The organism is Billgrantia ethanolica (assembly GCF_021404305.1).
Classification (GTDB): domain Bacteria; phylum Pseudomonadota; class Gammaproteobacteria; order Pseudomonadales; family Halomonadaceae; genus Halomonas; species Halomonas ethanolica.
Map to the genome: position 1 here is coordinate 113520 of NZ_JABFTX010000004.1, position 113042 is coordinate 226561.

A 113042-nucleotide genomic window follows, 5' to 3' on the forward strand; every position below is an offset into this window, starting at 1 on the left:
CCCTATATCCCTTCGCATGAACTTCTGGTCCGGCCTGGGCGTGGCCGCCCTCGCGGTGCTGCTGCTCACCTGGATCATCCCCACCTACGGCGGACGCGGCTTCGCCGTCGGCATGCATCCCCGCACCCTGGCCACGCTCGGGGCCTGGGTCATGCTGGCCTGTGCCCTGGCACTGGCCCTGCTCAGCGCCATCGCGCTACTGCGCCGGCGCCTGGCGTTCTTTCGCCTGCCCGAGCTCGGCCATCTGTGGCATCAGACCTGGCCGTTTCTCTTCGTGCTGGGGTTCATCGTGCTGGTGGATCGCTTTCCGCTAACCTGGGTGGCGCCGTTCATGATCGGGTCGCTGCTGCTGTTGCTGGGCGAGCGTCGCTGGCACGTGGTGCTGCTGACGGCAGTGATTCCGGCCCTCGGGCTGTATGGACTGACGGCGCATCTGATGCGCATCGGGGTGGTGTGAGATGATCGGATTCGATGCCATTCTGTCGTCCTTCGCCGCGGCGCTGCACTATGAGTCGATCGCGATCATTCTCGGCGGGGTGCTGCTGGGGTATATCGTCGGGGTGATCCCGGGGCTGAACCGGGCGGTGGCCATCGCCATCGCCATTCCACTGACGTTCTACATGTCGGCCTATGCGGCCATCGCCTTTCTGATCGGGTTGTCCAAGGGCACTGCGGCGGGCAGTGCGGTGTCGGCCATTCTGCTCAATACGCCGGGGGAGCCGTCGTCGGCGGCGACCTGTCTGGATGGCTTTCCCATGGCGCGGGCGGGCAAGCCGCGCAAGGCGCTGAAGGTGGGGTTGCTGGCGTCGGTGGTGGGCGATCTGCTGGCGACGCTGCTGTTGATTGCGGTGGCGATTCCGTTTGCCTCGGTGGCGCTGAAGTTCGGGCCCTATGAGCTGGCGGCGATTCTGATCTTTGCGCTGGTGTTCATCGCCGGCATGGCGGGGGGCTCGTTCCTCAAGGGGCTGGCGGCCGGCGGCATGGGGGTGATCCTGGGCACCGTGGGCCTCGATCCGGAGACCGGGGCGGCGCGTTTGACCTTCGGTTATGCCGAGCTGATGGAGGGGGTGCCGATCCTGCCACTGGTGATCGGCACGCTGGCGCTGGCCGAGATGTTCGTGCAGTTGGATGAGTATCGCCGCAACAAAGGCGCCAGCGTGATCAAGCTGAGCCACGACAAGGCGGACGATCTCTCCTTCCAGGAGTTCAAGGCCACGCTGCCGACGGTGTTCAAAAGCACCGGGGTGGGAGCGTTCGTGGGGGCCTTGCCGGGGCTGGGGCCGTCGGTGGGGGCGTTCATGGCCTATGGCCTGGCCAAGCGCAGCGCCAAGGATCCGGACAGTTTCGGCAAGGGCAATCCCAACGGTATCGCGGCCGCCGAGGCGGCGGACAATGCGGTGATCCCGGCCAGCTACATTCCGCTGTTCGGCCTGGGCATTCCAGGCAGCGTTTCCGCCGCGCTGCTGGTGGGGGCGTTCATGATCCACGGCATCCAGGTGGGGCCGCTGATGCTGCGCGACCATCCCGAGATGCTGTTCACGCTGTTCTCGGGGATGATCGTGGCGAGCCTGCTGATGCTGGCGGTGGGCTGGTACGGCCTGCGCATCTTCGCCAAGGTCACCAGCGTGCCGCCGCACATCGTGATCCCGGTGGTGATCTTCCTGTGCCTGGCGGGCATTCAGGTGCAGGGCTACGGCACCTTCGGCCTGGTCACGGTGTTCGCCTTCGCCATCTTCGGCTACTTCCTGAAGAAGTTCGACTACTCCTTCGTGACCTTTCTGGTGGCGTTCATCGTCACGCCGATGCTGGAGATGAACCTGCGCCAGGCGGTGATTCTCTCTGGCGGCGACATCGCCATTCTGCTCAACCGGCCCATCGCCCTGGCCTTCGTCGTCTTCACCGCGCTGATGGCGCTGCACCTGGGCTGGAGCGGCTATCGCCAGTGGCGCCAGAAGCGCCTCGAGGCGTCGGGTAACTGAACTCACAGCCGGCAGCGACCGGCATCACCACACCACAACAAACGCAACCACGAGGTTCCGACTCATGAAAATGAAACTGCTGGGTACTGCCATTCTCTCTTCCGCCATGGCCTTCGGCGCAGCCGGCATGGCCCAGGCCGAGGACTTCCCGTCCAAGCCGGTGACCATGGTGATCGGCTGGGGTGCCGGCGGCAGCACCGACATCCAGGGCCGCGTGCTGGCCGACATCCTCTCCGAGGAACTCGGTCAGCCGGTCAACGTGGTCAACCAGCCTGGCGCCGGCGGCGGCGTGGCCCTGGCCCGCCTGGCCAACAGCCGTGACGAGGGCTACACCTTCGTCTTCGGCACCTCGATGACCATCACCTTCGGTCCGCTCTCCAGCGAAACCACCTACGAGCTGGACGACTTCCGCTACGTGGCCGGCGTGACCCTCGGCCAGTCGGCCATCGTCACCGGCGAGGATCGCCCCTTCGGCGACAGCTGGGAAGAGCTGGTGGAGTACGCCCGCGAGAACCCGGGCATGAGCTATGCCACCCAGACCGCGCTGGATCGCATGATCATCGAGTACATCGCCCAGCAGGAAGGTCTCGAGCTGCGCATCGTACCCACCTCCGGCGGCGCCGGCATGGCACCGCTGATCCTCTCCGGCGACGTCGACTTCGCCTACAGCGGCGGCACCCACTCCGGCTATGCCGAAACCGGCGAAATGCCGGTGCTGCTGAGCCTGGCCGAGGATCGTCTGGTGGCGTTCCCGGATGCGCCGACCCTGCCGGAAGCCGGTTACGACATCAATGCCGCCGAGATCCGCGTGGCCATGGTGCCGAAGAACACCCCCGACGCCCATGTCGAGCGTCTGGCCGAGGCGCTGGAAGCGGCCACCCAGGACCCGCGCTTCATCGAGATCACCGAGGAGCGCATCCTGATGCCGGTGACCTACATTGCCGAAGACGAGGTCACCCAGACCCTGCGCGATCAGGTGGAAGGCTACCAGGCGCTGATCGAGGAACTCGGCGGTCTGCCCGGCGAGGAGTGACCCTCTCCATGGCCCTGTCGTGACAGGGCCGTTCGAACGCCGACGCCGTCCCAAGGGGCGGCGTCGCTGTTTGCATGGGCTGTACGGAAGAGGGGGCGAGTTCAGTCGCCCAGCGCCCCCAGGCGGTCGGCCTGGACCACCTCGATCCAGTAGCCGTCCACGTCCTTGACGAAGATCACGTCCTTCATCTTGCCTTGGTCCGAGCGCTTGACGAACTCAACCTCATTGGCGTCGAACCACGCCTCGGCGGCATCGAGGTCGGGCACCGAAAAGCAGATATGACCGAAGCCCTGGGGCTGGGCATTGCCGTCGTGATAGGCAAAATCATCCTGGCTCTCGGTGCCCCAGTTGTGGGTCAGCTCCAGCAGGCCCGTCTGGCTGAAGGTCCACACCGTACGCTCACCCTGGTCCTCCGGTACCTGCTCGGCGTCGTCCAGCCTGGCCAGGAAGTAGAGCGAGAAGTTCATCTCCTCGAAGTCGAGCCGGCGCATGACCCGCATGCCGAACACCCGCGTATAGAAGGCCAGCGCCTTTTCCGGATCCTTCACCCGCAGCATGGTGTGGTTGAGACGAAAGCCCTGCGAATTCGCCGTCGGTGCCTGCACGCCCGGGTGCTGCTCTCCCTTGAAGCTCATGCGTTTCTCCTGTGCTGTCGCTGTCATCTTGCTCCTCATCATCAGGATGATGCGGATCGTTACGACGTTTTTCCAGCCGCAGGCGGCTGTCATACCCTTCGGATCGCGCTAAAGTAGGAAAAGCACCGCCATGAAGAGCGACCGCCCATGCCGACCTCATCCAGGCTCGAACAGGTAGCGCCAGGGGGCTTCCGCAGCGCCGTCGGGCGCTTGCTGCGCCATCTGTCCTGGCTGCTGGCACTGGCCCTGCTGGCCGGCTGCGCCAGCCGTGACATCGCCACCCACGATCCGAGCCGCGGCCCGGACGCCCTCTCCATCGAGCGGGCGCTGATCCTGGCCACGGCCAAGAATGCCCTGGGCACGCCCTATCGCTTCGGCGGCAATACGCCGGAAGGGCTCGACTGCTCGGGCCTGGTGGAAATGGCCTACCGCGCGGCAGGCATTCAGGTGCCGCGCACCGCCGACGAGCAGTTCCGTGCCCTGCCGTCGGTGCACCAGGCCCAACCCGGCGACCTGCTGTTCTTCGGCGACCGGCGCAAGGCAACCCATGTGGGTATCTACCGCGGCAACGGCCAGATGATTCATGCGCCGGGCAGCGGGCGCGAGGTCACCAGCGTGCCGCTGCATATCGACTACTGGCAGCAACGATTCCTGGGTGCCGCCAGCCCAGCCCCCTGACCTCATCGCTCTGGTAAGATAAGTGGCTTTCCAATCCATTGGTGATGCCATGCCACTCGATCTTTCCCTCTATCTGGTTACCGACCCCGAGCTCTGCTCCCGCCACGGGCTGGTGGAGACCGTGGTGGCGGCAGTGCGTGGCGGCGTCACCGTGGTGCAGCTGCGCGACAAGCGCGCCAGCGACGACGAGATGATCGATCAGGCGTGTCGTCTCAAGGCGGCCCTGGCCGGCAGCGGCGTGCCGCTGATCGTCAATGACCGCCTGGCGGTGGCGCTGGAAAGCGGCGCCGACGGCCTGCACATGGGCCAGGACGATGGCGACGTGGCGGCGGCCCGCGCCGCCTTGGGCCAGAGCGCCATCCTCGGGCTCTCGGTGCAGAATCACGAGCAGCTTTCTTGCCTCGACCCGACCACTCTAGACTACCTCGGCTTCGGCCCGGTGTTCGCCACCTCGACCAAGCGCAACCACGCCACCCCGCTCGGCTTCGACGGCCTGGCCGCCCTGGTGGCGGCAAGCCCGCTGCCGGCCGTGGCCATCGGCGGTCTCAAGGCGGAGCATGCCGCAGCGGTGCGTGCCGCGGGAGCCAAAGGGCCGGCGGTGGTATCGGCAATCTGCGGACAGCCGGACGCCGAAGCCGCCGCCAGGGCGTTCTTTGCCTGAAGTCAGAAAAAACCGGAATGAAGGTGGTGATGGGCCCGAGGTGAGAGGGTCTAAGACGAGAGAGCCTGAGATGAGAGAGCCTCAGGCGTCGCGGCCCCCCTGTTCGCGGGTGTAGCGCTGCATGATCTCCAGGGTTTCCTGGCTGACGTGATGCTCCATGCCTTCGGCATCGATGCGCGCGGTGCGGTCGTTGACGCCGAGGGCACGCAGGAACTGCAGCACGATGGCATGGCGCTGATGCGACATGGCCGCCATCGCCTCGCCCTTCTCGGTCAGGAACAGCGAACGGTAGGGCTTGCTGGATACCAGTCCCAGCGACTTGAGCCGGGTGACGGTCTTCGACACCGTGGCCTGACTGACCCCCATGCGAGCGGCGATATCCGTCGAGCGCGCCTCGCCCTGATGTTCGAGCAGATCGGCGATCAATTCCACGTAGTCTTCGAGAAGTTCGGTTTCGTGGGCGTTGCGCACGGCGGCGTACTGCTGCGCATGCTGGTCGCTGGGCGGCAGGGCATCCGCCTTGCGCAGGCGATCCGGGGTCACGTCGTTCGGCGAGTCGGTCATCGCGCCAATATAGCCAAAGTGCTCATAGGGCAGCAACAAGACCTCGATAGAGATTTCCTACTACGCTACAAGTTAACCTTGGCTAAAATACTGTCTATACGCTTACAAATTCACCGCGGCGTAACAACTGCCTTTCAACGCCTGGCCACAGAGGAGAGTGACCGATGCCGGCCCCAAGGGGATTGCTGCTGCTCAGCGCGCTCACGTTAGCCCTGTCGACCTCGGCCCAGGCCGAAACGTCGCCCCTCAAGGTAGCGGCCACCTTCTCCGTGATCGGCGACCTGGTGCGCGACGTGGCGGGTGACGATGCCGATGTCACGGTGCTCACACCGGTAGGGGCGGAGGTCCACGAGTGGGAGCTGATTCCGAGCAATTTCATCGCCCTCGAAGAGGCCGAGGTGGTGTTCTACAACGGTTACGGTCTGGAGCAGTGGCTCTCGCAGATCAACGCCACGGTCGGCAGCGGCGTGCCGGTGGTCGCCTTGGCCGAGGAGAGCGGCTATACCACTCAGCCGATCGCCACCGGCGAATACGCCGGCGAGGTCGACCCGCACATGTGGATGGACCCACGCGCCGCGGCGGCATACGTGGGCGTGATCGCCGACACGCTTGCCGAGGCCCGACCCGACGCCGCCGATGCCTTCCAGGCGCGCGCCGAGGCCCTGCAGGAGTCGCTGCATGCGTTGCACGAGGAGCTGCTGGAGACGCTGGCAGACATTCCCGAGGAACGGCGCCTGCTGATCACCAGCGAAGCGGCCTTCGTCTACTTCGCCGATGCCTTCGGCTTCGAGCACGACGGCATCTGGGGCACCAACGCCGAGGAAGAGGGCTCGCCGCGCCAGATCATGCGCATCGTCGATCTGATCGAGGAGAAGCGGCCAGCCGCCATCTTCTGGGAGAGCACCATTTCCGACCGCCACGTGCGCAGCGTGGCCGACGAGACCGAGGTAGAAATCGCCGGTCCCCTCTACGTCGATTCCCTCAGCGAGCCGGACGGCGCAGCACCCGACTACGCCGGCATGCTGCGCCACAACATCGGGCTGCTGCGCGAGGCCTTGGGAGGCACTCATGAATGACACGGCACCGGCGCTCGAGGCACGCCGCCTCAGCGCGGCCTATCACCAGCACCCCGTGCTAGAAGACGTCACCCTGGCACTACCGCAGGGCGAGTGGACCGCCATCGTGGGGCCCAACGGGGCGGGCAAGTCTAGCCTGCTCAAGCTGGTGATCGGCGGCCTCACGCCGCTGCGCGGCGAGCTGCGTATCCTTGGCGAAAGCCCAGCGGTACAGCGCAGGGCCGGCCATATCGCCTACATGGCGCAGCAGGAGCACATGGAGTGGGAGTTTCCCATTTCGGTACGCGAGACGGTGCTGACCGGCCGCTACGGCCTGATGCGCCAGGACCCACTGTGGCAGCGCCTGCTGCCGCGCCACTGGGCCAACCCCAGCCACCGCCAGGCCGTGGAAGCCGCGCTGGATGCCGTCGACATGGCCGAGCATGCCGAGCGCCCCATCGGCGAGCTGTCCGGCGGCCAGAAGAAGCGCGTGCTGCTGGCCCGCGCGCTGGCACAGCAGGCCAGCATCCTGCTGCTCGACGAGCCGCTGGCCGGGGTCGATCCGCCCAGCGAGGCGCTGATTCTCGCCACGCTGGAGCGTCAGCGCGACGCGGGCCGCACCGTCATCATGGTCACCCATGACATGCCCAGCGCGCGTCGCCATGCCGACCGCGTGCTGCTGATCAATCGTCAGGTCGTCGGCATGGGCACACCGGAGGAGATGCTCAGCGACGCCATGCTGGCCCGCCTGGCGGTGGGAGCGGCCTCCGGCTCCGCCTACGGGGGTGCACGTGCCGCAGCTTGAGACGTTGGCCCAGGTGATCGATGGCCTGATCGCCCTGCTGATGCTGGTGGTGAACCTGCTGCCCGAGCCGCTGGCCGCGCCCTTCGAGTACCGTTTCATGCAGCGCGCCCTGCTCACCTCAGTGCTGGTGGGAGCGATCTGCGGCCTGCTCTCCTGCTACGTGGTGCTCAAGCGCTGGTCGCTGCTGGGCGATGCCATCTCCCATGCGGTGCTGCCCGGGGTGGCCATCGCCTACCTGCTGGGCTGGCCGTTCTTCATCGGCGCCTTCATCACCGGCGCGCTGACCTCGCTGGGCATCGGCGCGCTGGAGCGCCATACCCGGATCAAGGCGGATGCGGCCATGGGCCTGATGTTCACCGCTGCCTTTGCCTTGGGCATCGTGATCATCAGCAAGATCGCTACCAGCACCCACCTGATGCATATTCTGTTCGGCAACGTGCTGGGCGTGCAGACCACCGCGCTGATGCTGACGCTGGCGGCAAGCCTGGTGACCGTGCTGACCATCTGGCTCGCCTATCGACCGCTGCTGCTCTACACCTTCGATCCGCAGCAGGCCCAGGCGCTGGGCTTCAATACCAGCTTCATCCACTACGGCCTGATCCTGCTGCTGACCTTGACCATCGTCGCCAGCCTGGAGACCGTGGGCATCATCCTGGTGGTGGCGATGCTGATCACCCCGGGCGCCACGGCCCACCTGCTGACCGACCGCTTCCCGCTGATGCTGGCGATCTCGGTCGCCGTCGGCGTCATCTCCGCCGTGGTGGGGCTGGTGCTTTCAGTGTCGCTGGACGTCGCCTCGGGCGGCGCCATCGTACTGGTGGCTTCCGGCCTGTTCCTCGTCGCCCTGCTGGCAGCTCCCAAGCACGGCCTGGTGGCGCGCCAGTGGCGGCGCTGGCGCCTGAATCGGGTTTAGCTAAATCGGAATTAGGAGGTGGGGCGGCGTTTGAGCGTGGTCCGGCGGTCATGATAGGCGATCGCCAGGCCACTGCCGATGATCAGCACACTGCCGACGAAGACCCACAGATCCGGCATTTCCCCCCAGAACCACCATCCCAACAGCACCGCCCACAGCATGGCGGTGTAATCGAAGGGGGCGGCAATGGCCGCCGGGGCGAAGCGAAAGGCCATGGTGATGCAAGCCGTGGCCCCGATGCCGACCACCCCAGCACCGAGAAACCCTACCCAGTGCCAGGGATGCGGGTCCTGCCATACCCAGGGTAGCGCCACGGCGGTCAGCACCAGCGGTACCAGTGTCATGTAGAAGACCATGGCCCAGAGATGCTCAGTGGCACCGTAGCGCCGCGCGGTGATCATCATCAGCGCATAGAACAGCGCCGCCCCGATGAGCACCAGCGAGCCCAGTTGAAAGGCATCGCCGCCGGGGCGGACCACGATCAACACCCCCAGAAAGCCGAACAGCGAAGCGACCAGCACCGGTGGATCGATCCGCTCGCCGAGCAGCGGCACCGACAGCAGGGTGACGAACAGCGGAGCCACGAAGGCGATTGCCGTGGCCTCGGCCAGCGGTAGCAGGGTCAGGCCGAACACGAAGCAGACCATGGTGCCGGTATAGATCAGGCCCCGCACCAGATGCACGCCCGGACGCCGGGTGCCCAGGGTCCGCAGCCCACCGCCGTAGTGCGCCAGCAGCGCGATCAGCGGTAGCGAGACCAGGGTACGGAAGAAGATGATCTGCAGCGGCGAGTGCACCTCGCCCAGCCACTTGGCAATGGCATCGCCGATGGCCAGGCAGAGTACGCCGGCACACATGAACAGAATGCCCTTCAATGACGGCGACATGGCCCCTCCCCCGACAGGAAAAAACCACCCCGCCGACCGGGATGGGCGGCGGGGTTTGTTGGTTAACAACCTAACGGGTGGAACGCATGGCGGCAAGTGCCATGCCCCAAGATGGCGCATTGGGTAGGGCGGAGGTCGAACCCAGAACGACGCGAGGTTTGTGGGGCATGGTCACACCATAATCGTTATGTTATAACGAATCATTCTCAGCGTTCGAACGCTTGCCGCAGGCGAGCACCCTGAACCGGCTCCCGAGGCTTCGCGCCGAGCGGGTCTCGCAGCATAAATGATATGTTATAGAGTTTCACAAGGAGGTGTCATGCAGCCCCGTCTCTCCCTCGATACTCCGGTGCACTGGGCGTTCGGCCAGGAGATTGAGGTGTTGCCGCGCATTTTCGACGACGACATCACCCTGGCCGTCATGCAGCGACGGCTCGACCCGGCCCTCGCCCTGGCCGTGCGCGCCCAGCTCAACGGCACCCGCTCCCTCGACTGGCACTGGCGAGGCGCCCCCGGCCAGGCAATGAAAGAGGACCTCGAGCGTCGACTCCCTGCCCCCGAGGCCGGCGCTGCGCTGGTGGAGGACGTCGGTCATATCGCCGAGGCCATGGCCTACCTCTTCTCCACCGAAGCCATCGGCATTCGTCTGCGTACGCTGGAGGGCGCCATGTGCCCGCGCTTCCACGTCGACAACCTGCCGGTGCGTCTCGTGACCACCTATGCCGGCCCAGCCAGCGAATGGCTGCCTGAGCACGCCGTCAACCGCGCCGGGCTGGGAGCTCCCCATCCCGACAAGCCCGATATCGTCGCCGATCCCGATGCCATTCGACAGCTCGCCGTGGGCGATCTGGCCCTGCTCAAGGGCTGTGGCTGGGTCGGTAACGAGGAGCGCGGCCTGGCCCACCGCAGCCCGCAGCCGGCCGCGGGCGAACGTCGCCTGCTGCTGGCGCTGGACCCAGGCTGACACCGCTCCGCCGTTACGCAACCTGTTCTTTCCACCTGAGCAATCCGTTCTTTCCACCTGAGGAAGCCCGGCAATGACTCCATGCCTTCGCCCCCTCCTGTTCGGCCTGGTGCTGCTGCCCCTGGCAGCACAGGCCGACCGCCCGCTGGCGGTCGTGGCCCCCTGGGAAATCACCGGCCTCGATCCCTCGACCTCGGGCTATGTCTTCGCCCGCATGCGCGTTGCCGAGACCCTGATCGATACCGATGCCGACGGTCAGCCGGCCCCTGGGCTGGCCAGCGGCTGGCAGGTCTCCGACGACGGCCTGACCTGGCGTTTCACCCTGCGTGAGGGTGTGACCTTCCACGACGACAGCCCGCTGACGGCACAAGCCGCAGCGTTGAGTCTCGAGCATGCCCTGGCCAAGCCGGGCATACTCGACTCGGCGCCCATCGTCGCCATCGAAGCCGAAGACGCCGACGTCGTGGTGCATCTCGACAGCCCCTTCGCGCCGCTGCCGGCCCTGCTGGCCCACTCCACCACGCTGATCCTGGCCGTGGACGCCTTCGACGACGAGGGGCGGGCCACCCAGATGATCGGCACCGGTCCCTATCGCGTCGCATCGGTCGCCCCCCCTCAGCGCCTGACGGTGGAGCGCTTCGATGGCTATTGGGGCGAGACCCCCGCCATCGGCAGCGCCAGCTATCTGGCGGTGGGGCGCGGCGAAACCCGCGCACTGATGGCCGAGAGCGGCGACGCCGACGTGGTGTTCACCCTGGACCCGGCCAGCCGCGCACGGCTGGCACGCCATGATCGCCTGGCGCTGCATGCCGAGCCGCTGCCGCGCACCATCGTGTTCAAACTCAATGCCGAACACCCCTTCCTCGAGGACGAGCGCGCCCGCCAGGCACTGAGCCTGGCCGTCGACCGGGTCGGCATAGCCGCCGGTTTGCTGCGCCATCCCGAAGCCGCCGCAGCCGAACTGTTCCCGGCCAGTCTCGGCCCCTGGCACTTGGGTTTAAACACCAATGGGGGTACCGCTGCGGAAGAAGCGCAGGACGTGGAGCGGGCCCGCGAGCTGCTCACCGAACTGGGCTGGGAAGCCAACGGTCGCGGCATGCTGGAGCGCGACGGCCAGCCCTTCCAGCTGACCCTGCGCACCTTCTCCGACCGCCCCGAGCTGCCGCTGGTGGCGACGGCGCTGCAGGATCAGTGGCGCGAAATCGGCGTGGCACTGGAGGTGGCCGTGGGCAACGCCAGCGAGATCCCTTCCGGGCACCGCGACGGCAGCCTGGAGCTAGGCCTGATGGCGCGCAACTACGGCCTGGTGCCCGACCCGCTCGGCACCCTGCTCGACGACTTCGGCACCGACCCGGAAACGATGGGCGGCGACTGGGGCGCCATGGGCTGGCGCGACGCGGACGTGGCGGCCTGGCTCGACACCCTGCGCCAGGAGGCCGACATGGATGCTCGCGCCGAACTGGCCGGGCAGGTGGCACGCCGGCTTAACGAGGCGATGCCGGTCGTGCCCGTGGCTTGGTACCAACAGACGGCGGCGGTCAACGCCGAGCTGGAGGGTTTCTCCATCGATCCGTTGGAGCGCAGCTATCGCATCGACGAACTGAGGTGGGGAGAATGAGCGAAAACCAGGCTGCGCGCGCGACGTCGCGCTGGGCTTCTCGCTGGACCTCTCACCGGACGACAGGCCTTGGTGGCCTGCTGCTGCAGCGCCTGTTCCAGGCCGGGCTGGTGGCATGGGTGGTCGGCACCCTGACCTTCGTGCTGACCCGTTCGCTGCCCGGCGACATGGCCTACCGCATCGCCGCCGGACGTTACGGGCACGACATGGTCAACACCACTGCCGCCGAGGCGGTGCGTGCCGAGCTGGCACTGGACCAGCCGGCGCTCGGCGCCTACTTCGGCTGGCTGTGGGATCTAATTCAACTCGACCTGGGCCGCTCGCTGGTCAGCGGCGAGCCGGTGGTGGCCGAGCTGTGGCATCAGCTCGGCCACTCGCTCGGCCTGGCCGCCCTGGCCGTTCTTCTCTCGCTGCTGCTGGGTCCACCGCTGGGCCTGCTCGCCGGGCTCAAGCCCAACGGCATGCTCGATCGCGTAAGCGAAGTGGCGGCCAGCGTGCTGCGCGCCCTGCCGCCCTTCGCCGTGGGCCTGATCCTGATCCTGATCTTCTCGGTCACCCTCGGCTGGCTGCCTGCTGCCGGCCATGGCCGCAGCGCACACGGCGTGCTGCCGGCACTGACCCTGGCGTTGGCGCTGGCCGCGATTTCCAGCCGGGTGGCACGCAACGCCATGGCCGACGTATCGCAGTCGGCCTACTACGCCTTCTCGCGTACCAAGGGGCTGGGCGAGCGCCTGAGCTTCCTGCGCCACGGCCTGCGCAACGCCGCGGTGCCGGTGGTGGCCTACCTCGGCGTACAGTTCGTCTACCTGATCGAGGGCGTGGTGGTGGTCGAGACCCTGTTCGCCTGGCCTGGCATCGGCCACGCCCTGGTGCACGCCATCGTTGCCCGCGACGTGCCGATGATCCAGGGCACCGCGTTGGTGATGGGGCTGATGTTCGTCGCCCTCAATACCGTGGTGGATCTGCTCTGCCACTGGCTCGACCCCAGGAGGCGCAGCGCATGAACGGCTCTACCCTGACGCCTTCCCGCCGCCTTGCCCTGCCGACGCTGAACGGCCGCCAGCGCCTCGGTGCCACGCTGCTGGCGCTGCTGCTCGCCTTCGCCTGGCTGGTGCCCTGGCTGTTCGAGGCCGACCCCGCCCGTCAGCAGCTCACCCGTATTCTGCAGCTGCCGACGCTGGCCGAGCCGCTCGGCACCGACCACCTGGGGCGCAGCCTGCTGGCGCGGCTGGCCAGCGCCGTGCGCCTGTCGCTGGGCATGGCGCTACTCAGCGTGGCCAGTGCCGCCGTGCCGGGAGTGATTCTCGGCGTGATCGCCGGCTGGCGCGGTGGCTGGCTCGACCGCGTGCTGGGCAGCATGGCCGACGCCTTCCTGGCCCTGCCCGGCCTGCTGCTGGTGCTGCTGCTGGTGGCCATCGCTCCAGGCAACTTCTGGGCGCTCTACGTCGGTATCTCACTGGTGCTGTGGATCGAGTACTTCCGCGTGGTGCGGGCCCGCACCCGAGTGCTGGTCGCCTCGCCCCAGCTCGAGGCAAGCCGCCTGCTCGGCTTCGGCCCGCTCTACCTGTTCCGCCGCCACCTGTGGCCCGAGCTGGCGCCGCAGGTGCTGACCCTGGCCGCCTTCGGCGCCGCCAGTGCGATCCTCGCCATGGCCGCGCTGGGTTTCGTCAGCGTCGGGCTGCGCCCTCCCACCGCCGAGCTGGGGCTGATGATGATCGAGCTGCTGCCCTACTACCACGAGGCGCCCTGGGCCATGGCCCAGCCGATCCTGGTGCTGTTCGTGCTGGTGCTGAGCCTCAACCTGCTGGCGGGAAGGGATCCACGATGAGTGCGTACTTACTTCAGGCGGAAGACGTCACGATCCAGGGCGAGGGCGTCACCATCGCGCCCTTCTCCTGTGCGCTCAAAGCCGGTAGCCGGCTGACCCTGCTCGGCGAGACCGGCTCGGGCAAGAGTCTGCTCGCTCAGGCCATCATGGGCACGCTGCCCCGCGGCCTGAGCGCGCGGGGGCGACTCGTCATCGACGGCGAGACCTTCGATGCCGCCGATGACAAGTCGCGCCGCGCCCTGTGGGGCCGACGCCTGGCGCTGCTGCCCCAGGAGCCTTGGCATGCGCTGGACCCGACCATGCGTGCCGTAGCGCAGGTGGCCGAGAGCCACCGCCACGTGGCCGGGCGTGATCGCCGCGCCGCGCTTCAAGCCGCCTGGGCCGATCTGACCGAGCTGGGCCTGGCCGAGGCCGGCGGCAAGCTGCCCGGCGAACTCTCCGGCGGCATGGCGCAGTGGGTGGCCTTTGCCGCCGCCAGTGCCGGCGGCGCGCCCATCGTCATCGCCGACGAGCCGACCAAGGGGCTCGATGCGCCGCGCCGCGATGCCGTGGTCGAGCTGCTGGCTCGCACGCCCGAGAGCGGCGGCGTTCTGCTCACCATCACCCACGACATCGACGTGGCCCGCCGCCTGGGCGGCGAAGTGGTGATTCTGCGCCAGGGACAGGTGATCGAGCGCGGAGCGGCCCAGCAAGTGCTCACTTACCCTCAAAGCGAGTACGGCCAGGAGTTGCTGAACGCCGAGCCCAGCCGTTGGCCACGCCCGGCACCGCTCGGCGAAACGACCCAGGCGCCGGTGGTGACCGCCACCGACCTGGCCAAGACCCGCGGCGGGCGCGAGCTGTTCCGCGAACTCTCCCTCACGGTGCGCCCCGGTGAGATCGTCGGCGTGGTCGGTCCTTCCGGCTGCGGCAAGAGTACGCTGGGCGACATGCTGCTCGGCGTGACGCGCGCCGACGGCGGCAAGATCCAGCGCACTTCAGGGCATCCGCTCGGCTTTCAGAAGCTCTACCAAGACCCGCCGGCAGCCTTCTCGCCCCACTGGCAGCTCTCCCGGCTGCTCGACGACCTGGTACGCCGCCACCGCCTGGATCGCAGCGCCATCCCCCCGCTGATGGCGCGCCTTGGGCTCAACGAGCACCTGCTGGAGCGCCGCCCCGGCGAGATCTCCGGCGGCGAACTGCAGCGCTTCGCTATTTTGCGGGTGCTGCTGCTGGAGCCGTGCTTCCTGTTCGCCGACGAGCCGACCTCGCGCCTCGACCCCATCACCCAGCGCCGGACCCTGGCGCTGCTGGTGGAGCTGGCTCGCGAGCGGCACTGCGGCGTGATGCTGGTGAGCCACGACCCGGCGTTGATCGAGCACACCTGCGACCGCCGCATCGTCCTCGGTGACGAGCAGGTGAGCGCGGCCGGGCAGGCACTCTACCCGGCCCCGGAGCTTGTCTGAACGGGCACCCAACGACATCGCCCCGCATGAGCGGGGCGATGTGAGAATGGAGAAGGGCGGGGTGGCAGGCGTCAGTAGTGCGCCACCACCATGCAGTCCATGCCCTGGGCGCGCAGACTGTTGCAGGCGGAGTGGGCATCGCTCTCCTGCAGGTCGACCAGGCGTGCGCGGAACACCCGTCGCTCACCCTCCGACTCCGCCACCGACACCCGCAGGTCACGCATGAAGCCGGCAAGCTGGTCGGCGGCACGGGTCGCCAGATGGCGTGCCTGATCCGGATCGTTGAAGGCGCCGACCTGCACCGCCCAGTTACCTCCACTGCTGGCACGCGACATGTCGGCCTGATAGGTGGCACGCGGTGAGTCGGCCTGGGCGATCAGGGCGCGAATCGGATCGTCGGCGGAGCCCATCTCGACCCCCATCTCCGACTGGAAGGAGAGTCGACGCTCACCGCTCTCGGGCTGCCCAATGGCCTCGGGTGCTGCCGCCAACTGCCGATCCGAGGGGGGTGGGCTGTCAGGCAGCTGCATACTGTCGCCCAGCACATCGGCCTGGGCAATCCAGTCGCCACGCTGCAGCATGGAGAGACGAGCAAAACCACGGTCGAGCAGGTCGGCCATGTGGGTGTCGCGCGAGGCAGCGGTGAAGCCCCCCATTACCACGGAGACGATACGCCGATCGTTACGGATCGCCGAGGTCGCCACATTGAAGCCGGAGGCGCGGATGAAGCCGGTCTTGAGGCCATCGGCGCCGGCATAGTTGCGCAGCAGCCGGTTGTGGCTGGTATGGGTGGTGCCGCGATAGGTGAAGCTCTGGGTGGAGAAGTAGTGATAGTACTGGGGGAAATCCTGCATCACGCGGATCGACAGCGTGGCCATGTCGCGGGCCGTGGTGACCTGAGCATTGTCGGGCAGCCCGGAAGCGTTACGGAACACGGTACTGGTCATGCCCAGCTCGTTGGCGCGCTGGGTCATCATGCGGGCGAAACCGGACTCGGTGTTGCCCAGCGCCTCGGCGACCACCACGGCAACGTCGTTGGCCGAACGCACCACCAGCGCCTTGATGGCCTCTTCCGCCGTGATCGTGCTACCCGCCGCGAGCCACAGCTTGGAAGCGGGCATCGAAGCGGCATGGGCCGATACCGGTAACGGCTGGTTCAAGCGTATGGTGCCATTCTCGAGTGCCTCGAACAGCATGTAAAGCGTCATCATCTTGGTCAGCGAGGCGGGATAGCGCGTCGCATCGGCATTGGCCTGATGCAGGACGTCGCCGCTCTCGACATCGATCACGATGGCCGCATAGCGGGGGTTGGCCTGCGCCGAACCGATCGTCAACAACTGAAGAAAAAGAAAAAAGAAAATGGCCACACCGAGGTAAGGTCGGTTGTAGGAGCGCATGACGAACACCTCTGGTTCCCTTTTGATTCCCCGTGGTCCGATTCTAAAGCGGACCTTGCCTCAGTATGGCTGCATAATGAAGTGCTTAACAGCCGGAATAGCGAGTTTTTTTGCATATATACCGGCTGCTTCCATCAAACTTCCGTTTATTAATCAACTGGAATAACAGCCCGTTACCTCTGCGATGCAGACCCGCTATTCCCAGGCGGGGAAGGGGTCGGGCAAGTCGGCCCACGCCCGATGACCATCCGCCAATGCGGCGTCGCTCAGCAGACACTCGTCCAAAGCCTGACGGATACGCGCTTCGTCGAGGTTCTGGCCGATGAACACCAGTTCCTGACGCATGTCGCCGAACGGCTCTTCCCACTGCTCCATGATGTAGCCACGCGTCTCCGGATCCTTGGGCCAGCGCGACTCGGGCACGGCCTTCCAGAACATGCCGGCAAAGCCATAATGGGCAATGCCGCCCGCCTGACTCCACTGGCCGGCGTACTGAGGTCGCGAGGCGAGCCAGAAGAAGCCCTTCGAACGCAGCAGCTTGCCGCCGAACCAGTCGCCATGCAACAGGGCGTGAAACTTCTCGGGATGGAAAGGCCGCCGGGCGCGATAGACGAAGCTCGAGATGCCGTACTCCTGGGTTTCAGGCACGTGCTCACCGCGCAGCTCCTTGAGCCAGCCCGGGGCGAGCCTGGCCCGTTCGAAGCTGAAGCGGCCGGTATCGAGCACCTTGTCGAGCGGCACCCGGCCGTGGGCCATGGGTACCAGCTCGGCGTCGGGATTGAGCGAGCGCAGCACCGCCTTCAACTCCGCCAGTTGCGCCTCGTCGATCAGGTCGGTCTTGCTGATCAACAGCACGTCGCAGAACTCGATCTGGTCCACCAGCAGGTCGGCTACGTTGCGCTCGTCCTCCTCGCCCAGGCTCTCGCCCGCCTCGGCGAGGGATTTCGCCTCCCGGTACTGCGCCAGGAAGTTGGCACCGTCGACCACCGTCACCAGGGTGTCGAGGCGGGCGACGCTCGAGAGACTCTGGCCCTGCTCGTCCTCGAAGGTGAAGGTCTCCGCCACCGGCAGCGGCTCGGAGATCCCGGTGGACTCGATCACCAGCTGATCGAAGCGGCCTTCCCGCGCCAGCCGGCTCACCTCCACCAGCAGGTCCTCACGCAGCGTGCAGCAGATGCAGCCATTGCTCATCTCGACCAGCCGCTCCTCGGCCCGGTTGAGCGTCACCTCGTCATCGCCACTGCCCGGCGCGCCTCGTACCAGGGCCGCATCGATGTTGACCTCGCTCATGTCGTTGACGATCACCGCCACGCGGCGTCCGTCGCGATTGGCCAGGATATGGTTGAGCAGAGTGGTCTTTCCCGCTCCGAGAAAGCCGGAAAGCACGGTAACCGGCAGTGGCTTATGGGACATCACGCGTCTCCTCGCTGCTTGCTGTAGTGATGTTCGCGTTTCTCCTGTCGCTCCTTGGCCTCCAGGCACAGTTCGGCGGTCGGCCTGAGCAACAGTCGGGGCAAGCCGATGGGCTGACCGGTTTCGGCGCAATAGCCGTAGTCGCCCTCTTCGATACGCCGCAGTGCCTGATGAATCTTGCGCAGCAGCCGTGTCTCGCGATCGGCCTGGCGTAACAGCAGCCGCAGCTCCTCCTCCACGGCGGCACGATCGAGCTCGTCGCCGCTGCGCTCGTTGTCGGCGATGGCACTGCGCACCTCCACCAGGTGCGCCTCCACTTCGGCCCGCTCGGCAGCCAGCCGGTGCTGGAAAAATGCCAGCTGCTCATCGTTCATGTATGCCTCTTCGGGCATGGCCAGCAGTCGCTGCACCTCGGGATCGGCCGACATGGGCATCCTCTCCTGAAAATAGACGTTATAACATAACAATACTATTTCCCATGGCAAACCCTCTACGCCAAGACGGCTTGTGATCCAGCTCCCCGAATATCCAGGCAATTTCTTGCCCGCTGGGCAACTTCTTGCCCGACCCGGGCAAGAAGTTGCCTAAGCCAAATTAGCTTCGTTCACGCTAAAAAACTACAACCGCTTGTATTTAAACGGCTTTAAAGATAATGGCACACATGCTGCTCATATCGAACTGTCCATCGGGACATTTCATTCACATCGTCAAGGAGCAGACCATGCCGACTCCCTGCTATATCAGCATCCAGGGCCAGACCCAGGGCAACATCACCGCCGGTGCCTTCACTCCGGATTCCGTAGGCAACATCTACGTGGAAGGCCACGAAGACGAGATGCTGGTTCAGGAGTTCAAGCACGTCGTCACCGTGCCCACCGACCCGCAGTCCGGCCAGCCCTCCGGCCAGCGCGCCCACAAGCCGTTCGTCTTCACCGTGGCCCTGAACAAGGCCGTGCCGCTGATGTACAACGCCCTGGCTTCCGGCGAAATGCTGCCGAACGTGGAGCTGAAGTGGTACCGCACCTCCGTCGAGGGCAAGCAGGAGCACTTCTTCACCACCACCCTGACCGACGCCACCATCGTCGACATCAACCTGCGCATGCCTCACGCCCAGGACACCACCAAGGCTGAGTTCACTCAGCTGATGGACGTGTCCCTGGCCTACCGCAAGATCGACTGGGAACACAACGTCGCCGGCACTTCCGGTTCCGACGACTGGCGCGCCCCGATCGAGTCTTGATCGGCTAGCCCCGCGCCCCCACCCGCCGGCTCGCCGGGCGGGGGCGACGGTTCGCACTACGACGCCAGCGCTCCTCTCGAGCGCTGGCGTCGTGGTTTTTCAGGATGAGTAACGGCTCAAGCCGAGGCACCCCACTCGCTCATGATGCCAGCAGCAAATCAATAAATGCCAATAATAATATTTTGCATTATCGAAAGCGCCAGATAGACTGTTCCGACTGATGCAACATTCCGGTGACTCGACATGTATGACCTCGACGAGCTGCTCGCCTTCGATCACGTCATGCGTTCCGGCAGCCTGACCCGCAGCGCACGAGCTCTCGACCTGGCCAAGTCGACCCTCAGCCGGCGTATCGCCCAGCTCGAACGAAAGTTGGGCCAGCCCCTGCTGCGCCGACAGTCCAACCGGCTGCTGCCCACCGAAGCCGGCCACGCCTTTCATGTCTACTGCCGACAGATTCTCGAGCTTGCCGAGCAGGGCCGACAGGCGTTGGAAGAGTTGAACGAGGAGGTCAGCGGCGAGCTGCACGTGGTCGCGCACAACGCGTTGGCCCGCAGTTGGTTGTCCGCTCGGCTGACCGCTTTCATGGAGTGCCATCCTGCGGTGCGCCTCACTCTGCTGACCTGCGCCACTCCCAACCTGACCGCCGACAGCCAGGCCCTCACCGTGTGGCTGGGGGAGGTGCGCGGTGGCGAGCTGCGCCAGGAGGTGCTGGGCTGGCTCCACCGCGGCCTTTATGGACACCCGGACTACTTCTCTCGCCAGGGCCAGCCACAGCACCCTCGCGAACTGATACGGCACACCTGGATCGATCTGCTCGGCGAAACCGAGCAAGGGCTCACCCTCACCCACCGTGGGCAAGGCGGCGAGTTCCACTTTCGTCCACCCGAGTCGCGCTTCCGCGTCGATCAGCAGATGCTGCATGGCGATGCCCTCGCCAGCGGGCATGGCCTGGGACTGATGTCCGACTGGTTGGCACAGGCGCGCGAACGCGCTCACCCCGGCTCGCTCGTGCGTTGCCTGCCGGAGTGGGATGCACCGGCCGTGCCGGTCACGCTGCTGTACCCCTATGGCTTCCGGCCGCGGCGGCTGAGGGCCCTGCTGGCCTTCCTGCGTCAGTCGCTACCGAACGCATGGACACCAGGTCCAACCCCTCAGCTCGAGCCGACGAGCGTAGCCGGAAGCGAAGGTGTTGCCAGTCGCGCAACGCAACGTTGCCTGTCTTCCCCCTGAGCAAAGGGAGCTTTCGGCATTAGAATCACCTGCGTTTGATAATTAATATCATTTAATAATTTTTCATGCTCAGCAGGTGATCTCATGCTCCATGCCCGTCGCACCGCCCTGGCCGTTGCCGTCGCCAGCGCACCGCTCGCCTTCTCCGCCCAGGCGCAGGATAGCGCCCGCCTCGACAACGTCGTGGTGACTGCCGCCGGCTTCGAACAGTCGCTGCGCGACGCCCCGGCCAGCATCTCGGTTGTGACCCGCGAGGAGCTGGAGCGGCGCCAGTTTGCCAATATCGCCGAAGCCATCGCCGACATTCCCGGCGTCGACGTACGCTCGGGCGTGGGCAAGACCGGTAGCCTGAATGTCAGCATTCGCGGCATGCCAAGCAACTACACCCTGATCCTGATCGACGGCCGGCGCCAGAACGCCGCCGCCGACGTCACCCCCAACGGCTTCGGCGAAACCGCCACGAGCTTCATGCCGCCGCTGTCGGCCATCGAGCGTATCGAGGTCATTCGCGGGCCGATGTCGACCCTGTACGGCTCCGACGCCATGGGTGGCGTGATCAACATCATCACCCGCCGTGTCGCCAACGAGTGGAGCGGCTCGGTCAGCGCCGAGAGCACCTTACAGCAGCATCGCGAAGAGCCCAACTCCCAGGCGCTCAGCGTCTTCGCTTCCGGCCCGCTGGTCGAGGAGACCCTGGGCCTGCAGCTGCGTGGGCGGGTCTACAACCGCGGTGCGTCGGAGCGCCTGATGGAGGGTACGGGACGCGACCCGCGTCCGGCCGAAGGGGAGATCTACTCCATCGGCGGACGCCTGAACCTCACGCCGGACGACACCAACGAGTTCTGGCTCGACGCCGAGCGCGCCCGCCAATGGTACGACAACACTGACAGTCGCCTGGGTAGCCTCGATGGCAGCAACCCGAACAATCCCAACCAGGTCTACGGCTACGACGATCACATGCGCTTCAACCGCGACCAGATCGCCTTGGGGCATAGCGGACGCTTCGCGGCGGGCACCTGGGAGAGCAGCGTGACCCACGCCATCACCGAGACCGTCGGCCGCACCATTCCGCACCCCAACGCGGGGCCCGGCACGCCGCATCCCGCCCTGCCCCACGTACCGATCATCGGTTCGCCGCGTACCCTGGAGAACGAGCAGACCGTGCTCGACACCAAGTTCACCACCAACCTCGGTGCGCACATGCTCACCTTCGGCGGCCAGTACATGGAAGCGGAGCTGACCGACGACCTGGCACCGGACAGCTACGACGAATCCCAATGGGCGCTGTTCATCGAGGATGAGTGGTGGCTGCGTGACGACCTGGCGCTGACCCTGGGCGGCCGCTACGAGAACCACGACGCCTTCAGCGGCCACTTCACGCCGCGGGGGTATCTGGTGTGGAACGCCGACGACAGCTGGACCCTGAAGGGTGGCGTCAGCCGTGGCTACAAGACACCGACGCTCAACCAACTGAGGGATGGCATCAACAACGTCACTGCCCAGGGCGCCAGGCTGCTGATCGGCAACCCGGAGCTGCAGCCGGAGAAGAGCACCAACTACGAGATCGGCGCGCATTACGACAACCTGGCCGGCTTCTCGGCGGGCGCGACCTTCTTCCATACCGATTTCACCGATCGCATCGTCACCGCCAGCGAGCGTGCCGTTACCGGGCATCCGACCATTCCCGACGGCATCTATGACCAGGCGATCAACATCGGCGAGGCGCAAACCCAAGGGGTAGAGCTGGAAGCCCGCTATCGCTTCGACCCCGCCTGGCAAGTGCGCGGCGGTTACACCTACACCGATACCGAGATCAAATCCGATGAAGCGCGAGGCGCAAGCCTGACGCTGGCGCCCCGGCACAAGCTGACCGCTGCCGTGACCTGGGATATCAACGAGCGCTGGAGTACCACCCTGGAAGGCGAGCACTACAGCGGCCGCAACCGCTTTGCCTCCGCGCCGGAGGCCGGCACCCAGGATGCCGCTCTCGCCGCCGCCGTGGGCGACAAGTTCAAGAGCTACGAGCTGTTCAACCTGAGTTCCACCTACCGCGTGGCGGACAACGTGCGGCTGACCGGCACCGTCTACAACCTGCTGGATACCGATTTCGGCACCGGCACGACCTACGAGTACGCTGGCGACACCTACGCGGCCTATGAGTACTTCACCTCGGGCCAGTCCATCAACGGTTCTTACATGCCACGCCGCAGCTTCTGGCTCTCCGCCACCTACGAGTTCTGAGCGGCACTCGCCTGCCGTTTCGCATCGTTACCTTGGCCCCGCTCTGGCGGGGCTTTTTGTTGGGCTCTGGACGTCACTCATCTACGACCCGCAGTATCACCGAGTAGCGGTAGTCGTAATCCTGCAACGCTGAAGGGGAGCCCGCGTAGGGGGTGGTCACCCGCAGGTACCAGACACCGGCGTCGAGCTCACGTTCGATGCGGAAGTTGCCGTCGACACCGCTGTGCCAGTCACGTTCCACGACCTCGCCCTCGGCGTTCATCAGCTCTCCCGATGGCGCGCCCATGGCGGAGTCCCAGGGAAAGGTCTCGCTTTCCAGTACCACGCGGGTCGGCTCCTGCAGGGTGAAGGTGAAGTAGCGCATTCCCGTCGACATGACCTCGAAGGGGCGGTCGGGTGCCAGCGGGATGGCGTAGTCACGTGGATCGCTCGTGCCCGCACAGCCCGTCAGTAGCAACAGCATCGAGAATAGAGCAGCAACGCAGCGGCGCATGGCAGCCTCCTTTGCAGCTAGCGCGTTACCTTCAGCCTACTCCCAATAGCCGTTCCACGCCCAGCCAGATCAGACGCAGCGCCAGCAGGGTCAGGGTCCACTTGAAGAAGAAGTCGAAGCGATGGTCGGTCACCCGGTTCAGCAGACGCAGGCCCAGCCAGGTGCCGACGAAGCCCGCCGCGATCATGACCAGCATCAGCCCCAGCCAGTCGCGGAAGACGAAACCGGCAAAGCCGAAGATGAACGCCTTGGTGGCGTGTTGAAAGGTCATGCAGGTGGCGAAGGTGGCCACCCGCGGCAGCCGCTCGCTCATGCCGAGCTTGATGAACGAGGCGACCATGGGGCCGCTAGCGCCCACGAAACTGGAGAGCAGCGTAGTGAGCGCGCCGGCAATCACGGTGCCGGTGCGCCCCACCGCCCGCTGGGGCAAGCCCGGCCCCCAGCAGGAGTAGAGCACGAAGGCGGCGATGCACAGCTCCAGCACGCCGTAAGGCAGGCGGATCAACAGCCAGGCCGCCACCACCGCACCGAGGATCACCCCGGGCAGGAAGGCGGCGACGATGTCGCGGCGAACGTGCCGCAAGGTCATCACCGCCCTGCCGCCGTTGGAGCCGAGCTGCACCATGCCGTGCACCGGGATCAGCGCCGTGGCCGGCATCACCTGGGCCATGGCAATGATCAACAGCGTGCCCCCGCCGATACCCGCCGCCGCCGAGAGCGCCGAGGTCACTACCGAGAGCAGCACCAGGGCCAGGTTGACCCCGGCCGACAGCGGCGAGAGCAGCTCCAGCATCAGGCCGGACGCCTCACGGCAGCCTGCCCTCCTCGACGCCGTGACACGCCACCTCGCTGCCGTCGCTGCGGGCGATCAGCCGTGGTATCTCGGCCTTGCAGCGCTCGTTGGCATGCGGGCAGCGCGGATGAAAGGCGCAACCGGTAGGCGGATGCACCGGGTTGGGCACCTCCCCCTGGATCACGGTGCGCTCCTTGCCCACGCCCTCCAGCGACGGCACCGCGGCCAGCAGCATCTTCGAGTAGGGATGGTGGGGGTTCTCGAAGAGCTGATCGGCCGGGGCGATCTCGGCGATACGCCCCAGGTACATCACCGCGATGCGGTCCGACATGTGCTTGACCACCGCCATGTCGTGGCTGATGAACAGGTAGGTCAGCCCGTACTCGTCCTGCAGGTCGCGCATCAGGTTGAGGATCTGCGCCTGTACCGAGACATCGAGCGCCGAGGTCGGCTCGTCGCAGATCATGAACTCCGGCTCGTTGGCGAGCGCCCGGGCGATGGAGATGCGCTGACGCTGGCCGCCGGAGAACTCATGCGGGTAACGGTTGGCGTCCATGGCCGACAGCCCCACCTGCTCGAGCAGCTCGCCCACCCGTCGGCGGCGGTCGGCGCTGCTCATCTCGGGACGGAAGAAGCGCAGCGGCTCGCCGATGATGGTGCCCACCCGCCACAGCGGGTTGAGGCTGGCGTAGGGGTCCTGGAAGATCATCTGGAAGCGCTTGCGCACGCTGGCGGCCTGGCGGCCGGTGCGGCTCGCCAGGTCGCTGATGTCCTCGCCGTCGAACACCAGCTTGCCGCGGGTGAGGCCGTAGAGCCCCACCACCAGCCGCGCCACGGTGGATTTGCCGCAGCCCGACTCGCCTACCAGCGAGAGGGTCTCGCCACGGCGGATGGAGAAGCCCACGCCATCCACCGCCTTGAGCGTGAGCCGTTCGCTGCGCTCGATCACCCGGTTGAGCCAGGGCTTGGAGACGTCGAAATAGCGCGCCAGGTCCTGCGCTTCCAGCAGGATCTCGCCCTGCGCCGCGGTGCTCTTCTTGACTGCCGTATCAGCGCACATGGCTCACCTCCTCTCCCTCTGCGTCCTGCCGCGGCGGCAGCGGATCGACCGGGTCGTGCAGCCAGCACGCCGCCCGGCTGCCGCCGGCCGGCATCAGATCCGGGCGCTCGTCACGGCAGCGCTGCTGGGCGTGGGGGCAGCGCGGGTTGAAGGCGCAGCCCTCGGGAATCGCCGCCAGCCGCGGCATCGAACCCTCGATCTGATAGAGCCGCTCGAGGCGCTTGGCGATACCCGGGATCGAGGCCATCAGGCCCTTGGTGTAGGGGTGCTGCGGGTGGCGGATCACCTGGTCCACCGGGCCGATCTCGATCAGCCGCCCGGCGTACATCACCGCCACGCGGTCGGCGGTTTCGGCGATCACGCCCATGTCGTGGGTGACCAGCATCACCGCCGTGCCGTGGTCGGCGCACAGCCGCTTGAGCAGGGCCAGGATCTGCGCCTGCACCGAGACGTCGAGTGCCGTGGTGGGCTCGTCGGCAATGATGAACTCGGGACGCGCCGCCAACGCCAGGGCGATCACCACGCGCTGACGCATGCCGCCGGAGAACTGATGCGGATAGCTGTCGATGCGGTTCTCGGGGGCGGGTATGCCCACCTCGCGCAGCAGTTTGAGTGCCTCCTCGCGAGCCTCGCGCTCGTTCATCGGCAGGTGCGTACGGATCGTCTCGATCAGCTGGTCGCCCACCGAGAACAGCGGGTTGAGGCTGGTCAGCGGGTCCTGGAAGATCATGCCGATATGGCGTCCGCGCAGCGGCACGAAGCGCTCTTCGGGAAGATCGTCGATGCGCTTGCCCGAGAGGCGGACTTCGCCGGCAGCGATATGACCGGGCGGCTCCAGCAGCCGGATCACGGCGTTGCCGGTCATCGACTTGCCGGCACCGGACTCGCCCACCACACCCAGCACTTCGCCGGGGGCGATGTCGAAGGAGACGTCGTCCAGCGCCACCAGGGTGCCGTGGCGGGTGGGAAACTCCACCCGCAGATGGCGCACGGAAAGAACCGGCTCCTGCCCTGCGGTGCCAGGCTCGTGGCCCGCCACCGGGGCAGCGCTGAGCTGAGCCGGGCGTTGGTTATCGGAGCTTGGGGTTGAGGACATCACGCAACCAGTCTCCCAGCAGATTGACGGAGAGCGCCAGTATCAGCAGCGCCACACCGGGGAAGAGCAGGATCCACCACTCTCCCGAGAACATGTAATCCTGGCCCACCCGGATGAGGGTGCCCAGGCTCGGCTGGGTGGCCGGCATGCCGACCCCCAGGAACGACAGCGTGGCCTCGGCGATGATCGCCAGCGCCAGGCCGATGGTGCCGATCACCAGCACCGGCCGCATCACGTTGGGCAGGATGTGCTGGAACAGGATCTTGCGCGCCGGCAGGCCGATCACCCGGGCCGCCTGCACGTACTCCTTGCTCTTCTCCACCATGGTGGCGCCGCGTACCGCGCGGGCGTACTGCACCCAGTCGGAGAGGCCGATGGCGATGATCAGCACGATGATGGCCACTTCGGCGTGCATCGAACGCGGCAGAAAGCCGCGGATCACGCCGAAGATCAACAGCGCCATCAGGATCGACGGAAAGGTGAGCTGCACGTCGGCGATGCGCATGATCAGCGCGTCGCGCCAGCCGCCGCGGAAGCCCGCCAATAGGCCCAGGGCGGTGCCCATCACCAGGGCGAAGATCACCGCGGCGAAGCCCACCAGCAGCGAGATGCGCGAGCCGTAGAGAATCGCCGAGAAGACATCTCGGCCCTGGCTGTCGCTGCCCAGCAGATAGAAATTGCCGGTGAAGTCCGAGGTGGTCATCGGTGGCGTGAAGGCATCGATCAGCTCCAACTGACGCGGATCGAACGGATTCTGCGGCGCGATCCACGGCGCGAACAGCGCGGCGGCGAACATGATCAGCGTCACCAGGGTGGCGACTATCACCACCGGCTGGCGCTTCCACGAGTAGACGATGTCACTGTCGAGGAAGGTACGCCACTTGCTCGGCTTGGGCGGCACCACGGGCGCGGCGCTGTCGCGGGTCTGAACGTTCTGACTCATTTGCCACCTCCCTGGGCGCGCAGCCGCGGGTCGACGGCGTAGTAGAGCAGATCCACCACCAGATTGATCACCACGAACACCAGCGCGATCATCATCAGGTAGGCGGCCATGACCGGCACGTCGACGAAGCGCACGGCGGTGATGAACAGCGCCCCCACACCAGGCCACTGGAACACCGTCTCGGTGATGATGGCAAAGGCGATGATGGTGCCGAGCTGCAGACCGATGATGGTGATGACCGGGATCATGGTGTTCTTCAGCGCATGACGCAGATGCACCACCCGGTTGGAGAGCCCCCGCGCACGGGCGAACTTGATGTAGTCGGTGCTCAGCACCTCGAGCATCTCCGCCCGCACCAGACGCATGATCAGGGTGAGCTGGAAGAGCCCCAGGGTGATCGCTGGCAGGATCAGCGATCGCAGCCCGCTGGTGGTCAGCAGCCCGGTGGTCCACCAGTCGCCGATGCGCACCGTCTGGCCACGGCCGAAGGCCGGCAGCATGCCGAGCTCCACGGCAAACAGGTAGATCAACAGCACGCCGATCAGGAAGGTGGGCAACGACACGCCGATCAGCGAGGCGGTCATGATGAAGTTGGCCAGCCAGCTACGGCGACGCAGGGCGGTGTAGATACCCAGCAGAATGCCCATGACCACGGCGAAAATGGCCGAGATGATGGCCAGCTCCAGGGTCGCCGGCAGCCGCTCGAGGATCAGGTCGGTCACCGGCCGGGCCGAGCGATAGGAGATGCCGAACTCGAACTGAGCGGCATTGACGATGAAATTCCAGAACTGCACCACCACCGGCTGGTCGAGACCGAGCTGGGCCCGCAGCGCGGCGCGGTCGGCCTCGGTGGCCTCCTGCCCGAGCATGTTGAGCACCGGGTCGCCGACGTAGTGGAACAGCGAGAACGAGATGAGCGCGACCACGAACATCACGAAGATGGCCTGCAGTACGCGCTGGATCAGAAACGCTAGCATGGGATCACCAAATACGACGATGCCCCCGGCGGCTTGTGGCCACCAGGGGCGCGTCTCGAGAGACGTTTACTTTTTGAACTTCAGGTACTTGAAGTGCGGCGTATTCTCGCTCTGCACCTTGAAGTCGATGTCGTCACGCATCGACCAGGTCAGCATCTGATGGTGGATCGGGATGTAGACGATCTCGTCGTGCACGATCTGCCACGCTTCCGCGATCATCTCGTTGCGCGCCTCCTCGTCGACTTCCTGACCCATGGCCACGGTCAGCTCGTCCACCCGCTCGTCGGAGAAGCCGGTGAAGTTCCAGGTGCCGTGGTTCTCTTCCTTGGTGTGGTAGAGGTAGTTGAAGATGTACTCGGAATCCATGGTGGGCACGCCCCAGCCCAGCAGGTAGAAGTCGTACTCGCCACGCGCCAGCTCGGCGAAGTGCAGCGAGCGGGTCTGCGCCACCAGGTCCACGGTGATACCGATGCGCGCCAGCATGCTGACCACCGCCTGACAGATCTGCTCATCGTTGACGTAGCGGTCGTTGGGGCAGTGCAGAGTGACGCGGAAGCCGTCGCCGTAGCCGGCCTCTTCCATCAGTTCCTGAGCGCGGGCGGTATCCGCCTCGAGAACCTCGTCCATCTCCTCGCTGTAGCCGTTGACGAAGGGCGGCGCGATCATGCCGGCCGGCTGGGAGTTGCCGCGCATGACGGCACGCTGGATGGTGGTGGCATCCACCGCCAGGTTGATCGCCTCGCGTACGCGACGGTCGGCGAAGGGATTGTCGTCAGTGTCGGCGGTACGCAGCTGGGCCGAGCCCATGTCCATGCCAAGGAAGATGGTGCGGTTCTCGGCGCCCTGCTCGTTCTTGATGCCGTCGGCGTTGGCCAGGCGCTCGATGTCCTGCACCGGGGTCTCCTGGAGGAAGTCGACCTCACCGGAGAGCAGTGCCGCCACGCGGGTGGAGGCCGACTCGATGGGCGTGAACACCAGACGAGAGATCTCCATCGGATAGTGGTCGATGCCCCAGTAGTCGTCGTTGCGCACGAACACGGTGCGCACGTCGGGCTCGCGGCTCTCGACGCGGAACGGACCGGTGCCGTTGGCGTTGCGCACGGCATAGGTCTCTTCACCGGCGGCGTAGTTCTGCGCCTCTTCCACCCCGTGCTCTTCCGCCCACTCGCGGCTCATGATGAACAGGTTGGTGAAGTTGTTGGGCAGCAGCGGGTTGGGCTCGTGGGTCTCCACTTCGACGGTGTAGTCATCCACGGCGCGCACTTCGGAGATCGAAGTCAGCAGACCGCGCATGTCGGCGGGCTCGCGGCGCGCCCGGTCGATGGAGAAGGCCACGTCGTCGGCGGTCAGCGACTGGCCTTCGTGGAAGGTCACGCCCTCGCGGATCTTGAAGACCCATACGGTGGGCTCGTCTTCCTTCACGTGCCACTCGGTGGCCAGGCCCGGCTGGTAGGCCACGTCCATGTCCTGGAACAGCAGAGTGTCGAAGATCTGGTGGTTGACCGAGTGGGTCGGCCCCTCGTTCTGGGAGTGGGGGTCCATGGTCAGGCTGTCCGCAGAGCGGGTCCAGCGCAGGGTTTCGGCATTCGCGGCGGTGGCCAGCATGGCGCCGATCACGGCGGTGGCCAGTAAGGTCTTCTTGGGTAGCATCTTGTTATTTCCTCAATCAAGCGTTCGATGGGCAGCTGCCCTGGAGAGGTTTCTCCCATACCTTAGCCAAGAAAGCCAGAATTACCTCAGGATTGCTTTTCAGCGCTATTTCGACTGTGGACAGTTACATTTCCGGTGTTGCGAGCGATTCCTGGCAAACCGCTCGGCCGGCCTCGCCGCACTGACTACAGATAGAAACATTCAACTCGGGTGAACGACAATGAAACTGCTGACGACCCGGGTCGCCCCGGAGTGGGTCGACTACAACGGCCACATGAACGATGCCGAATACGCCCGCGTCTTCTCGCTGGCGGTGGACACCCTGATGGAGCGGATCGGCCTCGATGCCGAGGGCCGCGAGCGCCAGGCCTACACGCTCTTCACCCTGGAAACCCACCTCTGCTACCGGCGCGAAGCTCACCAGGGACAGGCGCTGGCCGTCGAGGTGCGGCTGCTCGACCGCGACGCCAAGCGCCTACACGTCTTCTTCACCATGAGCGACGAAGCCGGCGAGACGCTGGCCACCAGCGAGCAGATGCTGATGGGTATCGACACGGGCAGCCACCGCCCCGCGCCCTTTCCGTCCGGCGTGTTCGAAGCCATCGATGCGCTGCCGCAGGCCGAGCCCGACGCCTGGCCGACGGCGGCCGGGAGGCGTATCGGCATCCCGAGGTAAGACACACCTGAACACTTAATTGACACTAGTGTACACAAACATCTACTGTTGTCGGACAGACAACAAGATGGAGGCCCGGGCATGGCCAACGATCCGCTGCTGCAACCCTTTCAGCTCAAGCACCTGACCCTCAGGAACCGGCTCATGCTGACCTCCCACGAGCCGGCCTATCCCGAGGACGGCATGCCCAAGGCGCTCTATCGTGCCTACCACGTCGAGCGAGCCAGGGCCGGCCTTGGCCTGACCATGACCGCCGGCTCCGCGGCGGTGGCCAAGGACAGCCCACCGGTGTTCAACAACATCCTGGCCTACAAGGACGAGGTGGTGCCGTGGCTGCGGGAACTCGCCGATGCCTGCCACGAGCACGGCACTGCGGTGATGATCCAGCTCACTCACCTGGGCCGGCGCACCCGCTGGGACAAGGGCGACTGGCTGCCGGCGGTATCGGCCTGCCACCGCCGCGAACCGGCCCACCGCGCCTTCCCCAAACAGGTCGAGGAGTGGGACATCGAGCGCCTGATCCGCGACTACGCCGATGCCGCCGAGCGCATGCACGCCGCCGGCCTCGACGGCATCGAGCTGCAGGCCTACGGCCACCTGATGGACCAGTTCTGGTCACCGCTGACCAATACCCTCGAGGGACCCTACGGTGGCGAGTTGGACAACCGGCTGCGCTTCACCTTCGACGTGCTGCGTGCCATTCGCCAGCGGGTCGGTAGCGAGTTCATCGTCGGCGTGCGCTACACCGGCGACGAGATGCTGGAAGGCGGGCTGACGGCCAGCGACGGCATGGCGATATCACGGCGCCTGAAGGAGAGCGGCCTGATCGATTTTCTCAACGTGGTGCGCGGTCACATCGACACCGACGCGGGGCTCACCGACGTGATCCCCATCCAGGGCATGCCCAGCGCCCCGCACCTCGACTTCGCCGGCGAGATCAAGCGCCAGGTCGACTTCCCCACCTTCCACGGCGCAAAGATCCAGGACGTGGCCACCGCCCGCTACGCCATCGCCTCGGGCAAGGTCGACATGATCGGTATGACCCGCGCCCACATGGCCGACCCCCACATCGTGCGCAAGATCGTCGAGGGGCGCGAAGAGGAGATCCGCCCCTGTGTCGGCGCCAACTACTGCCTCGACCGCATCTACCAGGGCGGTGCCGCCTACTGCATCCACAACGCCGCCACCGGGCGCGAAACCAGCATGCCCCACAGCATCCCCAAGGCGGCGCAAAAGCGTCGGGTGGTGATCGTCGGCGCCGGCCCCGCGGGGCTCGAGGCCGCCCGCGTCGCCGGTGAACGGGGCCATGACGTGGTGGTGCTGGAAGCCGCCAGCGACGCCGGCGGTCAGGTGCGTCTCACTGCCCAGAGCGAGCGCCGCCGCGAGATGCTGGGCATCATCGACTGGCGCCTGGCGCGCTGCGAGGCGCTCGGCGTCGAGATTCGCTACAACGTCTGGGCCGAGGTCGAGGACGTGCTCGCCGAGCAGCCGGACGTGGTGATCGTGGCCACCGGCGGCTATCCCATGGAGGACCAGCCCGCGGTCGGCCATGAGCTGGTGGTCAACACCTGGGATATTCTCTCCGGCCACGTGGCGCCGGGCAAACGCGTGCTGCTGTTCGACGACGCCGGCGATCATGCCGCCATGCAGGCGGCGGAGATCATCGCCGCGAGCGGCGCCGAGCTCGAGATCATGACCCCCGACCGCACCTTCTCGGCGGAAATCATGGCCATGAACCTGGTGCCCTACATGCGCTCGCTGCAGCGCCCCAACGTCACCTTTACCCCGACCTACCGGCTGAAGTCGGTGCAGCGCGACGGCGGCGAGCTGCTTGCCGGGATTACCAGTGACTATGCCACCAGCGGACAGCCGGACCAGGAGCGGCGCATCAACCAGGTGGTGGTCAACTACGGCATCACGCCGATGGCGGACGTCTACTTCGAGCTCAAGGCGCACTCGAGCAACGGCGGCGAGGTAGACTACGACGACCTGATCGCCGGCGGGCCCCAGGCGGTCGTGCGCAACCCGCAAGGCCGCTTCCAGCTGTTTCGCATCGGCGACGCCGTTTCGTCGCGCAATACCCACGCGGCAATCTATGATGCACTACGGCTGGTGAAGGATATCTAAAGGCGCTTTACGAAAAGTGCCTGCGCTTGCCCATACGGCGTTAAAAATCGGCTTAAAGTACTCATTTACACCACGTAAACTCCGTCTTTTCACCGATTTTTGCCTTGCGACCCACAGGGATGTGGGAAGTGCGTTGGCCCGTAGGGAACGGGCCTAGCCCTGGCCTGCGCTCGACGACTTTTCGAAAAGGCCTAGTGAAAGGAGAGAGCGCCGAGATGCGAACCGCCACTGACAGCGATGCAAAATGGAAAGGCTCCCGCGAGGCCTGGCTCGACGCCGCCTTCGAGCTGCTGCTCGACTCCGGCGTGGATAGCGTGCGTATCCTGCCGCTGGCCAAGCGGCTCGATGTCTCGCGCACCAGTTTCTACTGGTTCTTCAAGGATCGCGAGGCGCTGCTCGATGCCCTGATCGAACGCTGGCGGGAGAAGAATACCCAAGGCCTGGTGCGGCAGACCGAAGCCTACGCCGAGAGCATTACCGAGGCGATCCTCAACGTCTTCGACTGTTGGCTGAACCCCGAGCTCTTCGACTCCCCGCTGGAGTTCGCCATGCGCAGCTGGGCGCTGCAGTCGGAAGCGGTAGCCAGGGAGATCGACGACGCCGACGAAGCGCGCATCGAGGCGCTGACCCGCATGTTCGAACGCTTCGGCTTCGAGCCGCTGGCGGCCAACGTGCGCGGCCGCACCATCTACCTGACCCAGATCGGCTACATCTCGATGAAGACCCAGGAGGCACTCGAGGTCCGCATGCAGCGCATTCCCGCCTACGTCGAGATCTTCACCGGGCAGGCGCCACAGCCCCGCGAGCTGCAGCGCTTCCAGGCCCGGCATGGCGTTGAGGTGGAAGCGCTCTCCCACTCCGGCTGACCGGGCCCTATTCCGCCCCCGCCAACGTCTGGCCGAGAAACGTGAACGCCAGTGCCTGCATATGGGCGCGCTGGCGGTTGTCGGCCGCACCACCGTGGCCGCCTTCGATGTTTTCGTAGTAGAGCACCCGATGCCCCTGCTCGCTCATGCGCGCCATCATCTTGCGCGCGTGGCCGGGGTGGACGCGGTCGTCGCGGGTGCTGGTCATCAGCAGCATGGGCGGGTAATCCGCCTCGGGATCGAGGTTGTGGTAGGGCGAGACATCGCGCAGGAACTCCCAGTCGTCGCTCTCTGGGTCGCCGTACTCGGCCATCCACGAGGCGCCGGCCAGCAGCAAGTGATAGCGGCGCATGTCGAGCAGCGGCACCTGGCACACCACGGCGCCGAGCAGCTGCGGGTAGCGGGTGAGCATATTGCCCACCAGCAGGCCGCCGTTGGAACCGCCCTGGATGCCCAGCCGCCGTGCTGAGGTGACGCCGCGTTCGATGAGATCCTCTGCCACCGCGGCGAAGTCCTCGAATGCCTTGTGGCGTTTCTCGCGCAGCGCCGCCTGGTGCCAGCGCGGGCCGTACTCGCCGCCGCCGCGGATGTTGGCCACCACGTAGACGCCGCCCTGGCTGAGCCAGGCGCGCCCCACCCCGGGGCTGTAGCCGGGCAGCAGCGGCACCTCGAAGCCGCCGTAGCCGTAGAGCAGAGTCGGATGCTCGCCGCTGGGCTCGAGATCGCGCTTCGCCACCTGGAAGTAGGGAATCGGCGTGCCGTCGCGGCTGGTGGCGAAGTGCTGGGTCACCTCGAGCCCCTCGGCGTCGAACAGCGCCGGCGCCTGCTTGAGCGTCTCGAGCCCCTCGCCGACCCGACCGTGCAGCAGCGTGGTGGGTGTGAGGTAGTCGCTGACGATGACGAACACCTCGTCGCTCTCCTCGTCGTCCACCGCGCTCACGCTGACGCTGCCCAGCGTCGGCACGCCCGCCAGCGGCTCGGGCTGCCACTGGCCTTCGCTCGGGGTGAGCACGTAGAGTCGGTGCTTGACGTCGTCGAGCACGTTGAGGATCAGGTAGCGGCGGGTCCAGGTGACATCGGAGAGCGAGGTGCGTTCGGTGGGGGTGAACAGTACGCGCAGCTCGCGTTCGCCGCCCATGAAGGCGTCGAAGTCGGCGATCAGCAGCGCGCCGGCGGGATGGGTGGTGCCCGCCACCTCCCAGGGCTCGCGCAGCTCGATCATCAGCCACTCGCGGTGCACCTGCTTGTGGGCAGAATTGGGCACCTCGATACGGGTGAGGCTGCCGTCGGCCTGGCGCAGATAGAGCTCGTTGTCGTAGAAGGCCCGGGCGCGGCTGACGAAGTCGCGCTCGAAGCCGGGGGTGGAGTCGTGCGCGGCGCCTACGGCCATGTCGTCGGGCTCGGCCTCGAACACCGCCTCGGCGTCGGCCATCGGCGTGCCGCGCCGCCACTGCTTGACGATGCGCGGGTAGCCGGAGCGGGTCATCGAGCCTTCGCCGAAGTCGGTCTGGACGTAGACCGTGTCGCGGTCGATCCAGCCCAGGCCGCCCTTGGCCTCGGGGCGGTAGAAGCCCGCTTCGACCCAGCGCTTCTCGACCAGGTCGAACTCGCGGGTGACGTCGGCATCGGCACCGCCGCGGGAGAGCGACACCAGGCAGTGGCGCCAGGGCGCGTCGGGCGATTCGGGGCGCAGGCAGTGGGCATCGTGCCATACCCAGTTCTCGCCCTCCTCGGCGTTGAGCGCGTCGAGGTCGATCAGCACCTCCCACTCGGGCCGCGCCTTGCGGTACTCCTCGAGCGTGGTACGTCGCCACAGCCCACGGGGGTGGTCGCGGTCCTGCCAGAAGTTGTAGAAGTGCTCGCCGCGCTTGACCACGAAGGGGATGCGGTCGTCGGCCTCGAGGATCGCCTGCAGGTCGTCGCGCAGCGCGGCGAAGCCCGGCGCATCGGCGAGCCTGGCCTGGCTCTCGGCATTGCGCTGCTCGACCCAGGCCAGGGCGCGTTCGCCCTCGACCTCTTCCAGCCACAGGTACGGGTCGTGCTCGTCGAAGGGGGCAGCCATGCGGGTCTCCTGGTGGGCAGTCGTTTTGCCCACCAAGCTAGCCCGCTATGGCCAGGGACTCAATGTAAACGGCATGACAGATGGCGATCAGCGCTCGAAGATCACCGTGCGACTGGCATGCAGGAAGACTCGGCGCTCCACGTGCAGGGCCACCGCCCGAGCCAGAGTCAGGCATTCGATGTCGCGGCCCTTGGCGACCAGGTCCTCCGGGTAGTCGGCATGACTGACCGGCTCGACGCCCTGGGTGATGATCGGCCCCTCGTCGAGGTCGTCGTTGATGTAGTGGGCGGTGGCGCCGACCAGCTTGACGCCCTTGTCGTAGGCCTGATGGTAAGGGCGCGCGCCCTTGAAGCCGGGCAGCAGCGAGTGATGGATGTTGATCGCCCGGCCGGAGAGCCGGGTGCACATCTCGCTCGACAGTACCTGCATGTAGCGCGCCAGGATCACCAGCTCGGCGCCGCTCTCCTCCACCACCCGCCACACCTGGGCCTCCTGCTCGGCCTTGGTCTCGGCGGTGATCGGGAAATGGTGATAGGGGATGCCGTGCCACTCCGCCAGCGACGCCAGGTCGGGATGGTTGGAGACGATGGCGCGGATGTCGATGGGCAACTGCCCGGTACGGTAGCGATAGAGCAGGTCGTTGAGGCAGTGGTCGGCCTTGGAGACCATAATCACCACCGGCATCAGCCGCCCCGGCGGCGTCAGCTCGAAGCGCATGTCGAACTCGGCGGCCCGCTCGGCGAAGCCCGCCTGGAAGGTGTCGGCGTCGAAGCCGGCCTCCTCGGGGCGAAACTCGGTGCGGATGAAGAATTGGCCGCTCAGGCGGTCGTCGAAGGATTGCTGCTCGGTGATGTAGCAGCGCCGCTCCTTGAGGAAGCGGGTCACCACGTCCACGGTGCCCAGGCGGCTGGGGCACTGCGCGGCCATGATCCAGATGTCGTCGTGTCGCTTCATGCTGCTCCCTCCGGCGCTCCGGCGGCGAGTGGAAAAAGGGCCGGGGACACCCCGGCCAAGCGCGCCTGGCAAACGCGATGTCGTGTCACCGCTCCACGCCGATGGCATACTCGGCGCCGGCGTCCAGCAGCCAACGATAGCAGTAGTCGGAGAAGCTGCGGCGCAGCACCAGTTCCCAGCGGGTTTCCGTGGGGCGGCGCAGGATCAGGTTGGTCTTGGCGAACACCGCGGTCACGCCCTTGCCCACCGGGAAGGCCTCGGGGTGCACGTCGCTGGGCGTCGACTTCATCAGCAGCTCACGTGCCTTCTCGCCCGACAGCTCAATGAGCGTCTGGCCACCGCTGACGTTGACGATGGCGTAGTGGGCATCGCCCAGGGCGTTGCGCAGCTCGCCCTCCAGCTCGAACTCTTCGCCACCGGGTACGATCAACAGCCACTCGTCGGGCGAGAGCCACTGGATCGACCGCGCGCCATCCTCGCTGTGGCTGAGGGTGTTGGGCCGCGCCGGCAGGCCGAAGCCGAGCACCGCGCGCACCGCTTCGTCGAGCACGATGGCGCCGCCGCGCAGGATCAGATGACCGAGCATGGCCCGCTCGCGCAGCACCACGCGGCTCTTGGCGCTGGGGGCCGGAGCCCCCGCACGCTGGTAGGAGTAGGCCAGCGGCGATTCCACCGGGATGTTGGCTTCGGTGCGGGTATCGAAGGTACGGGCCTTGGCAACGACAGGGTTAGACATTCTGGCGCTCTCCCTTGGGATCGACGAAGATCGGGCTGACGATTTCGGCCTCATGGACCTGGCCGTCGGCCATGGGCAGGTAGACGGTCTCACCTATCTTCTGCTGACCGCCCTTGACCACGGCCAGGGCGAAGCCTGAGTCCAGGGTCGGGCTGTAGTAGCTCGAGGTCACGTGGCCCGCCATCGGCATGGGAATGGCGTGCTTCGGGTCGAAGACGATCTGCGCGCCCTCCTCCAGCACCACCTTCGGGTCCTTGGGCTTGAGACCGACCAACTGCTTGCGGTCCGTGCGGCGGGTGTCGCTGCGCGTCAGCGCGCGCTTGCCGATCCACGAGTACGGCTTGTCGTAGCCCACGCACCACTGCATGCCCAGGTCTTCCGGCGTCACCGAGCCGTCGGTGTCCTGACCGACGATGATGAAGCCCTTCTCCGCGCGCAGCACGTGCATGGTCTCGGTGCCGTAAGGCGTGAGACCGTACTTCTCGCCGTGGCTGAACAGCGCCTTCCACACGTGCATGGCGTAGTTGGCCTGGACGTTGATCTCGTAGGTCAGCTCGCCGGTGAAGGAGATGCGGAACACCCGCGCCGGTACCCCGGCGACCTTGCCTTCGCGCCAGTCCATGAACTTGAACGTGTCGCGGTCGAGATCGATGTCGGTGATCTCGGCCAGCAGGTTACGCGCCTCGGGTCCGGTGATCGTCATGGTCGCCCAGTGATCAGTCACCGAGGTGAAGGTCACGTTGAGCTCGGGCCATTCGGTCTGGTGCCACAGTTCCAGCCACTCCAGCACCGCGGCGGCGCCGCCGGTGGTGGTGGTCATCAGGAAGTGGTTGTCGGCCAGGCAGCTGGTCACGCCGTCGTCGGTGACCATGCCGTCGTCCTTGCACATCAGCCCGTAGCGGCACTTGCCGACGGCCAGCTTCTCCCACTTGTTGGTGTAGACGCGACCCAGGAACTCGCGCGCGTCGGGGCCCTGGATGTCGATCTTGCCGAGAGTCGAGGCATCGAGGATGCCGACCTTCTCGCGCACCGCGCGGCACTCGCGGGCTACCGCCTCCGCCATGCTCTCGCGCTCGCCGTTGGCCGACCCGGGGCGTACTTGTGGAAAGTACCAGGGGCGCTTCCACTGGCCGACATCCTCGAACTCGGCGCCATTCTCCACGTGCCACTGGTGCAGTGCGGTGTAGCGCTCGGGGTCGAACAGGTCGCGGCAGTGGCGGCCGGCGATGGCGCCGAAGGTGACCGGGGTGTAGTTGGGGCGGAACACCGTGGTGCCCACCTCGGGAATCGTCTTGCCCAGGCAGCGTGCGGCGATGGCCATGCCGTTGATGTTACCGAGCTTGCCCTGGTCGGTACCGAAGCCCATGGCGGTGTAGCGCTTGACGTGCTCGATGGACTCGAAGCCTTCGCGCGTCGCCAGCTCGATGCCCCCGGCGGTGACGTCGTTCTGCAGATCGACGAACTGCTTGGGCGCACGCAGGGTCGGCTTCTCGTGAGGCACCTGATACAGCGCACAGGCCGGCCCTTCGCGGCGGGCGTCGACCTGCGGCAGCTCGACCGCCTTGGCCGATTGCCCCAGTGCTTCCAGCGACTGGGCGGCCATGGCCACGCCATCGGCCATGCCTGCGGCCAGGTCGTGGATGCCACGGGCGCTACCGGCAGCATGTACGCCTTTCACCAGGCTGGGCACGAAGCCGAGGATCTCTTCGTTCCAGGTCGGCCGCGCACCGGTGTGCGAGGCCAGATGGATCACCGGGCTGTAACCGCCGGAGCTGGCGATGGTGTCGCAAGCCAGGGTCTCGGCCTGGCCGGTGACCTTGAAGGCGTCGAGGTCGATCTTGGCCACGCGGGCCGCGCTGACGCGCTTCTCGCCCTTGGCCTCGATCACCGCGCTGCCGGTGATGATACGAATGCCCTTGGCCTTGGCGGCGTCGATCCAGTCGCCCTGCGGATTGGCACGGGCGTCGACGATGGCCACCACCTCACGCCCCGCTTCGACCCAGTCGAGCGCGGCGCGATAGGCGTGATCGTTGCTGGTGGAGAGCACCAGCTTGTTGCCCGGCACCACGCCGTAGCGGCGGATGTAGGTGGACACCGCGCCGGCCAGCAGGTTGCCCGGCACGTCGTTGTTGGCGTAGACCAGCGGACGCTCGTGGGCGCCGGTGGCCAGCAGCACCTGACCGGCACGCACACGGTGCATGCGCGAACGCACGCCACGATGGCCGTCGACCAGCGGTGCCGTCTCGCCCAGGTGCTCCGTGCGTCGCTCGTGCAGCGTGACGAAATGGTGGTCGTGGTAGCCGTTGGCGGTGGTGCGGGGCAGCAGCGTGACGTTGTCCAGCCCGGCAAGCTCCTCCAGCACGCGCTCCGCCCACTTGGCGGCCGGCTGCTGGTCGAGCAGTTCACGGCTGTCGAGCAGCGAACCGCCCATCTCTTCCTGCTCGTCGGCCAGGATCACCCGCGCGCCGCTGCGGGCTGCGGTCAGCGCCGCCGCCAGGCCGGCGGGGCCGGCGCCGATCACCAGCAGGTCGCAGTGCTGGTTGAGGTGATCGTAGCTGTCCGGATCGGCTTCCATGGGGCTACGGCCCAGACCTGCGCCCTTGCGGATGTACTTCTCGTAGGTCATCCACATGGAGGCCGGTGCCATGAAGGTCTTGTAGTAGAAGCCCGGCGGCATGAAGCGCCCGCCCAGCTTGCCCACCAGACTCATGACGTCGCGCTGTACGTTCGGCCAGCCGTTGGTGCTGCGCGCCACGAGGCCGTCGAACAGCGCCTGCTGGGTGGCACGCACGTTGGGCACCTGGGCGGCTTCGGTGCTGCCCAACTGGACCAGCGCGTTGGGCTCCTCGGCGCCGGCGGCAACGATGCCACGCGGGCGCGAGTACTTGAAGCTGCGGTTGACGATATCCACGCCGTTGGCCAGCAACGCCGAGGCCAGGGTGTCACCGGCATGGCCCTGATAGTGCTGGCCGTTGAAGGTGAAGCCGAGCTTGCGCGAGCGATCGATACGCCCGCCCTCGTTGAGACGATTCGGCTGTGTCACGGACTTGCTCATGCCTGCTCCCCCTTGACCGCTTCTACCGCAGCGTTGCTGGCGCCCACGGTCTGTTGTCCGCCGCCGGCCACCTGCACGTTGCCTTGGATTTCGCCACTCGCCAGGCTCTCGGCGGTGATACGGGGCCGCTCACCCATCTTGTAGGTTTCGAGAATCTCGTAGGTCACGGTATTGCGCGTGACGTTGAAGAACTTGCGACAACCGACGGCGTGCACCCACATTTCGTGGTGGATGCCGCGCGGGTTGTCACGGAAGAACAGGTAGTCGCCCCACTCCTCGTCGCTGCAGGCTTCGGGGTCCTTGGGGCGGACGATGTGTGCCTGGCCCTTGGGACGAAACTCCTCTTCCTCGCGATGCTCCTCGCAGTAGGGGCAGTAGATCAGAAACATGGGTATGCCTCCTTAGTGAGCAACGCCGGCCGCACCGTGCTCGTCGACGAGAGCACCGGTATGGAAACGGTCGATGGAGAACGGAGCCGCAAGCGGGTGAGCCTGGTTCTTGGCCAGGGTCCAGGCGAACACATGACCCGAGCCCGGCGTGGCCTTGAAGCCACCGGTACCCCAGCCACAGTTGAAGAACAGGCCCTTCACCGGCGTGGCCGAGAGAATCGGGCAGGCGTCCGGGCAGGTGTCGACGATGCCGCCCCACTGGCGGTTCATGCGCACCCGCGAGAAGATCGGGAACATCTCGACGATGGCCTGCAGGGTGTGCTCGATGGTGGGGTAGCTGCCGCGCTGGCCGTAACCGTTGTAGCCGTCGATGCCCGCGCCGATGACCAGGTCGCCCTTGTCGGTCTGGCTGATGTAGCCGTGCACGTGGTTGGACATCACCACGGTGTCGAGCACCGGCTTGAGCGGCTCGGAAACCAGCGCCTGCAGCGGATGCGACTCCAGCGGCAGGCGGAAACCGGCCATCTTCGCCAGTACGCCGGAGTTGCCCGCCGCCACGCAGCCGACGGTCTTGGCTTCGATGTCGCCGCGGTTGGTGTGCACGCCGTAGACCCGGCCATCGCGGATCTTGAAGCCGGTGACCTCGGTGTTCTGCAGCAGGTCGACGCCCAGCGCGTCGGCGGCGCGGGCGAAGCCCCAGGCCACGGCATCGTGACGCGCCACGCCGGCGCGCGGCTGCCAGGAGGCACCGAGGATCGGATAGCGGGCGTTCTTCGAGCAGTCCATGATCGGCACGATCTCCTGGATCTGCTCGGGAGTGAGCACCTCACCGTCGATACCGTTGAGGCGGTTGGCGTTGACCCGGCGCTGGATGTCGCGCATGTCCTGCAGGGTGTGGCCGAGGTTCATGACCCCACGCTGGGAAAACATCACGTTGTAGTTGAGATCCTGGGAGAGCCCCTCCCACAGCTTCATGGCGTGCTCGTAGAGCGCCGCGGCTTCGTCCCACAGGTAGTTGGAGCGCACGATGGTGGTGTTGCGCGCGGTGTTGCCGCCGCCCAGCCAGCCCTTCTCGACCACCGCCACGTTCTTGATGCCGTGCTCCTTGGCCAGGTAGTAGGCGGTGGCCAGGCCGTGGCCGCCGCCGCCGACGATGATCACGTCGTACTGCTTCTTGGGGGTGGGGTTGCGCCACTGGCGCTCCCAGTTCTCGTGGTGACTGAGGGCGTGCTTGGCCAGCCCGAATCCTGAATAGCGTTGCATCTCGTCTCTCCTCGACCGGCCCCGCCGAGGGGGCCGATTTCATACATTCAGGCGGTGGCGGTTTCTTCTACCGCGGCCGGAGCGGCGCCGTAGACCGGGTGGCGCTCGCACAGCTCGGCGACCTTGGCGCGCACCTCGTCCTCCACGGCATCGGTGTTGCCCTGCTCGGCCAGCACGTCGAGGATGTCGCAGATCCAGCCGGCCAGGGCCTCGCAGTCGGCCACGTCGAAGCCACGCGAGGTTACCGCCGGGGTGCCGATACGCAGGCCGGACGTCACGAACGGGCTCTGCGGGTCGTTGGGCACGGCATTCTTGTTGACGGTGATGTGGGCCCGGCCCAGCGCCGCATCGGCGTCTTTGCCGGTCACGCCCTGGCGAATCAGCGAGACCAGGAAGAGATGGTCGTCGGTGCCGCCGGACACCACGTCGTAGCCGCGCTCGACGAATACCGTGGCCATGGCGCGGGCGTTGTCGATCACGCGCTGCTGGTACTGCACGAAAGCCTGGTTCATGGCCTCCTTGAAGGCCACCGCCTTGGCCGCGATCACGTGCATCAGCGGACCGCCCTGCTGGCCGGGGAACACCGCACCGTTGAGCTTCTTGTACAGTTCCGCATCGCCATGGGCGGAGAGGATCAGGCCGCCGCGCGGACCGCGCAGGGTCTTGTGGGTGGTGGTGGTGACCACGTGGGCATGGGGAATCGGGCTGGGGTAGAGACCGGCGGCAACCAGGCCCGCCACATGAGCCATGTCCACCATCAGCCAGGCACCGACCTCATCGGCGATGTTGCGGAAGCGGCGCCAGTCGACCACACGGGAGTAGGCAGAGAAGCCGGCAATGATCAGCTTGGGCTTGTGGCTGCGTGCCAGCCGCTCGACTTCCTCGTAGTCTATCTCGCCGGTCTCGGGATTCAGGCCGTACTGCACCGCGTGGTAGTGCTTGCCGGAGAAGTTGGGCGCCGCACCGTGAGTCAGGTGGCCGCCGTGGGCCAGGCTCATGCCGAGCACGGTGTCGCCGGGCTTTACCAAGGCCATGAAGGCGGCGGCGTTGGCCTGGGCACCGGAGTGGGGCTGCACGTTGGCGTAGTCGGCGCCGAACAAGTCGCAGGCACGCTCGATGGCGAGCTTCTCGACCACGTCGACGTGCTCGCAGCCGCCGTAGTAGCGCTTGCCCGGGTAGCCCTCGGCGTACTTGTTGGTCAACTGGGTGCCCTGGGCCTCCATTACGGCCCGGCTGGCGTAGTTCTCAGAGGCGATCAGCTCGACATGGGCCTCCTGGCGGGCCACTTCGTCGGCAATGGCGGCGGCAACCTGAGAATCGAATGCGGCGAGACCAACCTGATTCATGACTGACTCCTGTTGTTGTCTGCTATCTGTTGTCTGGTATCGGCAGGGCTTGCCTCGAATCTATCGGCTACCTGCCCAGGTGAAAAATTTGAAATCCTTATGCTTGGATTAAAGGCAACCGGGAGCAGGAAAGATTGAACGAATGCGACAGGCTTGCTGAATGTCCGAGTCGGGCCGGCCGCCCTGGCATATTGGCTCGGACTGATGGAGCACGCGCCGAGGAGGTGCGCTCAAAGCCGCATGAGGCGGACGAGTGGAGCAGGCCGGCTCAGAGCGCCGGACGGCCCTCGACGTGCAGGAAGAAGGGATCGACCCGGGCGCCTCCCGGCTCGCCGACGCTCTTGCGCATTTCCGACGGCGTCATGCCGAAGGCGCTGCGAAAGTGGCGCGAGAAGTGGGCGGTATCGGCGAAGCCGCAGCGCTCACCGATTTCGGTGATGCTCTTGCCGGTGTAGTGCAACAGCCACACGCCGTAGCGCAGGCGCAGGTCGCGGGAGAACTTCTGCGGGCTGACGCCGAGCGTCTCCTTGAAACGGCGCTCCAGATTACGGCGTGAGGTGCCGACCCGCTCGGCCAGCACCTCCATGGAGATCATCTCCCCCAGGTGCTGCTCGAGCAGCGCAATGGCCTTGCGCACCACGCGATCCTCGATCTTGCCGAACACCACCGGCTGGGGCTGGGGGTGAACTCCCGTTCGCGCCTCGTCGAGCAGCATGATATGAAGACTCTTCATCGCCCACGCCTTGCCCAGGTGACGCTCGATCAGATAGGCAGCCAGGTCCGCTCCCGCCGCACCGCCGGCACAGGTGAGGCGGTCGCCGTCGTCGATGAACAGACGATCGGCGACGGGCTCGATGGCCGGGAAACGCTGGATCATGTCACGGTGGTGATACCAGCTCACGCAGCAACGGCGGCCCTTCATCAGACCCGCCTGAATCAGCGCAAAGACCCCGGTGCACAGCCCGACCAGCGGCACCCCGGCATCCGCCGAGCGACGCAGATAGGCCAGCGCCGTGGAGTCCACGCGGTCGCGCTCGTCCAGCACCCCGCCGATCACCACGATGTAATCGAAGCTCGCCGGATCGCGGAAGGGCTCGCAGGGCGAGATCGCCGCCCCGCAGCTGGAAGTGGCCTGCTCCCCCGTGCTGGTCATGAAGGTCCAGTGGCAGCGCAGCTGGCGGCTGCGGTCACCCTCGTCGGCGGCCAGGCGCAGGCAGTCGACGAAGGCGGCAAACGGCAGCAGCGTGAAGCGGTGCAGCAGGACGAAGCCGACCGAGAGGGGCTCGCCCCTGAGAGGAAGATTCATGACAACTCCTGCATCGCGAAGGGCACCGGGGGACGAACCAAGCCCGTCGCCTCGACTCTATCGGATTTCACGTGGCAGGCAAGGGGCAGCGCCGTGAACCCGGACCAACGTCTCCGACAATGAGCCGGAGACGTTGGCAGTCTCAGGAGAGTCGCTGGCTTAAGGAAAACTGCCGCGCCATGAGAGAGACGCCGACATAACAAACTGACGAGGCCACGCATCCTGTCAGCGGCCCGATCAGCCAACCTACATCGGCGAACAGCATCATGTAGCCGCTGGTAAAGAACCCCACCAGCATGGCGATGAGAGCGCCCCAGGCACTGCCTTGCCAGAAAGTGGAGATGAATACCGGCCCGATCATACTGGCTAAGAGGGTGCCGGAGCCCAGAATACCCAGCCAGGAGAGCATAAATGGCGGGGCGTAGAGCATCATCAACAGGGCTAGCAGCCCGAGAGCCACCACTGCGGCCCGGTTGATCGCCAAGGCCAGGCGTTCGCTGGAGACCGGCCCAAACAGCGAGAGACGCAGGTCATGCGAGGTCGCCGAGGCTACCGTGTGGAGCAACGAGTTGGCCGTGGATTTCATGGCAAAAATGATGAAGAGCGTAATGATGCCCTGAATGGCCGGATGCATGAACTGCTCGAGATAGACCGGCATGGCCATGTCAGGGTCGGCCAAATCCGGTACGTGCATGCGAACGTAGAGCCCGACGATGGGGATCAGGCTTAGCAACGCTCCGAGAATGGCGACGTAGACGCCTACCTTGTGTAGTTTGACGTCAGGCCTCATGGCCAAGAAGCGGATCGCCATATAGGGCAGGACGGCAGCAAACAGGAAAGCGTACGGCAGCACCAGGAAAACGTTCGCGATGGAGTCGCCATAGTGTGCACCCGTCGTAGGGTTGAGCAGCTCAGGGTCGATGGCGTTCAGCGAAGCTTCCCAAGTGCCAAGATCCACAGAGGTCAGAATCTGTACGAGGATGATGACGGCGGCCAGCGCCATGCCGCAGACCATGACGGTATCGGTCCAGGCGACGGCTGCCAAGCCGCCGAGCATGGTGTAGACGATGATCACCGACACCATCAAGAAAGCACTTTGGTTGAGCTCAATCCCCAGCCAGCTGGCCCCCAGCAGCCCTACCGCCTTGATTTGGCTGGTCAAGAACACGAGTAGCAGCAGGATGGTAATGAAAGCAGCCACACCCTGCAGCATCCGCCCCATCGAACCGCCACCGTGGCGCTGGGCGATATACTCAGGGATGGTATTGCTGCCCATTTCAATGGCACGGCGCTGCAGGAAGCGTGCGAAGTAAAGCACGGCTATCATCATTGCAGGAGCGAAGAAAAAATTGCCAAGCACCTCGATGGCACCAAACTGATAGGTTACACCGGGGGAACCCATGAAACCCCAGCCGCTGAAGCCGGTTGCGACGATGGTCCCTGCCGCCACGAAGGCACCCAGCGAGCGGCCCGCTACCAAGAAGCCACCCTCATCGCTCTTGTTCATGTAGCGCGATGAGAGATAGCCCAGATAGATCAGCAGGCCGAAGGTTAGAAAAAGCAGGCCCCAATTGAACAACTTGTAAGCGTCCACGGCTATCTCCTCAATGAGCTATTGCTTGAATTTCGCTTGAGTTCTCTTCGGAGATAGACCGCACCTGAATGTATAAGCATATAGCAGGTCAGCACCAGAAAGGTGCTCAGTACCCAGGAATTCATTTGCACACCTCTTTGTTCTTGGTTTGGCTCACGACGCGGCCTTGCGTGTTGCCGCACTCGGCATCAACAAGTTATTTTACTCACTGAAAGCCGACCAATTTGAATGCACAATGCGTTCATAAAAGATCAAAATGGCAACGCAATGACCAACATCCCCACCGACCTTCTGCGCACCTTCGTCACCATCAAGGATCTGGGTGGCTTTACCAGCGCGGGTGAATTTCTTGGCCGCTCACAGCCGGCAATCAGCCTGCAGATCAAGAAGCTGGAAGAAATACTGAATACGAAGATATTCCTGCGGGGGGCAAGCCTGGAACTGACCGAGGATGGCGAATACCTCTACGAAGCCGCGCGCCAGATGCTGGAGATCAACGACCAGATCATCGCCAAGGTCAGAGGGGAGAATGTCTCTGGAAAGGTCAGGCTTGGCATTCCCAACGATTTCGAGCTGGCCTTCCTGCCCAAGGCACTGAGAAATCTTTCACGTGTCTATCCCAACATCATCGTGGAAGTCGACTGTGAAATCAGCAAGGTGATACTCCAGCGGTATCAGAAAGGACATTACGACATTGCCTTGGCCATGGAGCACGCCAAGGAGAACGACGACCGGGACGCCCGAGATTATCGGCTCGAGACGCTGGAGTGGGTTTACAAGGACAGTCGGCTCATCAATGGCTATGACGAGCCTATTCCGCTGATCGCCTATCCGCAGGGCTGCGTCTATCGCGCCATCATGGAAGAGTCGCTTCAGAGCCAACGCCACCCTTTCCGCTTCATGTACACGAGCACCAGCTTGTTAGGGATCTTTTCTGCCGTGGAAGAGGGGCTGGGGATCACGGCGATGGCCAGGTCGGTCATTCCCGAACATTTGAAGCATGCCTCGAGTTCGAAGAGCCTTCCCGAGCTGGGCCAGGTATGCATCGGCCTTTACTACAAGGAGCGCGAGCTGAACGTGGCGTCGCGGCATGTACTCGATTTTCTTCGCTCTGGCATCGCTAATATAGGATAAAGTTTCGGCCGTTATGCCCTACCGAATGTTCGGCGGAGGCGCCGAATTGGCCCGATAGCCGAGTGACACGGCTATCGGGCCTCGCTTTCGCGGTAACTCAGGTTGGTCGTGAACGGTAACCGATCGAGCCGGCGTCATCGTTGATCCTGGCTTTGAACTCACCGTCACTTTCGACGTCGAGCTGTACGCTGGGGTCGGGATCGTTCACCGCCTTTTCCAGCTCCTTGATCGCCCTGTCCCGACTGAGCAGTCGCCTTATCGTATTGACGATCATCAACAGGATGACGATGGAAAAGGGGAAGGCGCCGATGATGGTGCCGGTCTGGACCGTATCGACAACGCCGCTGCCGCCCAGGGTCAACAGCACGGTGGCTACCGCACCGATGCTGGCCACCAGGACGACGCGGAACCAGGCCCCTGCCCGTTTCGGCGCCGAGACGAAGTCGGCCAGCGCATAGGTGCCGGCATCCAGCGAGGTTACGTAGTAGGTCGCCACCAGCACCGTCGCCACCACCAGCAGCAAACCGCCAACGACAGGGATCGATTCCAGCATGACGAACAGGCCACTGGCAACGTTCTCGTTCACCGCTGCTGAAAGCCCGCGCCCCGTCAGGTCATCGTAATAGATGGCAGCGGAGCCGAGTACGCCGATCCACACCATGACGATCAGGGAGGGAATAATGGTGACCCCGATCACGAACTCGCGCAGCGTCCGGCCGCGGGAGATGCGCGCAATGAAGCCGGCAACGAAGGGTGAGAAGGCAATGACCCAGCACCAGATGAACACCGTCCACCAGCCGTTCCAGCTCTCCTGCCACGAGGTCAAGGGCTGGGCGGTACTGGGGGCATCCGTCCAGAAGCTCATCGGAATGAAATTGGTGAAGTAGGAGCCGAACGTCTGGGTGACGTTGGAAATGATGAACAGCGTGGGGCCGAAGACGAAGGCGGCCACCACCAGCACGACGCTGAGCACCGAGTTCGTTTCGCTGATCATACGCATCCCCCGGCTGATGCCAAAGAAGGCCGAGACTGCCGCAGCGGTACCCAGCCCGACGATGACGAACAGCCAGACCCCGGGGCTCGAGGTCACTCCGGTAAAGGACGTGAGGCCAGAAGTGAACTGCATCGCCGCAAAGGCAAAGGAGGTGGAAAGGCCGAGGATCGTGGCCATGATGGCCAGTAGCTCCACCACCACGCCGGCGCCGCCGCGCGCCCACTGGGGCAGGATATCGACGGTCGCTTCACGAAACGTCAGCGTCTTGCCCAGGTTGTGATGCGAATAGGCCAGGCAGACCGCCACCACACAGTACATGGCCCATGCCGTGAAGCCCCAGTGGAAATAGGCCCAGACGAGCCCACCCCCCGCTTCGTTCCCCGCCAACCCCTGGACGACCGGACTTTCGTCACGCAGCATGATGGGCTGCGCCACCGACCAGAAGATCAGCCCGATACCTTGGCCGCAGGCGAAGAGCATCGAGTACCAGGCAAAATTGCTGTACTCCGGCTTGGCCTTCGGGCCACCGAGTCGCACCCGTGCGCCGATCTTGCTGAACGCCAGCCAGGCGCATACCGCCACGGCAAACAGCGAGTACAGAATGAATAGCCAGGTAAAGCCGCCGGTGACGAAGGTGCGCAGGTCGTAGATGACGGCTGCCACGCTGTCGGGCCGGCTGAGCACCATGACGATGAGCGCCGCGATCGCCAGCGGGGGCGTGAACTGGATGAACAGCCTTCCGATGGGGGGCAGATCTCGCCCGGTGAAGCGGGGTATCGCAACGGGTTCGAGAGGATCCTTGTTGCCACCCGGATTCCTGAGTGGGGGTTTGCTGTTTGACACGGTTCTCTACCTCACTGTTATTGTAATTGCCGGTTCATGGCGAGTGCGTCTGCCACAAGCGCCTGTGGACAAGTTCAGCCAAAATGGCTGGCGATCCCCGAGATGCACTCATCGAGAATGATCTCGCCTTTCTCGGCGGTCGCCGGCAGTGGGGATGAAAGCGTTCCAGAGGCTGCTACCCAAGAAGGGTCGGGGGGGAAGACGTCGTAAGGCGGAAAGGTAGCCGGCTCCACGTCCACCGCTTTCGACATGTCGACGAGTTCCGGATGTAGCTTCAACATGATCGAGGTTTCAAGCACCCCGCCATGCTCGACGGCCCAGCCTGAAAAGCCATCTGGAAAAACCTTCTCGATCGTTTCTTCGCTGATGAAGTCCCAATAGGAGAGCAGATAGACCTTGACGTTCACGCCCTCGTTCTTGCACTTCTTCACCAGCTTGTCGGCCGCTTCGCAAAGATACATGGAGTTCTCGAAGTGACCGTTTATCAGAATGAACTCACGGTTTCCGTGATTCACGTAGGCTTGCAGAACATCGAACACATAGCTCTCGAGTGAGCTACCGGAGACACAGGTGGTGCCCGGGAAGAAGTTCCCGCCCCCTGACTTGACCTGCGACTTGTAGCCATAGCTGATAGCGGGTGCCACCAGCATATTGTCGCACCTCTCTGCCACCTTGACGGCAATATGACTGGGTATCAGCACATCGGGATTGAGCGACATGTGGGGACCATGCTGCTCGATGGCACCTACCGGAAGAATTATCTTGCATCGGCCCTTCTCGGTCAGCTCCCGGTAGGACACCCAGTCCAGGTTCTCGATCTTTACGCTCTTCATCTCAATCCCCCAGAAACCTGTTTCCTTTGTCGGAAAAAGGGGAGCCCGGCTCCCCTTTGCTTTCTTCACTTGACGATGTTGTGCTCCGGCCCATACGGGAAGCCGGTGATGTTCTCGGCCCCGTGCTCGTTGACGACGAGAATATCGTGCTCGCGATAGCCACCGGCGCCCGGACGACCTTCCGGCACCATGATCATCGGCTCCATGGAGACCACCATGTTGGGCTCGAGCACGGTCTCGATGTCCTCACGCAGTTCGAGCCCCGCCTCACGGCCGTAGTAGTGGCTCAGGGTGCCGAAGGAGTGGCCGTAGCCGAAGGTGCGATACTGCAGCAGATCGTGCTTGGCGAAGATCTCGTTGAGCTCGTGGGCGATGTCACAGCAGCGCACGCCGGGCTTGATCAGCTCCTGGCCACGACGATGCACCTCACAGTTGACCTCCCACAGACGCAGGTGCTCGTCCGAGGCGTGCTCGCAGAACAGGGTGCGCTCCAGTGCCGTGTAGTAGCCCGAGATCATCGGGAAAGTGTTCAGGCTGAGGATGTCTCCGGGCTGCACGCGGCGGCTGGTCACCGGATTGTGGGCGCCATCGGTGTTGATCCCCGACTGGAACCAGACCCAGGTGTCCATCAGTTCACTATTGGGATAAGTCTTGGCGATCTCGCGCACCATGGCAGCTTGGCCGGCCAGCGCAACCTCGTATTCCGGCACACCAGCCTTGATGGCATCGCGCACGGCCACGCCGCCCACGTCGGCGATGCGCGCGCCCTGGCGGATCAGCGCGATCTCTTCGGCCGACTTGATCATGCGCATCTGCATGGTCGGCACGCCGATATCGGTGAGTTCCACCTCGCCGAGTGCGGAGAGCAGCTTCTGCTGGTTCTGCAGCGTGAGGTGGTCGAACTCGACGCCGACGCACTGCTTGCCTTCACAGAGCTGCTTGACCGCCTTGAAGAAGTTGTCCTTCTGCCAATCGGTGTAGACGACGTTGTCGCCCAGGCGATTGCGCCGATAGGGTTGGCCCCCATCGATGTTGGCGGTAACGGTGGTAAAGCGATCCTGGGTGACGACCAGGCCATAATCGCGCCCGAACTTGCAGTAAAAGAAATCACTGAAATAATTGATATTGTGATACGAGGTCAGCACGACGGCGTCGACGCCATTGGCTGCCATGTAATCCCGAAGACGCCTCAGACGCCCCTGCATTTCGGCATCGGAAAATGTCGGCACGACCTTGTCGCCATTGGGGATCTCGATCAGCGATGGAAGTTGCATCTTGTTGTCTCCTTCGTCTTTTCACGCGACACATGTCGCAGGTTGGGAACCGACCTTTACTGTCACGCCAGGCTCATCGGTAACGTCAAGTTCGCTGAACTGCATGATCGAAAGGCGATATCTGGTTTCTAGGATCTTCACCAGACACATGATGTGATTGAACTCATCGTCTTCGGCCAGGAAGTCGATGCCGAACATGTTGATACCGAGGCAGGCCACTTCGTAGGTTTTATTCACGCGCAGAAACGCGCTGGCGTTGCGCCTCAATTCACCGGCGTCCTGTAACACCATCGAGTCGGAAGCCACTCTCAGTACTAGTCGCCAATGTTTCATTTCCGCGTTCTCCAGCCGTCTGAAATGACTATGGCCAGCGCGACTCGGCAACACCAATGACTAGTGCAAATAGGGCCATTGACGACAGCAATGCCGACAGCGAGGCGCGGCATGCCGCAGCGCGGAGCGAGTGAAAACAGGGCGTGGGAAGGCAAATAGACCGCAGCGGCAGCCTGGCGGCTGCCGGGTCAACGGCGAACGACGGGATAGTACGAGGTTGGGGTCAGCCCCCCGTCATGTTCATGAAGCGCACCACCTGTACGTCGCCGTCGGTGGTGAAGTGATGACGCTCGGGCTTCTTTTGCATGGCGGTGACGATGGTGGCCTTGAGCCGTTCGAGATCGCCGGGGTAGCGGCGCATCACCGCGCGCAGGTCGACGGAGTGCTCGTTGCCCAGGCACAGCAGCAGGCGACCCTCGGCGGTAACGCGTACGCGGTTGCAGGCGGCGCAGAAGTTGTGGCTGTGGGGCGAGATGAAGCCGATACGCGAGTCGCTGTCGGCCATGCGGTAGTAGCGCGAAGGGCCCAGGGTGGTCTCGGTGGTGGGCAGCAGCGTGTGGCGCGTCTCGATGGTGGCGCGCACGTCGTCACTGGAACAGAAGGTCTCGCCGCGGTCGTGGCTCATGTTCTGGCCCAGCGGCATCTCTTCGATGAAGCTGATGTCGACGCCTTCGGCGCGGGCGAATTCCACCAGGTCGAGCACTTCGTCGTCGTTGCGCCCCTTGAGGATCACCGCGTTGAGCTTGATGCGCTCGAAGCCGGCTTCCCGCGCGGCGCGGATGCCGTCGATCACCCTGGCGAGATCGCCGGTGCGGGTCAGGGCGCGAAAGCGCTCGGGATCGAGCGAGTCGAGGCTGACGTTGAGCCGCTTGAGCCCGCCCCGATAGAGGGCGCGGGCATGCTTGACCAGCCCGGCGCCGTTGGTGGTCATGCCGAAGTCGCGCAGGCCCGGCAGTGCGCCGAGTTCGGCCACCAGCTCCTCGATGCCACGACGCACCAGCGGCTCGCCGCCGGTGAGTCGGATCTTCTCCACCCCCAGTTCGACGAAGGCTCGCGACAGCGCAGCGATCTCCTCCAGGGTCAACAGCCTGGCACGGGGCAGGAAGGTCATCTCCTCGGCCATGCAGTAGACGCAGCGGAAGTCGCAGCGGTCGGTGACGGAGAGGCGAACGTAGCGCACGCTGCGGCCGAAGCCGTCGATCAGGCTCATGGGTTTTCCTCGGCGCTTGCCTCGACATGGGCCGGGGCGTCCATCGGTAGGCGGGCGATCAGTTCGCCGACCTGTTCGGCCACCTCGCAGACGGTCTCGTCGTCATAGCTCTGGCCGCGACGCTTGCGAAAGCCCTGCTCGTAGAGCTTGACGTGCTGCGTGGCGGTCACCCCGGCCCGGGCCAGGCAGTGGGTCACGCAGTGCATCTGGCAGCCGTCGATGGCGACGATCGGCCGCCCCGAACGGGCGATGCGTACCAGGCCGGGAACACCACCGCCGACGCCAGAGATGCACGACATCTCGGCCACGCCGGTGTGGTCGAGCCGCACGGCCACGTCGTTGGCCAGCTGCGCCACGTCGGAGCAGCCGGAACAGGAGTAGACCAGGGTGCGAGGTTTGTTCGCGGTTCGGGACATGCAGCCTCCCCTCTTTGCAACACGCCACCCCGCGCCGACGACCTCAGTCGTCGGCCAGCATGGCGTCGCGCAGTTTCTGCTCGTCGAGCACCGTCAGACGCTGGCGGTCGATGCCGATCACGCCGCCGTCGCGCAGTTTGGCCAACAGCCGCGACAGGGTTTCCGGCGTCATCGCCAGTTGGGCGGCGAGCCAGCGCTTGGGAATCGACAGGCGTACCACCCGCGGGGTGCGACTGCGCCCCGCCGGCAGCTGGCGCAGGATGTAGCTGACCAGCCGCGACATGGCGTCGGCCTGGGTCAGCAGCGCCAGGTCCTCGAGGCGTTCGGTGAGCTCCAGCGCCAGCCGGCTCATGAACTCGGCGCGGCAGGCCGGCTGCCGGTCCATGATTTCGCGACAGTGCTGGGCGGGAATGGCCAGTACGTGGGTGCGGCGCAGCGCCTCGGCGGAGTAGAGGTAGACCCCGGCGCTGGAGACCATGCTCAGCTCGCCCAGGGTGCCGCCGCGCTCGACGCAGCGAATGGTGGCCAGGCGGCCATCGCCGGCGCTGCGCGCCAGACGCACCGCACCGTTGATGACGATGTAGAGCCAATGTGCCGGCGCATCCTGGCGGAACAGCCACTCGCGGGTCTTCAGCGACTGCAGCTCGGAATCCTGCAGCAGTGCCGTCACCTCTTCCTCGTCGAGTTCGCTCAACCAAGGCACGCCGTTGACCAGCTCGCGCAGCTGCTTGGGCTTGAACAGCAGATCAGCCGAACTGTCCGGCGGGTAAATAGGGGTATTCACGACCTTCCTCCACGTCGGTATCGGCGGCCATCATCAGATAACCGTGCGCCTGGCTGGCGGCATGCAGCATATGCGAGCCCTGCCCGCCGGCCAGCGAGGCTACCGGATGGCCGCCTTGCCAGTCGAGCGTTACACGCAGCAGCTCACGCCGCCCGGGATTGCCCCGCCGCGAGAAGCCGGCGCGGACGCGATATTGTTGTAGTGGCCCGACGGTGCGGCCCTGGCAGCCTTGAACGAAAGGTCTCGCCAGCAGGTGCCAGCCCACCAGCGAGGCCACCGGGTTGCCCGGCAGACCCAGCAGCGGCACGCCCTCGGGCGAACCGTCGTCCAGGTAGCCGAAGGCGAACGGCTTGCCCGGCTTCATCGCCACGCCATGGAACCAGAGCCCGCCGAGCTCGTCGAGCACGGGCCTGACGTGGTCTTCCTCGCCCACCGACACACCGCCGGTGCACACCACCAGGTCCGCGCCGTCGCGGGCGGTAGCGAACGCCTCACGCAGGGCGTCGGGATCGTCGGCGATGATGCCGAGATCCAGCACCTCGCAGTCGGCCTGCTCCAGCAGCGCCTGCAGCATCACCCGGTTGCTGTTGTAGACCAGCCCGGGGGCGAACGTCGCACCCGGCTCGATCAGCTCGTCGCCGGTGGAGATCAGCGCCACCTTGAGGCGCGGCAGCACCGGCACCTCGGCGATGCCCTGGCTGGCCAGCAGCGCCAGCGCTGCACTGTCCAACGTCCAGCCCGCCGTCAGCAGCGTGTCGCCTTCTCGGTACTCTTCGCCGCGCCGCCGAATGTTGGCGCCCGGCTTCGCTTCGCCTGCGACATGCATGCATCCCGCCTCATCCAGGCGTACCCGCTCCTGAGGCACCACGCAGTCTGCGCCCTCGGGCACCGGCGCGCCGGTGAAGATCCGCGCACAGCCGCCTTCGGGCAGCGAGGTCACGCCGGCACCCGCCGGCACCCGCAGGACGACCGGCAGGCCGGCATCGCTGAGTTCCGCCAGACGTAGGGCATAGCCGTCCATCGCGCTGTTGTCGACGCCGGGCATGTCCAGCCGTGCCGTCACGTCGCGGGCCAGCACGCGACCGACGGCCCGCTCCAGCGCCACGAGCTCCTCGCCTCGCACAGGCTCGGCCGCGGCAATCATTCGCGCCCGGGCCACGTCCAGGTCGAGCAATCCTTTGGCAAGCGTGGCACAGCTCATGCGCGCATACCTTGACCGCGGTTAGGTACCGAGTCGACGCTGCGCGACTCGCAGCAGCGCTGCTCGGGCAGCACCATGGCGACGAAGTTGCACGGCCGGGTGCGGGCATCGAGCTGGCTGGCCAGAATGCCGTCCCACGCCGTGGCACAGGCCTTGGGCGAGCCGGGCATGGCGAAGATCAGGGTGCGGTTGGCCACGCCGCCCACCGCCCGCGACTGCACGGTGGAGGTTCCGATGCTGTCGAAGGATAGCTGACGGAACAGCTCGCCGTAGCCGTCGATGGCGCGGTCGAACAGCGGTGCGAGGGCCTCGGGTGTGGTGTCGCGGGCAGTAAAGCCGGTACCGCCGTTGACCAGAATGACCTGCACGTCGTCGCGCACCACCCACTTGGAAACCACCGCACGAATCCGGTAGATGTCGTCGGGCACGATGCGTCGGTCGACCAGCGCATGGCCAGCCTCGGAGAGGCGTTCACTGAGCAGGTCGCCGCTGCCGTCGCGGTCGAAGCCGCGAGTGTCGGAAACGGTCAGCACGGCAATACCGAGCGGCACGAAGCGAGCGTTGGCGTGAACGTGGGACATGAATTCCTCCTATTGCATCAAGCTGCCGGCGGCGTTGTCGTCGAGCTCGATCCCTTCGACGCCGATCTCTTCTTCCAGCGCCAGCAGGTAGTGACGCAGGGCGCGGCGGGTGGCCTGTTCGCGCAGTGTGTGGCGCACGCGCTCGGCCACCTGTTCGAAGGGCAGGCGCTGACCGCCCTCACGCGCGTCGATGCTCACCAGGTGCCAGCCGTAGCGCGAGGCCAGGGGCCGGTCGTGCAGCCCTTCGGGCAGGTGCTGCAGGGCGCGGTCCAGCTCGGCCACGGTCTGCCCCTGCGCCAGCCAGCCCAGCTCGCCGCCCTCGCTCTTCGAGGGGCAGGCGGAGTGACGCATGGCAAACTCGGTGAAGCGCTCGGGGATCGCCTCGAGCTCTTCGAGCAGCGTCTCGCCCAGGCGGTACTGGGCGTCGCGCGCCTCGGCGTCGTCGGGAGCGGCAGCCAGCAGTATGTGGCGAACGGCAATGCGGGTCGGCGCACTGAAGCGTTCGGGCTCGGCGTCGAAGAAGCGGCGGCAGGCTTCTTCTTCGGGCTCCGGCACCTGCAGTTCCCGCTCCAGCAGGGTGGCGATGGCGGCATCGTGCTCGCCTTCGTCACGGGAATCTGCGCTCAGCAGACCGAGTTCGACGGCGCGCTGGCGCAGCAGCTCGCGAACCACCAAGGCGCGGGCGGCCGCAAGCTTCGCCTCGTCGGCGGTCGCCGCCGGGTGGTACTGCATCTCGCGGGCGATGCTCTCTTCGTCGATAGCCTTGTCCCCGACCTTGACGGGCGGCGGAGCGTAGCGGCCCGGCAGCTGTGCGATCTCGATCATTTGCATGGTGCTGATCCTCTAATACATGACATCAATGCCCGGGGCTGTTCCGTCGGCAGGCCTGCGAGGAGGCGCTGTGAACCCATCCCTGGGCGCTATCTTCGCCCTGCTTCGCTCTCGCGTCCTGCTCCACTCGCAGGACCGGTGCTGGCCATCCATGGCCAGCCCGTTCGGAGCAGTGCTCCTCACCCATGGCGAAGAACCTCCTCTTCGGCCTGCCCCCGGCGCCCCTCAGGAATGCACCGGGATTGCGACGCTGGCCGAGCGCAGCCAGCTTTTACCTCAAGCCCGGCGACGCACGATTTGATAGCGCCGAGTCACGTAACCCATCGGCACGCTCCATACGTGAACCAGACGGGTGAAGGGGAAGACCAGAATGATGGTCAGACCCACCAGGATGTGCAGCTTGTAGATCCAGCCCACGCCCTCCAGATAAGCGGCGGCACCGCCCTGGAAGAACACGATGGACTGCGCCCAGCCGGAGAACTGCAGCATCTTGCCGCCGTCCAGGTGGCCCAGGGTGGGCAGGATGGTGAGCAGGCCGAGCGCCACCTGAAGCACCAGCAGGCCGATGATCACGGTGTCCATGGTGCTGGAAGAGGCACGCACCCGCGGGTTGGTCAGGCGCCGATGGAACAGCATGGCGCCACCCACCAGACACATCACGCCGGCGATACCGCCTACCACCACGGCGATCACCTGCTTGGTGCCGGCACTGATGAAGGGGCTGTAGACCCAGTGCGGGGTGAGCAGGCCGGCCAGGTGGCCGAAGAAGATCACGATGATGCCGATATGGAACAGGTTGCTGGCCATGCGCATGTTCTTCGACGACAGCATCTGGCTGGAGCCGGTCTTCCAGGTGAACTGGCCCTGGTCGTAGCGCAGCAGGCTGCCGATCAGGAAGACGCTGCCGGCGAGGTAGGGGTAGAGCCCGAACAGCAGGGTATCGATGTAGTTCATGACAGGTCTCCGTTAGTGTTTCTTGGCGGCATCGACGGGGTCGAGGATGCGAATCGCATCGCCCTGCACCTGCCGCTTGCGCTCGGCCAGCCGGCGCCCTTCGGCGGACTGCAGCGCGCAGTCCTCGTCGGACTTGGCGGAGAAGCGCACCGCCTCCTCCTCCCATACCGCGTCCAGCGCTTCGGGGGTGTCGTCGCGCTTCTCGCCGGCCACCGCCTGGCGCTGCGCCTCGATGTCCTCTTCGGCATCGATCAGTGCCAGCAGCGCGCGGGTGACCAGGGCCTGGTCGGCGCCGCGCTCCTCGAGACGTGCGGTGAGCAGCGCCAGGATGTGGCGGATCTCGCCCAGCCAGCGGCCGATCTCCTCGTCGCTGCGGGTGGAGAGGTACTCCAGGAACAGCGGCAGGTAGTCGGGCAGTTCGCGGGCGTCGAGCTCGAAACCGGCGGCCTTGTACTCGTCGATCAGGTCGACCATGGCCTGGCCGCGGTCGCGGGATTCGCCGTGCACGTGCTCGAACAGCAGCAGCGAGTGGGCGCGGCCCTTGTCGAACAGCGCCACGTACTCGGACTGCAGCTCGAGCAGGTCGGCCTCGGAAATGCGCTGGCACCAGCTCATCAGGTCGGCCTTGAGCGCCGCCGTAAGGCGGCGCTCGGCGTAGAGCGCCTCGATCAGCTCATCCACCGCGCCCTGCAGCGCCTCGGTGGGGTAGTCCAGCAGGCGGGCCAGCACGCGCAGGCTGCGCATGCCGAACTCCGGCTGGATCATCGCCTCTTGGGGCATCTGGAGTGCTGCATCAGCCATGGTGAGTCTCCTTGGCGCCGGTTTTCGGGTCGAACACGTCCACCGGCTTGACCAGCGCGCTGGTCTGCTTGCGGCCGTTGAACAGACTCGGCTTGCTCTCGCCGTGGCAGCCGTCGCCGAAGCTGAAGCCGCAGCCGCCGCGCTCGGGGAACGCTTCGGTGGCCATCTCGCGGTGGCTGGTGGGGATCACGAAGCGATCCTCGTAGTTGGCAATGGCGAGGTAGCGGTACATCTCTTCCACCTGGGCCTCGCTGAGACCCACGGCGTCGAGCACTTCGGTGTCGTGCTTGCCTTCGACGTGACGGTTGCGCATGAACACGCGCATCGCCATCAGCCGCTTGAGCGCCAGTACCACGGGCTCTTCCTCACCGGCGGTGAGCATGTTGGCCAGGTAGCGCACCGGGATGCGCAGCGACTCGATCTTGGGCAGCACGCCGTCGTACTCGACCTTGCCGGCCTCGGCGGCTGACTGGATCGGCGAGAGCGGCGGCACGTACCAGACCATCGGCAGGGTGCGGTACTCGGGGTGCAGCGGCAGCGCCAGCCCCCAGTCCATGGCCATCTTGTAGACCGGGCTCTCCTGAGCGGCCTTGATCACGTTGTCCGGAATGCCGTCCTTCCTGGCCTGCTCGATCACCTTCGGATCGTTGGGGTCGAGGAAGATCTCGCACTGGCGGTGGTAGAGGTCACGCACGTCCGGCGAGCTGGCCACTTCCTCGATGCGGTCGGCATCGTAGAGCAGCACGCCGAGGTAGCGGATACGGCCCACGCAGGTCTCGGAGCACACGGTCGGCATGCCCGACTCGATGCGCGGGTAGCAAAAGATGCACTTCTCGGACTTGCCGGTCTTCCAGTTGTAGTAGATCTTCTTGTACGGGCAGCCGGAGATACACATCCGCCAGCCGCGGCACTTGTCCTGGTCGATCAGGACGATGCCGTCCTCCTCACGCTTGTAGATCGCGCCGCTCGGGCACGAGGCCACGCACGCCGGGTTGAGGCAGTGCTCGCACAGGCGCGGCAGGTACATCATGAAGGTGTTCTCGAACTGGCCGTAGATGTCGGCCTGCACCTGCTCGAAGTTCTTGTCCTTGCGGCGCTTGGCGAACTCGGTGCCGAGGATCTCCTCCCAGTTCGGGCCCCATTCGATCTTCTTCATGCGCTCGCCGGAGACCAGCGAACGGGGACGCGCCACCGGCTGATGGTCGCCCTGCTTGGCGGTATGCAGGTGCTGATAGTCGAAGTCGAACGGCTCGTAGTAGTCGTCGATCTCGGGCAGGTCGGGGTTGGCGAAGATGTTCGCCAGCACCCGCCACTTGCCGCCGATGCGCGGCTCGATCTTGCCGTCGCGGCGACGCATCCAGCCGCCCTTCCACTTGTCCTGGTTCTCCCACTCCTTGGGATAGCCGATACCGGGCTTGGTCTCGACGTTGTTGAACCAGGCATATTCCATGCCTTCACGGCTGGTCCAGACGTTCTTGCAGGTGACCGAGCAGGTGTGACAGCCGATGCACTTGTCGAGGTTGAGGACCATGCCTACCTGGGAACGAATCTTCATTTCACGGTCTCCTGCACGCTGTCGTTGCCTTCGCCATCCAGCCAGTCGATCTTCTTCATCTTGCGGATGAGGACGAATTCATCGCGGTTGGAACCAACGGTGCCGTAGTAGTTGAAGCTGTAAGAGAGCTGCGCGTAGCCGCCGATCATGTGGGTCGGCTTCGGGCACACCCGGGTCACGGAGTTGTGCATGCCGCCGCGGGTCTTGGTGACCTCGGAGCCCGGCACGTTCACCTGACGCTCCTGGGCGTGGTACATCATCACCATGCCGTCCTTGACCCGCTGACTGACGATGGCACGAGCGGTGATGGCGCCGTTGGCGTTGAACAGCTCGATCCAGTCGTTGTCCTCGATGCCGATCTCCTGGGCGTCGTTTTCCGACATCCATACCACCGGACCGCCGCGGTTGAGCGTCAGCATCAGCAGGTTGTCGCTGTAGGTGGAGTGGATGCCCCACTTCTGGTGCGGGGTGATCCAGTTCAGCGCCTTGGTCGGGTTGCCGTTGTCCTCCGGCATCTGGAAACCGGTAATGGTCTTGGTGTTGATCGGCGGACGATAGGTCAGCAGGCTCTCACCGAAGGCGCGCATCCAGGGGTGATCCTGGTAGAACTGCTGGCGGCCGCTCACGGTGCGCCACGGAATCAGCTCGTGCACGTTGGTGTAGCCGGCGTTGTAGGAGACGTGCTCGTCTTCCAGGCCGGACCAGGTCGGGCTCGAGATGATCTTGCGCGGCTGCGCCACGATGTCGCGGAAGCGGATCTTCTCCTCGTGCTTGGGCGTGGCCAGGTGGGTGTGGTCGCGTCCGGTGATCTTGGACAGCGCGCCCCACGCCTTGACCGCCACCGCACCGTTGGTTTCCGGCGCCAGGGTCAGGATCATCTCGGCGGCGTCGATCGCGGTCTCGATCTTCGGCCGGCCCTTGGCGGGACCTTCGGTCTTGCGGTAGTTCAGCTTGCCGAGCAGCTCGACCTCGGACTCGGTGTTCCAGGCGATGCCCTTGCCGCCGTTGCCGATGGTCTCGAGCAGCGGGCCCACGGAGGTGAAGCGCTCATAGGTCTCGGGGTAGTTGCGCTTGACCTCGATCAGCGCCGGCATGGTCTTGCCGGGGATCGGCTCGCACTCGCCCTTCTTCCAGTCCTTCACTTCAGGCTGGGCCAGTTCGGCCGGGGAGTCGTGCTGGTGCGGCAGGGTGACCAGATCGGTCTCCTCGCCCAGGTGGCCGACACACACTTCGGAGAACGCCTTGGCGATGCCCTTGTAGATGTCCCAGTCGCTGCGCGACTCCCACGCCGGGTCGGTGGCCGCGGTCAGCGGGTGGATGAACGGGTGCATGTCCGAGGTGTTGAGGTCGTTCTTCTCGTACCAGGTAGCCGTCGGCAGCACCACGTCGGAGTAAAGACAGGTGGAGGACATGCGGAAGTCCAGCGTGACCACCAGGTCGAGCTTGCCTTCCGGCGCCTCGTCGTGCCACTTCACCTCTTCCGGCTTCTGGCCGCCCATTTCGCCCAGGTCCTTGCCCTGGATACCGTTACGGGTACCCAGCAGGTACTTGAGCATGTACTCGTGGCCCTTGCCCGAGCTGCCCAGCAGGTTGGAGCGCCACACGAACAGGTTGCGCGGGAAGTTCTGCGGGCTGTCCGGATCCTCGGCGGCGAACGCCAGCTCGCCGCTCTTGAGCTGCTGTACGGCGTAGTCCTTGGTCGACATGCCCGCTTCGGCAGCCGGCTTGGCCAGGCGCAGCGGGTTGGTGCCGAGCTGCGGCGCAGAGGGCAGCCAGCCCATGCGCTCGGAGCGCACGTTGAAGTCGATCAGGCTGCCGGTGTACTTGCTGGCATCGGCCAGCGGCGACAGGATCTCCTTGACCTCGAGCTTCTCGTAGCGCCACTGGGAGGAGTGGTTGTAGAAGAAGGAGGTGGAGTTCATGTGGCGCGGCGGACGCTGCCAGTCGAGGCCGAAGGCCAGCGGAGTCCAGCCGGTCTGCGGGCGCAGCTTCTCCTGACCCACGTAGTGAGCCCAGCCGCCGCCGCTCTGGCCGATACAGCCGCACATGATCAGCATGTTGATCAGGCCGCGGTAGTTCATGTCCATGTGGTACCAGTGGTTCATCGCGGCACCCACGATGACCATGGAGCGACCCTGGGTCTTGTCGGCGTTGTCGGCGAACTCACGGGCGATGCGGGCGACCTGCTCGGCGGGCACGCCGGTGATCTTCTCCTGCCAGGCCGGGGTGTAGGGGCGGATCTGGTCGTAGGAGGTGGCGCCGTCGTCCTCACCGAAGCCGCGGTCGATGCCGTAGTTGGCGCACATCAGGTCGAACACGGTGACGGCGAGAATGTCAGTGCCGTCGGCCTTCTTCAGGCGCTTGGCGGGCAGGCTGTGGAACAGCAGCTCGTTGCCGGCCACGTGGTCGAAGTGCTCGTGGGCGATGCCACCAAAGTAGGGGAACGCCACCTTGGCCACGTCGTCGTGGTTCTCGGCCAGGGTCAGCAGCAGGTGGACGTCGTTGCCCTCGGCATCACGCTGCTCGAGGTTCCACTTGCCCTGATTCTCCTCCTTCTCGCCCCAGCGGAAGCCGATGGAACCGTTGGGTACGACCAGCTGATCACGGGTCTCGTCCCACGCCACGGTTTTCCACTCGGGGTTGTTCTCCTGGCCCATGTTGTCGACGAAGTCGCTGGCGCGCAGCTGCTTGCCGGGCACGAAGCTGCCGTCCTCGCGGGCTTCGAGCTCGACCAGGAAAGGCATGTCGGAGTACTTGCGCACGTACTCGGTGAAGTAGGCGCTGGGCTTGTCGAGGTGGAACTCCTTGAGGATCACGTGACCCATGGCCATGCCCAGGGCGGCGTCGGTGCCCTGCTTGACAGACAGCCACTCGTCGGTGAGCTTGGAGACCTCGGCGTAGTCCGGGGTGATGGAGACGGTCTTGGTGCCCTTGTAGCGCACTTCGGTGAAGAAGTGGGCGTCCGGGGTACGGGTCTGGGGCACGTTGGAACCCCAGGCGATGATGTAGCCGGAGTTGTACCAGTCGGCCGATTCGGGCACGTCGGTCTGCTCGCCCCAGGTCTGCGGGCTGGCCGGCGGCAGGTCGCAGTACCAGTCGTAGAAGCTCATGCACACGCCGCCGATCAGCGACAGGTAGCGGCTGCCCGCGGCGTAGCTGACCATCGACATGGCGGGGATCGGCGAGAAGCCGATGATGCGGTCGGGGCCGTACTGCTTGGCGGTGTAGACGTTGGAGGCCGCGATCAGCTCGTTGAGCTCGTCCCAGTTGGCGCGTACGAAGCCACCCATGCCGCGGGCGCGCTTGTACTGCTTGGTCTTGGCCGGGTCGGAGACGATGGAGGCCCAGGCATCGACCGGGTCGCCGTGCTGCTGCTTGGCCTCGCGCCACAGCTTGAGCAGCGGCTTGCGGATCAGCGGGTACTTGAGGCGGTTGGCGCTGTACATGTACCAGGAGTAGCTAGCACCGCGCGGGCAGCCCCGCGGCTCATGGTTGGGCAGATCCGGGCGGGTGCGCGGATAGTCGGTCTGCTGGGTTTCCCAGGTGACCAGGCCGTTCTTGACGTAGATCTTCCAGCTGCAGGAGCCGGTGCAGTTCACGCCGTGGGTGGAACGCACGACCTTGTCGTGCTGCCAGCGCTGACGGTAGCCGTCTTCCCAGCCACGCGACTCCTCGCGGGTCTCGCCATGGTCGTTGGCGAAGGGCTCGCGGGCCTTGCGGAAGAAATTCAGCCGATCTAAGAAGTGACTCATGGTCGATCTCCAGGCTTCTTGAAGTGTTGCGTGGCACCCGGGCCACCCCGCCTGCCGTGTCGTGCGACGTGATCCACACGACCGCCGGGGCAGGTTCTTGAAGCGAAGTCTGGAGCATTGAAAAGCGGATTACTGCCAGGTTACCTCCATATACACCCCGTCTACCTACAAGGTGATAGACGGCCCGGTGAAAGGGGGTTAGTCCGCCTGGGGGGGTGGCGGGCAAGGCCTACGCGAACGCGAGCGCGTGCCGTCCCACAGCATCACCAGCATGCACACCGCCAGCGCGGCGTAGAGGAACATGAAGCCGGCGGTGCGCACACCGATCCACTCGTTGCCGAGCACGAACATCAGCGGCAGCACCGCGGCGAACAGCCCGCCCAGGGCCAGCGCCAGCCCGCCCGAGCGCACCATGTCGTCGCCGTACTCGCGGTGAAGCAGGCACATCAGGCTACCCTTGCCGATACCCATGGCCAGCCCCATGACGGCCAGCAGCGCGGTGAAGCCGTAAAGCGGCATCGAGAAGTGCAGGGTGAGGTCGCCATGCACGCCGTGGATCTGCATGGTGAAGTCGGGATAGGAGAGCAGGAACAGACACACCATGACGCAGGCGCTGACCCACCAGCGCAGGTCGCGGAAATCACGCCGATCGGCCAAGGCGCCGCCGACGATCTGCCCCACCCCGCCCGGCAGCGTGAAGGTCAGCGCCCACAGCGCGGCCAGCTTGAGCGAAAGCTGATACTGCGCCGCCAGATACCCCGGCAACCACAGCGCCAGCGCCACGAAGGCGCCGTAGAAGAAGCTGTAGTAAAGCGCCAGGCGACACACCGCCGGCGGCGGCAGCCAGCGCCGGCGAACCCGGACGTGCTCGGGCGGGGGCTCGAGGTCATCGAGCGCTTCGGCCGACAGGGCAGCCTTCCTCGGCTCGTCCTCGGCGAACACCCACAGCAGCAGTGCCACCAGCAGCACCGGCAGCAGATAGAGCTTGGGCGCCATGGGCCAGCCGTAGGCCTGGCTGATCAAGGGCAGCAGGAAGTAGGTCAACCCCGCTCCCAGCATGCCGGCACCGTAGAGCCCCAGTGCCAGGCCGGCATGACGCCGGGGACACAGCGAGGCGACATAGACCAGCCCGGCAGCCAGCGAACCGGCCCCCAGCCCCAGCCCGGCACCAGCCAGCAGAAATTCCAGGTAAACGCCGGAGTAGGCAATCGCCCACAGGAAGGGGCAGATCAGCAGCAGACAGCCGATCATCACCCGCCGGCCGCCGAGCCGACGCGCCAGCACCGCCATGGGCAGCGCCGACAGCGCACCGGTGAACATCGGCATGGCCAGCAGCAAAGCAAACTGCACTTCGCCGAAGTGCAGCACGCGCTTCAGCTCAACGCCCAGCACGGCGAAGATGGTCCAGCTGGCGAAGACCAGCGCAAAGGCCAGCGGCGACAACAGCACGACCACCAGCGAACGGTAGTCGACCTGCGCACCCAGCGGCGGGGCTTTCACGGCAGGCTGCATGAACGGTTTGTCTCATGGTGTGGTCGAAGAGATTCTCGTTTCCGCCCCCTGCCAGGTCAAAAGGGCAAGCGAGGTACCTCTTTGGTGGCAACCCACCGAATCTGCCGGTAGGATGCGCCGCCAGCCCTTGGGGTTTAATGTCGCTAAGGGGTTATAGTGTCGACATGCCCCGCGCCTTTCTGGAGACGCCCGCCGTCAATGAAACTGCTGCAACGTTCCCTCGTGGCCCGTATCGTCGCTTCGCTGCTGGCGATCAGTGCCATGGCCCTTATCAGCATCGTGGTGACCATGGCCGTGGCCGGTGGCAGCCGGGGCGATGCCGCGGCGATCAACGTCGCCGGCTCGCTGCGCATGAACACCTACCAGATCGTGGCCGCGCTGCAGCGTTACGAACGCATACCCTCGCTGGAGCATCGGGCCGAGGTACACGTACTCAAGCGGCGCTTCGAGGAGCGCTTGGACAGCGAGGAGCTGACCGGGGCAATTCCGGTTTCCGAGGCCCATGAGCTGCGCCGCCAATATCGTCTGATACTCGGCCGCTGGCATAACGAGCTCGCCCCCCAGGTGAGCGAGGCGGTGGCCAGTCAGTACGTGCGCATCGAACCGCTCAACCGCACCCTGGACGGCCTGGTGGGCGACATCGACACCATGGTCAAGCAGCTCGAACAGAACACCGAGGCCAAGATCCGCCTGCTCAGCGCGCTGCAGATCCTGTTTCTGGGCCTGACGGCGGTGGTGGTGGCCATCGCACTTTATGACATCCGTCACAACCTGGTGGCGCCGCTGCGCCAACTGATGGTACTGGCCCGCGAGGCCGCACGGCGCAACTTCTCCCTGCGCACCCAGCTCAAGGGCAGCGACGAGCTGGCCATGCTCGGCAAGACCTTCGATACCATGTCCGAAGAGCTGGGCACCAGCTATGCCGAGCTCGAGGCAAGGATCAAGCGCAAGACCCGTGAGCTCGAGCGCAGTAGCCAGGTCATGCAGGTCCTGCACGACGGCAGCCGCTCGCTCTACGGCGGCGGCAACGACCTGTGCACCAGCGCCGCGCCCATGCTGCGACGAGTGGCGGAGCTGCTCGACATCGGCCCTATCCGGCTGTCGCTCAACGACCCCCACGACGACCGCCAGGTGCCGATACTCGCTACTCACGCGGCGCGCCGCCCCGACTATTGTCGCGACCACGACTGCCATGCCTGCCTGATCTCCCCGCAACCCATACGGTTGTCCGATACCGAAGACGGCGACTGCGTGCTGCTGCCGGTGAGCGTGGGCGATGAGATGCTGGGCACCCTGGAAGTCTGGCACCCCAAGGACGAGCGCCTCTCCGACGGCGTGCGCCGACTGCTCAACGCTCTGGCCGACCAGCTGGCCACGGCGGTGTACCTGCAGCGACGCATCGAAGAGGAGCAGCAGGTCTCGCTGATGAGCGAGCGCACCATCATTGCCCGCGAACTGCACGACTCCCTGGCCCAGTCGCTCTCCTACCTCAAGATGCAGGTGGCGCGACTGGAGCGCATGCAGGCCAAGGATGCACCCAAGGAGATGCAGGCAGCGGTGTTCGACGAGCTGCGCACCGGACTCAACAGCGCCTATCGCCAGCTGCGCGAGCTGCTCACCACCTTCCGATTGAAGCTGGAGGGGCCCGGTCTGCAGTCGGCACTGCAGCAGACCACTGCCGAATTCGCCGAGCGCATGGGCGCGCCGGTGGAGCTACATTTCGACGTGCCCCCGCATTTGCTCAATCCCAATGAAGAAATTCACGTGCTGCAGATCGCCCGCGAGGCGCTGAGCAACACGCACAAGCATGCCCAGGCGCATTGGGCCGCCGTCACGGTGAAATTCCATGAAGCGCGCATCATGCTGCGCATCGAGGACGACGGTGTGGGCCTCGAGAACGACGACTCGCCGCCCATGCACTATGGTCTGGTGATCATGCGTGACCGCGCCCACACCCTGAGCGGGGAGCTCAAACTCTCCAATCGGACCGAGGGCGGCACCTGCGTGGAAGTGGTCTTCACGCCCCAGACGGCGCGCCTGATCACCCGCCAGCCGGCCATCGAACCCACCCTTCACGACCAAGGAAACTGAGACCCATGGGCCAGTCAGTCAACGAGACCCCCGCCAGTATCCTGATCATCGACGACCACCCGCTGCTGCGCCGCGGCGTAGCTCAGCTGTTGGAGCTGGAGGATGACCTCGCACTGGTCGGCGATACCGGCGAGCCGCAGCAGGCCGTGCGCCTGGCCGCCGAGCTCGACCCGGACCTGATCCTGCTCGACCTCAACATGCCGGGCATGGACGGCATCCAGACGCTCAAGGCGCTGCGTGAGTCGGGCTACGCCGGACGCATCGTGATGTTCACCGTTTCCGATCACGAGGAGGACTTGGTGGCGGCCCTGCGCGGCGGCGCCGACGGCTACCTGCTGAAGGACATGGAGCCTGAGGAAATGGTGCGTCAGTTGCGTCAGGCGGCGCTGGGTCGCATGGTGGTGAGCGAAAGCCTCACCGCCCTGCTGGCCGAGGCGCTGCGCAACCAGCGCTCGGCCCCGGCCACCCCCGACATCCACAGCCTGACCCAGCGCGAGCGCGAGATCCTGCGCGAGCTGGCCGGCGGTCTCTCGAACAAGCTGATTGCGCGCAAGCTCGACATCTCCGAGGGCACGGTCAAGGTCCACGTCAAGCACCTGCTGAAGAAGCTCAATCTGCGCTCGCGGGTCGAGGCGGCGGTGTGGGCCGTGCAGGAGGGAATCGACGGTAGATAAGCCGGTTCTGTGTGGATACCTCCAAAGACTTCCAGGCGCCGACAAGGCGCCTTTTTCTTGCCCCGACGCTTTTCTCTTTTTCACAAAAACAACGACTTAGCCAAATACCTCTGCTACCTCTCAAGAGGTATTTCCCTGATTTTTCGGTATTTTCGGCCGGTTTCGCCGCCCTTTTCCCGGGCGTATCTTTGCCTCAACCGAACCTGAATTGATCCCGGTCAGGACGGATGTCGCAAGGCGGGATCAGTGGAAACCCAAGGGGAAAACGTCATGGCTAAATCGAGCGCCGATATCGGCAAGCTCGGTGCCGGCAAACCAAAAAATGCCGACATCGAGCACTGGGATATCGAAAACGAACAGTTCTGGGAGCAGGAGGGCAAGCGCGTTGCCTCCCGCAACCTGTGGATCTCCATCCCCAGCCTGCTGATGGGCTTCGCGGTGTGGATGATGTGGGGCATGATCACCACCCAGATGCAGAACCTGGGCTTCCCCTTCGCCGTCGATCAGCTGTTCATGCTGACCGCCATCGCCGGCCTCTCCGGGGCCACCCTGCGCATTCCCGCCTCGTTCATGATCCGCATCGCCGGCGGGCGCAACACCGTGTTCCTGACCACAGCGCTGCTGATGATCCCCGCCTTCGGCACCGGCGCCGCGCTGATGAACCCCGACACACCGTTCTGGGTGTTCCAGCTCCTGGCGCTGCTCTCGGGCATCGGCGGCGGTAATTTCGCCGCTTCGATGAGCAACATCTCGACCTTCTTCCCCAAGAAGCAGCAGGGCTATGCCCTGGGCATGAATGCCGGCCTGGGTAACTTCGGCGTCACCTCGATGCAGATCCTGATCCCGCTGGTGATGACCGTGGGTATCTTCGGCGCCATCGCCGGCGGCTCCATGGAGCTGCAGAGTTCCAGCGGTACGCTGATCGGCCGCATCGAGGCGGGCACGCCGACCTGGATCCAGAACGCCGGCTTCATCTGGCTGGTCTTCCTGGTGCCGCTGGCCTTCCTCGGCTGGTTCGGCATGAACAACCTGCGCCCCATCACGCCCAACCCGGGCACGCCGATGCAGGCCTTCGGCAAGATACTCGGCCTCTACGGCGTGGGCGTCGTCGCCACCGTGGTGGGCATCGTCACCCTGCAGTGGCTCGGCATGTGGGTCGCACTGCCGGTCACCATCCTGCTGACCCTGGGCCTGATGCGCCTGATCCCCGGGGAAATCAAGCCCAACATCCAGAAGCAGTTCGCCATCTTCTCGAACAAGCACACCTGGTCGATGACGGTGCTCTACATCCTGACCTTCGGCTCGTTCATCGGCTTCTCCGCAGCGCTGCCGCTGTCGATCAACGTCATCTTCGGCAACATGATGGAAGTGGCCGCCGACGGCAGCGTCACCCGCGTGGTCAACCCCGACGGCCCCAGCGCCCTGACCTGGGCCTGGATCGGTCCCTTCGTCGGCGCCCTGATCCGCCCCTTCGGCGGCTGGATCTCCGACAAGGTGGGCGGCTCGATCGTCACCCAGGTGATCTCGGTGGTCATGGTGGTGGCCTCGGCGGTGACCGGCTACGTGATGATGCTGGCTTACAACTCCACCGATCCCAACAGCTACTTCGCTCTGTTCATGCTGCTGTTCGTGATCCTGTTCGCCGCCAGCGGCATCGGCAACGGCTCCACCTTCCGCAGCATCGGCGTGATCTTCAACGCCCAGCAGAAGGGCCCGGTACTGGGCTGGACCTCTGCCGTGGCCGCCTACGGCGCCTTCATCGCCCCGGTGGTGATGGGCGGTCAGATCCGTGCCGGCACCCCCGAACTCGCCATGTACGGCTTCGCGATCTTCTACGCGGTGTGCCTGCTGATCAACTGGTGGTTCTACCTGCGCCCCGGCGCTGAGATCAAGAATCCCTGAAATGCCGTCCGTGCTCCGGCTGCACGCCGGAGCACACCCCTTACCTTGCCTTCTTCGGAGGGATGTCATGAAAGTCATGATCGCTTATGACGGCTCACGCAACGCCAAGCTGGCCCTGGCACAAACCGTCAGCCTGTTTCGCTGCAACGCCCCCACGCTGATCCTGGTCGGCGTGGCGGAGAACCCCGGCGACTCCACCGACGCCAACGAGGAGCTGTTTCAGCAGGAGTATGAGGAGCTCAAGGCCGCGCTCAGGGAGGGCGCCGACTTCGCCCACCAGGAGGGCTTCGAGGTCGACTGGGTGCTGGCCGAAGGCGACGCCCGCAAGATGCTGCTGCAAGCCACCAAGAAGCATACCCCCGACATGCTGGTCATCGCCCGCCACAGCAGCAAGCCCGACGGCGGCATCATCGCCCAGTCGCTGAGCTACTTCGTCGACGAGCTCGACTACATGACCTTCGGCAAGGTCAGCTCGTTTCTCGCCCGGCGCGTCGAGTGTCCGCTCCTGATCCTGCCAAGCCCGTGACCATGATCCCGTCATGCGTGGCTAATTCCGCTTTCACTTCAGGATGATACGACCATGAAAGTGTCCGCCGTCTTCAAGTTTCGCAGTCCTGAGATCAGAGCCCTTCACCTGACCTGGATCGCGTTCTTCATCACCTTCTACGTCTGGTTCAACATGGCGCCCTTGGCATCGAGCATGCTCAAGAGCGTCGACTGGCTGACCCGCGACGACATACGGCTGTTCGCCATCGTCAACGTGGCGTTGACCATCCCGGCACGCATCATCGTCGGCATGGCGCTGGACCGCTTCGGCCCGCGCCGGGTGTTCTCGGTGCTGATGGTCTCCATGGCCGTTCCGGCGCTGGTGTTCGCCTTCGGCAACACCATGTCGCAGCTGCTGATCTCGCGCCTGGTGCTGAGCTCCATCGGCGCCAGCTTCGTGGTCGGCATCCACATGACCGCGCTGTGGTTCAAGCCCAAGGACATTGGCTTCGCCGAAGGCTTCTACGCCGGCTGGGGCAACTTCGGCTCCGCGGTGGCCGCCATGACCCTGCCCACCATTGCCCTGACCATGTTCGGCGGCCCAGACGGTTGGCGCTACGCCATCGGCATCAGCGCCCTGGTGATGGCCGCCTACGGCGTGTTCTACTGGTTCGCCATCACCGACGGCCCCGACGCCCGCGCCCACCGCAAGCCGCGCAAGGCGCTGGCCATGGAAGTGAGCTCCTGGCGCGACATGATCATGCTGATCCTGTGGACCATTCCGCTGGTGGGCTGTCTGGCCATCCTGGTATGGCGCATCGAGGGCATGGGCTACCTCTCCAGCACCGGCGCACTGATCTGCTACGTGGTGATCGCCGCCGTGGTGATCTACCAGATCGTGCAGATCCTGCGGGTCAATATTCCCATCCTCAAGAAGGGCGTACCGGAGGATGACAAGTACTCCTTCAGCAGCGTGGCCGCGCTGAACAGCACCTACTTCGCCAACTTCGGCGCCGAGCTGGCGGTGGTTTCCATGCTGCCGATGTTCTTCGAGGAGACCTGGGGGCTGACCGCCGCCGCGGCGGGCATGATCGCCGCCTCGTTCGCCTTCGTGAACCTGGTGGCGCGCCCCATGGGCGGCCTGGTGTCCGACCGCATGGGCAACCGCCGCTTCGTCATGCTCAGCTACATGTTCGGCATCGGTATCGGCTTCGTGCTGATGGCCCTGCTCAACTCCAACTGGCCGCTGATCATCGCCATCGCCATCACCATCTTCACCTCCTTCTTCGTGCAGGGAGCAGAGGGCGCCACCTTCGGCATCATCCCCTCGATCAAGCGCCGCATCACCGGCCAGATCTCGGGCATGGCCGGCGCCTACGGCAACGTGGGGGCGGTGGTCTACCTGACCATCTTCACCTTCGTCACCCCGACCCAGTTCTTCTACATCATCGCCGGCGGCGCCTTCCTCAGCTGGCTGATCTGCCTGATCTGGCTGAAGGAGCCGGAAGGCGCGTTCGATGAGGAGTACTACGTCTCCTCGGTGGACCGCATGATCGAAGAGCAGGAACTGGCCGCGGCACAGGCGCAAGGCAAGTCATGACGGTGGGCTGATCGAGCCCTGCGGTCTCACCAAGGCGGCGACTTCGGTCGCCGCTTTTTTGGGACAACACTAAGTAAAGCGTCGTATATCCCTATCCCAACCCTTCACCGTCCTCTGGATTGATTATTCTTGGAAGAGAGCAATACAGGACGAGGTGTTGCCATGGGGGAGGGCAGCAGCGCTAGCCAATTGATTCGACTTCATGAAATTCGCAAGGCATGCAGCTCCTGCAGCCTGCGCGAACTCTGCTTGCCTGTTGCGCTGGACCGCAAAGATACCGATGAGCTGGATCGTATCGTCGAGCATCATCGTCCCCTGAGGAAGGGTGAGAAACTGTGCCGTCCGGGTCAGCCATTCAGCGCCATCTATGCCGTGCTCAGCGGCTGCCTCAAGAGCAGCCTGATGGGCCACGAGGGAGAGAGCCAGGTCATTGCTTTCCACCTGCCGGGCGAGCTGGTCGGGCTGGATGCCATCGGCAGCGGGAGCCACCCCACCACCATCGAGGCACTGGAAACTACCAGCGTATGTAGAATCCCTTTCTCACAACTGGAAGCCCTTTCACGCAAAATCCCCGGGCTGCAGCACCAGCTGCTGAGAGTCATGAGCAAAGAGATCTTCAACGAACATGAGCTGTTGCAGGTGGTGTCGCGGCGAACTGCCGAGCAGCGCCTGGCCATCATGTTGATCAACCTGAGCCAGCGCTACGGCCGACGCGGCCTGTCCAGGACGAGGTTTCGCCTGCCCATGTCCCGCCTCGACCTGGGCAACTATCTCGGCCTCGCACCGGAGACGACGAGCCGAACGTTTCGACGCTTCATTGACCAGGGCATTCTTAAGGTTACCGGCAAGGAAATCGAACTGTTGGAGGTGAGCGCACTGCATGAACTCACCGAAGGCATGAGCGCGGCCTTGCGTAGCAGAAAGCAGCGCTAATGCCCCGCCCCAGCCATGCGGATCATGACTGGCCGGTGGATCGTCCAGTTACTGCAACCGCCAGGGCAGCTGAGCTCGTATCTCCTCCGCACTTAAGCTGGTCAGCTCCTTGTCCAGCGCATGCGAGACGCATTTCATGACCTGCTCGGGCAAGGCCCCCTTCAGGAGGCCGAGAAAACGGGGCGGAGCGCAGATAACCAAATGTCCGAGCGCTCCTCGGCCATGCTCGGCGTGAAGCCGTTCAGCGATCGCCTGAGCAAAGCGGATCGCCTCCTGCTCCCTGGGCGAATGGTGCTTGCCCATGGCATGTCGCCCGGCCCCCATGGAGTCGAACGCCCGGCCGGGACGATCGGCATTGATATCGCGTTCGTGCAACTTGCCTTCAGGATTGAACAAAGTGTCTTTCTCTTCGAGGGCGGATGCAGTGTCGGACGCGATGAAGAATCGCGCGCGGGCCTGATCCGCCACTACTACCCAGGTCGCTTTCATGTCCATCTCCTGGAGCAACGAGCGAGCCGAGGATTTCGGCTCGCCATTCATTTCCGGAATCACTTGATCTCGAGCTTGCGTCGGTGGGACTCCTTGACTTTGGGCAGCTTCAGTAAGAGCAGCCCATTTTCGAAGCTGGCCTCGGCCCTGTCGGCATCGACATCGCAGGGCAGCGGAATCGTACGTGCGACCTTGCCACGGGTGATTTCGCAGCGATAGAACTCACCCTTCTCTTCCTTGAGTTCCTTATGACTTTCCCCCTGGATCGTCACGCTATTGCCGTTAAGTGAGACGTCCAGATCCTCGCGCGCCATGCCGGGTAGCTCGGCACGGATAACCACTTCCGCATCCCGATCGATGACGTCGACCTTAGGCAGCCGCGAACCCGCGGCGGCGAGCCGATCGAACAACGGATTTTCCCAACGCAACGGATGCATCCAGTCGCGTTCGAGAAAGCGGTCAAACATACGGTCAAGCTCACGGAACGGACTCGCTTCCTGAGGTGGAGTCGCTGACGGCACTTCACTAACGGTGGGTCTGATTTCCTTTACGCTCTTCTTGGACATGGCACTGGCTCCTGTTGGCGAATCCAGACGTCTGCTGAGGTCGGATTCCTGTTTTGTGCCCATCACGTCAATGGGCCCACTAAGCAACGAGCACCTTGCATTGAAAAGCTAGGACGGATTCGTCCCGGGCAAGTTGATGGAAATCAAGATTGCGGATACTACCTTCTGCATGAACCATGCCTACTTCTGCATGAACCATGCCTAGGCGAGTCCGCTTGAGAGCTGTACTGATCACCGTCAAGACGCACACACCCAAACGGCTCCGCATTGATCCAAGGCAAGGACAGCCAGCACCTTGCGAGGCATAGTGTCGATAACGGGCATTCAAAATACTCATTAACTTCGACACACCGCGTCGACACACACCCACGGGAGGGAGCGATGTCCACCATCTCGTACGCCAATACGCCAACCGGCACGGCCGCAGCGCCGCTCGATACGCGAGGCAGGGCTCTGGCCGCCGTCGTCTACGTGCTCTACCTGGGCAGCATCATGGCGGTGGTCACCGCACCCATCGGCGTGCTGCTCGCCCACCTACGCCGTCGCCGCAATGCGGAATGGGTGGAGAGCCACTTGCTGTTCCAGGTCCGCACCTTCTGGCTCGGTGCCCTGGCCGGTGCCGCGGTGCTGGCCGCCTGGTACCTGCTGGGCCTGCTCGGTGCGCCCTCCTGGGCTTCCTGGGTGCTGGGCTACGGCTTCTTCACCGCCTGCCTGGCCTGGACCATCGGCCGCAGCGGCGTGGGGATCAACCGCCTGCTGAACGACCGCGCTATCGATGACCCGCGCAGCCTGCTATTCGGCGGCGCCAAGGTGTCACTGGAAGACTGATTGGGGAGCTCGCCGATGACTACCGCCATCTCGCCCCTGCGCCTGGCGCCGACACGTTCCGCTGCCGTCACTGGCCTGGCTTGGGGCTTCATTGCGTTCTCCACACTGACCGTGGCACTGCTCACCCTGCCGCTGCTGCCCGGCGAGGCGCTGGTCGCCTCGCTGGGCGTCGAAACCGGTAGCGGTGGGCTCACCGGCGGGGTGGCCTGGCTGATCGAGCGCAGCAGCACCGTGGCCGGCCTACTGATGGCGGGCGCCGCCGTGACCTTGGCGCTCTCCGTGGCGCTGCTGCAGCGTCGGCGCTGGGCGCGGCCGGCTTTTCTCGGCCTGATGGCGGCCGGCTTCGTCGGCGTGCTGGGCGGCGCCGCCCTGACCCCGCTGACCTTCGGCTTCATGGCCGATGCGGCCGGCGAAATGGCCCGCTATGAGGATTCTGTCGCCGGTCTGATCGGCGCCCTTTCGGTGTTGATCATGGTGGCCACCGCGCTGGTGGTGCTGTTCGCCTGGGCCGGCTGGAAGCTCACCACGCCGGCGGTGCGCGCCGAATTCGAGCGCACGCCCGTCGCCGCGGTGGGCTGAGTGACGGAGCGTCACGAGCTGTCTCAACCGCGGCCGCTGCCCAACCCGGGCTGGGGACCGCTGGCGGCGCTGCCCGGCAACCCGCTGATGTGGGTGCTGATCCTCAGCGAGATCGTGGTGTTCGCCGCCTTCTTCGGCCTGTTCGCCTGGCTGCGGGCCGGCGAGCGCGATGTCTTCGACGCCTCCCAGCAGTTGCTCGATCCGGTGACCGGCGGCATCAACACCATGGTGCTGCTGACCAGCGGGCTGTTCGCCGCCCTGGCGGTACAGGCCATCAGCCAGGGCAGGATACGGCGCTGCCGCCAGTGGCTGGGAGCGGCCTTCGCCCTGGGCGTGGTGTTCTGCGTGGTCAAGGTAGTGGAGTATGCCGACAAGCTCGGCCAGGGGCTCGCGCCCGAGACCAACACCTTCTTCACCTTCTACTATCTGCTGACCGGCTTCCACTTCGCCCACGTGCTGTTCGGCCTGGGGCTGATCGCCCTGGTGGCCTGGCGCATCTCCCACGACAACGTGGAGACCGCCGCGGCCTTCTGGCACATGGTCGATCTGATCTGGATCCTGCTCTACCCGATCCTCTACCTGCTGAGGTGAGCCCATGCGCGCCATGCAAGACGCCTTTCGCGATGCCGCCACCCGCCGGCTGCTGATTACCTGGGCGGTGCTGATGGGGCTGACGCTGGTTACCATGCTCTCCGCACAGTTGGGCGGCGATACCCGCCTGGCCGCCCTGCCGCTGTGGTCGGCGGGCCTGCTGCTGGCCACCACCTTCTTCAAGGTGCACCGGGTGCTGATGGTGTACCTGGGCCTGGCCGACGCTTCGCCGGCCTGGCGCGGTGCCTTCGTCGGGCTGGTGCTGGCCACGCTGGTGCTGGTGGGATCGGGTTATTCGATTGCCCGGTTCTATTGAGGGCTGAACGAAAACGGCGCCGCTATCAAGGGTAGCGGCGCCGTTTGCTGTGGCACGGGTTCAATAAGAAGGCGGCGGTGGTCCTACCCCAGCCCACTCGGCCAGCCGCCGGGCCAGGCGGATCAGGCCGTAGACGGCGAAGGGGGCAACGAACATCATCAGGATGCCCCAGTCCTGGGTGTTGATCACCCAGGCCAGCGGGGTGATCACCGCGAAGGCGGCCAGCAGGCCGAGGCACAGGGCAATGGCGGGACGGTTGACTGTCATCTTCACTCCCCCTAGTTACATATGATTTGACGGTAGATACCCGGCAGCGCCAGCGACAGGTGCTCCGGCCGGTTGACGATGGCATAGCTGCCGCGACCGAACAGGTGCGAGACGTACTGGTGCGCCTCGCTGTCGATGGTCACGCCGAACACGCGCACCTCGTGCTGGCGCGCCTCGAGCACCGCCCGGCGGGTGTCCTCGATGCCGTAGCGGCCCTCGTAGTAGTCGGTATCGTTGGGCTTGCCGTCGGTGAGCAGCAGCAGCAGCCGATGCCGGTTGGGGCGTTCGGAGAGCTCCTTGGTCACGTGGCGGATCGCCGGTCCCATGCGGGTGTAGTGGCCGGGCTTGAGCGCCGAGATGCGTCTTGCCACCCGTTCGTTCATGGCCTCGTCGAAGGTCTTGAGCGTGTTGACCCACACCTTCTGACGCCGGTGCGAGGTGAAGCAGTGGATGCTGTAGTCGTCGCCGCAGCCGGCCAGGCCGTGGCCCAGTACCAGCAGCGCCTCCTTGGCCACGTCGAGTACCCGGCGATCCTCCAGCCAGGCATCGGTGGAGAGCGAGACGTCGACCAGGATCGAGACGGCCAGGTCGCGGGCCTGCTGGCGGGTGGCCTGATAGAGGCGGTCGCTGGACTCGCCGGTGGCGGCCAGGTCGCAGCGTGAGCGGATCACCGCGTCCATGTCGAGCTCGGTGCCGTCGTACTGGCCGCGTAGGGTCTCGCGACGCGGGCGCAGCGCCTCGAACTCGCGCCGCACGCGACGGATGCGCCGCTGGGTGGCGGCATCGGGCTGCCACTGCTCGCCCTCCTCGCTCTGCAGTTCGGTATGCACCAGGCAGTGGTCGGGCAGGTAGATCTGCTTGCGGTAGTTCCACTCGGGGTAGGTGTGCTTGCCGCGCAGGCGCTCGCCCATCGCTTCGTCCGGCGGCAGGTCGAGGTCGACCTTGATGCGTGTCGCCGCCCGCTGCTTGTGCGGGCTGAGGATGATCTCCTCCATCTGCTCGGCGGCGCGCTTGGCTTCCTCGTCCTCGTTGTCCTCGACCAGGCGATTGAGGTTCACCATCTCGGTCCAGGAGAGCATCTTCTCGAAACGGTTGGCGATCAGCGGGTCGTCGCGCTCGGTCTGGTCTTGGCGCTTGCGCTCGGCCTTGCGCTTGCCGTCGCTCACCGTCTGGGCACTGTTGGTCTCGCCCTCTTCCGGGTCTTCCCGACTCTCGTCGCGACCGGCCCCGGTGCCGAGGGCTACCACCTGCCCCCACAGCGGCACCGGCAGCGGCGGACGATAGCCACGAGGTGCGCCGATACCGTCGAGCGACAGCTCGGGCCGCGTCACGGCGTGGTGCATGGCCGCCGCCCAGCCTTCCAGTTCCCGCGCTTCGCCAAGCAGCACGCGCAGGGTCTGCTCAAGCGCAAGCTCCATGGTCGGCAGGCGCTTGCGCGCCGGGCGCACCAGCAGCAGCGCCCGGCAGAGCCGGCGATAGCGCTCGGCCAACCCGGGGAAGCGCTCGAGCGCGGCGTCGCGGGCGCGCACCGCCTCGCGCAGGCGCGCCAGGTCGGCACGCAGCGGGTCGCGCTGCGGCTCGATCTGGCGCGCCACCGCCAGGTAGGCCACCAGCCAGAAGTAGAGATCGCGATTGAGCCCGGCATCGGGAAACAGGTCGATCTGCGGCGGCAGCAGCAGGTTCTCCTCGTCGCGCCGGGCCTGGTCGATGGCCTCGTCATCGAAGCCGAGCCGCTGACGCAGCGACAGGCGGTGATGCGAGCTGCGCGCGACGATGGCCGCCACCTCCACGCCCGCCTCGCCGCCGCTGGCACGGAAGAACACGCCGAGCACATGGCGCATCTGCTCCATGGAGACGGCCGCTTCTGGATAGCGCTGATAGCTGGCGGCGCTGGAGGCCCAGCGGTGCCAGTGGCGACCGACGAACTCCTCGAGTTCGAGAAACTGCATGAGCGACCTCCTGATCGACAAGGCGCTGACCGGCGCTGTGGTTTTGGGGCTGATTCGGCGGCAGGCCTACGAGGAGGCGCTGTAAATACTTCCCTGTACGCTACCGACGCCATCCCTGGCGTAGAACCTCCTCTTCGGCCTGCCCCCTTCGCCCCGCACTGTGGAATGTTCAGCCGAAAGTGGCGCGAATCGACTCCAACAACCCTTCCTGCACGTCCAGATCGTCCGAGAGCGGCTCGACCAGGGTGGCGCGGGTGGCCTCGAGGATCGGCATGCCGGCATTGATCAGGGTGGCGCAGTAAACCAGCAGGCGGGTCGAAACGCCCTCTTCCAGGTCTTGGCCCTTGAGCTCGCGCAGACGTCCGGCCAGGTTGACCAGCGCGGCGCAGCGTTCATGGGAAAGGCCGCTCTCGCGGGCGACGATGTCGCACTCCACCCGCGGCGGCGGGAAGTCGAACGACATCGCCACGAAGCGCTGGCGGGTGCTCGGCTTGAGCGACTTGAGAATGTGCTGATAGCCGGGGTTGTAGGAGACCACCAGCATGAAATCGTCCGGCGCTTCGAGCAGCTCGCCGGTTCTTTCCAGCGGCAGCAGGCGACGGTCGTCGGTAAGCGGGTGCAGCACCACGGTGACGTCCTTGCGCGCCTCGACCACCTCGTCGAGGTAGCAGATGCCGCCCTCGCGCACGGCGCGAGTCAGCGGGCCGTCGACCCAGCGGGTCTCGCCGCCCTGCAGCAGGTAGCGGCCGGTGAGGTCGGCGGCAGTGAGGTCATCGTGACAGGAAACGGTGAACAGCGGACGGCCCAGCTTGGCCGCCATGTAGCTGACGAAGCGGGTCTTGCCGCAGCCGGTCGGCCCCTTGAGCAGCATCGGCAAGCGCTGCCGGTACGCCTGCTCGAACAGCGCGCACTCGTTGCCGACCGGTTCGTAGTAGGGCAGCTCGCGCGCGAAGGCGGCAGCGGCATTGGTGGCAGTAGCGGTATGAGACATGGCGAAACCTCTAGGGGAAAGAGGACGGGGCGGCATGCCGCCCCGCCCCTGGCTCACTCGGTGGCGACGATGGAGGGCTGCTTGACGTGAGCGCCTACCTGCTCACGGGCCGGCCCGAACACCGCGTAGAAGAACATGGCAGCGGCGATGGCAACGAAGATGCCGGTGCCGAAGCGCATCACGTAGAACAGCTCGAGCTGTGCCTGCACCTGCATGAAGTTCATGCCCAGTACCCGCTGCAGGTGGGTCTGCACCACACCGGCGAAGGTCAGGGTGAAGGTCATGAACCACATGGCCGAGGTCATGATCCAGAAGGCCCACATGTTGAGCACCTGGTTGTAGGGCTGAACGCGGCGCAGCTGCGGCATGGCGTAGGTGATGATGCCCATCACCAGCATCACGTAGGCACCGTAAAAGGCCAGGTGGCCGTGGGCGGCGGTGATCTGAGTGCCGTGGGTGTAGTAGTTGATCCACGACAGGGTATGCATGAAGCCCCATACGCCGGCGCCGAAGAAGGCCACGGCGGCACAGCCCAGGGTCCACAGCATGGCGGCCTTGTTGGGGTGGTTACGGCTGCCCTTCCAGAACATGTAGAAGGCGAACACCACCATGGCGAAGAACGGGATCACCTCCAGGGTGGAGAAGATGCTGCCGATCGGCTGCCAGTAGCCGGGGGTGCCGATCCAGTAGTAGTGGTGACCGGTACCCAGCAAGCCGGAGAACAGCGCCAGGCCGACGATCACGTAGAGCCACTTCTCGATGATCTCACGGTCCACACCGGTCATCTTGATCAGCAGGTAGCCGAGCAGCGAGGCCATGATCAGCTCCCACACGCCTTCCACCCAGATGTGCACGATCCACCACCACCACAGCTTGTCCAGCGCCAGGTTGTCGGGGTTGTAGAAGGCGAACAGCCAGAACACCGCGGCCAGCCAAAGGCCGAGCATCAGCACCATGTTGATGGCGGTCTTGCGGCCATTGAGCATGGTCAGGCTGGTGTTGAACAGGAACATCAGGAACGAGACGGTGATCATCAGTTTCGACCACAGTGGCTGCTCGAGATAATGACGCCCCTCGTGGATGCCGAACTGGTAGCTGATCAGCGCACCGGCGCCGGCGATGGCGAACAGCAGCAGCTGGAAATAGGCCAGCTTGGGGCTGTAGATCTCATTCTCCGCCTCTTCCGGCATCAGGTAGTAGGTGCTACCCATGAAGCCGATCAGAAGCCACACGATCAAGAGGTTGGTATGGCTGGTACGGGTGATGTTGAAAGGCATCGCCTCGGACATGAAGTGCGGCCACACGTAGGCTGCCGCCGCCGCCAGTCCGAAGATGATCTGTAGAGCAAATAGTGCCATTGCCAGCATGAAGAACGGCAAGGCCACCTTCTGCGTTTCGTATTTCATGGTTCGACTCCTTGTTTCCTGGAAGGGGGATCAGCCCGCCGGGTGCGGCGGCCAGCCCTGGGTGTCGATGGAATCGGTCCACTCCAGGAAGTCGATCAGCGCCCGCATCTCTTCGTCGTTGATGTCGTGAGCCGGCATCTGGCGACGGCCGGGGGCGCCGGTGGGCTGGGCGTTCATCCACGCCGTCAGCGCCATGCGGGCCCCTTCGGGGTTGTCGCGTCCGCCGAAGCGGGTCCAGACGTTGCCGATCTCAGGCGCGAAATAGGAGCCTTCGCCGAGAATGGTGTGGCAGTTGATGCAGTTGTGCTCTTCCCATACGTGCTTGCCCAGGCGCACGGAGTCCGACATGGGCTGGGTCGAGGTATTGACGATGTAGAAATGGCTGTGGGCCGTCAGTGCGGCAAACAGCAGGAAAAAGAATAGCGAGCCGCCGTAAAAGATATTACGGGCCGCCGCCTTGGTGAGGCCTTCGGTCATGGCCTTTCCCCCTCGCTGGTGACACTTCAGGGACCTGCGACCGAAGTCGGCGAGCCCCACCCCTTAAACAAGCATTTATAATGCATCTTAAGAGTACAGCCATGGCTGAGGAGTAGCATTGACCTTCGTCAAATCGGTGGTGATGAACGGTGGGATCAGAGAAAGAACGGGGCTTTCAGGAGAGCGGTGGAATGTCGCACGGCGGGCCGCTGGGGCCCGCCCGCGCAGTCGTTTACCGCCGGGTATCAGTGATGTCCTCGATCCAGGTCAATGCCGCCACCCCCGCCGGCAGCCCCAGGGTAGGAATCGCCAGCATGGCCACCTGCTTCAAGGCCTCCGGCTCGATGCCTTCGTCCATGGCGCGGCGCATGTGGGAATGCACGGCCCCTTCCGAGCCGCCGCCCACCGCCAGCGCCAGCTTGACCAGGCGCCGCGTGCGGTCGTCCAGCGGCCCCGCCTCGGCACATGCCTTGCCCAGCGAAGCGAAGGCGCGCCACACCTCGGGATAGTCGTCGGCCACCTTGCCGGCACCGGAAGGAAGATCTTGATTGGCCATGTGGTTTTTCCTCGTCTTGTCGTGAATGTCTCGGCAGGCTTCAGTATAGAAGCCTGTTGCGTCGAAGAAAGCCGTCTCAAAGCGGCAGGAAGAACCAGGGATCCTTGGTCATGGCCGTGCCCATGATGTAAACGAACACCACGATCGCGGCCAGCGCTGCCAGCCCCCGCGTCATCGGCGTACGCCCGCGCTTGATCGCCACGGTGCCGAGCAGGATGTAGCCGAGCAGCCCCAGCAGCTTGGCGGCCAGCCACGGATGCTGATGCGGCCACATGGAGAGCATCGTCATCAACATGACACCCAGCAGCAGCAGCAAGGTGTCGTTGACGTGAGGCAGGATTCTCACCCAGCGCCGCTGCAGCAGGGAAACCTCGCGCACCGACCACCAGGCGCGCACGATGAAGAAGGTGATGCTGAGCACCGCGGTGGTCATGTGCAGATGCTTGATCAGCGAGTAGTACTCGATCATCGACTGGCTCCGTCCCTAGCTGTTGCCCGTCCGCCTCGGGCCGCCTAGCCCGCCTGGCCGTCTGCCCGGGCGCTCAATAGTGGCAGCGTATAGTGAAACAGGAAGATGAGGTAGGCGATACACCAGAAGATGATGCTCAGGTTATAGGTCCAGTGAGTGATCTGCGGGAACATGGCGAGGATCGGCGAGCGCAGCAGAGCGCCGGCGAAGATCAGCGCCAGGCCCACGCCGATGCCCGGCAGGGTGCGGATCTCGCGCCCGGTGTGACCGAGCGAGACCCGCGCCATCATCGCCAGCATCATGGCGCCGATGCCACCGATGGCCAGGGCATGCAGGGCCAGCTCGACGCGGAAGACGCCCATCAGCGCCATGGCCCACATCGTCAGACCGACCGGCACGAAGGCATAGCTCAGGTGCAGACCCCACAGCAGCGGCTCACGCAGGGTCAGGTGGCCCTCCCAGCGCACCAGACGAATCAGGCTGGCCAGCGCCGCCACCAGCATCACGCTGGCCAGCAGCACAGGCGGCGCGGCGGCACCGAGCAGCGCCGCAAGTTGCAGCAGCACGATCGCCAGCATCGAGCCGAGAGTCAGCCTCTCCAGCGCAGGAATCGCCGACGGCTGCGGCCGCCCCAGCTTGCGCGAGGTGAAGAAGGGAATCACCCGTCCACCGAGTAGCACCATCAGCACCGCAATCAGCAGTACGCCGAGATACCCCCCTTCGCGGATCAGCGCGAACTTGCCCTGGGCCACGCCCAGGTGCATGGCCAGATTGGCCGTCGCCAACAGCAGCAGCACCGGCACGAACATCAGGTTGCGCCACAGCCTGGCCGACGCCACTAGGCTGCCCATGACCAGCGCGGCCAGCGGCAGGAAGGCCACGTCGAGTACGATCAGCAGCCATACCGGCAGCCCCATGGGAAATGCCAGGGTGATTCGGGCCGTCAGCCACAGTGCCACCAGACCGAGCAGCGGCACGCCGCTCAGGCTCGGCCGGCCGGTCCAGTTTTGCACCGCGGTGAGCAGGAAGCCCACCACCACGGCGGCACCGAAGCCGAAGATCATCTCGTGCTGATGCCACCACATCAGCCCGCCGTGGGGGCGCAGCAGGATGTCGCCGTGCCAGAAGGCGAACCACACCACCATCGCCAGCACGCTGAACAGCGACGCCAGCAGGAAGAAGGGACGAAACGCCAACCGCGCCAAGGGCAGGCGCGGCTGGTGGGGAGCGGGGGAAGCGGTGTTCATGGCGGCATACCCGACTTGAATGCTTGGATGAATCCATTATGGCGATTCGCGTCGGGCGGCTTCATGACGAGTATCAAGAATGCTTCTTTTTAATGGCCCGCGCAGCCAATGATTACTAATGGCTGGTGCCTTCCTCGTACTGCGTCTTGTTCCACACATTGTACTTGCCCGAGGGCCGCTTCATCGGCATTCGCCCCAGTTCCTCCAAAGTGTTGGCGTCGAGCCACAGCAGGTAGCCGTCGTCGTCCCACACGCTCAGCAGCAGGGTCTCGCCGCGGCGGTCGAACTCTACGTGGGCGGCGGTCTTGCCCGGCTCGGGAATCAGCGTCTCGACGATCTCCAGGCTCTGCTTGTCGATCACGTGGATGCGATCGTGGTTGGGGCCGAAGAAGACGTCGACCCAGGCATAGGGCGAGTTTTCGTGGCTGCGCATGAAGAAGCCGGGACCGTCGGTTTCGATATGGGTGATCAGCGACCAGTCGGTCATGTCGAACACCGAGACCTGGCCCTTGTCGATGTGCGGCATCGCCATCACCCGGCGGCCGTCGAGCTCCCAGGTGATACCGGCCCCCAGATGCGGCATGCCCTCCAGCGGCAGGTCGGCGACCTTGACCTCCTCATCCATGTCGAACACCTGACCGCCCTTACCGCCGCGAGCGGCGCCGACCAGATAGCGGTACTCCATGTCGAAGAAGAAGTCGTCGAGGTAGTCCGGCGCCTCCATGCGATGCAGGGCGAAGTCGCCGACCAATGCCTCGTCGCCGGCGGCGCGCTCCTCGGGCCAGCGGATCTCCCACACCTCGGGGATGTCGCGCAGGGCAGCGACGAAGCTATTGCGCGGCGGTGCGGTATAGACGGCGCTGACCCGTGAGGTCTCACCGTTGAGCCCTTCCACCGGAATGGAAGCGATCAGCTCCAGGTTGCGCGCATCCAGCAGCACCAGGGTATGCGGCAGGTAATTGCCGGCCAGCACGTAGTTGCCGTCGGCGGACACCGCGATGTTGCGCATGTTGATGCCGGCACGCACCTCGGCGGTGACCTCGAGGTTGTAGATGTCGTACTTGGTCACCCAGCCGTCGCGGGAGCCGAAGAACACGTAGCGGCCGTCCGGGGTGTACTTGGGCCCGCCGTGCAACGCGTAACGACTGGGAAAGCGGGTGATGCGCTCGAAGCGGTCGCCATCGAGCAGACTGACGTGGTGATCGCCGATCTCCACCACGATGAACAGGTTCTTGAGGTCCTCGACCTCGAAAACCGGCTCGTCGGGCAGCGTGCCGTAGGCGTGGTTGACCACATGACTGGCCAGGATGTCCTCGTCGGTCCAGCTCGGCTCGACCTCCGGCGGCTCGTAGATCCACTCCGCCAGGGCGGCGATCTCGGCCTCGCCGAGCAGCTCACCGTAGGCGGGCATCTGGGTGGCAGCGCGCCCGTCGCGGATCACCTCGACGGCCTCGGCGTGCTTGAGCCGCGAGAGGTTGTCGGGCAGCAGCGCCGGGCCGATGCCGCCCAGGCGGCTCACGCCGTGGCAGATGGCACAGTGGTGGTTGTAGAGCACGTTGGCGTCGGGCTCGTCGGCCAGCGCCGGGATGGCGGGAACGGTCAGGCCCAGCAGGCCCCCGATGAATAGCCTGGAAAGTTTCACAGTGCCAGCCCTCCCACGGTCAGGGTCGGGTCGATATCTAGATCGCTGCGGGTCAGCCGGGTCATGCCGGGGGCCAGGGCGTCGGCCAGGCGCACCACCTCGCCCACCACGATCAGCGTGGGCGGCTTGAGCGCCTCACGCTCGATCGTTTCCACCAGATCGCCCAGGGTGGCGAAGACGTTGCGCTGCTCGGGGGTGGTGCCGCGTTCCACCAGCGCCACCGGGTGCTCCGCCGGCAGGCCGTGACGCTGCAGTTCGGTGCTGATCAGCCTGGCGTTGGCTAGGCCCATGTAGAACACCGCGGTGTGATGGGGCACCGCCAGCGCAGCCCAATCCAGCGTCAGCTCGCCGTCGGCCTTGGCGTGGCCGGTGACGAAGGTCACGCTCTGGGCGTGATCACGATGGGTGAGTGGGAAACCGGCGTAGCTGGAGCAGCCCGAGGCCGAAGTGATGCCCGGCACCACGCGAAAGCCGACGCCGCACTGGACCAGGTACTCGGCCTCCTCGCCACCGCGACCGAAGATGTAGGGATCGCCGCCCTTGAGCCGCAGCACCCGCTTGCCCGCACGGGCCAGCTCGACCAGCAGGGCGTTGGTTTCCTCCTGGGGCAGCGAGTGGTGGCTCGAGGCCTTGCCCACGTAGTAGCGCTGCGCCTCGGGGCGGGCCAGCGCCAGCACCTCCTCGGACACCAGCCGGTCGAACACCAGGCAGTCGGCCTGCTGCAGCAGCGACAGGGCGCGCAGGGTGAGCAGGCCCGGGTCGCCGGGGCCGGCGCCGACGATGGCGACCTCGCCGGGCGCCAGCGGTGCCTCGTCGAGCTCGAAACCCGGATGTCTCGATTGGCGGTGTGTTGTCATGATCGGCCTCTCCCCGAAGCGTCAAACGGTCTTTTTCGTATTCCGATGTTGGTGTTCCGATGCCTACAGCTCGGTGGCCTGAATCGTGTCGAAGGGGGCGGCCACGCGCCGCTGGCGGTCTTCTTCCACCCCGATCTCCTCGTTGCTGAGGTAGCAGCCAGGATCCTCCTCCCAGGGGTCGCCGGTCACCTTCCACGCCCTCACCCGGGTGTTGCCGTTGCAGATGGCAAGAAAGCGGCACTCGGCGCAGCGCCCCTTGAGCGGCCGCGGACGCTGGCGAAAGCCCTGCATCAAGGCATCCTGGCTGTCGCGCCAGATCTCCGAGAACGGCCGCTGGCGCACGTTGCCGATGGCGTGGTCCCACCAGAAGGTGTCGGGGTGCACGGTGCCCAGGTTGTCGATGTTGGCGATGTACTCCCCCGAGGCGTTGCCGCCCCAGTGGGTCAGGCGCCGCTCCAGCGCCTCGACCCGGTCGGGGAAGTGCTGGCGCGCCCACATCAGCAGGAAGGGGCCGTCGGCGTCGTTGTTGCCGGTGACGTACTCGCGCTCGACGCCGCGTTCGAGCTCGGCCCGGCAGTGGTCGAACAGCCGGGTCATGGCGTCGCGGGTCATCTGGTACCAGGCATCCTGCTTGCGATGGCGATGGCCGCGCCCGCCGTAGTTGAGGTGCGAGAGGTAGAACTTGTCGACGTCGTGCTCGTCGATCAGCGCCAGGATGGCGTCGAGCTGCTCGTAGTTCTGCTGGGTCAGGGTGAAACGCAGCCCCACCTTGATGCCGTGCTGCTTGCACAGCTTGACCGCATGCATCGACTCGCGAAACGCCCCCTGACGGCGGCGGAACTCGTCGTGGGTGGCCTCGAGGCCGTCGATGCTGATGCCCACGTAGTCGTAGCCGCACTCGGCGATCTGCGCGATGTTGCTCTCGTCGATCAGGGTGCCGTTGGTGGAGAGCCCGGTATAGATGCCGAGCTCCTTGGCGCGCTGAGAAATCTCGAAGATGTCCGTCCGCATCAGCGGCTCGCCGCCGGAGAGGATCAGCGCCGGCACGCGGAAGCGCTTCAAGTCGTCGAGGACGGTGAAGACCTCCTCGGTTGCGAGTTCGCCCTTGAAGTCGACGTCCGCCGAGACGGTGTAGCAGTGCTTGCAGGTCAGGTTGCAGCGCCGGATCAGGTTCCAGATCACCACCGGGCCGGGGGGCTTGGGGGGCGCGGCGCCGGTTTCACCCCCTTTGAGCGTGGGTTCGAGCAGCGATTTGACGTAGCGGGTGACACGGAACATGGGAACCTCCTCTGGCGCGGCGCAGGCCTCAGCGCGGCGGACCGGGTCGGCGAGCGAGCCGCAGGCCGGTCTTCTTGAGAATGCGGGAGCTGTACAGGATGCGGTGGTCGCGGCAGGCCTCGCCGAGCTTCTCGCGCAGCGCCTCGGCCTGGCGCTCGACCTCGGCCTGGCTCTTGCCGTGCAGCATCACGAACAGGTTGTAGGGCCACTCGGGCAGATGGCGCGGGCGGCGGTAGCAGTGGCTCACGCCGGGAATGCCGGCCACCTCGCGCCCCAAGCGTTCGATGTGGGCATCGTCCACGTCCCATACGGTCATGCCGTTGGCCACGTAGCCCAGCCGATAGTGGTTGGGTACCGCGGCGATGCGGCGGATCACGCCGCTCTGCTGCATGCGCTGCAGGCGCGCGCGCACCTCTTCGCCGGTGAGACCGAGCGGCCCGCCCACCGCGCTCCAGGGATCCGGCACCAACGGCAGACCGGCCTGGGTGGCCAGCACGATGGCGCGGTCGATGGCGTCGAGGCCGTTCGCGCCGGCGGCTTCGGCCAGCGGCTCAGACGGGCAGGTGGAGACGGACATGGAATTCCTCCTGCTTGGGCATGTTGAACACTGCAAGACCGGTGGCGGCCTCGATCGCCGCGATGGTCTCGCCGATACGCTCGGGGGTCTCGGTGGCCAGAACGAACCACATGTTGAGGCGGTGATCGCGGCGGTAGTTGTGGGCCACCTCGGGGAAGGCGTTGACCGCCGCGGTGACTCGCTCGAAGTCGGCTTCCGGCACTTCCAGCGCCGCCAGGGTCAGGCCGCCGCCCAGCCGCTCGGCGTGGTACATGGGGCCGAAGCGGCTCAGCACGCCATCCTCCAACAGCCGCTCGAGGCGATAGAGCAGTTCGCCTTCGGAGAGCGCGAGCTCGGCTGCCACCGCAACGTAGGGGCGCTCGACCAGCGGCAGGCCGTCCTGCAGGCGGTTGACGATACGCCGGTCGGCAGCGTCGAGTTCGACCGGCTCGGGCCGATGGCGGTGGGCACTCATGGTTGATCCTCTCGGGCGTAGCGGCCACCGCACTGCTTGTAGGCCTTGAGGCTGAACAGCACGCGGTGGGGAATATGCTGCAGACCGTGACGCCCGACGATAGCGTCGAGCGCTTCCAGCACCCGCTCGCGGCGGGCGCCGTGGATCATGCAGAATAGGTTGTAGGGCCAGACAGGCAGGCGTCGCGGGCGGCGATAGCAGAGTGTCACGGCGGGCTCCGCAGCCAATTGCCGCCCCACCTCTGCCACGCTGTCGTCGGGCAGGTCCCACACCACCATGGCGTTGGCGCGCATGCCCAGGGCGTGATGCCTCACCACCAGCCCCAGGCGCTTGATCAGGCCCTCGCGCTGCCAGCGCTCGACCCAGGCCAGCACCTCGCCTTCACTCATGCCGCACTGCTCGGCCAGCGTCAGCCAGGGGCGCTCGGTCAGCGGCAGGCCTCGCTCGAGCAGCGAACGCAGCCGCTCAGGGCATGCGCTCGCGCGGGAAGCTGTGTCGGTCGAGGTCAGGCCGTTCATGGCGTCTCCAGCTCGTCCCAGGGAATCGGAAAGCCGAGGTCGATGTGGTAAGCCGCGACCATCGGCAGGCGCAGCACCGCATACCCCAACTCCTCTTCCAGAGCTTCGAGGCGCGCTTCGAGCTGCTGCTCATCGGCGGCGGTCATCACGAACCAGAGATTGAAATCGTGCTCGCGCAAGTAGTTGTGATTGACCCCCGGCGAGCGGTTGATCGCCGCCGCCACCCGGTCGCGCTCGGCCTCGGGCACCGCCACCGCCGCCAGCAGGCTGGCACCGGCCCGGGCATGGTCGAACACTGGCCCGACCCGGCTCAGCACTTGATCATGCTGCAACCGCTGGAGACGCTCGATCACCTGCGCCTCGCTCGCTCCCAGGCGCTCGGCCATGGCCGCGAAAGGCCGCTCACAGAGTGGCAGCTCGCGCTGAAAGGCATCGATGAGGCGTCGGTCGAGTGAGTCGAGTGCAGCCATGGGCAGTGTCCCGGCAGGCCGAAGGAAGCATGATCTTAAGCGGTATCTTACATGCGACATCAGCCCCGAAAGCGGCCATCGACGCTGCCGTTGACACAGGTCAAAAGAGGTATTTTCAAAGTACCTTTTTCACGACCTCGAAGCCGCTACTTGCCACGGCTTTGACGTTCGTCAAAACAACGGCGTGATCGGAGCGCAACACTGCGTGAACGCTGCGCCCCGCTGCGGGTGCGGCAAACGCTGACTTTCGCTGCATCGTGAGGCTCCCCATGCACCTTCCGGCTCTGCTGTTACTTATTGCTTCCATGCTTCCGGGCATCGCCATGGCGGAGCCTCACGCGGACGGCGTCGACCCGCAGCGCCAGACCGAGCTGGAAACCCTGCTCTACCAGGACTGCGGCTCGTGCCACGGCATGACCCTGCGCGGCGGACTGGGCCCGGCGCTACCCCGCGACCGCATGGAGGGCTTCAGCCCCGAGGCGCTCGCCCACATCATCCAGCACGGCATTCCCGGCAGCGCCATGCCGGGCTGGAAGGCCCTGCTCAGTGACGCCGAGGCGCGCTGGCTGGCGGAGCACCTGCGCACCGATAACCGCCTGAAAACGCTGCAACAGGACTGACCCGGAGACTGGCCATGGCTATTCCACACCCGTTGAAGACGCTGCTTGTCGGCGGCGCGCTCACTCTGCTGACTGCCGGCCAGACGCTGGCCGAAACACCACTGAACGGGGAGCTGCGCGGTACCGGCGACCTCGGCGTGGTCATCGAGCGCGCCACCGGCAGCGTGGCGCTGGTCGACACCACCCGCCGTGAAGTGCTGCGCCATGTCGAGGGCTTCGGCGATCTCTCCCACGCCTCGGTGAAGTTCACCCGTGATGCGCGTTACGCCTTCGTCTTCGGCCGCGACGGCGGCCTGACCCGGCTCGACCTGCTCACCGGCGAGATCGACGGGCGCATCATCCAGGGTGGTAACAGCATCGGCGGCGCCATCTCCCAGGACGGCCGCTTCGTGGCGGTGGGCAACTACGAGCCGGGCGGGGTCAAAGTGTTCGACACCGAGACCATGGAGCTGGTCATCGACGTGCCGGCCACCTATCGGCGACCGGACGGCAGCACGGCCCAGGCCAAGGTGGTGGGGGTGGTGGACGTGCCGGGCAACGTGTTCGTCTTCAGCCTGTTCGAGGCCGGCGAGATCTGGACCCTGGACATGTCCCAGGACGAGCCCGAGCTGACCCAGTACCGCGACGTGGGCAGCATGCCCTATGACGCTCTGATCACCGCCAACGGCCGCTACTACATCGCCGGCCTGTTCGGCGAGGACGGCATGGCCCTGCTCGACCTGTGGCATCCGGAGAACGGCGTGCAGCGCATCCTGCCCGACTACGGCCAGGGCGAGCAGCGCCTGCCGGTGTACAAGATGCCCCACCTGGAGGGCTGGGCCATGGCCGGCGACCAGGCCTTCTTCCCCGCCGTAGGCCGCAACGAGGTGCTGGTGGCCGACACCCGCGACTGGTCGCTGAGCAACCGCATCGCCGTGCACGGCCAGCCAATCTTCGTCATGAGCCGCCCCGACGAGCGTCAGGTGTGGGTCACCTTCGCCCACCCGCTCAACGACAAGGTGCAGGTGATCGACACCCAGACCCACGAGGTGATCCAGACCCTGGAGCCCGGCGAATCAATCCTGCACAAGGAATTCACTCCCCGTGGTGAGCACATCTGGATCTCGGCTCGCGACAGCAACCAGGTGGTGATCTACGACACCCGCACCTTCGAGGAACTGGCCAGGCTGCCGGCCGAGTCGCCGAGCGGGATATTCTTTACCCACCGGGCCCACCGAATCGGCTTGTAGGAAGGGTGTATTGACAGGCTCTCGCCTCGCAGCTAAACCAAGGAAAACAATAACGATTTTCCTGACGCGAGAGCCTCTTGATGGATATCAATCATATCCTGCAACTGCCTTTCACCCGTGAGGGTGGCTGGCAGCAGCTGCGCCGCGAGCGCCCTTCCCTCAACGCCCTGATCCTGCGCGTCGTGCTGCCGCTGTCGCTGCTGCCGCCAGTGATGCTCTACTACGCCATCCATCACCACGGCGACGCCTTGCTGGCGGGCCTGAGCGCGCGACCCTGGGCGCTGATCGCGCCGACGCTGTTCAGCGCCGAGCTGATCACCTTCCTGATCATGGGCTGGCTGATCCACGGCGTAGCCGACGCTCACCGCCTGCGCCTCAGTCTGCGCGACGCCTACTTCCTCGCCGCCATGGTGCCGCTGCCGCTGTGGCTCTCCTCGCTGACCCTGTTCGTGGCCGACCTGTGGTTCATCGTCAGCGGCGTACTGTTGGCACTGATGCTCTCCTGCGGACTGGTCTACCACGGCTTGCAGGCGCTGGCCGAACGCGAGGAAGACGACATCATGGTGATGTCGGCCACCTACGCCGTGATCGCCTTCGGCCTGATGGCCTGGGGCGTGCTGCTGGCCCTCGTCTGGGCTCTCTAGACACTCAACGACAAGGAGCTGCGCTAGGCCAATCCAGGAGCACCGCGACAATGCGCCTCAGGCTGGCGCGGGATTAAAGATGTATTTTACATACATATTATAAATCCCCCCAGACGAAGGAGAGACAGCATGCTCACCCGGCAGCAGGAGCAGCTCATCGAAGCCACCGCCCCGGTGGTCGCCCAGCACCTAGACGCCATCACCCAGCGCTTCTACCCGCTAATGTTCGCGCGCTATCCCGGCGTGGCCTCGCTGTTCAATGCCGCGCACCAGCAGAGCGGCGCCCAGCAGCGCGCCCTGGCCGGCGCCGTGCTGGCCTACGTGCAGCTGCGCCAGGACCCCGCCAGGGCACGTGAAGTGCTTGGCATTGTGGTAGAGAAACACGTATCGCTGGGCATCCAGCCCGACCAGTATCCCATCGTCGGTGAGTGCCTAATGGCGGCCATCGGCGAGGTGCTCGGCGACGCCGTGACACCGGATATCGCCAGTGCCTGGTCCGCGCTGTACGACGAGCTGGCTGGCCTGCTGATCGAACTGGAGGAGCGGCGCTATCGGGCCTTTGCCGAGCAGCCAGGCGGCTGGCGCGGCCTGCGCCGTTTCCGCATCGCGGCCACGCGCCAGGAGAGCGCGGTGATCCGCTCCTTCGTACTCGAACCCGAGGATGGCGGCCCGGTGGCGGACCACGCACCCGGCCAGTACATCGGCGTGCGCCTTACCATCGAAGGCGAGCCGGTCTATCGTCACTACAGTCTTTCCGACATACCCAATGGCCGCAGCTACCGGGTTTCAATCAAGCGCGAGGCCAAAGGCCGTGTCAGTCGCTATTTCCACGACGCTCTGGCGGTCGGTGATAACGTGGAGCTGCTGCCCCCGGCCGGCGAGCTGATTCTTGCCGATGGTGACGAACCTCTGCTGCTCGCCAGCGGCGGTGTAGGGCAGACTCCGATGCTGCCGCTGGCCAAACAGGCACTGTCCGAAGGGCGGCGCGTGGTCTACCTGCATGCCGCCCTGGACGCCGAGCACCATGCCTTTCGTGAAGAACTCGCCTCCCTGCAGTCGGAGCATTCCGGCCGGCTCAAGACGGTGACGATTCACGAACAAGGCAATGATGCCGACCATATCGGGCGTATCGACCGGCAGCTTCTCGAGCACTACCTGCCGAGTGGCCAGCCGCGCTGCTACTTCGTCGGTCCACAGGGCTTCATGAGCGCTATCGACCGTGCGCTGGCAGAGCTCGGTATCGAGGAAGAACGGCGCCACTTCGAGCACTTCGGGCCGTCGCGCCCGCTCGATGCGGCCTGACAATCCCGCCTCGCCATGACCCTCATCAAAAGCCGCTCTCCCGTAGTCGACTAGCATGGTCGGGTTTACCCAGACTGCGAGGAGAGCGACATGGAGCTCGTCTGCCCGGCCGGTAACCTGCCGGCCCTGAAGCGGGCGGTGGATGAAGGCGCCGATGCCGTCTACTTCGGCTTCCAGAACGCCACCAATGCCCGGCAGTTCGCCGGCCTCAATTTCACCGACAAACGCGCCCGCGAAGGCATCGACTACGCCCATGCCCGCGGCAAGAAGGTGTTCTGCGCCATCAACACCTATCCACAGCCCGACGGCTGGGCCCAGTGGACCCGCGCCGTGGACCAGGCCGCCGAGCTCGGCGTCGACGCCCTGATCATGGCCGACATGGGCCTGCTCGACTATGCCGCCCGGCGCTACCCCGATCTAGCCCGCCACCTCTCGGTGCAGGGCTCGGCCACCAGCCACGAGGCGCTGCGCTTCTACCATGACCAGTTCGGCATCAAGCGCGCCGTGCTGCCGCGGGTGCTCTCCATCACCCAGGTGCGCGACCTGGCCAAGCAGAGCCCGGTGGAGCTGGAAGTATTCGCCTTCGGCAGCCTATGCATCATGGCCGAGGGTCGCTGCTACCTGTCGTCGTATCTCACCGGCGAGTCGCCCAACACCCGTGGGGTCTGTTCGCCGGCGGCCCACGTGCGCTGGGAGGAGACCCCGCAAGGACTCGAGTCGCGCCTCAACGGTGTACTGATCGATCGCTACGGCGACGGTGAGCGGGCCGGCTACCCCACCCTGTGCAAGGGACGCTTCGAGGTCGGCGGCGAGACCTACCACGCCATCGAGGAGCCCACCAGCCTCAACACCCTGGAGCTGCTGCCGGAGCTGCGCGAGCTGGGCATCAGCGCGGTGAAGATCGAGGGCCGCCAGCGCAGCCCCGCCTACGTGTCGAAGGTCGCCGGCATCTGGCGCCAGGCGCTAGACCGCCTCGAGCGAACGCCGGAGCGATTCCACCCCGACCCCGCCTGGATGGCCGGCCTCGGTGAGGTCTCCGAGGGCGCCACCACCACCTTGGGCGCCTACGAACGCCGCTGGAAATAGGAGCTTTTCATGTCATCCGATTCCCTGCAGCTCGCCCTGGGCCCGGTGCTGTTCTACTGGACTCGCGAGCGCTACGCCGACTTCTACCGTGAGGCCGCCGACTGGCCGGTGGAGATCGTCACCTTGGGCGAGTCCGTCTGCTCGCGTCGCCGCGACATGAAGCTCGACGACTGGCTCGGCATCGGCCGCGAGCTGGCCCAGAGCGGCAAACAGGTGGTGCTGGCGAGCCAGACCCTGATCGAGTCCGAGGCCGACCTGCGCGACCTGCGCAAGCTGTGCGACAACGGCGAGTTCATGGTCGAGGCAAACGACCAGAGCGCCCTGCAGCGCCTGGCCGCCGCCGGTCTGCCCTTCATTGCCGGGGCAGCGCTGAACCTCTACAACCCGGCCGCCATCGGCGTGATGGCGCGGGCCGGCATGCAGCGCTGGCAGGCGCCGGTGGAGATGTCGCGTGACGATCTCACCCGCCTGCTGGCCGACTGCGCCGCCGAGGAGCTCGATGCACCCTGCGAGGTGTTCGCCTACGGCCACCTACCGCTGGCCTGGTCATCGCGCTGCTTTACCGCGCGGCGCCACCAGAAGCCCAAGGACCGCTGCATGTTCGTGTGCCAGAAGTACCCCGAGGGCCTGGCGCTACGCTCACAGGAATCCAAGGAGGTGTTCACCCTCAACGGCATCCAGACGCTTTCCGGCGCCTGCCAGGACCTGCGCCACGAGATCAAAGACATGGCCGGAATGGGCGTGGGCGTGGCGCGCCTGAGCCCCCGTGCCGAGGGCATGGCCGAGGTGGTCGCCGCCTTCGACGCCGCCCGCCGCGGCGAGCTGCCCGCCGCCGATCCACTCAGCCTGGTCGAGGCCGAGGTGTGCGACGGCTACTGGCATGGCCGCCCGGGCATGGACAACACCCGGCTTACTGCTGGCTTAGCCGAGAACCACAGCCACTCCTCATCGAGTTCTGCCTTCTACGGAGCCAAGTGAGGCGCCGGGGCAGGTCGAAGAGGAGGTCATTTGCCATGGATGGCAAATGTAGCGCCCATGGATGGGTTCACAGCGCCTCCTCGCAGACCTGGCGACGGCGCGGCACATCCCATAGCAAGTACGGCCATTTATCTTCGATAGGCCTTTTTCTGACTTGGGTCATTTTCTCTCTCTGTCAAAGGCACTAGCCTTCATACACCATATGTTGTGTGTAGAAGCACCAAACGGCAGCACATATAGGGAGATAACGGTGAACGCCCCCACAAGCCAGGCCGGCCCGCGCCGCATCGACGTCGCCTCGACCGTCAATGAATACCTCGAACGCGCCGACTGGCGCGTGCACGCCAACGCCAACCAGAGCTACTCTCTGGGCGGGCTGATCCTCAACATCTCGGGCAAGCTGATCGCCAACTACTGGCTCGACGAGGTCTACCCGGCGGAGATCGGCGCCGCCCACCGCGAGGGCGACATTCACATCCACGATCTCGACATGCTGTGTGGCTACTGCGCCGGCTGGTCGCTGCGCCAGTTGCTGATCGAGGGCTTCAACGGCGTGCCCGGACGCACCGAGAGCGGCCCACCGCGCCACCTCTCCAGCGCCCTGGGGCAGATGGTCAACTTCCTCGGCACGCTGCAGAACGAGTGGGCCGGCGCCCAGGCCTTCAGCTCCTTCGATACCTATCTCGCACCCTACGTGCGCAAGGACGGCCTCGACTATCCGGCAGTGAAGCAAGCGATCCAGGAATTCATCTACAACCTCAACGTGCCATCGCGCTGGGGCAGCCAGACGCCGTTCACCAATCTTACCTTCGACTGGGTGTGCCCGGCGGACCTGCGCGACCAGGTGCCGATCGTCGGCGGCGAGGAGCAGCCCTTCACCTACGGCGAGCTGCAGGCGGAGATGGCCCTGCTCAACCGCGCGTACCTGGAGGTGATGGAGGCCGGCGACCGCCAGGGGCGGGTGTTCACCTTCCCCATCCCCACCTACAACATCACTCCGGATTTCGACTGGGAGAGCGACAACGCCGAGCGACTGTTCGCGCTGACCGCCAAGTATGGCCTGCCCTACTTCCAGAACTTCCTCAACTCCGACCTGGAGCCGCACATGGTGCGCTCCATGTGCTGCCGCCTGCAGCTCGACCTGACCGAGCTGCTCAAGCGCGGCAACGGCCTGTTCGGCAGCGCCGAGCAGACCGGCTCGCTGGGCGTGGTGACGCTCAACTGCGCGCGGCTGGGCTACCGCTTCGCCGGCGACCGGGCGGGCCTGCTCCACGAGCTCGACCGCCTGCTGGCGCTGGGCCGCGTCAGCCTGGAACTCAAGCGAGAACGTATCCAGCAGTGGATGAACGAGGGGCTCTACCCCTATACCCAGCGCTACCTGGGCACCCTGCGCAACCACTTCTCCACCCTGGGCGTGAACGGGCTCAACGAGATGGTGCGCAACTTCTCGGACGACCGCTACGACATCACCGCCCCCGAGGGGCGACAGCTCGCCCTCGAAGTGCTCGACCACGTGCGCGCCAGGATGCAGGAGTTCCAGGCCGAGACCGGCCACCTTTACAACCTGGAGGCGACCCCGGCGGAGGGCACCACCTACCGCTTCGCCCGCGCCGACGCCGAACGCTTCCCGGGCATACTGCAGGCCGGCACGCCGGAGTCGCCCTACTACACCAACTCGAGCCAGCTGCCGGTGGGGCATACCGACGATCCCTTCGAGGCGCTGATCCATCAGGACCCGCTGCAGACCCGCTACACCGGCGGCACCGTGCTGCACCTCTACATGCGCGAGCGGCTCTCCAGCGCCACCGCCTGTCGCAAGCTGGTGCACACCGCGCTGTCGCGCTTTCGCCTGCCCTATATCACCGTGACGCCGACCTTCTCGATCTGCCCGGTGCACGGCTATCTGGCCGGCGAACACGAGTTCTGCCCCAAGTGCGACGAAGCACTGCTGGCAAGACGCGCCACGGCCCTACCAGCCTGAGCGTTGTTTAACCGCTGTCATCAACCCTTTGGAAGGAGCCAAGCCATGACGAACATCGACACCCTGCCCACCGAACAACGCCAGCGCTGCGAGGTCTGGACCCGCGTGATGGGCTATCACCGCCCGGTCAGCCAGTTCAACGTCGGCAAGCGCGCCGAGCACCGCGAGCGCCGCCACTTCACCGAGCGGGCCGCCGCCCTGACGCCCTGATATTCGACCGACGGACCTGCCGGGCCCTGTGCCCGGCATTCACGTCCCAAGCCGAGAAGCTCCCATGATCGCCACCGACATCGACTCGCCCGCCCACGCATCTCTCTTCGGCATTCGCCTGCCCGTCGCCGGCATGACCCAGATGACCACCCTGGACTACCCGGATCACCTGGCCTGCGTGGTGTTCCTGCAGGGCTGTCCGCTGCGCTGTGGCTACTGCCACAACGGCCACATGATGCCGCCGCGCCGCGGCGACGAGAGCGAGTGGCAGGCAGTGCGGGAGTTCCTGGAGAGCCGCCGGGGGCTGCTCGAGGCGGTGGTGTTCAGCGGTGGCGAGCCGACGCTGCACAACGCCCTGCCGGCGGCGGTACGCGAGGTCAAGGAAATGGGCTTCAAGGTGGGCCTGCACACTGCGGGCCCCTACCCCGGGCGGCTGTCACGGCTGCTGCCGTGGCTCGACTGGGTGGGGCTCGACGTGAAGGGGCGAGGGGTCGACTTCGACCGCATCTGCGGGCGTCCCGGCATCTGGCAGCGCAACAGTCAGAGCCTGATGACACTGCTCGACGGCGGCATCGACTTCGAGTGTCGCACTACCGTGCACTGGCGCGACTTCTCGCTGGCCGAGGTGGAGCGCCTGGCGCTGACCCTGGCCGACTGCGGGGTGCGCCGCTACGCCATTCAGGTGGCCCGCACCCGTCAGTGCCTCGACCCGGCCTACTGCCAGCCGGTGGAGAACGGCCCGCCACGAGGCATGCTCGCCGGGCTGGTGAAACGATTAGCGCCGCACTTCGAGCGCATCGAACTCAGGGAGTGAGTTTCAGATTCTCCGGCCCAAAGGCATCGGGCAGCAGTTCCTCCATGGTGTAGCGCTTGAGCAGCCTGCCCTCGGCGTCGACCACGTGGATACGGGTCTTGGCGTCGGCGAACTCGCGGATGCGCTGGCGGCAGTCGCCGCAGGGGGTGCACAGGTGCTCGCCGGGGCCGATCACGTAGACGTGACGCAGGCGCCGCTCGCCGGCGCTGACCATGGCGGCGATGGCCGAGGCTTCCGCGCACAGTCCCTTGTAGTGGGCCACCTCGACGTTGGCGCCGAAGTAACGCGCGCCGCTCTCGCTCTCCACCATGGCGCCCACCGGATGCTGTGAGTACGGTGCGTAGGCGTTGCCGCGCGCGGCGATCAATGCGCCGACGATGGCTGGGTCGACGTTGTCGCTCATGCCAAGGCTCATGACGCCCCCGCCGCGTCGTCGCGCAGCACCGCGTCCAGCGCCACCTCGACCATCTCGTTGAAGCTGCGCTCGCGGGCCTCGCTGGGCAGCGACTCGCCCTTGAGGATGTGGTCGGAGACGGTGCAGATGGTCATGGCCCGGCCGCCGAACTCCGCCGCCACGCCGTAGAGTCCCGCCGCCTCCATCTCCACGCCGACGATGCCGTAGCGCTTCATCAGCGTGAACAGCTCCGCCTGGGGGTTGTAGAACAGGTCGGCCGAGAACAGGTTGCCCACCTTCACCGGCACGCCCTGGGCCGCGGCGGCATCCACCGCGTGGCGGGTCAGCTCGAAGTCGGCGATGGCGGCGAAGTCATGGCCCATGAAGCGGGTGCGGTTGACCGCCGAGTCGGTGCTCGCACCGAGGCCGATCACCACGTCGCGTACCGCCACGTCGTCGCGCACCGCGCCGCAGGAGCCGACCCGGATCAGGCGCTTCACGCCATAGTCGGTGATCAGCTCCTTGGCGTAGATGGAGACCGAGGGGATGCCCATGCCGTGGCCCATCACCGAGATGTCGCGGCCGCGGTAGCGGCCGGTGAAGCCGAGCATGTTGCGCACGCTGGTGACCTCGCGGGCGTCCTCGAGGAAGGTCTCGGCGATATGCTTGGCGCGCAGCGGGTCGCCGGGCATCAGCACGGTGTCGGCGAAGATACCGCGTTCGCCCTGAATATGGGGAGTCGCCATGTCAGGCTCCTATGCAGCGAGAGGGTCAAAACCAATAAAGCTCGTGCCGTCGGCCATGGGCGGAAGGCCCAGGTGCGCCGCCAGGCTCTGGCCGATGTCGGCGAAGGTATCGCGCGCGCCCAACGAGCCCGGAGCGAGCCCGGCCCCCAGCGCCAGCACCGGGACCCGCTCGCGGGTGTGATCGGTGCCGTGCCAGGTGGGATCGCAGCCGTGGTCGGCGGTGATCACCAGCAGGTCGTCGTCGCGCAGTTTGGCCAGCAGCTCGGGCAGTCGCACGTCGAAGGCCTCCAGCGCGGTGGCATAGCCGGTCACGTCGCGGCGGTGGCCGTAGAGGGTGTCGAAGTCGACGAAGTTGGTCATCACCAGCGAGCGCTCGCCGGCCTCGTCCAGGGCGGCCAGGGTGGCGTCCATCAGCGCATCGTGGCCGCTGGCCTTGAGCGTGCGCGTCACCCCGCAGTGGGCGTAGATGTCGGCGATCTTGCCGATGGCGAACACCTCGCCGCCGTCGTCGCACAGCTTCTGCAGCACCGTGGGTGCGGGCGGCTCGACGCTGTAGTCGCGGCGGTTGGCGGTACGGGTGAAGTCCGCCGCGCTCTGGCCGACGAAGGGCCGCGCAATCACCCGGCCGATGTTGTAGGGCTCGAGCAGGCGCCGGGCGGTCTCGCACAGGGCATGCAGCCGCGCGAGACCGAAGCTCTCCTCGTGGGCGGCGATCTGCAGCACCGAGTCCGCCGAGGTGTAGACAATGGGCTTGCCGCTGGCCATGTGCTCTTCGCCGAACCGGGCGATAATCTCGGTGCCCGAGGCGTGGCAGTTGCCCAGCACGCCGGGCAGCTCGCCCTCGCGGATCAACGCTGCGAGCAGCTCGGGCGGAAAGCTCTCCTCGCGGTCGAGGAAGTAGCCCCAGTCGAAGCGCACCGGCACCCCGGCGATCTCCCAATGGCCCGAGGGAGTGTCCTTGCCCGAGGAGATCTCCCCGGCGTGGCCGTAGGCGCCGATCACCTCGTTCGGCACCTCGACGTCCTCGGCCCAGGCACCGGTGCTCTCGCGGTGGGCGTGGAAAAGCCCCAGCCGCGCCAGGTTGGGTAGCGCCAGCGGACCTCTGCGACCGGTTCCGTCGCACTCCCCCTTGGCACAGGCGGCGGCGATATGGCCCAGGGTGTCGGCCCCGGCGTCGCCGAAGCGCTCGGCATCGGGGGCCGCGCCGATGCCGAAGGAGTCGAGTACCAACACGATGGCGCGAGTCATGGCGCCTCCCGACGGATCACGTCTTGAATGAGTGTAGGCAGTACGACGTCGCCGGGCGCGACGTCGTTCACTTCGATGGCCTCACGCAGCTGGCTGGCGGCGCGCTCGGCGTCGGCCTCGCTTGCCGCATGCACCCAGGCCAGCGGGCGTTCGCCGTCGACGGCGTCGCCGAGAGCGGCGATGCCGGTCAGGCCAACGGCATGATCGATGGCATCGCTCGGCGCACGGCGCCCGCCGCCCAGTGTCACCACGGCAAGCCCCACGGCGCGGGTGTCCATGCGTGTGACCCGGCCGCTGCGCGCGGCATGCACCGGGCGCACCACGGGCGCCCGGGGCAGATGGCGCTCGGGGCGTTCGAGCAGGTCGGCGGGGCCGCCCAGGCCCGCCACCATGCGTGCGAAGCGCTCGGCGGCAGCGCCCGAGGCGAGCCGCTCGTCGAGCAGGGCCAGGGCCGCATCGCGGTTCTCGGCCAGCCTGCCGGCCAGCAGCAGCTCGGCGGCAAGCGTGCGGGTCACCTCCAGCAAACGTCCTCCCGACTTGTCGCCGCTCTTCTCGCCCGTCTTTTCACAAGTCAGCAACGCAATCGCCTCACGCACCTCGACGGCATTGCCGGCACAGGGCGCCAGCGGTTGGCTCATGTCGGTGAGCAGCGCGGTGGTCGGCGTGCCGGCGCGGCTGGCCACTTCGGCAATGGTCCGCGCCAGCTCGAACGACGCCTCGTGAGTGGGCATAAAGGCGCCGCTGCCGCTCTTGACGTCCATCACCAGGGCGTCGAGGCCGCAAGCCAGCTTCTTGCCCAGGATCGAGCTGACGATCAGCGGCAGCGACTCCACCGTGGCGGTGACGTCGCGGATGGCGTAGAGCCGCCGGTCGGCCGGGGCCAGTTCGGCGGTCTGGCCGACGATGGCCACGCCCGCCTCGCGCACCAGCGTGCGCAAGCGCTCCCGCGTGGGGGCGATGTCGTAGCCGGGAATCGCCTCGAGCTTGTCCAGGGTGCCGCCGGTGTGGCCCAGGCCGCGGCCGGAGACCATCGGTACGTAGCCGCCGCAGGCGGCGATCCAGGGTCCCAGCACCAGCGAGACGAGGTCGCCCACGCCGCCGGTGGAGTGCTTGTCGAGTACCGGCCCCGGCAGGTCGATCCCCTCGCCCAGACCGCGCCACGCCAGCACCTCGCCGGAGTCGCGCACCGCCTCGGTCAGTGCCACCGTCTCGGCGGCATTCATGCCGTTGAGGAAGATCGCCATGGCCAGCGCACCGACCTGGGCGTCGGAGAGGCTGCCGTCCGCGATACCGCCCACCAGCTCGCCTATCGCCTCGGGCGAGAGCGCCTGGCCATCGCGCTTGGCGCGGATCAGCTCCTGGGGAAGCGCACGGAACGTCATCAGTAGCCCTCCGTCGAGCCCTTGTCCTGCTCGACGCCCAGGGTCTCGAGCAGGCTGCCGAGCAGCCCCGAGGCGCCGAAGCGGAAGTGCGCGGGGGTGATCCACTCGGCCCCCATCACCCGCTCGGCAAGTTGCAGGTAGGCGGCAGCATCCTCGGCGGTGCGCACCCCGCCGGCGGCCTTGAAGCCCACGTCGCGGCCGCTGGCCTTGATCGCGGTGAGCAGGATCTTGGCCGCGTTCAGGGTGGCGTTGACCGCCACCTTGCCGGTGGAGGTCTTGAGGAAGTCGGCGCCGCCGTCGATGGCCAGCATGCCGGCGCGGTCGATCAGCCCTGCGTCCTTGAGCTCGCCGGTTTCCAGAATCACCTTGAGCACGGCGTCGCCGCACTCGCGCTTGCAAGCCTCGACCAGTTTACGGCCAACCTCGGCGTCACCCGCCATCAGCGCACGGTAGGGAAACACCACGTCGACCTCGTCGGCGCCGGCGGCGATGGCCGCCCGGGTCTCCGCTGCGGCGCGCTCGATGTCCGCCTCGCCGTGGGGGAAGTTGGTCACCGTGGCCACCTTGACCTTGCCGGCCAGGCCCTGCTCGGCCAGCGCCTGACGTGCGGTTGGCACGAAGGCGGGATAGACGCACACCGCCGCCGGATGCCCCGCCGGTGTGTTGGCGCGGACGCACAGCTCGCGAATCACGGCATCGCTGTCGTCGTCGTTGAGGCTGGTGAGGTCCATCAGCGCCAGGGCCTGGCGCGCGGCCTGCTGCAGTTCGGTCATGACGTTACCTGTCGAAGCAAAGAATTTACGGTGGCCATCAGATCACTCCCCCGATGGAGAGGAAGAACCCGGCAATGGCCGCCGACATCAGGTTGGAAAGGGTGCCGGCCAGCACCGCCTTGAGCCCGAAGCGAGCGATGTCGTGACGCCGGCTGGGAGCGATGCTGCCCAGGCCGCCGAGCAGAATGGCGATCGACGAGAGGTTGGCAAAGCCACACAGGGCGAAGGAGAGAATGGCGACGGTGTGGCCGCTCATGGCCTGGCCGGTATTGGCCACCATCGCGTCGCCATCGATGTAGGGTGCCAGATTGATGTAGGCGACGAACTCGTTGACCACCAGCTTCTGGCCGATGAAGGAACCGGCCAGGGTGGCCTCCGCCCAGGGCACGCCGAGCACGAAGGCGAGCGGCGCGAACAGCCAGCCGAGGATCAGCTCCAGGCTCAGCTGCTCGAACCCGACCCAGCCGCCGATGCCGCCGAGCATGCCGTTGATCAGCGCGATCAGCCCGATGAAGGCGAGCAGCATGGCGCCGACGTTGGCGGCCAGGCGCAGCCCCGACGAGGCCCCCGCTGCCGCCGCGTCGAGTACGTTGACCGGCCGGTCCTCCGCCTCGATCACCTCGCTGGCCTCCTCGACGTCGTCCACCGGCTTCTCGGTCTCGGGCATGATCAGCTTGGCGAACAGCAGGCCGCCGGGGGCCGCCATGAACGAGGCCGCCACCAGGTACTCCATGGGGATGCCCAGCGCCGCATAGCCGGCCAGCACCGAACCGGCCACCGAGGCCAGCCCACCGCACATCACCGCGAACAGCTGCGAGGGGGTCATGCGGGCGATGAAGGGGCGCACCACCAGCGGCGCCTCGGTCTGGCCGACGAAGATGTTGGCGGTGGCCGAGAGCGACTCGGTGCGTGAAGTGCCCAGCGCCTTCTGCAGCGCCCCCCCGAGGATGCGGATCACCCACTGCATGATGCCGATGTAGTAGAGCACGGCGATCAGCGAGGAGAAGAAGATGATCACCGGCAGCACCTTGATGGCGAAGACGAAGCCGATGTTGTCGGTATCGGCAAGGCCACCGAAGAGGAAGTCGATGCCGTCGTTGGCGTAGAGCACCACCTGGCTGACCCCGGCGGAAACGGTCTGCAGCACCGTCTGGCCGAACGGCACGTAGAGCACGAAGGCGCCGATACCGGCCTGGATGGCGAAGGCGCCACCCACGGTTCGCAGGCGGATGGCCCCACGGTTGGTGGAAAAAATGAGAGCGATGACGATCAGCGTCGCCATGCCGACCAGGCTCATGATGGCAGTCATGGAATCCTTCCTTTGGTGCCGGCGGCGATGTGCCAGGACCCGCCGCATCTGGTTGTCGTGATATCAGCGCAGGGGAAGACTGCACGAATGTGAAAAATATAACATCCGCTGTGACAGTTCCAACATTCGCCTTGCACAAACGACGAAGCCGCCATCGCTGGATGGCGGCTTCGTCGTTCTGGCTTACTGGCCGGCGTCGGCGGCGACGGCTCGGAAAGACGGTACCTTATTCAACCGAAGTCCTTGCGCAGCGCCTCGAGCACATCGAAGGCGCGCAGCAGATCCTCACGGGAAACGCTGCTGAAGCGGTTGAGCGAACGCTTGAGCTCGGTGGTCGATACTCCGTCGGTACGGGGCAGGTAGACGACTTCGCAATAGCGCGACAGGTAGTCGAAATGACCGCGCCAATCATCGCCGATGGCGAAGGTGTGCACGTCGTAGCGCTGAATGTCGTCGACCTTCTGCTCCCAGCAGGTCTCGGGAATGACGGTATCCACATAGCGGATCGAGCGCACGATCTCGGCGCGCTGCTCGAACGGAATCAGGGTACGCTTGCCCTTGCCGGCGTTGAACTCGTCGGTCGAGACCGCCACGATCAGGCGGCTTCCCATCTCCGCCAGGCGGCGCAGCAGGTTGAGATGGCCGATATGGAACATGTCGAAAGTGCCATAGGTAATCACGCATCCGCTCATCGCGTTATCCTCCTGTGCGGGCAAATCGTTCAACCCTTCGCGGTCATTTCCCTCATTCACTTCCGATAGCGCTCATAGCAGGACTGGGGAAGCATCAGTACGGCGACATGTGCGCAGTGGCTCAGGCCCAGTCCGGACAGCGAGATTGCGGCAAGTTCGGCCTTCACCGAGAGCCCAAGCCGCTTCTTCCGCGCCGCCCGGTCAAGCACCTTGCGATTGATGGTCGCCCTTAGATAACGCGCTTCCCGCCACGACAGCCGAGCCGAACATTGCGCAAGCCATTCAGCATCGGGGCGGGGGGGAGTCGACTCGCCTGCATCCCGATTGCCGTTGCGGTCATCGCTGAGCCACAGGCAGGTAACGGTATCGTCGTAGTGGATCGCCGCCAGCTCGCACAGCACCTTGAGCCAGAAATGGATATCGCCATCGTCGCGCAAGCCGTCTAGCGGAAAGCCGCCCAGCGCCAGAAAACGCCCGCGACGAATGCAGGTGCCGCCGGTGTGAATGAAGTCGTGCTGGGCAATGGCTGCCAACGCCGTCCGCCGAGGGATCACCCCACTGGGCAGGCTGGCCGTTCGTGGCAACCTGCGATGCCCTTCCATCTGCTGATAGGCGTTGACGAACAGCTCGATGTCGGCGTGCCTGGCGATGGCCTCGGCATAGCGGGAGAGGTGATCGAAGAGCAGGATGCTGTCGGCATCGAAGAACACCAGCCAGGCGGCCCTGGCCTGCTCCGCTCCGAAGTTTCTGGCCTCCTGGGCTCCACCCTCGTCTTGTCGATACAGGCGTAGCCGGCCCTTGCCTGCATGTTGTTCGAGCAGTTGGTAGGAGCCGTCGGTCGAGCCGCCGTCCACCGCAATGACCTCGAAATCGCGATAGGTTTGCTGATAGAGGCTGGCAAGCGAGTCCGTCAGCGTCGCTACCTGATTGAGGACAGGTATCACGACCGAGAAGAATGCCATGTCAGTGACTCCGACGGCGACGCCAGCGATGTTGATAGGCGAGCGTCAGCCCGCCGTCCCCAGGTCGTATCTGATGCAGCAGCCAGCGAGAAAGAAGGCGGCGCCCCAGGTCAAGCTCATAGAGCGTTCGATGCCACAGCAAGGCGAGGCGCTTTCCCCTCACCAAGGCCTGCACCATGCTCAGGTCACGGCGGTCCGCAAAGGTGCCGCGCGAATGCTTGAAGCGAATGATCTGCTCGAACGAGACACAGCGAAGCTCGCCCAGACGAAAATGACAGCCGGGAGTCGCCAACATTTCACGCAGCGAGAGCCCGTGATGCCGACAGTCGTCGTCGTTGCGCCTGATCCGCGGTCGATGCGTCGTCTCGTCCTCGAGAGCCAGGTAGTCGATGCATTCGGCCTTGCGCACGCCATAAAGCTCGAGCACCAGACTCGCGTCCAGCAGCACCTCGTCATGGCGGAATCGATTGTTGGCGAGAAACGAGCGAAAGTACGAGAGTCTGGCCGCAGTGACGGAGAAGCGCCCCAGGCGGGCATGACGCAGGAAGTGGCCGGCGCTGTCGTCGAGCAGCCACCGCGCCAACTGGGCCGCCTCCTCACCGACCAGGATCAGCCAGCCATCCCGCGGTGCATGGCGGCCTCCTTCGGCTACAGGTAACGGTTGATATACCAGCAGCTCCAGCGCGGTTTCTCGCCCCGGCAGAATGATCCCGACCAGTGCTTCCAGGTTGGCTCTGGCTCGCGGCGTGAGCCGCACACGCTCGCGGTAGCCGACCTCGGCCACGGCACAAGGAAGCCTTTCGCGCCCGCACGCTCCACGCGGCTTGAGGGCAAGCCGCCAGCAAGCGCCGCTCCGCTCCAGCGCTTCGACGGCGGCGCTGCGTGACATGGGCTCAGATGGAAAACTCAGGCCTGCGTATGATGCTTTCATGGCATCTGCTCCACTCCGCCTAGGCTGCGTGAGGGATTGGATCAGCCAAGGAAGTTGTAGTTGTCAGCGATCCACCGGTTGCGCTTCGCCAGTCGCCTCAGAGTGTCCTGATCGGGCCGCCACCCCAGCCCTGCAAGAAAGGCATCGAGCCGTTCGAGCGTCATGTCAAGCTCCTGGGCGGCATAGCTCGACTGACCGTGCAGCGTCTCGAGAATGCCCCGGTAGTCATGATCCTTGGGCAGCCTGACCTGGGCATTGCGCTCACTGTGCTCCGAGGGAATGCCCGCCAGATAGCCCTTGTGATAAATGGCGTGGTAGCTCAGCGACAGGAAGTGCTCATCGGCCGCGGGAACGCGAACGAACCCCTTCATCCAGATCGCGTTGGCAAGGATTTGCCGGGCCTTCGCCGCGGGGTAGTAGCTTCCATGTCGATAGCCCGTTCCCGGCAGGCCGCTGACGCTGTAGAGGTCGCAGGCAATATCCCGCTTGCGACGATTGACGCCCACGCACTCGCTGAGCTTGTCGACATCCTCGTCGGCAACGAGAATGTCGACGTCCTCCCCTGGTTCGATAGCGGGCAAGGTGTCGAACCAGCGCAGCACGACATAATCGATGTTCTTCTCCTTCAGCGTATCGAGAAAGCCTGCCATGCCTACCCGGCCATCGATATAACGTCTGGGACCTAGCGGGTACCACAGCCAACTCGCATAGCGCTGCCTGGTATAGCGCTTGAGTTTCTTGAGCAACATGTCCCCCCTCCCGCTATGCATCGACGCGCTCTCGCGTGTATGGATGGAGTGCTGGCCTGCCAGAGGCGCAAGCCATCAACTGCTGGGTCAGGCTGTCGGGCCCTGGCCGATCGATGCCTTGCGTCGATTAACGCGGGGAGCCCTTCCCCCAGCCATCATGCTCCGTATCTTCCGTCGGCCAATGCGCCTTAAGCCAATCAACGTGATGGCAACCAGCGTAATGTGGCGTACCACCTCCAGCAGAGGGCGTGGAAAGGGATAAAGACACATAAAGCGCGGCAAGCCAGTATAGGGCAACCATCGCAAAATGTAGGTTCCGCGCCGTGCCGAAGAAACAGGTATGTCGCCGGGAAAGGACTCCGGCACCGGATACCAGGCATAGTTGCCCTTTAACGTATCCTGCTCCTGGAAGCCGGGCTGTAAAAACTCGAAATCGATCACTTTGAGACCCTTGCAAGGATCGTAAATTAAATTCTTTGGCTTCAAATCGATACATTCATAGCCGAGCCGACGATAGTGCAGGATGATCGAGCGCAAACGCTCGATGGCCCATATCGGCAGCAGCCCATGCGGGTAGAACAACGGCTTGGGCGAAAGAATGCTCGGCAGACTGTTTTCGTACCACTCGAACACCAGATAGTGAGGGCCGATTTCCAGGATGCGCGAGACCTCCGGCAGCGAGCTACCCAACTCACGCGCCTTGACCTCACGCTCGAGGAAACGCTCGCGACCCGGTCGAAAGGTCTTGCAGATCGCCCGCCGCCCGTGGAAGTCGATCAACTCCACCTTGGCTCGGCGCGCATGTTCGCTCAAATCGGCCAGTACCGGATAGGGCGAGGCGAAGGCGGCATTGCGCTGTCGGGCGCACGCCACGACCTCATCCACCCTCTCGGGCGCCACAATGCCGAGATACTCCACGGCCTGCATGGCGTTGTCGGAGGAGTGAACGGGGTTGCAGTGCTGCGAGGTGGGTTGGCCCCGGTTGACCAGGCGACGCATCTGCTCCTTCACCGTGAACACACGGGCATTGTCCACCAGCTCGGAGGCGCCCGATGCCTTCGAGGGCGAGAGGTCCGGATAGACATCGTGGGTCACCAGGAGGTACGCAGGCAGGCCCCCACTGGTCGGGTACGGTCCTCGCCCCCAATTGCCGCCGCGGATCAGATCGGCCACCTCGTCGCGATGCTCACCGTCGATCGGCGCCTCATGGAGCACGTCGAACCCGTTGCGGACAAGCACCTCCCGCAGCCCATCGAGCCTCTCCAGCCCGCGCTCACGGATGAGATATACCGCCAGGCCCGGCGCGACGTCTTGGGTCGAGACCTGCAGGCGCAGCTTCAGCCAGGGATTGACAGCGGACAGCTTCTCCACGGTATCCGAAAGCGGTGCCCAGCCCGCCTCGCCGAGCAGCCCATCCAGCGACTCGAGGTCGAGCCGGATAGGTGGCGGCCACAGGCCGCAGCGGGCGTTCAGCGCCTCGATGGCGCTGGCGTGGGGCGATGCCATGTAGCCATCGCCAATGGCGCTCTCGCTGGCCAGGCCGCTGGCCAAGCCGAGGTGGTAGACCGCCTCCACGCTCAGTGCCATCAGTCGCTGTGCATCGCTGGCCAGGCGGGGAGCGGGCTGGGCACGGGCCGCGGCAAGCAGTTCACGAGCCCGCCGCACCGGCAGGTAGGCCACCTTGTTGCGGTCACTGCCCGGCAGCCCGCCAACGCTGTAGAGGGTACAGCGCAGATCGCCCGGCCGCGCGGTGGTGCCGAGCAGCGTCACTACCTGCGGCAAACCGTCGTCGTCCACCAGCAGCACCACCTCCTCACCGCCGGGCCAGGGTACCGCGGCACCCGGCCAGTGCAGGAAAAGATGGTCGACGCCGCGCTCCGCCAAGGTCTCGGCCAGCCTATCGAACCCCGCCTGCCCGGCAACGTAATAGTGCCGAGGGGTGCGTCGCTTACCCCGGGGTCCCCGGGCCAACCTGTTCCGAACTTGCTTCCAGCTCTTCATGAGGCTCACCCTGATGCTGTTCTCGCGCCCCTGAACCTGCCGTCATGGTGCTGGCAGGTGGCTGCGCTTCGTCGATGAAGCAGGCGTCGAACACCTTGAGTGCGGCCGAAGGTGTGAACAGACCGGAAGCCACACCCGGCCACAGCATGACCTCCTGACGACGCACGAACTGCTCTACGCGGATGGGGATGCGCTCCTGGCCCAGGGCGCTGATCACGGCATAGCGATGCTGTCCCACCAGCACATGCCAGCGCTAGCGACCGTCGGGATGGCTCAGCACAAGGGCACGAATGTCGCCATCGGTACCGTCATGGCGGCGCACGCCATGGGTGCGTATCGACTCCACCAGCCGTGCCAGGCGCTCCACCTCGACGTGTAGCTTGAGCTCGCTCACCGGTCCGCAGAACTTCCAGCCGGCCTCAAGACCAAGCTCCTTTCCCAGCACCCTGGCGTTTTCTCGCTCTTCAGCGCGACGTCGCTGGATGCGCTTCTGCTCCAGCGTTAGCGGGTCCCAGGGCCATGGCGAAAGCCAGGTCGGCAGGGCATCCAGCTCCGCCGCCTCGCCGCTGTCGAGACCGAAGAACTCGGCCGCCGAACGGGGCTGCCAGCCGTGGTAGAACCCCTCCAGCGCCGCCCGGATCAGCGCTCGCTCCTGGCCGGGATTGGCCAGGGCACGCGGTATCACGCCGGCAAGGGGCCGCGGCCGGTCGAACGGGTAATTGAGCAGGCCGAAGCCCCGGGCCACGGGGGCGTCGAGCAACAGGCGGCGCCCTGGGTGGCGATAGCTGAGCATCAACGGGTTGCCCTCGTAGCTGCGCGCATCCACAGGGCGGAAGCGCTTCATCGATTGCAGGTGAAAGCCGCATTTCTCCACCTTGCGGATGACCCAGAGCCGGATGAGCTGCACCTCGATTCGCATGTCATCCCCCCTTGGCCACTGGGCCCAGCATGGCCGCGAGCGTGACACCCGAGGCCAGACCCGCCTGGACATGACGCACAGCGGGCGTAGCGACCCGAGCCTGACGGGCTTGCCAGATCAGGTCGGCCAGCTCCTCCGTCGGTCGGTAATCCAGCGGCGCCGCCTGCAGCAGCTGACGAACCAAGGTGTGATCGGTATTGGCCAGCGCCGTTTCGAGCCTGCGCAGGAAGGCATCGAGCATCGGCCACTCCCAGTAGCGCTCGGAGCTGGTCAAGATGCGGTCATGACAGGTACGTGTCGCGGTGCCACCGATCAGCAGCTCTTCGTAGAGCTTTTCGCCCGGCCGCAGCCCGGTATAGACGATTTCGATATCCCCCGCCGGATTGCTGGCGTCCCTCACCGAGAAGCCGGAGAGCCGAATCATGTTCAGCGCCAGGTCGCGAATGCGCACCGGCTCCCCCATGTCGAGCACGAAGACCTCTCCCCCGCTACCCATGGCGCCGGCCTGAATGACGAGCTGAGCCGCTTCGGGAATGGTCATGAAGTAGCGCGTGATGTCGGGGTGCGTGACCTCGACCGGGCCCCCCTGCTCGATCTGCTGGCGGAAACGCGGCACCACCGAGCCGCTCGAGCCCAGCACGTTGCCGAAGCGCACCATGCAGAAGCGGGTCTGGCTTCCCGCCCTGGCGAAAGCCTGGCAGATCAGCTCGGCCAGGCGCTTGGAGGCCCCCATCACGTTGGTAGGCCGCACCGCCTTGTCGGTGGAGATCATGACGAAGGTCGCCACACCTCCTTTCATGGCCGCCTGGGCCAGTTCGAGGGTGCCGAACACATTGTTGCGCAGCCCTTCGACGAGGTTGTGCTCGACCAGCGGTACATGCTTGTAGGCCGCGGCATGATAGACGGTGTCCACCTCGAAAGTGGCGAAGATCGTCGCCAGCGCTTCGCGATGCTGCACCGAAGCCAGCAGCGGCTTGAGCTCGACACCGGCCCGCATGGCGGGGTGTCGCAGCAGCTCCTGCTCGATGGCATAGAGGGCGAACTCGCACTTGTCGAGCAGCAGCAGGCGGGCCGGCTGCTGCTCCAGAATCTGCCGGCACAGCTCGCTGCCGATCGACCCGCCGGCGCCGGTCACCATGACCGTCTTGCCGCGTACCTCGGCATCCAGCAGCTCCCGGAAGGGCGGCACCGGCTCCCGGCCCAGCAGGTCTTCCAGGGCCACGTCACGCACTTCCGACAGGCTCGCACGGCCGGCGATCACATCGGCGCTGCCGGGAATGGTCTTGACCGGCACGGAGAGCGCCGACAGACGCTGCAGGATCTCCCGCCGCCGGCAGCGCGGCGCACTGGGGACGGCCAACAGCACCATCGCCGCCTTGTGCTCCGCGATCAACGCGGCCAGGGCGACCGGCTGATAGACGCGCAGACCCTCGACCAGGGCACCGTCGAGGCCGCGCCAGTCGTCGACGAAGGCCACCGGCTCGAACTCGATGCCGTGGCGCAGCGCCACCGCCAGCTCGCAGCCGGCCGCCCCGGCCCCATAGATGATGACCGGACGGCACTTGCGACGCTGATGCTGCAGATAGAGCTCACGCAGCAGGAAGCGCACGCCGCCGATCCCCAGCAGTACCAGCAGGGCATAGGTGATGATGATGGGCATGACCAGCGGGGGACTCTTGAACTTAGTCACCAGCAGCAGCACGCCAGCCGATGCCATGACTGCCAGTGCCGCCCTCAGTACCGTGGTGTGGTTCATGTAGCGGATCACCACCCGATACAGGCCCAGCCACAGGAACAGCACCAGGCTGATCAGGGCCACGATAAGGCTCGTCGAGCCTAGCTGCAGGTCGAGGAAGGCCGCCAGACTCTCCAGGTGGAGGGCAGCCGCAAGGTGCACGCTGGCCATGACGATGAGCGCGTCGACCGCCACCAGTACGCGCCGTTTGACGCAGCGAGGAAGCCGCAGCAGCGGCTGCAAGGAAATCTGCATGGCATTTCCCTCTGATTCGCTTGGCCGCTCATCACGGCCCCGAAAGTTCCAGGGCCTCGGCGACCCGCGTCCAATCGAGATACTTGAAGTTCTGGTTCATCGAGACGTTTCTGCCGCTCTGCACCACCATCAGCCCCAGGGGGAAACGCTCGCCGAAGCTGAAAGCGCTGACTTCAATGCCATCCGTGTCTCTGACGCTGCCGATGCCGCGTTCGCCGTCTTCGTCGATACGGAACATTCCCCGGAGGCGATAGGGTGGGCTGGCGTCGAGCACGGCGAAGCGGTGATTGCCCTGGCTCGAGACGATCAGGTACTGATCGCCGTACAGGGCCAGCCCTTCGATGTCGGGCTTCAAGGGAGATGTCGCTTCGATCACCAGCTCGCGGCCGGTGGTCGCATCCGGCGCCGCCTGCATGACCCAGACGCCAAAGGCCTCCTCGCCGACGAACAGCAGCGAGCGCTGATCGTCCGCCACACAGCCCTCGGGCTGGGAGTCGAGCTGGAATGAGCGCAGCAGCTCGACCTGCGGAGCCTCCTGCACGATGTAAAGGCGATGCTGGAGATAGCTGCCATCCTTGCCATTGGTGAACACATGCAGCTCTTCGCCGTGGCGGTATAGGCAAACGCCGTAGATCTCCGATAGATCTGTCGCCACCTTGCCGATCAGGCCCACCTCTCCGCTCGCATCGATCTCGAAGACCGCCAGGCTGTCGGTGTCACGATGGGTCGCCACGGCGATGTCTCGGCGGCGTCCGTCGAGCAGCACGTCCTGGCGCAGGTCGACGTTGTTCAACCTGCCTACCGGCAGCGACTGCACCCGCGCGCCCGTCAGGTCGTAGACCTCCAGGCCGCGCTTCTTGTCGGTACCCAGTATCAGGCTGCGCTC

The 113042-nt window shown here is 65.5% G+C and carries 108 protein-coding genes (1 of these 108 only partly in view); 39 read left to right on the forward strand and 69 right to left on the reverse strand.

Features of this window, described 5'->3' with window-relative positions:
• Positions 1-16: 16 nt before the first annotated feature.
• The 3 genes from HOP53_RS17110 (at position 17) to HOP53_RS17120 (ending at position 3012) form a co-directional block, all read left to right on the forward strand.
• Complete coding sequence (locus tag HOP53_RS17110; RefSeq protein WP_234271155.1) at positions 17-457, forward strand: hypothetical protein; 441 nt, start codon at positions 17-19, stop codon at positions 455-457.
• A 1-nt stretch (position 458) separates the two neighbouring features.
• Complete coding sequence (locus HOP53_RS17115; RefSeq protein ID WP_234271156.1) at positions 459-1979, forward strand: tripartite tricarboxylate transporter permease; 1521 nt, start codon at positions 459-461, stop codon at positions 1977-1979.
• Positions 1980-2043: 64 nt separating this feature from the next.
• Positions 2044-3012 (forward strand): tripartite tricarboxylate transporter substrate binding protein, encoded by a 969-nt coding sequence (locus tag HOP53_RS17120; protein ID WP_234271157.1) that lies wholly within the window; start codon positions 2044-2046, stop codon positions 3010-3012.
• Positions 3013-3113: 101 nt separating this feature from the next.
• Here the strand turns inward: HOP53_RS17120 and gloA are convergent, their stop codons facing one another.
• Positions 3114-3647, reverse strand: coding sequence for a lactoylglutathione lyase (gene gloA / locus HOP53_RS17125; protein ID WP_234271158.1), 534 nt, complete (start codon positions 3645-3647; stop codon positions 3114-3116).
• 147 nt (positions 3648-3794) lie between these two features.
• On the opposite strand from gloA, the gene HOP53_RS17130 reads away from it, so the two are divergent.
• Both HOP53_RS17130 and thiE read left to right on the forward strand, forming a co-directional pair.
• The gene (locus HOP53_RS17130; RefSeq protein ID WP_234271159.1) at positions 3795-4325 is read left to right on the forward strand and encodes a C40 family peptidase; all 531 of its coding nucleotides are present in this window, start codon (positions 3795-3797) and stop codon (positions 4323-4325) included.
• Between the two features lie 49 nt (positions 4326-4374).
• Positions 4375-4986 carry a thiamine phosphate synthase gene (thiE, locus tag HOP53_RS17135; protein WP_234271160.1) on the forward strand — a complete coding sequence of 204 codons (612 nt, stop codon included), beginning with the start codon at positions 4375-4377 and terminating at the stop codon, positions 4984-4986.
• An 81-nt stretch (positions 4987-5067) separates the two neighbouring features.
• Here the strand turns inward: thiE and mntR are convergent, their stop codons facing one another.
• On the reverse strand, positions 5068-5550 hold the full coding sequence (gene mntR / locus HOP53_RS17140) for a manganese-binding transcriptional regulator MntR (RefSeq protein ID WP_234271161.1): 483 nt from the start codon (positions 5548-5550) through the stop codon (positions 5068-5070).
• A 164-nt stretch (positions 5551-5714) separates the two neighbouring features.
• Here mntR and HOP53_RS17145 point away from each other — a divergent pair, with 164 nt between their 5' ends.
• The 3 genes from HOP53_RS17145 to HOP53_RS17155 are packed head-to-tail and all read left to right on the forward strand — an operon-like array spanning position 5715 to position 8323.
• Positions 5715-6626, forward strand: a complete 912-nt coding sequence (locus HOP53_RS17145; RefSeq protein WP_234271162.1) for a metal ABC transporter solute-binding protein, Zn/Mn family — start codon at positions 5715-5717, stop codon at positions 6624-6626.
• Positions 6619-7410, forward strand: a complete 792-nt coding sequence (locus HOP53_RS17150; RefSeq protein WP_234271163.1) for a metal ABC transporter ATP-binding protein — start codon at positions 6619-6621, stop codon at positions 7408-7410. The genes HOP53_RS17145 and HOP53_RS17150 overlap by 8 nt, the downstream gene beginning before the upstream one ends.
• Positions 7411-7450: 40 nt before the next feature.
• A complete protein-coding gene (locus tag HOP53_RS17155) occupies positions 7451-8323 on the forward strand; it encodes a metal ABC transporter permease (protein ID WP_234271580.1) in 873 nt (290 codons plus the stop codon).
• An 11-nt stretch (positions 8324-8334) separates the two neighbouring features.
• Here HOP53_RS17155 and HOP53_RS17160 read toward each other — a convergent pair whose 3' ends face one another.
• Positions 8335-9210: a DMT family transporter gene (locus HOP53_RS17160; RefSeq protein WP_234271164.1), complete on the reverse strand. Its 876-nt coding sequence runs from the start codon at positions 9208-9210 to the stop codon at positions 8335-8337.
• A 319-nt stretch (positions 9211-9529) separates the two neighbouring features.
• Between HOP53_RS17160 and HOP53_RS17165 the strand changes: the two genes are divergently transcribed.
• From HOP53_RS17165 to HOP53_RS17185, 5 genes are all read left to right on the forward strand, one after another.
• On the forward strand, positions 9530-10174 hold the full coding sequence (locus HOP53_RS17165) for a DUF1826 domain-containing protein (RefSeq protein ID WP_234271165.1): 645 nt from the start codon (positions 9530-9532) through the stop codon (positions 10172-10174).
• A 73-nt stretch (positions 10175-10247) separates the two neighbouring features.
• Complete coding sequence (locus tag HOP53_RS17170; protein WP_234271166.1) at positions 10248-11792, forward strand: ABC transporter substrate-binding protein; 1545 nt, start codon at positions 10248-10250, stop codon at positions 11790-11792.
• The gene (locus tag HOP53_RS17175) at positions 11789-12796 is read left to right on the forward strand and encodes an ABC transporter permease (protein WP_234271167.1); all 1008 of its coding nucleotides are present in this window, start codon (positions 11789-11791) and stop codon (positions 12794-12796) included. Before HOP53_RS17170 ends, HOP53_RS17175 begins: the two co-directional genes overlap by 4 nt.
• The gene (locus HOP53_RS17180) at positions 12793-13620 is read left to right on the forward strand and encodes an ABC transporter permease (RefSeq protein ID WP_234271168.1); all 828 of its coding nucleotides are present in this window, start codon (positions 12793-12795) and stop codon (positions 13618-13620) included. Before HOP53_RS17175 ends, HOP53_RS17180 begins: the two co-directional genes overlap by 4 nt.
• Positions 13617-15065 carry an ABC transporter ATP-binding protein gene (locus HOP53_RS17185; protein WP_234271169.1) on the forward strand — a complete coding sequence of 483 codons (1449 nt, stop codon included), beginning with the start codon at positions 13617-13619 and terminating at the stop codon, positions 15063-15065. Before HOP53_RS17180 ends, HOP53_RS17185 begins: the two co-directional genes overlap by 4 nt.
• A 71-nt stretch (positions 15066-15136) precedes the next feature.
• On the opposite strand, the gene HOP53_RS17190 is transcribed toward HOP53_RS17185, so the two are convergent.
• From HOP53_RS17190 to dksA, 3 genes are all read right to left on the reverse strand, one after another.
• Positions 15137-16462: a D-alanyl-D-alanine carboxypeptidase gene (locus tag HOP53_RS17190; protein WP_267955402.1), complete on the reverse strand. Its 1326-nt coding sequence runs from the start codon at positions 16460-16462 to the stop codon at positions 15137-15139.
• A 195-nt stretch (positions 16463-16657) separates the two neighbouring features.
• Positions 16658-17875, reverse strand: coding sequence for a zinc metallochaperone GTPase ZigA (zigA, locus tag HOP53_RS17195; protein ID WP_234271171.1), 1218 nt, complete (start codon positions 17873-17875; stop codon positions 16658-16660).
• A complete protein-coding gene (gene dksA, locus HOP53_RS17200) occupies positions 17875-18303 on the reverse strand; it encodes an RNA polymerase-binding protein DksA (RefSeq protein WP_234271172.1) in 429 nt (142 codons plus the stop codon). The genes zigA and dksA overlap by 1 nt, the downstream gene beginning before the upstream one ends.
• Positions 18304-18596: 293 nt before the next feature.
• Here dksA and HOP53_RS17205 point away from each other — a divergent pair, with 293 nt between their 5' ends.
• The 3 genes from HOP53_RS17205 (at position 18597) to HOP53_RS17215 (ending at position 22589) form a co-directional block, all read left to right on the forward strand.
• Complete coding sequence (locus HOP53_RS17205; protein WP_234271173.1) at positions 18597-19115, forward strand: Hcp family type VI secretion system effector; 519 nt, start codon at positions 18597-18599, stop codon at positions 19113-19115.
• A 243-nt stretch (positions 19116-19358) separates the two neighbouring features.
• Positions 19359-20348, forward strand: a complete 990-nt coding sequence (locus HOP53_RS17210) for a LysR family transcriptional regulator (RefSeq protein ID WP_234271174.1) — start codon at positions 19359-19361, stop codon at positions 20346-20348.
• A gap of 84 nt (positions 20349-20432) precedes the next feature.
• Positions 20433-22589: a TonB-dependent receptor domain-containing protein gene (locus tag HOP53_RS17215; protein ID WP_234271175.1), complete on the forward strand. Its 2157-nt coding sequence runs from the start codon at positions 20433-20435 to the stop codon at positions 22587-22589.
• A 73-nt stretch (positions 22590-22662) separates the two neighbouring features.
• On the opposite strand, the gene HOP53_RS17220 is transcribed toward HOP53_RS17215, so the two are convergent.
• From HOP53_RS17220 to HOP53_RS17250, 7 genes are all read right to left on the reverse strand, one after another.
• Complete coding sequence (locus HOP53_RS17220) at positions 22663-23082, reverse strand: hypothetical protein (RefSeq protein ID WP_234271176.1); 420 nt, start codon at positions 23080-23082, stop codon at positions 22663-22665.
• A gap of 31 nt (positions 23083-23113) precedes the next feature.
• Entirely contained in the window at positions 23114-23875 is a 762-nt protein-coding gene (locus tag HOP53_RS17225) for a sulfite exporter TauE/SafE family protein (protein WP_234271177.1), read from the reverse strand.
• 13 nt (positions 23876-23888) lie between these two features.
• Complete coding sequence (locus HOP53_RS17230; protein ID WP_234271178.1) at positions 23889-24935, reverse strand: ABC transporter ATP-binding protein; 1047 nt, start codon at positions 24933-24935, stop codon at positions 23889-23891.
• On the reverse strand, positions 24925-26031 hold the full coding sequence (locus HOP53_RS17235; RefSeq protein WP_234271179.1) for an ABC transporter ATP-binding protein: 1107 nt from the start codon (positions 26029-26031) through the stop codon (positions 24925-24927). Before HOP53_RS17235 ends, HOP53_RS17230 begins: the two co-directional genes overlap by 11 nt.
• Positions 26006-26974 carry an ABC transporter permease gene (locus tag HOP53_RS17240; RefSeq protein ID WP_234271180.1) on the reverse strand — a complete coding sequence of 323 codons (969 nt, stop codon included), beginning with the start codon at positions 26972-26974 and terminating at the stop codon, positions 26006-26008. Before HOP53_RS17240 ends, HOP53_RS17235 begins: the two co-directional genes overlap by 26 nt.
• On the reverse strand, positions 26971-27951 hold the full coding sequence (locus HOP53_RS17245) for an ABC transporter permease (protein ID WP_234271181.1): 981 nt from the start codon (positions 27949-27951) through the stop codon (positions 26971-26973). The genes HOP53_RS17240 and HOP53_RS17245 overlap by 4 nt, the downstream gene beginning before the upstream one ends.
• Before the next feature lie 66 nt (positions 27952-28017).
• Positions 28018-29601, reverse strand: coding sequence for an ABC transporter substrate-binding protein (locus tag HOP53_RS17250; RefSeq protein WP_234271182.1), 1584 nt, complete (start codon positions 29599-29601; stop codon positions 28018-28020).
• Positions 29602-29821: 220 nt separating this feature from the next.
• On the opposite strand from HOP53_RS17250, the gene HOP53_RS17255 reads away from it, so the two are divergent.
• The 3 genes from HOP53_RS17255 to HOP53_RS17265 all read left to right on the forward strand — a co-directional run bounded on the left by HOP53_RS17255 (position 29822) and on the right by HOP53_RS17265 (position 33270).
• Positions 29822-30277, forward strand: coding sequence for a thioesterase family protein (locus HOP53_RS17255; RefSeq protein ID WP_234271183.1), 456 nt, complete (start codon positions 29822-29824; stop codon positions 30275-30277).
• Positions 30278-30358: 81 nt separating this feature from the next.
• A complete protein-coding gene (locus HOP53_RS17260; RefSeq protein ID WP_234271184.1) occupies positions 30359-32404 on the forward strand; it encodes an NADH:flavin oxidoreductase in 2046 nt (681 codons plus the stop codon).
• A 215-nt stretch (positions 32405-32619) separates the two neighbouring features.
• Complete coding sequence (locus tag HOP53_RS17265) at positions 32620-33270, forward strand: TetR/AcrR family transcriptional regulator (protein WP_234271185.1); 651 nt, start codon at positions 32620-32622, stop codon at positions 33268-33270.
• Between the two features lie 7 nt (positions 33271-33277).
• Here the strand turns inward: HOP53_RS17265 and HOP53_RS17270 are convergent, their stop codons facing one another.
• The 9 genes from HOP53_RS17270 to HOP53_RS17310 form a co-directional block, all read right to left on the reverse strand.
• Complete coding sequence (locus tag HOP53_RS17270) at positions 33278-35332, reverse strand: prolyl oligopeptidase family serine peptidase (RefSeq protein WP_234271186.1); 2055 nt, start codon at positions 35330-35332, stop codon at positions 33278-33280.
• Between the two features lie 87 nt (positions 35333-35419).
• Entirely contained in the window at positions 35420-36286 is an 867-nt protein-coding gene (purU, locus tag HOP53_RS17275; RefSeq protein WP_234271187.1) for a formyltetrahydrofolate deformylase, read from the reverse strand.
• 85 nt (positions 36287-36371) lie between these two features.
• A complete protein-coding gene (locus HOP53_RS17280; protein WP_234271188.1) occupies positions 36372-37022 on the reverse strand; it encodes a sarcosine oxidase subunit gamma in 651 nt (216 codons plus the stop codon).
• Complete coding sequence (locus HOP53_RS17285; protein ID WP_234271189.1) at positions 37015-40077, reverse strand: sarcosine oxidase subunit alpha family protein; 3063 nt, start codon at positions 40075-40077, stop codon at positions 37015-37017. The genes HOP53_RS17280 and HOP53_RS17285 overlap by 8 nt, the downstream gene beginning before the upstream one ends.
• Positions 40074-40466 (reverse strand): sarcosine oxidase subunit delta, encoded by a 393-nt coding sequence (locus HOP53_RS17290; protein ID WP_086510495.1) that lies wholly within the window; start codon positions 40464-40466, stop codon positions 40074-40076. The genes HOP53_RS17285 and HOP53_RS17290 overlap by 4 nt, the downstream gene beginning before the upstream one ends.
• 12 nt (positions 40467-40478) lie before the next feature.
• Positions 40479-41729: a sarcosine oxidase subunit beta family protein gene (locus HOP53_RS17295; protein WP_086510496.1), complete on the reverse strand. Its 1251-nt coding sequence runs from the start codon at positions 41727-41729 to the stop codon at positions 40479-40481.
• Between the two features lie 47 nt (positions 41730-41776).
• Positions 41777-43075 (reverse strand): serine hydroxymethyltransferase, encoded by a 1299-nt coding sequence (gene glyA, locus HOP53_RS17300; RefSeq protein ID WP_234271190.1) that lies wholly within the window; start codon positions 43073-43075, stop codon positions 41777-41779.
• Between the two features lie 268 nt (positions 43076-43343).
• On the reverse strand, positions 43344-44381 hold the full coding sequence (locus HOP53_RS17305) for a GlxA family transcriptional regulator (RefSeq protein ID WP_234271191.1): 1038 nt from the start codon (positions 44379-44381) through the stop codon (positions 43344-43346).
• Positions 44382-44523: 142 nt separating this feature from the next.
• On the reverse strand, positions 44524-45975 hold the full coding sequence (locus tag HOP53_RS17310) for a sodium:solute symporter family protein (protein WP_234271192.1): 1452 nt from the start codon (positions 45973-45975) through the stop codon (positions 44524-44526).
• Positions 45976-46242: 267 nt separating this feature from the next.
• Here HOP53_RS17310 and HOP53_RS17315 point away from each other — a divergent pair, with 267 nt between their 5' ends.
• Complete coding sequence (locus tag HOP53_RS17315) at positions 46243-47109, forward strand: LysR family transcriptional regulator (RefSeq protein WP_234271193.1); 867 nt, start codon at positions 46243-46245, stop codon at positions 47107-47109.
• A 97-nt stretch (positions 47110-47206) separates the two neighbouring features.
• Here the strand turns inward: HOP53_RS17315 and HOP53_RS17320 are convergent, their stop codons facing one another.
• The 15 genes from HOP53_RS17320 to HOP53_RS17390 all read right to left on the reverse strand — a co-directional run bounded on the left by HOP53_RS17320 (position 47207) and on the right by HOP53_RS17390 (position 64971).
• Entirely contained in the window at positions 47207-48946 is a 1740-nt protein-coding gene (locus tag HOP53_RS17320) for a BCCT family transporter (protein ID WP_191222864.1), read from the reverse strand.
• Positions 48947-49020: 74 nt separating this feature from the next.
• Positions 49021-49779, reverse strand: coding sequence for a creatininase (locus tag HOP53_RS17325; RefSeq protein ID WP_234271194.1), 759 nt, complete (start codon positions 49777-49779; stop codon positions 49021-49023).
• 65 nt (positions 49780-49844) lie between these two features.
• Positions 49845-51053: a M24 family metallopeptidase gene (locus HOP53_RS17330; protein ID WP_234271195.1), complete on the reverse strand. Its 1209-nt coding sequence runs from the start codon at positions 51051-51053 to the stop codon at positions 49845-49847.
• Positions 51054-51074: 21 nt separating this feature from the next.
• Complete coding sequence (locus HOP53_RS17335; RefSeq protein WP_086510504.1) at positions 51075-51386, reverse strand: hypothetical protein; 312 nt, start codon at positions 51384-51386, stop codon at positions 51075-51077.
• A 223-nt stretch (positions 51387-51609) separates the two neighbouring features.
• Positions 51610-52596: a GTP 3',8-cyclase MoaA gene (moaA, locus tag HOP53_RS17340; RefSeq protein ID WP_234271196.1), complete on the reverse strand. Its 987-nt coding sequence runs from the start codon at positions 52594-52596 to the stop codon at positions 51610-51612.
• Positions 52593-53012: a putative zinc-binding protein gene (locus HOP53_RS17345; RefSeq protein ID WP_086510525.1), complete on the reverse strand. Its 420-nt coding sequence runs from the start codon at positions 53010-53012 to the stop codon at positions 52593-52595. Before HOP53_RS17345 ends, moaA begins: the two co-directional genes overlap by 4 nt.
• 43 nt (positions 53013-53055) lie before the next feature.
• Entirely contained in the window at positions 53056-53796 is a 741-nt protein-coding gene (locus HOP53_RS17350) for a Crp/Fnr family transcriptional regulator (RefSeq protein ID WP_086510526.1), read from the reverse strand.
• On the reverse strand, positions 53759-54997 hold the full coding sequence (locus HOP53_RS17355; protein ID WP_234271197.1) for a molybdopterin molybdotransferase MoeA: 1239 nt from the start codon (positions 54995-54997) through the stop codon (positions 53759-53761). The genes HOP53_RS17350 and HOP53_RS17355 overlap by 38 nt, the downstream gene beginning before the upstream one ends.
• The gene (gene moaB, locus HOP53_RS17360; protein WP_086510528.1) at positions 54994-55578 is read right to left on the reverse strand and encodes a molybdenum cofactor biosynthesis protein B; all 585 of its coding nucleotides are present in this window, start codon (positions 55576-55578) and stop codon (positions 54994-54996) included. The genes HOP53_RS17355 and moaB overlap by 4 nt, the downstream gene beginning before the upstream one ends.
• Before the next feature lie 9 nt (positions 55579-55587).
• Positions 55588-56409 (reverse strand): peptidylprolyl isomerase, encoded by an 822-nt coding sequence (locus HOP53_RS17365; protein WP_191222870.1) that lies wholly within the window; start codon positions 56407-56409, stop codon positions 55588-55590.
• Positions 56410-56685: 276 nt separating this feature from the next.
• Entirely contained in the window at positions 56686-57363 is a 678-nt protein-coding gene (narI, locus tag HOP53_RS17370; protein ID WP_086510530.1) for a respiratory nitrate reductase subunit gamma, read from the reverse strand.
• Between the two features lie 12 nt (positions 57364-57375).
• Complete coding sequence (gene narJ / locus HOP53_RS17375; RefSeq protein WP_086510531.1) at positions 57376-58164, reverse strand: nitrate reductase molybdenum cofactor assembly chaperone; 789 nt, start codon at positions 58162-58164, stop codon at positions 57376-57378.
• Positions 58157-59719 (reverse strand): nitrate reductase subunit beta, encoded by a 1563-nt coding sequence (gene narH / locus HOP53_RS17380; protein ID WP_086510532.1) that lies wholly within the window; start codon positions 59717-59719, stop codon positions 58157-58159. Before narH ends, narJ begins: the two co-directional genes overlap by 8 nt.
• Positions 59716-63471, reverse strand: coding sequence for a nitrate reductase subunit alpha (locus tag HOP53_RS17385; protein ID WP_086510533.1), 3756 nt, complete (start codon positions 63469-63471; stop codon positions 59716-59718). Before HOP53_RS17385 ends, narH begins: the two co-directional genes overlap by 4 nt.
• Before the next feature lie 198 nt (positions 63472-63669).
• Positions 63670-64971, reverse strand: a complete 1302-nt coding sequence (locus HOP53_RS17390) for an MFS transporter (protein WP_234271198.1) — start codon at positions 64969-64971, stop codon at positions 63670-63672.
• A gap of 210 nt (positions 64972-65181) precedes the next feature.
• Here HOP53_RS17390 and HOP53_RS17395 point away from each other — a divergent pair, with 210 nt between their 5' ends.
• From HOP53_RS17395 to fnr, 6 genes are all read left to right on the forward strand, one after another.
• Positions 65182-67074 (forward strand): histidine kinase, encoded by a 1893-nt coding sequence (locus HOP53_RS17395; RefSeq protein ID WP_234271199.1) that lies wholly within the window; start codon positions 65182-65184, stop codon positions 67072-67074.
• Positions 67075-67079: 5 nt separating this feature from the next.
• Positions 67080-67748 carry a two-component system response regulator NarL gene (gene narL, locus HOP53_RS17400; protein ID WP_234271200.1) on the forward strand — a complete coding sequence of 223 codons (669 nt, stop codon included), beginning with the start codon at positions 67080-67082 and terminating at the stop codon, positions 67746-67748.
• Between the two features lie 270 nt (positions 67749-68018).
• Complete coding sequence (locus HOP53_RS17405) at positions 68019-69650, forward strand: MFS transporter (RefSeq protein ID WP_234271201.1); 1632 nt, start codon at positions 68019-68021, stop codon at positions 69648-69650.
• Between the two features lie 67 nt (positions 69651-69717).
• On the forward strand, positions 69718-70176 hold the full coding sequence (locus HOP53_RS17410) for a universal stress protein (RefSeq protein WP_234271202.1): 459 nt from the start codon (positions 69718-69720) through the stop codon (positions 70174-70176).
• 54 nt (positions 70177-70230) lie between these two features.
• Entirely contained in the window at positions 70231-71736 is a 1506-nt protein-coding gene (locus HOP53_RS17415) for an MFS transporter (RefSeq protein WP_234271203.1), read from the forward strand.
• A gap of 162 nt (positions 71737-71898) precedes the next feature.
• Positions 71899-72669, forward strand: a complete 771-nt coding sequence (gene fnr, locus HOP53_RS17420; RefSeq protein WP_267955404.1) for a fumarate/nitrate reduction transcriptional regulator Fnr — start codon at positions 71899-71901, stop codon at positions 72667-72669.
• A 48-nt stretch (positions 72670-72717) separates the two neighbouring features.
• Here the strand turns inward: fnr and HOP53_RS17425 are convergent, their stop codons facing one another.
• Together HOP53_RS17425 and HOP53_RS17430 are read right to left on the reverse strand one after the other, a co-directional pair.
• The gene (locus HOP53_RS17425) at positions 72718-73158 is read right to left on the reverse strand and encodes a host attachment protein (protein WP_234271205.1); all 441 of its coding nucleotides are present in this window, start codon (positions 73156-73158) and stop codon (positions 72718-72720) included.
• A 59-nt stretch (positions 73159-73217) separates the two neighbouring features.
• Positions 73218-73724: an Hsp20/alpha crystallin family protein gene (locus HOP53_RS17430; protein ID WP_234271206.1), complete on the reverse strand. Its 507-nt coding sequence runs from the start codon at positions 73722-73724 to the stop codon at positions 73218-73220.
• Between the two features lie 381 nt (positions 73725-74105).
• Between HOP53_RS17430 and HOP53_RS17435 the strand changes: the two genes are divergently transcribed.
• Genes HOP53_RS17435 through HOP53_RS17450 form a run of 4 tightly spaced genes read left to right on the forward strand, consistent with a single transcriptional unit; the run spans position 74106 to position 76038 of the window.
• Positions 74106-74552, forward strand: a complete 447-nt coding sequence (locus HOP53_RS17435) for a DUF4870 family protein (RefSeq protein ID WP_234271207.1) — start codon at positions 74106-74108, stop codon at positions 74550-74552.
• Positions 74553-74567: 15 nt separating this feature from the next.
• On the forward strand, positions 74568-75131 hold the full coding sequence (locus HOP53_RS17440) for a hypothetical protein (protein ID WP_234271208.1): 564 nt from the start codon (positions 74568-74570) through the stop codon (positions 75129-75131).
• Positions 75132-75722, forward strand: coding sequence for a cytochrome c oxidase subunit 3 family protein (locus HOP53_RS17445; RefSeq protein WP_234271209.1), 591 nt, complete (start codon positions 75132-75134; stop codon positions 75720-75722).
• 4 nt (positions 75723-75726) lie between these two features.
• A complete protein-coding gene (locus HOP53_RS17450) occupies positions 75727-76038 on the forward strand; it encodes a cytochrome C oxidase subunit IV family protein (RefSeq protein WP_234271210.1) in 312 nt (103 codons plus the stop codon).
• 60 nt (positions 76039-76098) lie between these two features.
• Here HOP53_RS17450 and HOP53_RS17455 read toward each other — a convergent pair whose 3' ends face one another.
• The 15 genes from HOP53_RS17455 to HOP53_RS17525 form a co-directional block, all read right to left on the reverse strand.
• Positions 76099-76305, reverse strand: coding sequence for a hypothetical protein (locus tag HOP53_RS17455; protein WP_234271211.1), 207 nt, complete (start codon positions 76303-76305; stop codon positions 76099-76101).
• 11 nt (positions 76306-76316) lie between these two features.
• Positions 76317-78254: a nitric oxide reductase activation protein NorD gene (locus tag HOP53_RS17460; RefSeq protein WP_234271212.1), complete on the reverse strand. Its 1938-nt coding sequence runs from the start codon at positions 78252-78254 to the stop codon at positions 76317-76319.
• A gap of 169 nt (positions 78255-78423) precedes the next feature.
• A complete protein-coding gene (locus HOP53_RS17465) occupies positions 78424-79245 on the reverse strand; it encodes a CbbQ/NirQ/NorQ/GpvN family protein (protein ID WP_234271213.1) in 822 nt (273 codons plus the stop codon).
• Between the two features lie 53 nt (positions 79246-79298).
• A complete protein-coding gene (locus tag HOP53_RS17470) occupies positions 79299-80651 on the reverse strand; it encodes a cbb3-type cytochrome c oxidase subunit I (RefSeq protein WP_234271214.1) in 1353 nt (450 codons plus the stop codon).
• Between the two features lie 30 nt (positions 80652-80681).
• A complete protein-coding gene (locus tag HOP53_RS17475) occupies positions 80682-81128 on the reverse strand; it encodes a c-type cytochrome (protein WP_086510550.1) in 447 nt (148 codons plus the stop codon).
• Positions 81129-81360: 232 nt separating this feature from the next.
• Positions 81361-81684, reverse strand: a complete 324-nt coding sequence (locus tag HOP53_RS17480; RefSeq protein ID WP_234271215.1) for a carboxymuconolactone decarboxylase family protein — start codon at positions 81682-81684, stop codon at positions 81361-81363.
• Positions 81685-81760: 76 nt separating this feature from the next.
• Positions 81761-82153, reverse strand: coding sequence for a SirB2 family protein (locus HOP53_RS17485; RefSeq protein WP_234271216.1), 393 nt, complete (start codon positions 82151-82153; stop codon positions 81761-81763).
• A 44-nt stretch (positions 82154-82197) separates the two neighbouring features.
• Complete coding sequence (locus HOP53_RS17490) at positions 82198-83400, reverse strand: NnrS family protein (protein ID WP_234271217.1); 1203 nt, start codon at positions 83398-83400, stop codon at positions 82198-82200.
• Between the two features lie 115 nt (positions 83401-83515).
• The gene (locus HOP53_RS17495; protein WP_234271218.1) at positions 83516-85042 is read right to left on the reverse strand and encodes a cytochrome D1 domain-containing protein; all 1527 of its coding nucleotides are present in this window, start codon (positions 85040-85042) and stop codon (positions 83516-83518) included.
• Entirely contained in the window at positions 85039-85899 is an 861-nt protein-coding gene (gene cobA, locus HOP53_RS17500) for a uroporphyrinogen-III C-methyltransferase (protein ID WP_234271219.1), read from the reverse strand. The genes HOP53_RS17495 and cobA overlap by 4 nt, the downstream gene beginning before the upstream one ends.
• Positions 85900-85962: 63 nt before the next feature.
• A complete protein-coding gene (nirJ, locus tag HOP53_RS17505) occupies positions 85963-87177 on the reverse strand; it encodes a heme d1 biosynthesis radical SAM protein NirJ (RefSeq protein ID WP_234271220.1) in 1215 nt (404 codons plus the stop codon).
• Positions 87178-87205: 28 nt separating this feature from the next.
• On the reverse strand, positions 87206-87754 hold the full coding sequence (gene ahbB, locus HOP53_RS17510) for a siroheme decarboxylase subunit beta (protein ID WP_234271221.1): 549 nt from the start codon (positions 87752-87754) through the stop codon (positions 87206-87208).
• A complete protein-coding gene (locus HOP53_RS17515; RefSeq protein ID WP_234271222.1) occupies positions 87729-88208 on the reverse strand; it encodes an Lrp/AsnC family transcriptional regulator in 480 nt (159 codons plus the stop codon). The genes ahbB (HOP53_RS17510) and HOP53_RS17515 overlap by 26 nt, the downstream gene beginning before the upstream one ends.
• Positions 88205-88726 carry a siroheme decarboxylase subunit beta gene (gene ahbB, locus HOP53_RS17520; protein WP_234271223.1) on the reverse strand — a complete coding sequence of 174 codons (522 nt, stop codon included), beginning with the start codon at positions 88724-88726 and terminating at the stop codon, positions 88205-88207. Before ahbB (HOP53_RS17520) ends, HOP53_RS17515 begins: the two co-directional genes overlap by 4 nt.
• Entirely contained in the window at positions 88723-89196 is a 474-nt protein-coding gene (locus HOP53_RS17525) for an Lrp/AsnC family transcriptional regulator (RefSeq protein ID WP_234271224.1), read from the reverse strand. The genes ahbB (HOP53_RS17520) and HOP53_RS17525 overlap by 4 nt, the downstream gene beginning before the upstream one ends.
• Before the next feature lie 269 nt (positions 89197-89465).
• Here HOP53_RS17525 and HOP53_RS17530 point away from each other — a divergent pair, with 269 nt between their 5' ends.
• From HOP53_RS17530 to HOP53_RS17570, 9 genes are all read left to right on the forward strand, one after another.
• Positions 89466-89816: a c-type cytochrome gene (locus HOP53_RS17530; RefSeq protein WP_234271225.1), complete on the forward strand. Its 351-nt coding sequence runs from the start codon at positions 89466-89468 to the stop codon at positions 89814-89816.
• A gap of 14 nt (positions 89817-89830) precedes the next feature.
• The gene (locus HOP53_RS17535) at positions 89831-91045 is read left to right on the forward strand and encodes a cytochrome D1 domain-containing protein (RefSeq protein ID WP_234271226.1); all 1215 of its coding nucleotides are present in this window, start codon (positions 89831-89833) and stop codon (positions 91043-91045) included.
• A gap of 80 nt (positions 91046-91125) precedes the next feature.
• On the forward strand, positions 91126-91689 hold the full coding sequence (locus tag HOP53_RS17540) for a YIP1 family protein (RefSeq protein WP_234271227.1): 564 nt from the start codon (positions 91126-91128) through the stop codon (positions 91687-91689).
• 129 nt (positions 91690-91818) lie between these two features.
• Positions 91819-92991, forward strand: a complete 1173-nt coding sequence (gene hmpA, locus HOP53_RS17545) for an NO-inducible flavohemoprotein (RefSeq protein WP_234271228.1) — start codon at positions 91819-91821, stop codon at positions 92989-92991.
• Positions 92992-93081: 90 nt separating this feature from the next.
• Positions 93082-94077, forward strand: a complete 996-nt coding sequence (gene ubiU / locus HOP53_RS17550; RefSeq protein ID WP_234271229.1) for a ubiquinone anaerobic biosynthesis protein UbiU — start codon at positions 93082-93084, stop codon at positions 94075-94077.
• A gap of 9 nt (positions 94078-94086) precedes the next feature.
• Positions 94087-95055 (forward strand): U32 family peptidase, encoded by a 969-nt coding sequence (locus HOP53_RS17555; protein ID WP_234271230.1) that lies wholly within the window; start codon positions 94087-94089, stop codon positions 95053-95055.
• Between the two features lie 250 nt (positions 95056-95305).
• Complete coding sequence (locus tag HOP53_RS17560; protein ID WP_234271231.1) at positions 95306-97036, forward strand: ribonucleoside triphosphate reductase; 1731 nt, start codon at positions 95306-95308, stop codon at positions 97034-97036.
• 45 nt (positions 97037-97081) lie between these two features.
• Positions 97082-97246, forward strand: a complete 165-nt coding sequence (gene nrdD, locus HOP53_RS17565; RefSeq protein ID WP_010626225.1) for an anaerobic ribonucleoside-triphosphate reductase — start codon at positions 97082-97084, stop codon at positions 97244-97246.
• A 64-nt stretch (positions 97247-97310) separates the two neighbouring features.
• Positions 97311-98060, forward strand: a complete 750-nt coding sequence (locus HOP53_RS17570) for an anaerobic ribonucleoside-triphosphate reductase activating protein (RefSeq protein ID WP_234271232.1) — start codon at positions 97311-97313, stop codon at positions 98058-98060.
• On the opposite strand, the gene cdd is transcribed toward HOP53_RS17570, so the two are convergent.
• The 15 genes from cdd to HOP53_RS17645 all read right to left on the reverse strand — a co-directional run.
• The gene (cdd, locus tag HOP53_RS17575) at positions 98050-98463 is read right to left on the reverse strand and encodes a cytidine deaminase (RefSeq protein WP_234271233.1); all 414 of its coding nucleotides are present in this window, start codon (positions 98461-98463) and stop codon (positions 98050-98052) included. The genes HOP53_RS17570 and cdd overlap by 11 nt on opposite strands.
• 8 nt (positions 98464-98471) lie before the next feature.
• Complete coding sequence (gene deoD, locus HOP53_RS17580; RefSeq protein WP_234271234.1) at positions 98472-99200, reverse strand: purine-nucleoside phosphorylase; 729 nt, start codon at positions 99198-99200, stop codon at positions 98472-98474.
• Between the two features lie 9 nt (positions 99201-99209).
• Complete coding sequence (locus HOP53_RS17585) at positions 99210-100448, reverse strand: phosphopentomutase (RefSeq protein WP_234271235.1); 1239 nt, start codon at positions 100446-100448, stop codon at positions 99210-99212.
• Positions 100445-101830, reverse strand: coding sequence for a thymidine phosphorylase (gene deoA, locus HOP53_RS17590; RefSeq protein ID WP_234271236.1), 1386 nt, complete (start codon positions 101828-101830; stop codon positions 100445-100447). Before deoA ends, HOP53_RS17585 begins: the two co-directional genes overlap by 4 nt.
• A complete protein-coding gene (deoC, locus tag HOP53_RS17595; protein WP_234271237.1) occupies positions 101830-102603 on the reverse strand; it encodes a deoxyribose-phosphate aldolase in 774 nt (257 codons plus the stop codon). The genes deoA and deoC overlap by 1 nt, the downstream gene beginning before the upstream one ends.
• 37 nt (positions 102604-102640) lie before the next feature.
• On the reverse strand, positions 102641-103912 hold the full coding sequence (locus tag HOP53_RS17600) for a NupC/NupG family nucleoside CNT transporter (RefSeq protein ID WP_234271238.1): 1272 nt from the start codon (positions 103910-103912) through the stop codon (positions 102641-102643).
• 230 nt (positions 103913-104142) lie between these two features.
• Positions 104143-104604, reverse strand: coding sequence for an adenylyltransferase/cytidyltransferase family protein (locus HOP53_RS17605; protein WP_338072694.1), 462 nt, complete (start codon positions 104602-104604; stop codon positions 104143-104145).
• A 56-nt stretch (positions 104605-104660) separates the two neighbouring features.
• Positions 104661-105566 carry a glycosyltransferase family 2 protein gene (locus tag HOP53_RS17610; protein WP_234271239.1) on the reverse strand — a complete coding sequence of 302 codons (906 nt, stop codon included), beginning with the start codon at positions 105564-105566 and terminating at the stop codon, positions 104661-104663.
• 1 nt (position 105567) lies between these two features.
• A complete protein-coding gene (locus HOP53_RS17615) occupies positions 105568-106497 on the reverse strand; it encodes a hypothetical protein (RefSeq protein WP_234271240.1) in 930 nt (309 codons plus the stop codon).
• Positions 106498-106538: 41 nt separating this feature from the next.
• The gene (locus tag HOP53_RS17620; RefSeq protein ID WP_234271241.1) at positions 106539-107246 is read right to left on the reverse strand and encodes a hypothetical protein; all 708 of its coding nucleotides are present in this window, start codon (positions 107244-107246) and stop codon (positions 106539-106541) included.
• Positions 107247-107333: 87 nt separating this feature from the next.
• Positions 107334-109217, reverse strand: coding sequence for a hypothetical protein (locus tag HOP53_RS17625; RefSeq protein WP_234271242.1), 1884 nt, complete (start codon positions 109215-109217; stop codon positions 107334-107336).
• A complete protein-coding gene (locus tag HOP53_RS17630) occupies positions 109195-109485 on the reverse strand; it encodes a hypothetical protein (RefSeq protein ID WP_234271243.1) in 291 nt (96 codons plus the stop codon). Before HOP53_RS17630 ends, HOP53_RS17625 begins: the two co-directional genes overlap by 23 nt.
• A gap of 15 nt (positions 109486-109500) precedes the next feature.
• A complete protein-coding gene (locus HOP53_RS17635) occupies positions 109501-110166 on the reverse strand; it encodes a hypothetical protein (protein ID WP_234271244.1) in 666 nt (221 codons plus the stop codon).
• 1 nt (position 110167) lies between these two features.
• Positions 110168-112156 carry a polysaccharide biosynthesis protein gene (locus tag HOP53_RS17640; RefSeq protein ID WP_234271245.1) on the reverse strand — a complete coding sequence of 663 codons (1989 nt, stop codon included), beginning with the start codon at positions 112154-112156 and terminating at the stop codon, positions 110168-110170.
• A 31-nt stretch (positions 112157-112187) separates the two neighbouring features.
• On the reverse strand, positions 112188-113042 hold the 3' portion of the coding sequence (locus HOP53_RS17645) for a phytase (RefSeq protein ID WP_234271246.1). The gene runs 222 nt beyond the window's last position; only the last 855 of its 1077 coding nucleotides appear in the window; its start codon lies off the right edge, out of view; the stop codon is at positions 112188-112190.

Excerpts from the sequence above, each read along its gene's own strand:
- HOP53_RS17110 (WP_234271155.1), top strand. The coding sequence starts at position 17 with ATGAACTTCTGGTCCGGCCTGGGCGTGGCCGCCCTCGCGGTGCTGCTG.
- HOP53_RS17115 (WP_234271156.1), top strand. The coding sequence starts at position 459 with ATGATCGGATTCGATGCCATTCTGTCGTCCTTCGCCGCGGCGCTGCAC.
- HOP53_RS17120 (WP_234271157.1), top strand. The coding sequence starts at position 2,044 with ATGAAAATGAAACTGCTGGGTACTGCCATTCTCTCTTCCGCCATGGCC.
- gloA (WP_234271158.1), bottom strand. The coding sequence starts at position 3,647 with ATGAGCTTCAAGGGAGAGCAGCACCCGGGCGTGCAGGCACCGACGGCG.
- HOP53_RS17130 (WP_234271159.1), top strand. The coding sequence starts at position 3,795 with ATGCCGACCTCATCCAGGCTCGAACAGGTAGCGCCAGGGGGCTTCCGC.
- thiE (WP_234271160.1), top strand. The coding sequence starts at position 4,375 with ATGCCACTCGATCTTTCCCTCTATCTGGTTACCGACCCCGAGCTCTGC.
- mntR (WP_234271161.1), bottom strand. The coding sequence starts at position 5,550 with ATGACCGACTCGCCGAACGACGTGACCCCGGATCGCCTGCGCAAGGCG.
- HOP53_RS17145 (WP_234271162.1), top strand. The coding sequence starts at position 5,715 with ATGCCGGCCCCAAGGGGATTGCTGCTGCTCAGCGCGCTCACGTTAGCC.
- HOP53_RS17150 (WP_234271163.1), top strand. The coding sequence starts at position 6,619 with ATGAATGACACGGCACCGGCGCTCGAGGCACGCCGCCTCAGCGCGGCC.
- HOP53_RS17155 (WP_234271580.1), top strand. The coding sequence starts at position 7,451 with ATGCTGGTGGTGAACCTGCTGCCCGAGCCGCTGGCCGCGCCCTTCGAG.
- HOP53_RS17160 (WP_234271164.1), bottom strand. The coding sequence starts at position 9,210 with ATGTCGCCGTCATTGAAGGGCATTCTGTTCATGTGTGCCGGCGTACTC.
- HOP53_RS17165 (WP_234271165.1), top strand. The coding sequence starts at position 9,530 with ATGCAGCCCCGTCTCTCCCTCGATACTCCGGTGCACTGGGCGTTCGGC.
- HOP53_RS17170 (WP_234271166.1), top strand. The coding sequence starts at position 10,248 with ATGACTCCATGCCTTCGCCCCCTCCTGTTCGGCCTGGTGCTGCTGCCC.
- HOP53_RS17175 (WP_234271167.1), top strand. The coding sequence starts at position 11,789 with ATGAGCGAAAACCAGGCTGCGCGCGCGACGTCGCGCTGGGCTTCTCGC.
- HOP53_RS17180 (WP_234271168.1), top strand. The coding sequence starts at position 12,793 with ATGAACGGCTCTACCCTGACGCCTTCCCGCCGCCTTGCCCTGCCGACG.
- HOP53_RS17185 (WP_234271169.1), top strand. The coding sequence starts at position 13,617 with ATGAGTGCGTACTTACTTCAGGCGGAAGACGTCACGATCCAGGGCGAG.
- HOP53_RS17190 (WP_267955402.1), bottom strand. The coding sequence starts at position 16,462 with ATGCGCTCCTACAACCGACCTTACCTCGGTGTGGCCATTTTCTTTTTT.
- zigA (WP_234271171.1), bottom strand. The coding sequence starts at position 17,875 with ATGTCCCATAAGCCACTGCCGGTTACCGTGCTTTCCGGCTTTCTCGGA.
- dksA (WP_234271172.1), bottom strand. The coding sequence starts at position 18,303 with ATGTCGGCCGATCCCGAGGTGCAGCGACTGCTGGCCATGCCCGAAGAG.
- HOP53_RS17205 (WP_234271173.1), top strand. The coding sequence starts at position 18,597 with ATGCCGACTCCCTGCTATATCAGCATCCAGGGCCAGACCCAGGGCAAC.
- HOP53_RS17210 (WP_234271174.1), top strand. The coding sequence starts at position 19,359 with ATGTATGACCTCGACGAGCTGCTCGCCTTCGATCACGTCATGCGTTCC.
- HOP53_RS17215 (WP_234271175.1), top strand. The coding sequence starts at position 20,433 with ATGCTCCATGCCCGTCGCACCGCCCTGGCCGTTGCCGTCGCCAGCGCA.
- HOP53_RS17220 (WP_234271176.1), bottom strand. The coding sequence starts at position 23,082 with ATGCGCCGCTGCGTTGCTGCTCTATTCTCGATGCTGTTGCTACTGACG.
- HOP53_RS17225 (WP_234271177.1), bottom strand. The coding sequence starts at position 23,875 with ATGCTGGAGCTGCTCTCGCCGCTGTCGGCCGGGGTCAACCTGGCCCTG.
- HOP53_RS17230 (WP_234271178.1), bottom strand. The coding sequence starts at position 24,935 with ATGTGCGCTGATACGGCAGTCAAGAAGAGCACCGCGGCGCAGGGCGAG.
- HOP53_RS17235 (WP_234271179.1), bottom strand. The coding sequence starts at position 26,031 with ATGTCCTCAACCCCAAGCTCCGATAACCAACGCCCGGCTCAGCTCAGC.
- HOP53_RS17240 (WP_234271180.1), bottom strand. The coding sequence starts at position 26,974 with ATGAGTCAGAACGTTCAGACCCGCGACAGCGCCGCGCCCGTGGTGCCG.
- HOP53_RS17245 (WP_234271181.1), bottom strand. The coding sequence starts at position 27,951 with ATGCTAGCGTTTCTGATCCAGCGCGTACTGCAGGCCATCTTCGTGATG.
- HOP53_RS17250 (WP_234271182.1), bottom strand. The coding sequence starts at position 29,601 with ATGCTACCCAAGAAGACCTTACTGGCCACCGCCGTGATCGGCGCCATG.
- HOP53_RS17255 (WP_234271183.1), top strand. The coding sequence starts at position 29,822 with ATGAAACTGCTGACGACCCGGGTCGCCCCGGAGTGGGTCGACTACAAC.
- HOP53_RS17260 (WP_234271184.1), top strand. The coding sequence starts at position 30,359 with ATGGCCAACGATCCGCTGCTGCAACCCTTTCAGCTCAAGCACCTGACC.
- HOP53_RS17265 (WP_234271185.1), top strand. The coding sequence starts at position 32,620 with ATGCGAACCGCCACTGACAGCGATGCAAAATGGAAAGGCTCCCGCGAG.
- HOP53_RS17270 (WP_234271186.1), bottom strand. The coding sequence starts at position 35,332 with ATGGCTGCCCCCTTCGACGAGCACGACCCGTACCTGTGGCTGGAAGAG.
- purU (WP_234271187.1), bottom strand. The coding sequence starts at position 36,286 with ATGAAGCGACACGACGACATCTGGATCATGGCCGCGCAGTGCCCCAGC.
- HOP53_RS17280 (WP_234271188.1), bottom strand. The coding sequence starts at position 37,022 with ATGTCTAACCCTGTCGTTGCCAAGGCCCGTACCTTCGATACCCGCACC.
- HOP53_RS17285 (WP_234271189.1), bottom strand. The coding sequence starts at position 40,077 with ATGAGCAAGTCCGTGACACAGCCGAATCGTCTCAACGAGGGCGGGCGT.
- HOP53_RS17290 (WP_086510495.1), bottom strand. The coding sequence starts at position 40,466 with ATGTTTCTGATCTACTGCCCCTACTGCGAGGAGCATCGCGAGGAAGAG.
- HOP53_RS17295 (WP_086510496.1), bottom strand. The coding sequence starts at position 41,729 with ATGCAACGCTATTCAGGATTCGGGCTGGCCAAGCACGCCCTCAGTCAC.
- glyA (WP_234271190.1), bottom strand. The coding sequence starts at position 43,075 with ATGAATCAGGTTGGTCTCGCCGCATTCGATTCTCAGGTTGCCGCCGCC.
- HOP53_RS17305 (WP_234271191.1), bottom strand. The coding sequence starts at position 44,381 with ATGAATCTTCCTCTCAGGGGCGAGCCCCTCTCGGTCGGCTTCGTCCTG.
- HOP53_RS17315 (WP_234271193.1), top strand. The coding sequence starts at position 46,243 with ATGACCAACATCCCCACCGACCTTCTGCGCACCTTCGTCACCATCAAG.
- HOP53_RS17325 (WP_234271194.1), bottom strand. The coding sequence starts at position 49,779 with ATGAAGAGCGTAAAGATCGAGAACCTGGACTGGGTGTCCTACCGGGAG.
- HOP53_RS17330 (WP_234271195.1), bottom strand. The coding sequence starts at position 51,053 with ATGCAACTTCCATCGCTGATCGAGATCCCCAATGGCGACAAGGTCGTG.
- HOP53_RS17335 (WP_086510504.1), bottom strand. The coding sequence starts at position 51,386 with ATGAAACATTGGCGACTAGTACTGAGAGTGGCTTCCGACTCGATGGTG.
- moaA (WP_234271196.1), bottom strand. The coding sequence starts at position 52,596 with ATGAGCCTGATCGACGGCTTCGGCCGCAGCGTGCGCTACGTTCGCCTC.
- HOP53_RS17345 (WP_086510525.1), bottom strand. The coding sequence starts at position 53,012 with ATGTCCCGAACCGCGAACAAACCTCGCACCCTGGTCTACTCCTGTTCC.
- HOP53_RS17355 (WP_234271197.1), bottom strand. The coding sequence starts at position 54,997 with ATGAGCTGTGCCACGCTTGCCAAAGGATTGCTCGACCTGGACGTGGCC.
- moaB (WP_086510528.1), bottom strand. The coding sequence starts at position 55,578 with ATGTCCCACGTTCACGCCAACGCTCGCTTCGTGCCGCTCGGTATTGCC.
- HOP53_RS17365 (WP_191222870.1), bottom strand. The coding sequence starts at position 56,409 with ATGCAAATGATCGAGATCGCACAGCTGCCGGGCCGCTACGCTCCGCCG.
- narI (WP_086510530.1), bottom strand. The coding sequence starts at position 57,363 with ATGAACTACATCGATACCCTGCTGTTCGGGCTCTACCCCTACCTCGCC.
- narJ (WP_086510531.1), bottom strand. The coding sequence starts at position 58,164 with ATGGCTGATGCAGCACTCCAGATGCCCCAAGAGGCGATGATCCAGCCG.
- narH (WP_086510532.1), bottom strand. The coding sequence starts at position 59,719 with ATGAAGATTCGTTCCCAGGTAGGCATGGTCCTCAACCTCGACAAGTGC.
- HOP53_RS17385 (WP_086510533.1), bottom strand. The coding sequence starts at position 63,471 with ATGAGTCACTTCTTAGATCGGCTGAATTTCTTCCGCAAGGCCCGCGAG.
- HOP53_RS17395 (WP_234271199.1), top strand. The coding sequence starts at position 65,182 with ATGAAACTGCTGCAACGTTCCCTCGTGGCCCGTATCGTCGCTTCGCTG.
- narL (WP_234271200.1), top strand. The coding sequence starts at position 67,080 with ATGGGCCAGTCAGTCAACGAGACCCCCGCCAGTATCCTGATCATCGAC.
- HOP53_RS17405 (WP_234271201.1), top strand. The coding sequence starts at position 68,019 with ATGGCTAAATCGAGCGCCGATATCGGCAAGCTCGGTGCCGGCAAACCA.
- HOP53_RS17410 (WP_234271202.1), top strand. The coding sequence starts at position 69,718 with ATGAAAGTCATGATCGCTTATGACGGCTCACGCAACGCCAAGCTGGCC.
- HOP53_RS17415 (WP_234271203.1), top strand. The coding sequence starts at position 70,231 with ATGAAAGTGTCCGCCGTCTTCAAGTTTCGCAGTCCTGAGATCAGAGCC.
- fnr (WP_267955404.1), top strand. The coding sequence starts at position 71,899 with ATGGGGGAGGGCAGCAGCGCTAGCCAATTGATTCGACTTCATGAAATT.
- HOP53_RS17425 (WP_234271205.1), bottom strand. The coding sequence starts at position 73,158 with ATGAAAGCGACCTGGGTAGTAGTGGCGGATCAGGCCCGCGCGCGATTC.
- HOP53_RS17430 (WP_234271206.1), bottom strand. The coding sequence starts at position 73,724 with ATGTCCAAGAAGAGCGTAAAGGAAATCAGACCCACCGTTAGTGAAGTG.
- HOP53_RS17435 (WP_234271207.1), top strand. The coding sequence starts at position 74,106 with ATGTCCACCATCTCGTACGCCAATACGCCAACCGGCACGGCCGCAGCG.
- HOP53_RS17440 (WP_234271208.1), top strand. The coding sequence starts at position 74,568 with ATGACTACCGCCATCTCGCCCCTGCGCCTGGCGCCGACACGTTCCGCT.
- HOP53_RS17450 (WP_234271210.1), top strand. The coding sequence starts at position 75,727 with ATGCGCGCCATGCAAGACGCCTTTCGCGATGCCGCCACCCGCCGGCTG.
- HOP53_RS17455 (WP_234271211.1), bottom strand. The coding sequence starts at position 76,305 with ATGACAGTCAACCGTCCCGCCATTGCCCTGTGCCTCGGCCTGCTGGCC.
- HOP53_RS17460 (WP_234271212.1), bottom strand. The coding sequence starts at position 78,254 with ATGCAGTTTCTCGAACTCGAGGAGTTCGTCGGTCGCCACTGGCACCGC.
- HOP53_RS17465 (WP_234271213.1), bottom strand. The coding sequence starts at position 79,245 with ATGTCTCATACCGCTACTGCCACCAATGCCGCTGCCGCCTTCGCGCGC.
- HOP53_RS17470 (WP_234271214.1), bottom strand. The coding sequence starts at position 80,651 with ATGAAATACGAAACGCAGAAGGTGGCCTTGCCGTTCTTCATGCTGGCA.
- HOP53_RS17475 (WP_086510550.1), bottom strand. The coding sequence starts at position 81,128 with ATGACCGAAGGCCTCACCAAGGCGGCGGCCCGTAATATCTTTTACGGC.
- HOP53_RS17480 (WP_234271215.1), bottom strand. The coding sequence starts at position 81,684 with ATGGCCAATCAAGATCTTCCTTCCGGTGCCGGCAAGGTGGCCGACGAC.
- HOP53_RS17485 (WP_234271216.1), bottom strand. The coding sequence starts at position 82,153 with ATGATCGAGTACTACTCGCTGATCAAGCATCTGCACATGACCACCGCG.
- HOP53_RS17490 (WP_234271217.1), bottom strand. The coding sequence starts at position 83,400 with ATGAACACCGCTTCCCCCGCTCCCCACCAGCCGCGCCTGCCCTTGGCG.
- cobA (WP_234271219.1), bottom strand. The coding sequence starts at position 85,899 with ATGACAACACACCGCCAATCGAGACATCCGGGTTTCGAGCTCGACGAG.
- nirJ (WP_234271220.1), bottom strand. The coding sequence starts at position 87,177 with ATGTTCCGTGTCACCCGCTACGTCAAATCGCTGCTCGAACCCACGCTC.
- ahbB (WP_234271221.1), bottom strand. The coding sequence starts at position 87,754 with ATGTCCGTCTCCACCTGCCCGTCTGAGCCGCTGGCCGAAGCCGCCGGC.
- HOP53_RS17515 (WP_234271222.1), bottom strand. The coding sequence starts at position 88,208 with ATGAGTGCCCACCGCCATCGGCCCGAGCCGGTCGAACTCGACGCTGCC.
- ahbB (WP_234271223.1), bottom strand. The coding sequence starts at position 88,726 with ATGAACGGCCTGACCTCGACCGACACAGCTTCCCGCGCGAGCGCATGC.
- HOP53_RS17525 (WP_234271224.1), bottom strand. The coding sequence starts at position 89,196 with ATGGCTGCACTCGACTCACTCGACCGACGCCTCATCGATGCCTTTCAG.
- HOP53_RS17530 (WP_234271225.1), top strand. The coding sequence starts at position 89,466 with ATGCACCTTCCGGCTCTGCTGTTACTTATTGCTTCCATGCTTCCGGGC.
- HOP53_RS17535 (WP_234271226.1), top strand. The coding sequence starts at position 89,831 with ATGGCTATTCCACACCCGTTGAAGACGCTGCTTGTCGGCGGCGCGCTC.
- HOP53_RS17540 (WP_234271227.1), top strand. The coding sequence starts at position 91,126 with ATGGATATCAATCATATCCTGCAACTGCCTTTCACCCGTGAGGGTGGC.
- hmpA (WP_234271228.1), top strand. The coding sequence starts at position 91,819 with ATGCTCACCCGGCAGCAGGAGCAGCTCATCGAAGCCACCGCCCCGGTG.
- ubiU (WP_234271229.1), top strand. The coding sequence starts at position 93,082 with ATGGAGCTCGTCTGCCCGGCCGGTAACCTGCCGGCCCTGAAGCGGGCG.
- HOP53_RS17555 (WP_234271230.1), top strand. The coding sequence starts at position 94,087 with ATGTCATCCGATTCCCTGCAGCTCGCCCTGGGCCCGGTGCTGTTCTAC.
- nrdD (WP_010626225.1), top strand. The coding sequence starts at position 97,082 with ATGACGAACATCGACACCCTGCCCACCGAACAACGCCAGCGCTGCGAG.
- HOP53_RS17570 (WP_234271232.1), top strand. The coding sequence starts at position 97,311 with ATGATCGCCACCGACATCGACTCGCCCGCCCACGCATCTCTCTTCGGC.
- cdd (WP_234271233.1), bottom strand. The coding sequence starts at position 98,463 with ATGAGCGACAACGTCGACCCAGCCATCGTCGGCGCATTGATCGCCGCG.
- deoD (WP_234271234.1), bottom strand. The coding sequence starts at position 99,200 with ATGGCGACTCCCCATATTCAGGGCGAACGCGGTATCTTCGCCGACACC.
- HOP53_RS17585 (WP_234271235.1), bottom strand. The coding sequence starts at position 100,448 with ATGACTCGCGCCATCGTGTTGGTACTCGACTCCTTCGGCATCGGCGCG.
- deoA (WP_234271236.1), bottom strand. The coding sequence starts at position 101,830 with ATGACGTTCCGTGCGCTTCCCCAGGAGCTGATCCGCGCCAAGCGCGAT.
- deoC (WP_234271237.1), bottom strand. The coding sequence starts at position 102,603 with ATGACCGAACTGCAGCAGGCCGCGCGCCAGGCCCTGGCGCTGATGGAC.
- HOP53_RS17600 (WP_234271238.1), bottom strand. The coding sequence starts at position 103,912 with ATGACTGCCATCATGAGCCTGGTCGGCATGGCGACGCTGATCGTCATC.
- HOP53_RS17605 (WP_338072694.1), bottom strand. The coding sequence starts at position 104,604 with ATGAGCGGATGCGTGATTACCTATGGCACTTTCGACATGTTCCATATC.
- HOP53_RS17610 (WP_234271239.1), bottom strand. The coding sequence starts at position 105,566 with ATGGCATTCTTCTCGGTCGTGATACCTGTCCTCAATCAGGTAGCGACG.
- HOP53_RS17615 (WP_234271240.1), bottom strand. The coding sequence starts at position 106,497 with ATGAAAGCATCATACGCAGGCCTGAGTTTTCCATCTGAGCCCATGTCA.
- HOP53_RS17620 (WP_234271241.1), bottom strand. The coding sequence starts at position 107,246 with ATGTTGCTCAAGAAACTCAAGCGCTATACCAGGCAGCGCTATGCGAGT.
- HOP53_RS17635 (WP_234271244.1), bottom strand. The coding sequence starts at position 110,166 with ATGCGAATCGAGGTGCAGCTCATCCGGCTCTGGGTCATCCGCAAGGTG.
- HOP53_RS17640 (WP_234271245.1), bottom strand. The coding sequence starts at position 112,156 with ATGCAGATTTCCTTGCAGCCGCTGCTGCGGCTTCCTCGCTGCGTCAAA.